Source organism: Erwinia psychrophila (genome assembly GCF_039023475.1).
In the GTDB taxonomy this organism is placed as follows: Bacteria; Pseudomonadota; Gammaproteobacteria; order Enterobacterales; family Enterobacteriaceae; genus Erwinia.
On sequence record NZ_JBCHVB010000001.1, the window covers coordinates 1 to 115,343 of the forward strand.

102 protein-coding genes and 4 pseudogenes are annotated in these 115,343 nt (G+C 54.4%); 60 read left to right on the forward strand and 46 right to left on the reverse strand.

From position 1 onward, the window contains the following. The 5 genes from AAH446_RS00005 to AAH446_RS00025 all read left to right on the forward strand — a co-directional run. On the forward strand, window positions 1–213 hold a 213-nt coding region (locus tag AAH446_RS00005; RefSeq protein WP_342904688.1), incomplete at its 5' end, for a hypothetical protein. A gap of 18 nt (window positions 214–231) precedes the next feature. After that, window positions 232–1,695, forward strand: a complete 1,464-nt coding sequence (locus AAH446_RS00010) for a peptide MFS transporter (protein ID WP_342904689.1) — start codon at window positions 232–234, stop codon at window positions 1,693–1,695. A gap of 92 nt (window positions 1,696–1,787) precedes the next feature. After that, a complete protein-coding gene (ghrA, locus tag AAH446_RS00015; protein WP_342904690.1) occupies window positions 1,788–2,729 on the forward strand; it encodes a glyoxylate/hydroxypyruvate reductase GhrA in 942 nt (313 codons plus the stop codon). Between the two features lie 55 nt (window positions 2,730–2,784). After that, window positions 2,785–3,522: a phosphatase gene (locus AAH446_RS00020; RefSeq protein WP_342904691.1), complete on the forward strand. Its 738-nt coding sequence runs from the start codon at window positions 2,785–2,787 to the stop codon at window positions 3,520–3,522. 35 nt (window positions 3,523–3,557) lie between these two features. Next, complete coding sequence (locus AAH446_RS00025; protein ID WP_342904692.1) at window positions 3,558–4,112, forward strand: TorD/DmsD family molecular chaperone; 555 nt, start codon at window positions 3,558–3,560, stop codon at window positions 4,110–4,112. A gap of 739 nt (window positions 4,113–4,851) precedes the next feature. Here the strand turns inward: AAH446_RS00025 and AAH446_RS00030 are convergent. Together AAH446_RS00030 and AAH446_RS00035 are read right to left on the reverse strand one after the other, a co-directional pair. Then, window positions 4,852–6,228 (reverse strand): CoA transferase, encoded by a 1,377-nt coding sequence (locus AAH446_RS00030; RefSeq protein ID WP_342904693.1) that lies wholly within the window; start codon window positions 6,226–6,228, stop codon window positions 4,852–4,854. Between the two features lie 61 nt (window positions 6,229–6,289). Continuing rightward, entirely contained in the window at window positions 6,290–7,177 is an 888-nt protein-coding gene (locus AAH446_RS00035) for a DMT family transporter (RefSeq protein WP_342904694.1), read from the reverse strand. Between the two features lie 429 nt (window positions 7,178–7,606). Here AAH446_RS00035 and exaC point away from each other — a divergent pair, with 429 nt between their 5' ends. Next, window positions 7,607–9,127, forward strand: a complete 1,521-nt coding sequence (gene exaC / locus AAH446_RS00040; RefSeq protein ID WP_342904695.1) for an acetaldehyde dehydrogenase ExaC — start codon at window positions 7,607–7,609, stop codon at window positions 9,125–9,127. Between the two features lie 130 nt (window positions 9,128–9,257). Here the strand turns inward: exaC and AAH446_RS00045 are convergent, their stop codons facing one another. Both AAH446_RS00045 and AAH446_RS00050 read right to left on the reverse strand, forming a co-directional pair. Continuing rightward, window positions 9,258–11,438: a bifunctional diguanylate cyclase/phosphodiesterase gene (locus tag AAH446_RS00045; protein ID WP_342904696.1), complete on the reverse strand. Its 2,181-nt coding sequence runs from the start codon at window positions 11,436–11,438 to the stop codon at window positions 9,258–9,260. Between the two features lie 214 nt (window positions 11,439–11,652). Next, a complete protein-coding gene (locus AAH446_RS00050; RefSeq protein ID WP_342904697.1) occupies window positions 11,653–13,002 on the reverse strand; it encodes a cation:proton antiporter in 1,350 nt (449 codons plus the stop codon). Window positions 13,003–13,291: 289 nt separating this feature from the next. Between AAH446_RS00050 and hemB the strand changes: the two genes are divergently transcribed. Beyond that, window positions 13,292–14,269 (forward strand): porphobilinogen synthase, encoded by a 978-nt coding sequence (hemB, locus tag AAH446_RS00055; RefSeq protein WP_342904698.1) that lies wholly within the window; start codon window positions 13,292–13,294, stop codon window positions 14,267–14,269. A gap of 227 nt (window positions 14,270–14,496) precedes the next feature. Here the strand turns inward: hemB and AAH446_RS00060 are convergent, their stop codons facing one another. From AAH446_RS00060 to AAH446_RS00080, 5 genes are all read right to left on the reverse strand, one after another. Beyond that, window positions 14,497–14,805, reverse strand: a complete 309-nt coding sequence (locus AAH446_RS00060; protein WP_342904699.1) for an EthD family reductase — start codon at window positions 14,803–14,805, stop codon at window positions 14,497–14,499. Between the two features lie 205 nt (window positions 14,806–15,010). Next, window positions 15,011–15,430 carry a bleomycin resistance protein gene (locus AAH446_RS00065; protein WP_342904700.1) on the reverse strand — a complete coding sequence of 140 codons (420 nt, stop codon included), beginning with the start codon at window positions 15,428–15,430 and terminating at the stop codon, window positions 15,011–15,013. Window positions 15,431–15,576: 146 nt separating this feature from the next. Beyond that, window positions 15,577–16,401 carry a cytochrome c oxidase assembly protein gene (locus tag AAH446_RS00070; RefSeq protein ID WP_342904701.1) on the reverse strand — a complete coding sequence of 275 codons (825 nt, stop codon included), beginning with the start codon at window positions 16,399–16,401 and terminating at the stop codon, window positions 15,577–15,579. A gap of 3 nt (window positions 16,402–16,404) precedes the next feature. Beyond that, window positions 16,405–16,881, reverse strand: a complete 477-nt coding sequence (locus tag AAH446_RS00075; RefSeq protein ID WP_342904702.1) for a DUF2243 domain-containing protein — start codon at window positions 16,879–16,881, stop codon at window positions 16,405–16,407. 253 nt (window positions 16,882–17,134) lie between these two features. Continuing rightward, window positions 17,135–18,019, reverse strand: a complete 885-nt coding sequence (locus AAH446_RS00080) for an ROK family protein (RefSeq protein WP_342904703.1) — start codon at window positions 18,017–18,019, stop codon at window positions 17,135–17,137. Between the two features lie 409 nt (window positions 18,020–18,428). On the opposite strand from AAH446_RS00080, the gene AAH446_RS00085 reads away from it, so the two are divergent. After that, entirely contained in the window at window positions 18,429–19,037 is a 609-nt protein-coding gene (locus AAH446_RS00085; protein ID WP_342904704.1) for a class I SAM-dependent DNA methyltransferase, read from the forward strand. 83 nt (window positions 19,038–19,120) lie between these two features. On the opposite strand, the gene AAH446_RS00090 is transcribed toward AAH446_RS00085, so the two are convergent. Then, a complete protein-coding gene (locus AAH446_RS00090; RefSeq protein WP_342904705.1) occupies window positions 19,121–19,498 on the reverse strand; it encodes a RidA family protein in 378 nt (125 codons plus the stop codon). Window positions 19,499–19,714: 216 nt separating this feature from the next. On the opposite strand from AAH446_RS00090, the gene AAH446_RS00095 reads away from it, so the two are divergent. Together AAH446_RS00095 and AAH446_RS00100 are read left to right on the forward strand one after the other, a co-directional pair. Continuing rightward, window positions 19,715–20,245: a TetR/AcrR family transcriptional regulator gene (locus AAH446_RS00095; protein ID WP_342904706.1), complete on the forward strand. Its 531-nt coding sequence runs from the start codon at window positions 19,715–19,717 to the stop codon at window positions 20,243–20,245. Next, on the forward strand, window positions 20,242–21,396 hold the full coding sequence (locus AAH446_RS00100) for an MFS transporter (RefSeq protein WP_342904707.1): 1,155 nt from the start codon (window positions 20,242–20,244) through the stop codon (window positions 21,394–21,396). The genes AAH446_RS00095 and AAH446_RS00100 overlap by 4 nt, the downstream gene beginning before the upstream one ends. Before the next feature lie 70 nt (window positions 21,397–21,466). Here the strand turns inward: AAH446_RS00100 and AAH446_RS00105 are convergent. Continuing rightward, window positions 21,467–21,586 (reverse strand): annotated as a pseudogene (locus tag AAH446_RS00105) (DUF4113 domain-containing protein); the annotation flags it as partial. A 141-nt stretch (window positions 21,587–21,727) separates the two neighbouring features. Here AAH446_RS00105 and AAH446_RS00110 point away from each other — a divergent pair. The 3 genes and pseudogenes from AAH446_RS00110 to AAH446_RS00120 all read left to right on the forward strand — a co-directional run. Next, a complete protein-coding gene (locus AAH446_RS00110) occupies window positions 21,728–22,378 on the forward strand; it encodes a hypothetical protein (RefSeq protein WP_342904708.1) in 651 nt (216 codons plus the stop codon). A gap of 220 nt (window positions 22,379–22,598) precedes the next feature. Next, a complete protein-coding gene (locus AAH446_RS00115; RefSeq protein ID WP_463322772.1) occupies window positions 22,599–23,018 on the forward strand; it encodes a translesion error-prone DNA polymerase V autoproteolytic subunit in 420 nt (139 codons plus the stop codon). Between the two features lie 101 nt (window positions 23,019–23,119). Further along, window positions 23,120–23,735, forward strand: a pseudogene (locus AAH446_RS00120) (transposase); the annotation flags it as partial. Between the two features lie 604 nt (window positions 23,736–24,339). On the opposite strand, the gene AAH446_RS00125 reads toward AAH446_RS00120, so the two are convergent. The 3 genes from AAH446_RS00125 to AAH446_RS00135 form a co-directional block, all read right to left on the reverse strand. Continuing rightward, on the reverse strand, window positions 24,340–25,014 hold the full coding sequence (locus AAH446_RS00125) for a hypothetical protein (protein WP_342904709.1): 675 nt from the start codon (window positions 25,012–25,014) through the stop codon (window positions 24,340–24,342). Window positions 25,015–25,136: 122 nt separating this feature from the next. Next, the gene (locus AAH446_RS00130) at window positions 25,137–28,241 is read right to left on the reverse strand and encodes an efflux RND transporter permease subunit (protein WP_342904710.1); all 3,105 of its coding nucleotides are present in this window, start codon (window positions 28,239–28,241) and stop codon (window positions 25,137–25,139) included. Window positions 28,242–28,244: 3 nt separating this feature from the next. Beyond that, window positions 28,245–29,423, reverse strand: coding sequence for an efflux RND transporter periplasmic adaptor subunit (locus AAH446_RS00135; RefSeq protein ID WP_342904711.1), 1,179 nt, complete (start codon window positions 29,421–29,423; stop codon window positions 28,245–28,247). Between the two features lie 193 nt (window positions 29,424–29,616). Between AAH446_RS00135 and AAH446_RS00140 the strand changes: the two genes are divergently transcribed. Beyond that, on the forward strand, window positions 29,617–30,135 hold the full coding sequence (locus tag AAH446_RS00140) for a TetR/AcrR family transcriptional regulator (RefSeq protein WP_342904712.1): 519 nt from the start codon (window positions 29,617–29,619) through the stop codon (window positions 30,133–30,135). A gap of 888 nt (window positions 30,136–31,023) precedes the next feature. On the opposite strand, the gene AAH446_RS00145 is transcribed toward AAH446_RS00140, so the two are convergent. Then, window positions 31,024–31,587 (reverse strand): VOC family protein, encoded by a 564-nt coding sequence (locus AAH446_RS00145; RefSeq protein WP_342904713.1) that lies wholly within the window; start codon window positions 31,585–31,587, stop codon window positions 31,024–31,026. A gap of 374 nt (window positions 31,588–31,961) precedes the next feature. Here AAH446_RS00145 and AAH446_RS00150 point away from each other — a divergent pair. Next, window positions 31,962–32,315, forward strand: a pseudogene (locus tag AAH446_RS00150) (dihydrodipicolinate synthase family protein); the annotation flags it as partial. A gap of 552 nt (window positions 32,316–32,867) precedes the next feature. Here the strand turns inward: AAH446_RS00150 and umuC are convergent. The 6 genes from umuC to AAH446_RS00180 form a co-directional block, all read right to left on the reverse strand. Then, window positions 32,868–34,127, reverse strand: coding sequence for a translesion error-prone DNA polymerase V subunit UmuC (gene umuC / locus AAH446_RS00155; RefSeq protein WP_342904714.1), 1,260 nt, complete (start codon window positions 34,125–34,127; stop codon window positions 32,868–32,870). A 60-nt stretch (window positions 34,128–34,187) separates the two neighbouring features. Further along, window positions 34,188–34,568: a S24/S26 family peptidase gene (locus AAH446_RS00160; protein ID WP_342904715.1), complete on the reverse strand. Its 381-nt coding sequence runs from the start codon at window positions 34,566–34,568 to the stop codon at window positions 34,188–34,190. Window positions 34,569–34,630: 62 nt separating this feature from the next. Continuing rightward, window positions 34,631–35,281, reverse strand: coding sequence for a CPBP family intramembrane glutamic endopeptidase (locus AAH446_RS00165; RefSeq protein WP_342904716.1), 651 nt, complete (start codon window positions 35,279–35,281; stop codon window positions 34,631–34,633). 293 nt (window positions 35,282–35,574) lie between these two features. Continuing rightward, the gene (locus AAH446_RS00170; protein ID WP_342904717.1) at window positions 35,575–35,727 is read right to left on the reverse strand and encodes a hypothetical protein; all 153 of its coding nucleotides are present in this window, start codon (window positions 35,725–35,727) and stop codon (window positions 35,575–35,577) included. Continuing rightward, window positions 35,724–36,128 (reverse strand): VOC family protein, encoded by a 405-nt coding sequence (locus AAH446_RS00175; RefSeq protein ID WP_342904718.1) that lies wholly within the window; start codon window positions 36,126–36,128, stop codon window positions 35,724–35,726. Before AAH446_RS00175 ends, AAH446_RS00170 begins: the two co-directional genes overlap by 4 nt. Window positions 36,129–36,144: 16 nt before the next feature. Further along, complete coding sequence (locus AAH446_RS00180) at window positions 36,145–36,888, reverse strand: SDR family NAD(P)-dependent oxidoreductase (protein WP_342904719.1); 744 nt, start codon at window positions 36,886–36,888, stop codon at window positions 36,145–36,147. A 129-nt stretch (window positions 36,889–37,017) separates the two neighbouring features. Here AAH446_RS00180 and AAH446_RS00185 point away from each other — a divergent pair, with 129 nt between their 5' ends. From AAH446_RS00185 to AAH446_RS00230, 10 genes and pseudogenes are all read left to right on the forward strand, one after another. Next, window positions 37,018–37,908, forward strand: a complete 891-nt coding sequence (locus AAH446_RS00185) for an AraC family transcriptional regulator (RefSeq protein ID WP_342904720.1) — start codon at window positions 37,018–37,020, stop codon at window positions 37,906–37,908. A gap of 1,032 nt (window positions 37,909–38,940) precedes the next feature. Beyond that, entirely contained in the window at window positions 38,941–44,949 is a 6,009-nt protein-coding gene (locus tag AAH446_RS00190) for an autotransporter outer membrane beta-barrel domain-containing protein (protein ID WP_342904721.1), read from the forward strand. A gap of 218 nt (window positions 44,950–45,167) precedes the next feature. Continuing rightward, window positions 45,168–46,076, forward strand: coding sequence for an SDR family oxidoreductase (locus tag AAH446_RS00195; protein WP_342904722.1), 909 nt, complete (start codon window positions 45,168–45,170; stop codon window positions 46,074–46,076). A 45-nt stretch (window positions 46,077–46,121) separates the two neighbouring features. Continuing rightward, window positions 46,122–47,315, forward strand: coding sequence for a zinc-dependent alcohol dehydrogenase (locus AAH446_RS00200; protein WP_342904723.1), 1,194 nt, complete (start codon window positions 46,122–46,124; stop codon window positions 47,313–47,315). Between the two features lie 400 nt (window positions 47,316–47,715). Continuing rightward, the gene (locus AAH446_RS00205; protein ID WP_024968383.1) at window positions 47,716–47,880 is read left to right on the forward strand and encodes a con-10 family general stress protein; all 165 of its coding nucleotides are present in this window, start codon (window positions 47,716–47,718) and stop codon (window positions 47,878–47,880) included. Between the two features lie 416 nt (window positions 47,881–48,296). Continuing rightward, window positions 48,297–48,770: a YciE/YciF ferroxidase family protein gene (locus AAH446_RS00210; protein WP_342905773.1), complete on the forward strand. Its 474-nt coding sequence runs from the start codon at window positions 48,297–48,299 to the stop codon at window positions 48,768–48,770. A gap of 39 nt (window positions 48,771–48,809) precedes the next feature. Beyond that, on the forward strand, window positions 48,810–49,316 hold the full coding sequence (locus AAH446_RS00215; protein WP_342904724.1) for a ferritin-like domain-containing protein: 507 nt from the start codon (window positions 48,810–48,812) through the stop codon (window positions 49,314–49,316). Between the two features lie 70 nt (window positions 49,317–49,386). Beyond that, window positions 49,387–50,286 carry a manganese catalase family protein gene (locus tag AAH446_RS00220; protein WP_342904725.1) on the forward strand — a complete coding sequence of 300 codons (900 nt, stop codon included), beginning with the start codon at window positions 49,387–49,389 and terminating at the stop codon, window positions 50,284–50,286. Window positions 50,287–50,338: 52 nt separating this feature from the next. Beyond that, window positions 50,339–50,527: pseudogene (locus tag AAH446_RS00225) on the forward strand (hypothetical protein); the annotation flags it as partial. A 239-nt stretch (window positions 50,528–50,766) separates the two neighbouring features. Further along, window positions 50,767–50,970, forward strand: coding sequence for a hypothetical protein (locus AAH446_RS00230; protein ID WP_342904726.1), 204 nt, complete (start codon window positions 50,767–50,769; stop codon window positions 50,968–50,970). A gap of 174 nt (window positions 50,971–51,144) precedes the next feature. Here the strand turns inward: AAH446_RS00230 and AAH446_RS00235 are convergent, their stop codons facing one another. The 3 genes from AAH446_RS00235 to AAH446_RS00245 form a co-directional block, all read right to left on the reverse strand. After that, window positions 51,145–51,435, reverse strand: a complete 291-nt coding sequence (locus tag AAH446_RS00235; RefSeq protein WP_342904727.1) for a hypothetical protein — start codon at window positions 51,433–51,435, stop codon at window positions 51,145–51,147. A gap of 176 nt (window positions 51,436–51,611) precedes the next feature. Next, window positions 51,612–51,857 carry a regulatory protein YcgZ gene (gene ycgZ, locus AAH446_RS00240; protein WP_342904728.1) on the reverse strand — a complete coding sequence of 82 codons (246 nt, stop codon included), beginning with the start codon at window positions 51,855–51,857 and terminating at the stop codon, window positions 51,612–51,614. Between the two features lie 295 nt (window positions 51,858–52,152). Next, on the reverse strand, window positions 52,153–52,461 hold the full coding sequence (locus AAH446_RS00245; protein WP_342904729.1) for a hypothetical protein: 309 nt from the start codon (window positions 52,459–52,461) through the stop codon (window positions 52,153–52,155). Window positions 52,462–52,968: 507 nt separating this feature from the next. Here AAH446_RS00245 and AAH446_RS00250 point away from each other — a divergent pair. The 3 genes from AAH446_RS00250 (at window position 52,969) to AAH446_RS00260 (ending at window position 55,241) form a co-directional block, all read left to right on the forward strand. Then, entirely contained in the window at window positions 52,969–53,295 is a 327-nt protein-coding gene (locus AAH446_RS00250; protein ID WP_342904730.1) for a four-helix bundle copper-binding protein, read from the forward strand. A gap of 472 nt (window positions 53,296–53,767) precedes the next feature. Next, a complete protein-coding gene (locus AAH446_RS00255) occupies window positions 53,768–54,613 on the forward strand; it encodes an MBL fold metallo-hydrolase (protein ID WP_342904731.1) in 846 nt (281 codons plus the stop codon). 445 nt (window positions 54,614–55,058) lie between these two features. Beyond that, entirely contained in the window at window positions 55,059–55,241 is a 183-nt protein-coding gene (locus AAH446_RS00260) for a con-10 family general stress protein (protein WP_342904732.1), read from the forward strand. 375 nt (window positions 55,242–55,616) lie between these two features. Here the strand turns inward: AAH446_RS00260 and cspE are convergent, their stop codons facing one another. From cspE to AAH446_RS00275, 3 genes are all read right to left on the reverse strand, one after another. Then, complete coding sequence (cspE, locus tag AAH446_RS00265) at window positions 55,617–55,829, reverse strand: transcription antiterminator/RNA stability regulator CspE (RefSeq protein WP_024968370.1); 213 nt, start codon at window positions 55,827–55,829, stop codon at window positions 55,617–55,619. Window positions 55,830–56,086: 257 nt separating this feature from the next. Further along, entirely contained in the window at window positions 56,087–56,410 is a 324-nt protein-coding gene (locus AAH446_RS00270) for an AzlD domain-containing protein (RefSeq protein ID WP_342904733.1), read from the reverse strand. Continuing rightward, window positions 56,407–57,072 (reverse strand): AzlC family ABC transporter permease, encoded by a 666-nt coding sequence (locus AAH446_RS00275; protein WP_342905774.1) that lies wholly within the window; start codon window positions 57,070–57,072, stop codon window positions 56,407–56,409. Before AAH446_RS00275 ends, AAH446_RS00270 begins: the two co-directional genes overlap by 4 nt. Window positions 57,073–57,173: 101 nt before the next feature. Here AAH446_RS00275 and AAH446_RS00280 point away from each other — a divergent pair, with 101 nt between their 5' ends. The 20 genes from AAH446_RS00280 (at window position 57,174) to flhE (ending at window position 80,376) form a co-directional block, all read left to right on the forward strand. Further along, window positions 57,174–57,719: a helix-turn-helix domain-containing protein gene (locus tag AAH446_RS00280; protein ID WP_342904734.1), complete on the forward strand. Its 546-nt coding sequence runs from the start codon at window positions 57,174–57,176 to the stop codon at window positions 57,717–57,719. Window positions 57,720–57,889: 170 nt separating this feature from the next. Beyond that, entirely contained in the window at window positions 57,890–59,071 is a 1,182-nt protein-coding gene (locus tag AAH446_RS00285) for an HD-GYP domain-containing protein (protein WP_342904735.1), read from the forward strand. A 420-nt stretch (window positions 59,072–59,491) separates the two neighbouring features. Beyond that, window positions 59,492–60,301, forward strand: a complete 810-nt coding sequence (otsB, locus tag AAH446_RS00290; protein ID WP_463322755.1) for a trehalose-phosphatase — start codon at window positions 59,492–59,494, stop codon at window positions 60,299–60,301. Beyond that, window positions 60,276–61,706, forward strand: coding sequence for an alpha,alpha-trehalose-phosphate synthase (gene otsA, locus AAH446_RS00295; RefSeq protein ID WP_342904736.1), 1,431 nt, complete (start codon window positions 60,276–60,278; stop codon window positions 61,704–61,706). Before otsB ends, otsA begins: the two co-directional genes overlap by 26 nt. 926 nt (window positions 61,707–62,632) lie before the next feature. Continuing rightward, complete coding sequence (flhD, locus tag AAH446_RS00300) at window positions 62,633–62,986, forward strand: flagellar transcriptional regulator FlhD (protein WP_342904737.1); 354 nt, start codon at window positions 62,633–62,635, stop codon at window positions 62,984–62,986. Continuing rightward, window positions 62,986–63,564 carry a flagellar transcriptional regulator FlhC gene (flhC, locus tag AAH446_RS00305; RefSeq protein ID WP_342904738.1) on the forward strand — a complete coding sequence of 193 codons (579 nt, stop codon included), beginning with the start codon at window positions 62,986–62,988 and terminating at the stop codon, window positions 63,562–63,564. Before flhD ends, flhC begins: the two co-directional genes overlap by 1 nt. 134 nt (window positions 63,565–63,698) lie before the next feature. Then, a complete protein-coding gene (gene motA / locus AAH446_RS00310) occupies window positions 63,699–64,586 on the forward strand; it encodes a flagellar motor stator protein MotA (protein ID WP_342904739.1) in 888 nt (295 codons plus the stop codon). After that, a complete protein-coding gene (gene motB, locus AAH446_RS00315) occupies window positions 64,583–65,620 on the forward strand; it encodes a flagellar motor protein MotB (RefSeq protein WP_342904740.1) in 1,038 nt (345 codons plus the stop codon). Before motA ends, motB begins: the two co-directional genes overlap by 4 nt. A 10-nt stretch (window positions 65,621–65,630) precedes the next feature. Next, window positions 65,631–67,610, forward strand: a complete 1,980-nt coding sequence (gene cheA, locus AAH446_RS00320) for a chemotaxis protein CheA (protein ID WP_342905776.1) — start codon at window positions 65,631–65,633, stop codon at window positions 67,608–67,610. Window positions 67,611–67,633: 23 nt separating this feature from the next. After that, window positions 67,634–68,131 carry a chemotaxis protein CheW gene (gene cheW, locus AAH446_RS00325; RefSeq protein ID WP_342904741.1) on the forward strand — a complete coding sequence of 166 codons (498 nt, stop codon included), beginning with the start codon at window positions 67,634–67,636 and terminating at the stop codon, window positions 68,129–68,131. A gap of 195 nt (window positions 68,132–68,326) precedes the next feature. After that, a complete protein-coding gene (locus AAH446_RS00330; protein WP_342904742.1) occupies window positions 68,327–69,997 on the forward strand; it encodes a methyl-accepting chemotaxis protein in 1,671 nt (556 codons plus the stop codon). A gap of 235 nt (window positions 69,998–70,232) precedes the next feature. Further along, window positions 70,233–71,900 (forward strand): methyl-accepting chemotaxis protein, encoded by a 1,668-nt coding sequence (locus AAH446_RS00335; protein ID WP_342904743.1) that lies wholly within the window; start codon window positions 70,233–70,235, stop codon window positions 71,898–71,900. A 47-nt stretch (window positions 71,901–71,947) separates the two neighbouring features. Beyond that, a complete protein-coding gene (locus AAH446_RS00340; protein ID WP_342904744.1) occupies window positions 71,948–73,549 on the forward strand; it encodes a methyl-accepting chemotaxis protein in 1,602 nt (533 codons plus the stop codon). Window positions 73,550–73,574: 25 nt separating this feature from the next. Further along, a complete protein-coding gene (gene cheR, locus AAH446_RS00345) occupies window positions 73,575–74,447 on the forward strand; it encodes a protein-glutamate O-methyltransferase CheR (RefSeq protein ID WP_342904745.1) in 873 nt (290 codons plus the stop codon). After that, a complete protein-coding gene (locus AAH446_RS00350; protein ID WP_342905777.1) occupies window positions 74,447–75,496 on the forward strand; it encodes a protein-glutamate methylesterase/protein-glutamine glutaminase in 1,050 nt (349 codons plus the stop codon). The genes cheR and AAH446_RS00350 overlap by 1 nt, the downstream gene beginning before the upstream one ends. A 41-nt stretch (window positions 75,497–75,537) precedes the next feature. Then, the gene (gene cheY / locus AAH446_RS00355) at window positions 75,538–75,927 is read left to right on the forward strand and encodes a chemotaxis response regulator CheY (RefSeq protein WP_342904746.1); all 390 of its coding nucleotides are present in this window, start codon (window positions 75,538–75,540) and stop codon (window positions 75,925–75,927) included. Window positions 75,928–75,936: 9 nt separating this feature from the next. Next, window positions 75,937–76,581 (forward strand): protein phosphatase CheZ, encoded by a 645-nt coding sequence (gene cheZ / locus AAH446_RS00360; RefSeq protein WP_342904747.1) that lies wholly within the window; start codon window positions 75,937–75,939, stop codon window positions 76,579–76,581. A 179-nt stretch (window positions 76,582–76,760) separates the two neighbouring features. Further along, window positions 76,761–77,906: a flagellar biosynthesis protein FlhB gene (flhB, locus tag AAH446_RS00365; RefSeq protein ID WP_342904748.1), complete on the forward strand. Its 1,146-nt coding sequence runs from the start codon at window positions 76,761–76,763 to the stop codon at window positions 77,904–77,906. Beyond that, window positions 77,906–79,984, forward strand: a complete 2,079-nt coding sequence (gene flhA / locus AAH446_RS00370) for a flagellar biosynthesis protein FlhA (protein WP_342904749.1) — start codon at window positions 77,906–77,908, stop codon at window positions 79,982–79,984. The genes flhB and flhA overlap by 1 nt, the downstream gene beginning before the upstream one ends. Further along, window positions 79,984–80,376 (forward strand): flagellar protein FlhE, encoded by a 393-nt coding sequence (gene flhE, locus AAH446_RS00375; protein ID WP_342904750.1) that lies wholly within the window; start codon window positions 79,984–79,986, stop codon window positions 80,374–80,376. Before flhA ends, flhE begins: the two co-directional genes overlap by 1 nt. A gap of 221 nt (window positions 80,377–80,597) precedes the next feature. On the opposite strand, the gene argS is transcribed toward flhE, so the two are convergent. Next, window positions 80,598–82,328 carry an arginine--tRNA ligase gene (gene argS / locus AAH446_RS00380; RefSeq protein WP_342904751.1) on the reverse strand — a complete coding sequence of 577 codons (1,731 nt, stop codon included), beginning with the start codon at window positions 82,326–82,328 and terminating at the stop codon, window positions 80,598–80,600. Window positions 82,329–82,550: 222 nt separating this feature from the next. After that, window positions 82,551–82,676, reverse strand: a complete 126-nt coding sequence (locus AAH446_RS00385; protein ID WP_342904752.1) for a hypothetical protein — start codon at window positions 82,674–82,676, stop codon at window positions 82,551–82,553. Between the two features lie 306 nt (window positions 82,677–82,982). On the opposite strand from AAH446_RS00385, the gene AAH446_RS00390 reads away from it, so the two are divergent. Next, the gene (locus AAH446_RS00390) at window positions 82,983–83,549 is read left to right on the forward strand and encodes a VOC family protein (RefSeq protein WP_342904753.1); all 567 of its coding nucleotides are present in this window, start codon (window positions 82,983–82,985) and stop codon (window positions 83,547–83,549) included. Here AAH446_RS00390 and AAH446_RS00395 read toward each other — a convergent pair. After that, window positions 83,546–84,691: a MalY/PatB family protein gene (locus AAH446_RS00395; RefSeq protein ID WP_342904754.1), complete on the reverse strand. Its 1,146-nt coding sequence runs from the start codon at window positions 84,689–84,691 to the stop codon at window positions 83,546–83,548. The two genes, AAH446_RS00390 and AAH446_RS00395, sit on opposite strands and share 4 nt — an antisense overlap. A 100-nt stretch (window positions 84,692–84,791) precedes the next feature. Here AAH446_RS00395 and cutC point away from each other — a divergent pair, with 100 nt between their 5' ends. Together cutC and AAH446_RS00405 are read left to right on the forward strand one after the other, a co-directional pair. Further along, window positions 84,792–85,547: a copper homeostasis protein CutC gene (gene cutC, locus AAH446_RS00400; RefSeq protein WP_342904755.1), complete on the forward strand. Its 756-nt coding sequence runs from the start codon at window positions 84,792–84,794 to the stop codon at window positions 85,545–85,547. Window positions 85,548–85,719: 172 nt separating this feature from the next. Continuing rightward, window positions 85,720–86,550 (forward strand): hypothetical protein, encoded by an 831-nt coding sequence (locus AAH446_RS00405; RefSeq protein WP_342904756.1) that lies wholly within the window; start codon window positions 85,720–85,722, stop codon window positions 86,548–86,550. Between the two features lie 63 nt (window positions 86,551–86,613). On the opposite strand, the gene AAH446_RS00410 is transcribed toward AAH446_RS00405, so the two are convergent. The 6 genes from AAH446_RS00410 to AAH446_RS00435 form a co-directional block, all read right to left on the reverse strand. After that, the gene (locus AAH446_RS00410; protein WP_342904757.1) at window positions 86,614–87,711 is read right to left on the reverse strand and encodes a glycerol dehydrogenase; all 1,098 of its coding nucleotides are present in this window, start codon (window positions 87,709–87,711) and stop codon (window positions 86,614–86,616) included. A gap of 221 nt (window positions 87,712–87,932) precedes the next feature. Continuing rightward, entirely contained in the window at window positions 87,933–88,901 is a 969-nt protein-coding gene (gene cmoB / locus AAH446_RS00415; RefSeq protein ID WP_342905778.1) for a tRNA 5-methoxyuridine(34)/uridine 5-oxyacetic acid(34) synthase CmoB, read from the reverse strand. Continuing rightward, the gene (cmoA, locus tag AAH446_RS00420) at window positions 88,898–89,638 is read right to left on the reverse strand and encodes a carboxy-S-adenosyl-L-methionine synthase CmoA (protein ID WP_342904758.1); all 741 of its coding nucleotides are present in this window, start codon (window positions 89,636–89,638) and stop codon (window positions 88,898–88,900) included. The genes cmoB and cmoA overlap by 4 nt, the downstream gene beginning before the upstream one ends. A 118-nt stretch (window positions 89,639–89,756) precedes the next feature. Further along, window positions 89,757–90,152 (reverse strand): MAPEG family protein, encoded by a 396-nt coding sequence (locus AAH446_RS00425; protein WP_342904759.1) that lies wholly within the window; start codon window positions 90,150–90,152, stop codon window positions 89,757–89,759. A 101-nt stretch (window positions 90,153–90,253) separates the two neighbouring features. Continuing rightward, entirely contained in the window at window positions 90,254–91,078 is an 825-nt protein-coding gene (locus AAH446_RS00430; protein ID WP_342904760.1) for a DUF72 domain-containing protein, read from the reverse strand. Between the two features lie 91 nt (window positions 91,079–91,169). Further along, complete coding sequence (locus tag AAH446_RS00435) at window positions 91,170–91,733, reverse strand: hydrolase (RefSeq protein ID WP_342904761.1); 564 nt, start codon at window positions 91,731–91,733, stop codon at window positions 91,170–91,172. 282 nt (window positions 91,734–92,015) lie between these two features. On the opposite strand from AAH446_RS00435, the gene aspS reads away from it, so the two are divergent. The 6 genes from aspS to ruvB all read left to right on the forward strand — a co-directional run bounded on the left by aspS (window position 92,016) and on the right by ruvB (window position 97,460). Beyond that, window positions 92,016–93,815 (forward strand): aspartate--tRNA ligase, encoded by a 1,800-nt coding sequence (aspS, locus tag AAH446_RS00440; RefSeq protein WP_342904762.1) that lies wholly within the window; start codon window positions 92,016–92,018, stop codon window positions 93,813–93,815. Further along, window positions 93,816–94,250 carry a dihydroneopterin triphosphate diphosphatase gene (gene nudB / locus AAH446_RS00445; RefSeq protein WP_342904763.1) on the forward strand — a complete coding sequence of 145 codons (435 nt, stop codon included), beginning with the start codon at window positions 93,816–93,818 and terminating at the stop codon, window positions 94,248–94,250. Window positions 94,251–94,447: 197 nt separating this feature from the next. Beyond that, window positions 94,448–95,191 (forward strand): YebC/PmpR family DNA-binding transcriptional regulator, encoded by a 744-nt coding sequence (locus AAH446_RS00450; RefSeq protein WP_342904764.1) that lies wholly within the window; start codon window positions 94,448–94,450, stop codon window positions 95,189–95,191. A gap of 43 nt (window positions 95,192–95,234) precedes the next feature. Beyond that, entirely contained in the window at window positions 95,235–95,759 is a 525-nt protein-coding gene (gene ruvC, locus AAH446_RS00455) for a crossover junction endodeoxyribonuclease RuvC (RefSeq protein WP_342904765.1), read from the forward strand. 70 nt (window positions 95,760–95,829) lie between these two features. Continuing rightward, window positions 95,830–96,447 carry a Holliday junction branch migration protein RuvA gene (gene ruvA / locus AAH446_RS00460; protein WP_342904766.1) on the forward strand — a complete coding sequence of 206 codons (618 nt, stop codon included), beginning with the start codon at window positions 95,830–95,832 and terminating at the stop codon, window positions 96,445–96,447. An 8-nt stretch (window positions 96,448–96,455) separates the two neighbouring features. Further along, entirely contained in the window at window positions 96,456–97,460 is a 1,005-nt protein-coding gene (gene ruvB / locus AAH446_RS00465; protein ID WP_342904767.1) for a Holliday junction branch migration DNA helicase RuvB, read from the forward strand. Window positions 97,461–97,643: 183 nt separating this feature from the next. Here ruvB and AAH446_RS00470 read toward each other — a convergent pair whose 3' ends face one another. From AAH446_RS00470 to znuC, 4 genes are all read right to left on the reverse strand, one after another. Then, window positions 97,644–98,927 (reverse strand): glycoside hydrolase family 10 protein, encoded by a 1,284-nt coding sequence (locus AAH446_RS00470; protein WP_463322756.1) that lies wholly within the window; start codon window positions 98,925–98,927, stop codon window positions 97,644–97,646. Then, window positions 98,927–99,802: an N-acetylmuramoyl-L-alanine amidase gene (locus tag AAH446_RS00475; RefSeq protein ID WP_463322773.1), complete on the reverse strand. Its 876-nt coding sequence runs from the start codon at window positions 99,800–99,802 to the stop codon at window positions 98,927–98,929. The genes AAH446_RS00470 and AAH446_RS00475 overlap by 1 nt, the downstream gene beginning before the upstream one ends. Window positions 99,803–100,595: 793 nt before the next feature. Then, window positions 100,596–101,381: a zinc ABC transporter permease subunit ZnuB gene (gene znuB, locus AAH446_RS00480; protein WP_342904769.1), complete on the reverse strand. Its 786-nt coding sequence runs from the start codon at window positions 101,379–101,381 to the stop codon at window positions 100,596–100,598. After that, window positions 101,378–102,130, reverse strand: a complete 753-nt coding sequence (gene znuC, locus AAH446_RS00485) for a zinc ABC transporter ATP-binding protein ZnuC (protein ID WP_342904770.1) — start codon at window positions 102,128–102,130, stop codon at window positions 101,378–101,380. Before znuC ends, znuB begins: the two co-directional genes overlap by 4 nt. A gap of 77 nt (window positions 102,131–102,207) precedes the next feature. Between znuC and znuA the strand changes: the two genes are divergently transcribed. The 3 genes from znuA to lpxM all read left to right on the forward strand — a co-directional run bounded on the left by znuA (window position 102,208) and on the right by lpxM (window position 105,606). Then, complete coding sequence (znuA, locus tag AAH446_RS00490) at window positions 102,208–103,176, forward strand: zinc ABC transporter substrate-binding protein ZnuA (protein WP_342904771.1); 969 nt, start codon at window positions 102,208–102,210, stop codon at window positions 103,174–103,176. A gap of 3 nt (window positions 103,177–103,179) precedes the next feature. Continuing rightward, window positions 103,180–104,505 carry a murein DD-endopeptidase MepM gene (mepM, locus tag AAH446_RS00495; RefSeq protein WP_342904772.1) on the forward strand — a complete coding sequence of 442 codons (1,326 nt, stop codon included), beginning with the start codon at window positions 103,180–103,182 and terminating at the stop codon, window positions 104,503–104,505. Between the two features lie 132 nt (window positions 104,506–104,637). Then, a complete protein-coding gene (gene lpxM / locus AAH446_RS00500; protein ID WP_342904773.1) occupies window positions 104,638–105,606 on the forward strand; it encodes a lauroyl-Kdo(2)-lipid IV(A) myristoyltransferase in 969 nt (322 codons plus the stop codon). Between the two features lie 61 nt (window positions 105,607–105,667). On the opposite strand, the gene AAH446_RS00505 is transcribed toward lpxM, so the two are convergent. The 6 genes from AAH446_RS00505 to AAH446_RS00530 form a co-directional block, all read right to left on the reverse strand. Then, window positions 105,668–106,894 (reverse strand): MFS transporter, encoded by a 1,227-nt coding sequence (locus AAH446_RS00505; protein WP_342904774.1) that lies wholly within the window; start codon window positions 106,892–106,894, stop codon window positions 105,668–105,670. 90 nt (window positions 106,895–106,984) lie between these two features. Further along, window positions 106,985–109,339: a GNAT family N-acetyltransferase gene (locus AAH446_RS00510; RefSeq protein ID WP_342904775.1), complete on the reverse strand. Its 2,355-nt coding sequence runs from the start codon at window positions 109,337–109,339 to the stop codon at window positions 106,985–106,987. Window position 109,340: 1 nt separating this feature from the next. Beyond that, window positions 109,341–110,630 (reverse strand): lysine N(6)-hydroxylase/L-ornithine N(5)-oxygenase family protein, encoded by a 1,290-nt coding sequence (locus tag AAH446_RS00515; protein ID WP_342904776.1) that lies wholly within the window; start codon window positions 110,628–110,630, stop codon window positions 109,341–109,343. Between the two features lie 8 nt (window positions 110,631–110,638). Then, complete coding sequence (locus AAH446_RS00520; RefSeq protein ID WP_342904777.1) at window positions 110,639–112,192, reverse strand: pyridoxal phosphate-dependent decarboxylase family protein; 1,554 nt, start codon at window positions 112,190–112,192, stop codon at window positions 110,639–110,641. Window positions 112,193–112,588: 396 nt separating this feature from the next. After that, window positions 112,589–114,031 (reverse strand): pyruvate kinase, encoded by a 1,443-nt coding sequence (pyk, locus tag AAH446_RS00525; RefSeq protein ID WP_342904778.1) that lies wholly within the window; start codon window positions 114,029–114,031, stop codon window positions 112,589–112,591. 103 nt (window positions 114,032–114,134) lie between these two features. Then, window positions 114,135–115,010: a MurR/RpiR family transcriptional regulator gene (locus tag AAH446_RS00530; protein WP_342904779.1), complete on the reverse strand. Its 876-nt coding sequence runs from the start codon at window positions 115,008–115,010 to the stop codon at window positions 114,135–114,137. Between the last annotated feature and the right edge of the window lie 333 nt (window positions 115,011–115,343).

A 115,343-nucleotide genomic window follows, 5' to 3' on the forward strand; every position in this document is an offset into this window, starting at 1 on the left:
GTATTGTTTACGCAACAAGGTTGCGTGGCCGGTAATGTAGGGAAAAGCCGTGCTCTGGTCAACTCCCTTTCTTCACTTTTCCGCTTGTTTAGCCAGTTTTACAGCAGTTTGTTGCTAAATTCGGCAATCAACAGCTCCCGGACGCATAAAGGATTATTTCAGGCAGTAATTCAACGGCGCGGAGTGCATAATAATGCGCTTATTATTGCATAACCATTGCTGAGGTCAGGTGTGAACACCTCCAAATCTGTTGCCGGGGCTACGCCATCAGGCACGAGCGCGCTATTTTTTATTCAAATCTTTGCCACGCTCGGTTTCGCCGTGCTCTATTCCACGCTGGTGCTCTACGCCACTAAACGCCTAGGCTTCAGTGAGAGCCAGGCTAACACCATGATGGGCGTATTCGGCGCGTTTAACTACGGCCTGCATCTGTTCGGCGGCTACCTTGGTGGACGCTACCTCAGTAACCGTAACCTGTTCGTACTGGGGATGGTGCTTCAGGTCGCCGGCTGCTGGGTGCTTTCCGGGCAGAGCGCGGAAGGTCTCTACTGGGGACTGGCAATGTTCCTGACCGGGAGCGGCCTTAACGTAACCTGCATCAACATGATGCTTACCCAGCGCTTTACACCAGAAGATAACCGCCGCGAAAGCGCTTTCCTCTGGAACTATGCCGGGATGAACCTCGGGTTCTTTATCGGCTTTACCGGGGCAGGCTACTTCCAGCTCACTGAACACTATGAAGCTCTGTTTCTGTTCGCGACGCTAGGCAATGCTGTCGCCATTGTTATTTCATTACTGCGCTGGAAAATCCTGCGTGATATCGATACGCCACTCCTTCACGTCAGTAAAAAGCAGTTCCGCCTGCGCATGCTTGCCGGTCTGGCCATCCTTGCCATTCTGGTGCCGTTAATCCGCATTATGCTGACTCATGCAGACTTTACCGGCAGCTTTGTGATCGGTCTTGGCGTGATGATCTTCCTGCTGTTCGGCTTTATCACGCTGCGGCACAAACCTTACGATGAGCGGCGCAGGATGAGCGCCTATCTGCTGCTGGCGATGGGATCCCTGGTATTCTGGATGCTCTATCAGCTGGCGCCGATGGGCCTGATGCTTTTTACCGAACACAATATCAATCTGAACGTTTACGGTATTCAGGTTGCGCCCCAGTGGGTTCAGAACATCAACACGCTGGTCATTGTTTTCGGCGGCCCGCTTCTGGCCGTGGGTTTTCGCAACCTGCGCGAGCGCGGCTGGCGTATTGATATCCCACTCCAGTTCGCCTCGTCGCTGTTTATTATTGGGCTTGGCATGCTGGTACTGCCGCTGGGTATCATGCTCGCCGGGGGTGATGGCATGGTGGCCTTCAAATGGATCGTTATCAGCTACGTGCTCCAGAGCATCGCCGAGCTGCTAATCTCGCCAATCGGCTACGCGATGATCGGTAAACTTGCCCCGGCGCGCTATCAGGGCGTGATGATGGGCTGCTGGATGATGGTAACGGGCGTGGCGTCAGTTCTGGCCGGGTATGTCTCAGGGATGATGCCGGAAAACAGCGGCAGCACGCCCGTGCTGACCAACCCCGGTTACAGCCACATCTTCACCTTACTCGGCTGGGGCAGTGCCGCCGTCGGCATGGTGATGCTGATGCTTATGCCGCTGTTGCGTAAGCTGATTCAGCCTTCCGTCACTCGCTGACACTCCGTTGGGATACGTCCGGTATCCCAACAGATTTTCCTTGCCAGCCGCTGCGTTTTCCCTGAGCCTGAAGAAAAAAGAGGAGACCCAACGTGGACGTCATTTTTTATCACCCATTCTTTAACCCCCAGACGTGGATAGAGGGTTTGCAGCAGCGTCTGCCCGCGGCCCGCGTTCGCGCGTGGACGCCCGGCGATACGGGCCATGCGGATTATGCGCTGGTGCGGCAGCCGCCGGAAGAGATGTTAAGGGGCCGCCAGGACCTGAAAGCCGTCTTTGCGCTGGGCGCGGGCGTGGATGATATTCTCAGCCAGCTTCGCCAGCATCCCGATCTGCTGGCCCCGGGCGTGCCGCTTTTCCGCCTTGAAGATACCGGGATGGCCCGCCAGATGCAGGAATATGCGCTCTATCATGTTCTCGGCTGGTTCCGCCGCTTTACGGAATACCAACAGCAAAAGCAGCAGGCATGCTGGCAACCTTTACCGGTGTATTCGCGTGAATCCTTTACCGTTGGCCTGCTGGGTGCGGGAGTGCTGGGCCGCAGCGTGGCAGACTGTCTGAAGGCGTGGGGTTTTCCCGTACGCTGCTGGAGCCGCTCTCCAAAGGCAATGCCGGATGTGACCAGCTTTTACGGCAACGACCAGCTGCATGACTTTCTGTCCGGTACGCAGGTACTGATTAATCTTCTTCCCAATACGCCTCAGACGGCAGGCATTATCAACCGCGATCTGATGAGTCAGCTAAAGGCGCAGGCCTTTATCCTTAATCTGGCGCGCGGTGCGCATCTGGTTGAGGCAGATCTGCTGGCCGCTCTGGAAGCAGGTGAGGTGAAGGCCGCCGCGCTGGATGTTTTCGAAAAGGAACCGCTGGATCAGCAGCACCCTTTCTGGCGACATCCCGATATTGCTATCACGCCGCATAATGCGGCTGTCACCTTGCCGGAGGAGGCTATGCAGTATATCGCCAGGGCTATCGCGCAGTTTGAAAAGGGTGAAATGCCTGCCGGCCAGGTCGATCTCAGCCGCGGCTATTAAGCTCACTCAGGGCAGGAATGGTGCTATTCTTGCCTGATGCAATCAGGAGAAAATTATGTACCCCGTTGACCTTCATATGCACACCGTTGCCAGTACCCATGCTTACAGCACGCTTCGTGATTACGTTCAGCAGGCGCAAACCTGCGGCGTGAAGCTGCTGGCGATCACCGACCATGGCCCGGATATGGCCGATGCGCCGCACTACTGGCATTTCGTGAATATGCGTGTCTGGCCGCGAATGGTTGAGGGGATAGGGATCCTGCGCGGTATCGAAGCCAACATCAAAAATGTTCAGGGTGAGATCGACTGTACCGGTCCGATGATGGGCGCGATGGACATCGTGGTGGCAGGCTTTCACGAGCCGGTTTTTGCGCCGCGTGACAAAGCGGTACATACCGAAGCGATGATTGCCGCCATGGCCAGCGGCAACGTCCATATTATCAGCCACCCGGGTAACCCAAGATATCCGGTTGATATTCCCGCCATCGCCGAAGCTGCCGCCAAATATGAGGTGGCGCTGGAGCTGAATAACTCCTCTTTTACCCATTCACGGGCAGGGAGCGAACCTAACTGCCGCGCCATTGTGGCGGCAGTGCGGGATGCCGGCGGGCTGATCTCCTGCGGCTCAGATTCTCATACCGCCTTTACGCTCGGTAATTTTGAACACTGCCTGCGGATTATGAAGGAAGTGGATTTTCCTGAGGATCGCGTATTAAATGTCACGCCCCGCCGGCTGCTGGATTTTCTGGAAAGACGTACGGGCCAAAAAATTGCTGAATTTGCCGATATGTGACGTTGTCACGCTTACCTCTGAATGGACTGACCGTTATGAATGAATTTTCCGTCATCTGCCGCATCCTCGGCTCGCTGTATAACCGGCAGCCTCAGGATCCGCTGCTGGTGCCGCTTTTTACCTTACTGCGCGAGGGGAAATTGCAGCAGCAGTGGCCTCTGGAGCAGGATGAACTGCTGACCCGCCTGCAACAAAACAGCGATCCACAGGCGCTGGCCGCCGACTACAATGCGCTCTTTGTTGGCAGTGACTGTAAGGTGCCGCCCTTCGGCTCTTACTGGGAGAACGGACCACAGGAGAGCGAAGTACGCGCTTTCTTACAAAGCAGGGGAATGCCGCTAAGCGAGGCACCAGCTGACCATATTGGCGCGCTGCTGCTGGCCGCATCATGGCTGGAAGACCGGTCGGAAGCTGACGAGGCTGAAGCGCAAATTACGCTGTTTGATGCGTTTATCATGCCCTGGTGCGGCCAGTTTCTCGGCAAGGTGGAAGCCCACGCCAGCACCGCTTTTTACCGTACGCTCGCGGCTCTGACGCGCGAGGCGATTCAGGCGATGCGTGACGAACTGGAAGAAGAAGGGGAGAACTGATCCCATTCCCGCCAGTTCAGAAAGCCCCGATGGTCAGGCTATTGCTGCGACAGTCGGGGCTTTTTTATCAGTAATGAAAAAAGGCCGGGGTGGTATTTTCCCCGGCCTTTGATCCAGTTATGTCAGCGGTTGATGGCTGTCACTCACTTGCGTTTCGCAAGGATTAACTCCACGATCTGTACAGTAATCTGTAAGATTACCAACGCGATCTTTAGCACCAAAAAGATGATGGCCAGAGTAATCACTGAGGCAATCTCCTTAGCCGGAGAGCACCGCACGTAGCTTATGCCTTTGATTTTACCCTCACTACGCGCATATGTGTGTACAGATGCAGAGCAGCACTCCTGGGTGGAGGCAAACCGGACAGCACCACCTGTATTCCGGTCGGATAAAATCTGATGCTGTGTTGCGCACTGATTAACCACCCAACAACTGTATACACATACAGTATATCATCATCCTTTTAATGCACAGAAAATTTATCGGCTTTTTTTTGAGCGGTTGACGATGTGACGAGAAGTGATAATATTAAAGTGTGTACAGATGCAAGCAGTACGTTCCGTAGCAGCCACCAACTGCAGCTGGAATAAGCAAAAAGCCCGATAACGTATCGGGCTTTTTTGCGTTTATTATTTCCCTTTGCGCCTGCTTGCAGCCGCTTGCCGCGCCGATCCTGAATGTCCACCGGGCAGGCTACAAAGCCGTTACCGTTGGAGGGCAGAACGCCCCTTCTTAGCGGTTACTTATCCATCCAGCAGGGTTCCGCCGCACCCAGCCTTGAGGCGGCGCGCGACCAGACAACCGGCGTGCCGGGCAGCCAGACCGGAGAGTGCAGCCGGTAGCCGATTCCCCACGGCGTGATTTCGGTTTCCACACTCTCGTCATAGGGCTGGGGCGAACCCAGGTTTTCAGTACGGGGCGCATCGGGGCAGGGAAAGCGGGTCAGCAGGCTGGCGGTTCTCGCCAGCGAAAGACGAGCGGTGAAACCAGTATTATGCAGGCGTCGCTGACGCATTCCCTCCAGCGCTGCCGCCGCCATCATATAGCCCGTGGCGTGATCGAGCGCCTGAACCGGTAGCGGCGCGGGCGAGGACCTGTGCACCCATTGCCGGTTGAGGTCCGCGATACCACAGGCCATCTGAACAAGGCTGTCGAACCCACGGCGGTTGCGCCAGGGACCGCTCCATCCCCAGGCATTCAGGGCAATATCAACCAGACCCGGTGATAACTTTTGCCGGGCTTCAGTATCGTAGCCCAGCGCACTGAGCGCATCGGCACGGTAGCCATGGACCAGGATGTCAGCCTTAGCAAGCAGCGTTTCGAAACGCTCGCGACCTGCGGCGGACTTCAGATCTAACCTGGCGCAGCGCTTGCCGAGGGTTAGCTCCTCCTCAAGCGACGGCTCTTCCCAGCCGGGCGGATCAAGGCGCAGCACCTCCGCGCCCAGCCCGGCGAGGAAGCGGGTGGCGACCGGCCCGGCAATTATCCGCGTCAGATCCAGTACGCGAACGCCGATAAGAGGACGGGCCGGGGAGAGTTGCCACGCCGGAGCCGGGGCTTCAGGCTGAAGCGCCTGCGCGATTAACGCTTCACTCGCCACGCTCACTCCCTGCGGATGCTGCTGCCATTGTGCCAGGCTGCGCATCTCAGCGGCACAGCCTCCGGCATCGACAATAGCCTGTTCCAGTGCCGTTTTATCCCAGACGCTGACGGCTTTTTCCACGCCGGCCCGGCTGGTGTGCTCGCCCAGCACCTGCGCCATCGCTGCCCGGTGATGGGGCAGATTGGTGTGCAGGCGGAGCCAGCCATTCCCCGCCTCATAATCGCCCGAAAAAGGGTCCCAGAGGTCAGGCACGGTACGGTTGAGGGGAATAAAAGAGCGCTGAAACCAGCGAGAGGCAAGGCGGTTGTTCACCTCTACCTGATGCGGAATGCCGGCCAGATCGGCGGCTGCCTGAGTGGCAAGCGCAATAGAGGCGCTGGCCAGTTCCGTTACGGGCCAGGCTGAACTGAAACGCTGCGTGCCGGTGAATTTCACCTCCGGCAGCGGCGTACTGGCCCTACGCAGGCCGGTCCAAAGCTGCTGCCAGAGCGCCGTCATTAACCCATTGTCCATTGCCGTCTCCCTCTTTCATCTGCCTTACACCTTAGCAACGAAAAGCGGGTTTTGCCTGGCACTAACGCTTGTAGCGAAATTTAAGCAGGCGGGCGTGCATCCGCAGGTTTCGCAGATTGATCACCGCAATCGCCGTACCCGCAATCACCAGCAGCGCGCCGGAAACTTTAAAGGCGTTCAGGCTGTCGCCCAGCACCACGACGCCCATCACTACCGATAAAACCGGCGTCAGCAGGGAGTAGGGCATGATCAGGTTAACGTTATAGTTTCTGAGCAGGCCATACCAGAGCGAGTAGGCGATGACAGAGGAGCCAATGGCACTGTAGAAAATGGCGAACCAGCCGCGCCAGGTGGCGTGCATCAGGCTCTCAATCTGGCCGCTTTCCAGCGTAAACGACGCCAGAGCCACTATCGGGATCGCCAGGAAGGAGAGCCAGCCGGTCATCGTCAGCGGCTTAATGCCGGGGGATTTTTTCACGATCATATTACTGATTGCCCAGCCTGCCGCACTGCATAGCAGCAGACACAGCACCCACCACGATGGGATGGTTGGGCTGCCCGCCAGCACAAACACGCCGGTCAGCGAGATAGCAATGCCCAGCATCTGTACCAGCGACAGCTTCTCTTTCAGAAGAATCATCGCCAGAATCATCGCAAATGGCGTACCGAGCTGCACCACGATGGCGGCAGTACCGGCATCGGTATATTTAAGCCCCACAAACAGCAGCGAAAAATGCATAAAGCCAAAGGTAAAGGCCAGCGGGATTAGGTAGCGCAGCTGTTGAAAGGTTATTCGCGTAAAGGGGATCAGAATTACGGCTACCACGACAAAGCGCATCATGGTCAGAAAGAGCGGGGGAAGATCAAGTAAACCCCATTTGATGGCAACGTTATTAAAAGCCCAGGTTGTTACCACAAATAAGATCAGGAAAAAATGACGCAGTGCCACAAGACAGTCCTTTTATGTGCGTTATATCACCTTTCTATGATGGCATGGTTTCCGCTTCTTTTGCGCCAGCCGCCGGGATTTTTTTCCACGCAAACCTTTCGCTTGTTGATAATAACGGACCGTTTTCAAACGCAAGCCATCGCGATTTCGTCACTCATCGCGCTGCTTTACTTGCGCCGTCACAGTTAACTATTCTTTGCTGGCGTCCTTAGCGTCAGACCTGTATATACTTCCTCTGCGTGCGGCAACGCCTGCGGTCAGCGCGCCCGTCTGTGCGATGGCTCACAATCTGCGTCTATTTTTCCTCTCCTTCTGGCTTGCTCACAGTTTCCGGCTCGCCCCTCTGACATGCTCACTGCATCCTTTGTGTTAACTGATGGTTAATACATTGTTACGCCTATGAAGTTGGAACCCTGAAGGAGAATAACGATGCGTTATGCATATCCGGGCAGCGATGATTCACTGGTTGTCCTTAAACCGCAGTATGGCAATTTCATCAATGGCGAGTTTGTGCCGCCGGTTAACGGACAATATTTCTCTAATACCTCACCCGTTAATGGTTCCGTTATTGGGCAGTTCCCCCGTTCCGACAAAGAAGATGTGGAAAAAGCCCTCGACGCCGCGCACGCTGCGGCTGACGCCTGGGGGAAAACTTCCGTTCAGGCCCGCTCGCTGATCCTGCTGAAAATTGCCGACAGGCTTGAGGAGAATCTGGAATATATCGCCGTCAACGAAACCTGGGATAACGGCAAGCCGGTACGGGAAACGCTGGCGGCGGATCTGCCGCTGGCAGTCGACCATTTCCGCTATTTTGCGGGCTGCCTGCGCGCGCAGGAAGGATCGGCGGCGGAAATCGATGAATTTACGGCCGCCTATCACTTCCATGAACCGCTGGGCGTGGTGGCGCAGATCATCCCCTGGAACTTTCCGCTGCTGATGGCGGCCTGGAAACTTGCTCCGGCCCTGGGCGCGGGTAACTGCGTGATCCTGAAACCCGCCGAGCAGACACCGCTCTCCATTACGCTGTTCGTGGAACTGATTGCCGATTTACTGCCGCAGGGAGTACTGAACGTGGTGCACGGCTTTGGCCGTGAGGCGGGTGAGGCGCTGGCGGGTAATTCCCGTATCGCCAAAGTGGCTTTCACCGGATCTACCGCCACCGGCGGGCACATTCTGGAACTGGCGGCCAAAAACCTGATCCCCTCCACCGTCGAACTGGGCGGTAAGTCACCGAATATCTTTTTTGAAGATATCATGCAGGCTGAACCTTCCTTTATCGAGAAAGCAGCAGAAGGCGTGGTGTTAGGGTTCCTCAATCAGGGCGAGGTCTGTACTTGTCCTTCCCGTGCGCTGGTGCAGGAATCGATCTATGAACCTTTTATGCAGGCCGTTATGAAAAGGGTGAAAACCATTCAGCGTGGCGATCCTATGGATACGGCAACCATGGTCGGCGCACAGGCTTCCCAGCAGCAGTTTGATAAAATCCTTTCCTACCTGGAAATTGCGCAGCAAGAAGGGGCCGAAGTGCTTGCTGGTGGCGGCATTGAGAAACTGGAGGGGGAGCTGTCAACCGGCTACTACATCCAGCCGACGCTGCTAAAGGGAGACAACAGCATGCGCGTCTTCCAGGAGGAGATTTTCGGACCGGTGATAGGGATCACCACCTTTAAAGACGAGGCTGAAGCGATTGCCATCGCCAATGATTCGATCTACGGCCTGGGCGCCGGCGTCTGGACGCGGGATATCAACCGGGCTTACCGGGTGGGGCGGGCGCTGAAGGCGGGGCGGGTCTGGACAAACTGCTACCATCTTTATCCGGCACACGCGGCCTTTGGCGGCTATAAGAAGTCCGGTATTGGGCGTGAAACCCACAAGATGATGCTGGATCACTATCAGCAAACCAAAAACCTGCTGGTCAGCTACAGCGTCCAGCCGCTCGGCTTTTTCTGATGCATGCCTGAGCGCCCGGTCCAGGTCACCCTGCGGGCCGGGCGCTCAGCTTCGTTTTATCTCTTGCCGGTTATCACTTTTCTGCTCCCACACAGCGCCAGCTATCCCCACCGCTGGCGCGAGTAGCGTTTTATGGGAACTCTTTCTTAGCGGAAAGCAGCTTGCCGATTTGCGCTTCCGGCACTGCCTGGGAGAAAAGATAACCCTGAAGCTGATTGCATCCCGCCTCGGCCAGTACGGCCATCTGGCCGCTGGTCTCCACGCCTTCTGCGGTAACCGTCAGCCCCATCGCCTGACCCAGTTTGATCACCGATTCAATAATGGCGCCTGAGTTCTCGGTGACGCCCAGCGACTGGGTGAACGAGCGGTCAATTTTGATTTTATCGACGGAAAAGTGGCTGAGATAGTTCAGGCTGGAATAGCCGGTACCAAAGTCGTCCAGCGCGATGCGGAATCCCGCTTCACGAAGACTGGCCATAATTTCCTGCGCGCTTTTTTCATCCTCAATCAGTACGCCTTCGGTGATCTCCAGCTCAATACGTGATGGCAGCGTATTCTCCTCCTTCACGATAGCCTTCACCCGTTCGACAAACCCCGCCGCCCTGAACTGTAGCGGCGAAACGTTGACCGCAATGGTTAACGCCGGCCAGGCCAGCGATACCCGGCACGCTTCACGCAGCACCCACTCGCCTACCTGGATAATCAGCCCCATCTCTTCGGCCAGCGGAATAAATTCGCCGGGAGAAATGGCGCCGTGGACGGGGTGATTCCAGCGCATCAGCGCCTCCAGCCCGACCACCTCTTTCCCGGAAATATCCATCAGCGGCTGATAGTAGACCGCCAGATCCTGTTTGTTTTGCAGCGCCATACGCAGATCGGAAGCGACCTGCTGGCGTGTTTTCAGTGATTCATCCATGACCCTTTCAAACAGCTGATACTGTCCGCGTCCCTGGCTTTTTGCTTCATAAAGTGCAATATCCGCTTTACGCATCATCTCACTGCGGTCGATCGCGTCGTCAGGAGCCATCGACACGCCGATGCTGACGCCAATCCAGGTTTCGCTACCCAGCAACGTGAACGGCAGAGAGAGGGCCGCGATGATCCGCTCGCACAGCGCCTGTGCGACGTCGGGAGTGCGGATGTTGGGCACCACGACGACAAATTCATCACCGCCCAGCCGGCCAACGGTATCTTTCTCCGAAACCAGTCCGTTCAGGCGGTGTCCCACTTCGATAATTAACTCATCCCCGGCGTGATGCCCGTAGGTGTCATTAACCAGCTTAAAGCGGTCGAGATCCAACAGTAACAGCGCGATATGTTCATCACTGCGCGTCATCTTGCCCAGAGCCTGAGTGAGGCGCTCTTCCACCAGTGCCCGGTTGGGCAGGCCGGTCAGCACGTCATGGAATGCCAGGTGCTGGGCCTGCGCTTCGCTGGCGCTCAGCTGGAGCAAAGACTGGGAAAGCGTCAGCGAAGAGAGCCAGAGACGACGCAGCATAACGGCGCAGATCAGGGCGATGATCAGGACGACGATAAAAACCAGTGGGCCGAGCAGATGCAGCATACGCGTACCGGGCTGGTCAGGCTGCCAGGCGAGATACCCCAGCGGTTGACCTTCCCGGCTGGTTAGCAGGTAGTTTGCGCCTTTGCGGGTGGGATTGCCGTCCACATAGCGAAGCGCCTTGAGCAAACTGCGCTGAGAGAGGGAATCCAGATAGTGGCGGTCGAGGTATTTAACGCTGACGAGGGTAAAGCGCCCGGGCTGGCCCTGGTCACCCGCTATTTTGCCTGCGGCTATAACGACGGGGCGCTTATCAATCAGCGTAAAATCGATAGCCTGATGGCGCTCGCCGTCGCCGGAAGTCTTCGCGGTGAAGGTATTAAGTAAATGGGCGACCGACGGCTGCAAATGCGCAAACTGCTCAGGCGGTACATTTTTGCCATTCTCCCATCGATAGAGCGGTTTTCCTGCCTGATCCAGTATGTAAACCAGCTGGTGGCCAAACATTGAAGATAGCCAGTCTCCCACGTTCTGATTGAGCCAGAGCGTATCCTGCGGATTAGTGGCTAAATGCTGTCCCAGCGGCAGCCAGAGCGCCAGGCTGCGGTGCTGTTCAATCATCTCCTCAAGACTTTGCGAAAGAGACGTTCTGATGATCTGCTGCTGCTGGGCAGCCGCATCGGCGTTGCTTCTGGCCGTTGCCCAGAAGACGGTAAAACTGGCGGCGATAAAGGTAATCGCCAGCACCAGCACCAGTGGCAGAAGGATCTCACGCAGAAAGTGAGCGCGAAAGTTGTCTGTTATTTTCATCTTTTTTATCAACCTTTTCTGCGCCTGTAGCGCGGCGTTCATCCCTCTTTGAGGCTAGCATAAAAACCGTTTAACCGGTTCAGGCTCCCCCTGGCGGGGGCTCCTGTATTTTTCAGCATTGTTATCAGCGCTTCCTGGCGAAGGCATTAATGTTTTTTAACCTTATCGGGGCAGATTTATGACCTGATAACGGGGCCCCGTTACAAACCGACGGTCACTCATTCTTATCCACTTTGTCGGCCAGCTTTGCCTGACGCCAGTTCAGCAGCGGCGTGACGGAAATCCCGTGTATCACCACGCTGGCGACGACCAGAGTAAAAGCCATATTCGCCATCCGCGTGGCTTCATCCCCGGCAAGTCCGTGCGTATAGGCCCAGGCGGTGTAGTTAATGCTGCCGATGCCCCGGATCCCCAACCATCCCAGCGCCAGTCGCTGTCTTGGCAGCGTCTTCGTTCCCATGGTGACAAGCCATACGGAGAGAGGGCGAATAACCACAAAGAGCAGGGCGGCCATTATCAGCCCTTCGGGGTCCCAGTGCTGCGCCAGCGTCACGCCCAGCACGATAATAATGATGGCGGCCAGCAGCCGTTCGACCGTATCGCCAAACGACAGCGCATCGCCGACGATCAGGCCGGCTGAACTGGCAGGAGTGGTTTCCCCCTTTTCATGCCGGATATGGGGATTGATCATAACTTCCGCAGGTGGGCGGTGTGCGCTGTCTGTAAAGCTGTCCGCGGGCAGGCGATAAGTCACCCGCACCTCGGCGCGGCGTAGTCCGACGCCAGCGGCAAAGGCGGCCAGGAAGCCTGATGCATCCACTTCCTGCGCGAGAGAATAGCAGAGGGCGATCAGCGCCAGCGCCAGACAATCATTAGGCGCCACATCCTGATGCGCATGCCGTAAATGAGTGACGTACTGACCGACAAAGCGGCCCATGATAAAGCCGATACCTACTCCGCCCAGGATAGCCCACAGCAGGTCAACCAGCGCCCAGTGCCCTAATGCTTCCAGCGTAAAGCCGTCGGGGCTGGTCATCAGCAGCATCGCCAGCATCAGCAACGGCAGGGCCGTGCCGTCATTCATCCCCGCTTCGCTGGAAAGCGATACGCGCAGGTTGTCATCATCGCGGGCGTCGTTAACGGAAATCAGACTGGCCAGGACCGGGTCGGTCGGCGCCACAATCGCCCCAAACGCCAGGGACATTAGCCACGACAGGCCGAAGAGATAGTGTGAAGCGAGCGTTACGCCACCTACCGTCAGCAACATACCGGGAAAAGCCAGCCGCAGCCCGGTTTTCCAGCCCGGACTTTTCAGCGGCATTCTCAGCTTGAGGCCGGTAATAAAGAGCGAGGCGGCCATGGCGATTTCAGTCAGATTTTTTGTCAGCTCAGCGTGGGCGGCGATATCTATTCGCAGCTGGTCGAGCACCCAGGGCCCGCAGATCACGCCAGTGGCCAGATAAACGGCAAATACCGTCACCGGGCCCCGTTTAATCCAGCCGGAGGCCAGCGTCATCAATAAAAGTAATCCGCCGACGGCGGCGGTCCAGCCAAGAAAGCCCATCTTTCCTTTTCTCCTCTGTTTTTCGTTAACAGTATGGACGCTATCGGGAAAGCGCACCGGGTAGCTGGCTGAAAAGAGCCCCTTATCAGAATAAAAGAAGGGCCTTTCACGCCTGAAGCGGTCTCTTTTGCCCGCCTGCTGAGAGGCGTTACACTTTCTGTGCCGTAAACCTGCCCGTCCGGTCGGCAACCATTGTCATGACGCCGCCAGAGGTATACTGTTAGCAGACTCATTTTTTGTCACCGCTGGCGCTTGCCTGCCGGTGATTCTTCGCTAAATCGAGGTTGTCTTGTCCACTCTCTCTCTCAGCCAGCGTCCACGACGTCTGCGCCAGACCCCATCGCTTCGCACCCTTTTTCAGGAATCCTCACTGAGCATCAACGATCTGGCGCTGCCGATCTTTGTTGAGGAGGGCCTTGATGACTACAAAGCGATTCAGGCCATGCCGGGCGTGATGCGCATTCCCGAAAAGCGTCTGGCGTACGAAATTGAACGTATTGCCAAAGCCGGCATCCGTTCCGTTATGACCTTCGGCATTTCTCACCATACTGATGCGGATGGCAGCGATACCTGGCAGGAGAATGGGCTGGTCTCCCGCATGTCACGTATCTGCAAAGATGCCGTGCCGGAAATGATCGTTATGTCCGATACCTGCTTTTGCGAATACACCACGCACGGACATTGTGGCGTACTGCACGATCACGGCGTGGACAACGATGCGACACTCGTTAACCTGGGCAGGCAGGCCGTTGCCGCCGCGCGTGCCGGGGCAGATTTTATCGCCCCCTCCGCCGCGATGGACGGTCAGGTCGCCGCTATTCGTCAGGCGCTGGATGAAGCCGGATTTACCCAGACGGCGATCATGTCCTACTCCACCAAGTTCGCTTCCTCTTTCTACGGCCCGTTCCGTGAAGCCGCGGGTACCTCGCTGAAGGGCGATCGTAAGACTTACCAGATGAACCCGATGAATCGCCGCGAGGCGCTTCGGGAGTCGCTAATCGATCAGGCCGAAGGTGCAGATGCCCTGATGGTGAAACCGGCGGGGGCTTATCTGGATATTATTCGCGACGTGCGTGAACATACCAATCTGCCGCTGGCCGCCTATCAGGTGAGCGGTGAGTACGCGATGATTAAATTTGCCGCGCAGGCTGGCGCTATCAGCGAGCAGGATGTGGTGCTGGAAAGCCTGGGCGCCATCAAACGCGCCGGTGCCGATTTGATCTTCAGCTACTTCGCGCTCGATCTGGCTGAGAAAAAACTGCTGTAGTTCTTCTGGTTAAAAAACGCTGAAGTAGGGTTTTGTTTGCTGGCAGCGTGGCTGCTCAGTGAGTACAGGCCGATCGTAAAGACGCAAAAGGCGTCGTCCCTGACAGCTTGGCCCGCGCCGTCCATGGCGCGGGACGCTTTACTTTCCGGCCTGTACTCCCTTCGCTTTGACATTATTCGTCGCCTGAACCCCTCCTCAGACCGGTTTTTTAACCGGCGTGGAGCGAATTACTCCACCACCTCCGAAATCCATTTTACCGGCGTGATATTGCTGAAGTTGGCGACGTCGGCAACCAGTTCGTCAGCGTGGCCCTCCATGCCTTTTTCCAGATCCTCCAGCGAGGCGCAGAAAATGTGGCAGCCTGCAACATAAGGCACCGGGCTGCCATCCTGGCTGGCGATGATTTTATCGATAGACCAGGAGTGGCAGTAGTCACCCATGCGTTCCTTAATAAGCGGCAGGTGCACGTCACGGTAGTAATCATGGTCGAAGGTGCCGTTTTCAATGTTCGGATACATCACGCTGTATTTAATCAAAATAATACCTCTGTTGCGGTTTAGCCGTCCTCACAGTATAGCGAGCCTTGAAGCGGATGGATTAGCGCTCCGGGCCTGGCTGGCCACTTTCTCTGTAACGGGACGTTAAGGCATTCATCGTCATTTACAGGTTGTTAAGCAACTCTTACTTAATTACAACATACTGAGGGCTTATCTGGCCGTGCCAGTCCGCTGCTGAGGCCGCTTATTCGATGTGCTGGCTGAAGCGAAGAAGGTAGCCATCCGGATCCTGAACCAGAAACTCTCTCTGGCAGGCTTCCGTCTCCCCCGTACTGTAGTAACTATCACGAAGCGTACGGTAGAGTGGAACATCATGGGCCTGCAGACGAGCCACAATGGGTTCAACCTCATCCACTTCAATCTGAAAATTGATGCCCCGGCCCAGCGGATGCACAAGGTCTGCGGTATTCCAGCCTTGTGGATGCTGCTGCTCCAGCATCAGCTGCGCCTCGCCGAAACAGATATAGGCAAATTCCGGCTCGTTGCGCCTTATCATGACGGTAAAGCCGAGGACATCGACGTAAAAATGGAGGGAAGCAGGAAAATCCGTTACGGTCAGTTCGGGAACCATCGCGTTCCAGTACGTCGCTTTGCCATCCGCCATTACAGTCTCCTTTTTCAACTGAAGCTACCTGCGTTAAACAATGTGCACTCTCTTTGCGGTGACATCCGGCAGGCCTGACAAATCCCCCTGACAGCCAGCACAGCCGTGCCGGGAATGGCGGGCTGCACCTGGCTCAAACGTCAGAATTATTTCACGGACAAGCTGGTTGGGCTTTCGCCGCCAAAAGCGACAGGTAAAACGCTTTTCCGACGAAACCACATCGCAAAGAAACCTACGATCAGTAAAAACTCTGCCAGATCGCCACCGTAATACATCCATTGTGCCGCGCTCTGAATTTCAGTCAGGCTGGCCGGCGTCCCCTGCGGATAGCCATAAGCAAACATCAGTTTTCCGAGCACCGCGTGGGCAGCCGTTGCGACAAAAACCACCGAGAGACGGGTAACCCAACCAGGACGGCGCGGCGCAGGGTCTGGCCCGGCGATGGACCAGGTAAAAAGGTAGCCTGAGAGCACAAAATGCAGATGGAGAAAAATAAACAGGCCAGGGTGGGACATGCAGTGGAGATAGAGCGGCGTCAGGTAGAGCAGATACATGCCGCCAATATCGAGAAAAGCAGCCGTTACCGGATGGATCAAAAACCGGACCGGCCTGACATTGAGAAAGCTCATCACACGGCGCGCGGCCTGCGGAGGAATGCTGCGCAGTAACAGGGTACCGGGAGCGCCAAAAACGAGCCCGAGCGGGCCGAACATGCCCAGAAACAGGTGCTGGACCATATGGCCGCGCAAATCCTGATGCGCCCATATAGCCAGAGGCGGGAGCATGGCAGCAATAATAAGCGCTGTCCCGGCGCTATAGCTCGCGATGCGCCAGAGACTCCATCCGGATCTTTTACGTAGCCGGACGGCAGCCATCAGGTAAAGGCAAAGCAGTAGCGCAGGCAGGATCACTAATAACACCAGCAGTAGCGTTGATCCCCCCATGCTGCCGTGATGTGTCATCGGCTCCATGGTTTATTTTCCCGTGCGGCGTCGTGCCGCCGCGCGTGAACGGCGTAAAATCAGGAAGCCAGTCAGCAGCAGCAGCAGGCCAAAACCGTTCCATGCCAGATCGTAGGGCAGAATATTGTCAACGTAGCGAATCTGATGCAGCCCGAGGAGCTTATGGTCGATGATGCCGTCAAAGAGCTGAAAGCCGCCCATCCCTAAAAAGAAACCTGCCCAGGCAGAGGACTTATCCAGCGCACCGCTTGTCCGCAGGTTGTGGAACATAAAAAAGCCGAGCACAAAAAAGATCAGCTCTGCCGAATGCAGCAAGCCATCCGAGAACAGGGCGAACATGGGCGTGGACCAGTCAAAAAAATGGTGCCATGCCAGCATCTGATGAAACACGATTTCATCGATGGCCGCCATCATACCGACGCCAAGCGGAAGGGTGGCAAGCAGTGAGCGGCGCAAATCGGTGTTGTTTGTCGTGGAAGAAGAGGACACAGCATTCTCCTGTTGATGGCCTGTTACTGTTAAGCAGAGCGAATAAATAACAGTAGTTGAGTCAGGCAGGAGTTCAATTCTGACGGCGCTTATTTTTAAGCTTACTCACTGTTTTTGCCCATTAAACAGGTTGCAGTGAATGCGCGCTATTTATCCATTCCCCTGCATTATTATTTAAATCCTGACGCCAGGAGACAAAAGTAATGCCGGTCGAGGGTCGGGGAAGCTGAACCGGCATTTAGGCGCGTCGGGATTATTTATCGTCTGCCGGCTGGCTTTGCAGAAAGTGGTAGGAGGCGCCTAACATCCCGGAGTCATTACCGTAGGTTGCGGCTTCAATACGAATATCGATACCATACTTATCCAGACGCGCGGCAAGTTCGTCCAGGAAAGGCTTGCGCTCAGTAATGCCGCCACCGATAAAAATGGTTTGGGGATCGAATACGCTGGCAAGGTTATAGAGGCAGGCAGAGAGATCCTCATAAAAATCATTCACCACCCTTTTAGCAATATCGTCGTCATTATCAGACGCATCGAACACATCTTTGCCGGTTATCTCATCAACGGGCTTTTTCACCTGCTGAGCGTAATTTTCCCGTAGCGCCGTCATGGTGCAGCTGCTCCCCATGGTATGAGGCGCAATATCGCTGTTGTCAGGGCGCGAGGTTAGCAGGCAACCAAACTCTCCGGCACGATTCCGGCTGCCGCGGATCAGGGCGCCGTTACAGAACGCCGCGCCGCCTAAGCCGGTACCGATAGTCAGCATCAGAAAATCGTTGAGCTGCTGAGCATTTCCTAACCAGCGTTCCGCCAGCAGGGCACAATGCGCATCGTTCTCAACGCTGACGGGCAGGGAGGTTTTTTCTTCCAGCCACTGCTGCAGAGGGAACTGGTCAAATTCCGGAATGGTACCGCCCATAGAGATAAAGCCTGTCCCGGGATCGACATATCCCGGCGTACTGACCGCGATGCCGGCGCAGGAGGGATTTTTTTTCAGCCAGGCCATAATCTCTTCCAGGATTTTTCCCCGGGATTGCTGGGCAATATCCACGCTGTCACTCTCTAAAATTTCTCCGCGGGCATTAGTTACTCCCATTTTTAACGAGGTTCCACCAATATCGAAAGCCGCAATGTCCATAAATTTCACCAATAAGTGATAAGAGTGGATTAATTATAGCGCTTTATAATAACCCGGCTTATCTGTTAGCAGGCTGAAAACTATTATCAGCAAAATCTTAAAACAACGCGTTATTTAAATAAGTGTAAATATTCTGGTTATTTTTAATATTCACATGGCGCGAAAAGAGCACGGGCAAATATGAGTATTCGCTAGTTAATATCGGGCGAAGTGCCTCAATTGCCGTATGCCTGGACTCCTGAGCGTCTGTTTCCCTGAGAAAAAGGGTCGGCCGTACCGGGAGAACGCCTGACCAGCGGCCCTTAACGGCGGAAAACCATCTTTTTTCATTGCGCCTTATGCCGGTAGAAGCGAAACTTTTTCCTGCACACGCTTATCCGAACTGTCCATTGCCGTTCAGGGGAACATTATGGATCACCCATCTTCACAAACTGTCATTAGCCTTTATGAAAGGCACTGCGCGGCCTTTGAAAAAATGCGCCCGGCGACCCTGCTGGAAAAGAGCTGGCTCGACAGCTTTGCCCAGGCTGTCCAGCCTGGCGGACATATTCTGGACATGGGGTGTGGCAATGACACACCGGTTGCGCAATACCTTTTCGGCCTGGGATTTCAGGTGACCGGGATAGATTCATCTTCCTCAATGATTGCCCGGTGCCGCGAAAAATTTGCGGATAATACCTGGATAGTTGCTGATATGCGGGAACTGGATCTCAAACGTAAGTTCGACGGCATCCTTGCCTGGGACAGCTTTTTCCACCTCGCCCGCACCGGCCAGCGTCAGATGTTTGATATTTTTTCTGCTCATGCCAACAACGGGGCGGCTCTGATGTTTAACTCTGGCCCAGCGGATGGCGAAGCCATCGGGGAGTTTAAGGGCGAACCGCTTTATCATTCCAGCCTTGCCGCCGATGAATACCGCGCTTTAATGCAGCAATCGGGTTTCCGGGTCATTAAACACGCTGTTGAAGATCCGCTATGTGGCGGGCGCACGATCTGGCTGGCGGAGAAGCATGACTAAATTTCCGGCCTGATGCAGGCAGAGAATGGCCCGGCAAAAGTCACGGCGCCGGACAGCTTTTATTAACCGACAGAAAAAATAGCTTACAGACCGAAGACCGCTTCGATTTCTATCTTCAGGTCGGGTGAGAAAAGCCGGCTTACCTCAACCAGTGAGCTGGCGGGAAGGGCATCGCCATAGTTGCGGTAAAGCACTTCACGCAGCGCAGCAATTTCCTCAAAAGAGGTGATGAAAATTGTCACCTTAATCAGCGAAGAAAAATCGGTGCCCTCGGCCTGAGCCACTTTCCTTATCTGACTGAAGACTTCCTCCGCCTGCTCAGCAATACCGGCGTGTTGCGCGGCGGTGCCAAATGCGGTCAGGCCTGAAATATACAGCGTATGCAGATGCTTCACCGCGTGAACGTAGGGTGCTTTAACTTCACCCAGCTCAGGATAATTTTTACGTTCTACCTTATTCATACCGTTCTCCCCGTCAAGGTTAAAAGCACGCGAATATTATCATCCGCCCGTTACGATAAAATTATATAAGCATCAGTATATTATCCACATCAGCTGACTATTGTAGAGGCTTTACGCCGCCTGGAAGAACATTTAATGGAAGGCGCTTCATTCTACGATTCGCCTTGACAGGTAAAACGAACGTTTTACACTTTGAGGATGAAAAAACAGCATGAAATGATTACAAGCGCCATGCACATCTTCGATACAGAGAGCCTTCGCGGTGTCGGTATCGATCGTGTGGTGGCCCATTCCGGCGTCTCAACGCGCACGCTCTATAAGCATTTTGGTTCGCGCGATGGGCTGATCCTGGCCGTGCTGAAGGCGAGGCATCTGGCCTTTATGGAGCAGCTGGCAGCAGAATGCAGCGATGGCGATCCTGTTGGGGCAGTGTTTGATTCACTGCGGCAGTGGATGGAAGTGCATGGAACACAAGGATGTATGCTGCTGCGGGCGCGCAGTGAGTATGCCACCGCGAATGAGGAGATTGTCGCGCTTGTCCACAGGCAGAAAAGTGAGTTTCGCGCTGAGCTTGCCAGGCGTGTCCGGCTCGCGGTGGGTGAAGAAGATGAAAGGATTATCAACCAGATCTGGCTGTTATTTGAAGGCGCTACGGCGTCAGCCGCCATTGCCACTGTTTCCATCATCGATGATGCCAGGGATGCCGCACATTCACTTCTTACCGTAGCCAGGGCGCGTAAAGTATGAATAGTCGTATTAATTTTGTTGCCGCCGCGTTTTCACTGACTGCGCTTTCTTACGGCCTTGCGCGTTTTGCTTACGGGCTTCTTCTTCCACAGATTCGGGAAGATCTTGCTGTTAGCGTGACCGTTGCAGGATGGATCGGCGGCAGCGCATTTGCTGCCTACTGTCTTGGTATCAGTTTCGTGCTGCTGGCCCCGGGTAAGCTCAGCGCCCGGACAATTACCCTGCTGGCGGGACTCACCGCAACTTTTGGTATGCTGCTGGTGGCGCTGTCAGCCTCAGCCTGGGTGCTGGCGGCAGGTATTGCGCTGGCGGGGCTGAGTACCGGTCTGACGTCGCCGCCCCTCGCTTTCGCCGTTTCCCGTCAGTTTGGTGACAAAAACCGGCCCAAGGCTAACGCCACAATTAATGCTGGCACGGCGGCCGGTATTGTCTTTTCCGGTATGGCCGCCTGGCTGGCGCCGGGCTCATGGCGCGAAATTTACTTTGCTTTCGTACTGACAGGCGCAGCCGTCACTGTCTGGCTCTGGTTTGCTTTCCCGCGCGGTCTGCACGCCGCGTCCGGCAGCCCGGTTTCCTGGGCTATTTTGAAACGTCCCGGGCTTTTTACATTATGCGTAAGCGCGTTCTTTATGGGCGTCTCCAGTGCGGCCATCTGGACCTTCGCCGCCGATATTCTGCGTGATAAGGCGGGCTTTACCTCCGCTTATATCGCGTTGATTTGGGTGGCGCTGGGCATTTCCGGCCTGGTCGGGGCGCTGACTGGCGTGCTGACCAACCGCTTTGGTATCAGGCCCATTCACGCTTTCTCACTGCTGGGAATGGCTGTTGCAACGGCGGGACTTGTCATGGCTCCCCTCTCTGCCGCCTGTGGCTTTGTGGCAGTAAGCCTGTTTGGGGCGGCCTATATTGTCTCAACCGGCGTCTATTTAATTCAGGGGACCGAACTCCTTGCCGATCGTCCCGATCTGGGGCTGGGCATTCCATTTCTGGCGGTGGCAACAGGCCAGGCGGTTGGCAATCCGTTATTTGGCGCGTTACTCGCATCAACCGGCTTGATGAATGCCCTTCTTGCTTTCGCGGCGACAGCCGGCATCGCCGCCTTTATCAGACCATCGCCAGAACAGCTGAGGAGAAGGGCAGCCATCCGCTAAGCGCACTGTCGCAGAAGTCGCCGTTTTGTCGTTAAGCAAAACGGCGACGTAGCATGTCGGGAAGGGATAGTTACCGCGCGATGGGCAAGTCCGCGTATCTTGTCGTATAGGCCGGGGAAAGCATTTCGCGCTTCATTGCCCAGGCTTTCTCCATACCCTGACCGGCAAACCAGATTTTGCCTTTACCGCTTATTAAAAAGCGCATGTTTTTTGCCATATTTCATTCACGGGGAACCTGTATTGCAGGTATTCACTCAACGGATCTTTTGGTAACCTGATCGGCTGGAATTCTCCCAGCCTTATAGCCGTTCTATCGGTCAAGGAGGTTCCCATGCATGTCCGTCGTAAACATCAACCTTTCTCCTCCCTCTCACGGCGTATCCGCCGTCGGCAAGTCATCAGACTTAAAAATCTTATTCATAAAGAACGTCATCGTTGCGGTGGAATATTTTATGATGAATGTGATTTCAACAGATTTGACGATGAGCCGGGTTATATCTGGAGCTGGAGTGATATTTACTTTACTGGATTAGATCCTGCTACTTTCTGGAATGCGGAAATCATTACAGCGCAGGTGGCTTTCAGGGATGCGGTTCACGCCCGTGCATTTGATGAAGCCTGGGAACGGCTCAGTGAGCCGCAACGTGAATGCGAAGTTAAAATAGAAACCCGACCTGATTATAATGCCAGCGGGAAAATAGTCAGTCATACCCTGATCCCTCGCGAAGCTAGTCAGTATGATGCTTTCAATGGTCTTACATTTTCTGAATATGTTAAGAAGCGTGAGCAGGAAATTAGCCGGGATGAACCTCCCGTGTTTTACCGCCGCTACGAGCTTTTACCTGGTTATGCTTACGGTTCAGGGCTGCGCATGATTGTTGATGCTTCGGCGTTAAGTCAGAAAGCGATCGAAGATGCTATTGCTGATTTTCGTTTACACGGTGAGTGTGATTTGGGTTTATCTGAATCGTTTTCGTTTTGAAAAAATGCCATCCCAGCGAAAACTGGTGCATAAGATCGGGTTATTTTGGCAGCAGAACATCTGCCGTGAAGAAGCGGTTGAAAATTTACCGCCACACAAAATTATTTCAAAATCATAGGGATAAAAAATAGATAATGAGTCATTGTTAAAGCACAGCTTGATCTCCATCAGTGATGCATAATACTGTATGTATATACAGTTTAAATTAATGGTGATTATCTTGCAGTTCTTCACGCCTACTGAGCTACGCCAGGACGTAGCATTATCTATGTTCGGCGAGCTTGTCCCATGCGGATTCCCGAGTCCTGCACAGGATTATGTTGAGCGGCGCATTGACCTGAATGAACTGATGATTCAGCACCCGAGTGCGACCTATTTCGTGAAGTCCAGCGGTGACGCGATGATTGACGCCGGGATTTGCGAGGGCGATTTGCTGGTGGTGGATAGTTCCCGTCAGGCTGCGCATGGCAATATCGTCATTGCGGTAGTCGGGGGTGAATTTACCGTTAAGCGCCTCCAGCTACATCCGGTTGTCATGCTTAAGCCTGAAAATACGCTTTATGCGCCAATCATGATAGGCAGCGAAGACAGTCTGGAAATTTTCGGCGTGGTAACCTATATCGTGAAATCTGCGAGCTGATTATGTTTGCTCTGTGTGATGTTGTAAGTATCCCTGCAATACGGATCATTCACTTTTAGAGATCTTCCGACATACTGACTATGTCCCCTGAGGAGATCGCTATGCGCAAGATCCGATTTACTGAACACCAGATCATCGCCGTTCTCAAATCTGTCGAAGCCGGGCGAACCGTCAAAGATGTCTGCCATGAGGCCGCTATATCCGAAACCAGCTATTACAACTGGAAAGCGAAATATGGCGGGATGGAAGCGGCTGATATTAAAAAGATCAAAGATCTGGAAGACGAGAACCGGCGGCTAAAACAGATGCTTGCCGATCTCAGTCTTGAATGTCGGGCGCTGAAAGACGTTATCGAAAAAAGCTTTAAAACCAGCGATAAAGCGGGAGCTCGTCAGCTATCTGACGGCACAATTTGCCATGAGCATCCGCCAGGCGTGCAGGACCTTATCGCTGTGCAGGACGGTATATTTTTATCAGCCCGATACCCGGCGTGATGAACCTGTGATCCGGGCTTTAACTGAACTGGCTGAGCGCTATCCGCGATATGGCTTTAAGAAGCTGTTTCAGGTGTTGCGCAGGCAGGGCAACGTCTGGGATCACAAACGTGTTCACCGGCTTTACTGCGTGCTGAAACTGAATTTTCGTCGCAAGGGCAAACAACGTCTGCCGGTGCGCAATCCGGCACCGCTGGCAACGCCGGAAGCGCTTAACCAGAGCGTGCGTGGAACTAAAACGGATGTACTTACATAGGGTCCATTATCCTACGTTAGGCGTCATTGTATTCGTTAACCATAACCTCTTACGTAAGTCGGCCTCGACACATACTCTGCTCAAGATAGGCTTATGTTATGTATTGTACTGGCTGGAATATTTTTAATTTCTTAGTAAATCATGATGGGATATATATTTTGGTTTGATAAGTTAGATACCCACGCAATTCTTGAATCTCACAAGTCCTGTGTTTCAAAGGCACGCCAGCGGCTACTTTCTCAATTTAATGACATCTCGCGTGAGGCTGACGAGGCGGAGCAGGCACACTATTTCCATTTAAACAATGGATTATCTCCTTAACGTACGTTTTCGTGCCATTGGTCTTTAAACCCCGCAGAGTCAAGAAAATAAGAACGCCAGTGTGGCCAGTTCAAAAAACGGGCTAACGTACAATTTTTCCCATATCCAAACTGACCCCTGTGGAAGAGACGAATACTTTTCAGGTGATGAAAGCATCGGAGAAACTAGTGAAACTGCTTACAGTCTTAAAAATCACACCAGGAAATAAAAAAATTATTTTTTGGAAGGTCAGCACCTAAAAAAATGGTTTTTATTTTACAGGAATATAGTAACAAATATTTATGGATGTGCTGGATATTTTCTCAATGCATAAAATCTCGCTTTTCCCATTATGGATATACCCTCCATAACAAAGAGAAGAAAAAATAAAAAAAGAAAATTGAATGAAGTTCTTCGCCGTTCCTGAGTAACTAAATTTAAGATGCTTGTTTACGGGTTTACCTGGAGGGGGTAAAGATGGTGGATTCTCTTTCATATATAACATATCACAACACAAAATATTCATATCGCTTTGCCCACGCAGTGCGTTTATGTCCAGTGAATATGCTTGCCCTTCTTTTAACTTTTTTGCTAATTCATTCAGAAAAGAAATGTCTCCTTTCTGATATGCATCGACACCACACCGAACAATAGTACATTCCGATCCCTTTCTTTTTTGTATGTTAACCACTTCAGGGGGAGATATGTCGGCCTGCTTGTTCAGTATCGACTCTTGTGTTAACCTTAATGCGCAGGCTGATTTGCTCATTTTCCTTTTTCGGATATACTCAGCAAGCCGTATACCTGTTTTGTCTCTGAACATACGCTGAAGATACCATTTGCTGTATCCGGATTTATCAGCAACGTGCTCTATTTTAAGACGTTGTTCCATATTCCCCTCAATCCACTCAATTAAATCCAGTATAAAAATATCTCTCTCTGTCATTACGTTATCCTTTTCATAAATTCTCTTTGTGTCTGATAAGCCAGATTCCATCAAAGAAGTCAGGCTTATCATAGTGATATAAAAAAGGTTCAGCCGTTATATTGCCCTATGGCATGTGATTGTCATGCTTTTTTTCTAGCTCTGAATAAGCTTAAAACCCATACGAAAAATACCGGAACAAAAATGACACCCAGCAAGGTTGCCGTCAGCATTCCTCCGACAACACCGGTACCGATAGCTCTCTGACTGGCTCCTCCCGCGCCACTTGCGACCATAAGTGGGATGACACCAAGGATGAATGCCAGTGATGTCATGACAATAGGCCTGAAACGGAGTTTTGCTGCTTCCACTGCAGACTCTTTCAGAGAGTAACCTTGTTCATACAGACTTTTTGCAAACTCAATAATAAGAATGGCATTTTTTGCAGCCAGACCGATGATGGTAATCAGTCCAACCTTAAAATAAACGTCATTAGACATACTTAGTAAACCGGCCGCAATGACTGAACCCAAAGCACCTATTGGTACGATAAGCATGACTGCAAATGGAATATTCCAGCTTTCATATAATGCAACCAGTAGAAGGAATACAATCAGTACTGATAGTGCCAGGAGCGCAGGGGCCTGCCCGCCAGCCACTTTCTCCTGAAATGACAGGGCTGTCCATTCAAAACCTATTCCCTTAGGTAAAGTGCTGACTATATTTTCCAGTGCCTGCATAGCCTGTCCTGATGTGTAGCCGGGTGCTGCATCTCCTGTGATTTTAAATGCAGGATATCCATTATATCGGGATATCTGAACCGGGCCTGTCTCCCATTCAATTGAAGCAAATGTTCTTAACGGTACCATTTCTCCTTTTGCATTCGGCAGATTCAGGTCAAGAACGCTTTCAGGTGTTGAGCGTGAAGCGCCATCAGCCTGGACCACAACACGCTGCAGTCGCCCTTTATTAGCAAAGTCGGCTGCAACATTTGAACCGAATGCGGTGGTCAGCGCATTATTAATCTCAGAAAAGTCTATACCCAAAGCCTGGGCTTTTTCCCGATCAATATCCAGGCGGATTTGTGGCGCATCATCAAGCCCCTCGACCATCGCGTAAGCAATAGCAGGATCTTTACTGGCTTTCTCCAGAAGCGTATCCCTTGCTTTAATGAGTGCTTCACGACCAAGGTTATTTCTGTCCTGAAGCCTCAGGGCGAAGCCGCCTGAATTACCCAGCCCTTCAATCGGAGGTGGATCAATTGCCGTTACTGTTGCATCGGTATAATGAGCAAAAGCAGTATTAAATGCCCTGACTTCATCGGATGCTGACTGCCCCTCCCCACGCACCGACCAGTCTTTAAGAGTCGGGAATCCCAGTGCAGCGTTTTCCCCGGACCCTGAGAAACTGTATCCCATGATCATCGTGGTATTTTGCATACTGTCTCTGGAATGCATGTATTTTTCCAGTTCAGATACAACATGCCGGGTACGATCAAATGTCGAACCGGGGGGCAGCTGGATATCAACAAGGTAATAGCCCTGGTCTTCAACAGGTACAAAAGACTCCGGCATGCGTAAATACAGGAAGCCCAGCAGTGCAACCAGGGCGACATAGATCGTCATGCACCGTCCTGTTTTTTTCAACAGTGCGACATTCAGTGTTTCAAAACGGTTTGTCAGACGTGAAAATTTACGATTAAACCAGCCAAAAAAACCTTTCTTCTCAACGTGGTGACCTTTCGGTATAACTTTAAGAATTGTGGCGCACAGAGCCGGGGTAAATGTCAGGGCCAGGAAACCTGAAAACAAAATTGATACTGCGAGAGACAGTGAAAACTGCTGATAAATAACCCCCACTGAACCGCTCATAAACCCCAAAGGAAGAAATACAGCAGCCAGAACCAGCGTTATTCCGACTATAGCCCCGGATACCTGCTCCATTGCCTTTATCGTCGCTTTTGCCGGGCTCAGTCCCTCCTCCGACATGATACGTTCCACGTTTTCCACGACCACAATAGCATCATCAACCAGAATGCCAATGGCGAGAACCATGCCAAACATTGTCATCATATTGACTGAAAATCCCAGCAGGCTCATTACCGCAAGTGTACCAGCCAGACAAACAGGTACCACGATAGTTGGAATAAGGGTATAGCGCAGGTTCTGCAGAAAGAGCAGCATGACAAGGAAAACGAGAATAATGGCTTCAATCAGTGTCTTGACAACTTTACCGATTGCCACATCCACAAATACAGACGTGTCATAGGGGACGTTGTATTCAATATCCTGGGGAAATGTTTCCGATAATTCTGCAAGACGGGCTTTTATCGCCTCAGCTGTCTGCAGAGCATTAGCTCCCGGGCTCAACTGTACCGCTGCCCCGACAGATTTTTTGCCGTTAACTTGCGTGGCAAACCTGAAGTCCTGGGTGCCAATTTCAATACGGGCCACATCACTCAGTCTGACACGTGAACCATCCGGATTTGCTTTAAGCGTGATGTTACCAAACTCATCAGGCGTACTCAGCATGCCTTTTACATTGATAGTTGCGGTCAGTTCCTGATCGGCAGGTCCGGGGCGGCTCCCGAAACTACCCGCTGGCACCTGGACATTCTGTGAAGCGATCGCATTGTTTATATCGGATGCGGAAAGGTTATAATTTAACAGCTTCTGAGGGTCAATCCATACCCGCATTGAAGCTTCAGCACCAAAAAACTGAACCTTACCCACACCGGGGATACGGCGTATCTCATTATTAACGTTACGTGCTGCAAAATCAGCCAGTTTTACATCATCTTTATTGCTGTCATCACCTTTATACCCGAGGGTATAAATCATAAGATAACCAGCGTTTGCCTGCTCAATCTGTAGTCCCTGCTGTGTGACAGAAGCCGGAAGACGGGCTTCAGCTTTCTTGATACGGTTCTGTACATCTACCTGAGCCAGGTCCGCATCCGTACCTGGCGCAAATGTCACCGTAATCTCAGCGGTTCCGGCACTGTTTGAGGACTCATAGTAAAGGAGACCTTTAGTCCCGTTCAGTTCTTCTTCAATAACGCTGGTGACATTATCCACAACAGCTGTTGCTGATGCCCCGGGATAAGTTGCCCAGATAGAGATTTGTGGAGGCGCAACCACCGGAAACTGTGAAACGGGTAGGGAGGGGAGTGCCAGTAAACCGGCAAGCATAATAAATATAGCAACTACCCATGCAAATCTGGGGCGTTCAATAAAAAATCTGGACATATATTATAAGCTCCGGGAAGACTGGCCATTGCCTGTTTTATTTGATGCTATATCCTGTCTGTAAGGTTCGGGGACAACCTTTTGTCCTTCCACGGCAGCGCCACTAATAACAATTTCATCTCCAGAATTAAGCCCCTCCAGAATATGCCACTCTGAGCCATACATTTTTCCCGTTGTGATATACCTCTGTTCAACTGTTCGATCATCACGGACAATATAGACACTCGCTTTCCCATCCAGATCCCGATGTACAGCACGCTGAGGAATTAAAACGGCTTTTGGATCAATACCCTGTCCAAGACGGACCCGGACATACATCCCGGGTAAAAGGAGATCATCCTTATTAGGAAAAATGCCCCTGAGGGATACCTGTCCGGTTTCACGATCAACGGTTATATCAGTGAAAAGTAACGTACCTCTGTGCTGCTCATTATCTCCCTCTGCGGAAATATAGACAGGGAGACTTTTATCATCTGTCTTCTGTAGTTTTCCCACACTCACCGCTTTTCGTATGGCTAACACTTGTGAGACAGACTGCTGAAAATCAGCATAAACAGTGTCAAGTTGCTGAATAGTGGCCATGGATGAAGAATCATTCTGGGAAACCAGCGCACCTTCAGTCACCTGGGCGCGGCCGATTCGGCCGGAAATCGGAGCCCTGACCGTCGCATATCCAAGATTAATTTTTGCTGTTTCCAGTGAGGCACGTGCGGACTCTTTCATCGCAAGTGCACTTTTATATGCTGACATTGCCTGGTCGAACGCCTGTTGACTGACAAGATCTTTTTTCACAAGCGGTTGATAACGCTTAACGAGAGACTGCGCCTCATAAAGGCGGGCGTCAGCATCAGAGAGTCCTCCTTTCGCTTTTGCCAGATCAGCTTTAAAGGGGGCCGGGTCAATCTCAAAAAGCACCTGACCGGCCTGTACATCAGCTCCCTCGACAAAGTTTCGTTTAAGCACAATGCCTGTGATCCGTGCTCTGACCTGAGCAATTCGTACCGGCTCAATCCTGCCGGGTAATTCAGCCGTCATCTCAAATGGTCTGGGGGTAACCCGGGTCGTTTTGACGTGAGGTATTGAGGATTCTGCGTCTGGCGCTGTTGACTCGTTACATCCCGAGATAAGGAATACAGACAGAAAAAGTAAGGACACCCTGGTGGCACATGGATAAAGATTCATAACATACCCGCTCTATTAAAACGAGCTCAGATAATGCACGAAAAACTCAAATGAATCAATTATGATTCATTTGAATGAAGTAAAAATTCTTTTAAGTCGTATCAAAATATAGTAATAGTATGGGTACAACCTGAATCCACATAGCTTCATAATGCCTGCCATAATGACTGATTTAAACGTAAAGAATGAGGACATGATGATGGTGAATGCACTTGCCGGTGCGCTGGTCGAACATCCTCGAGCAACCCTGAAGGAGTTAGCACAGGCGGTTGGTGTGAGCAAAGCGACACTCTACCGTTTCTGTCAGACGCGTGAGCAACTGGTCCAGAAAACGGCCGAGCTCGGTATCAGTGTCATGCACGAAGCGATGGAAATGGCTGAGCTCGAAACCCGGCCAGTACCTGAAGCGCTGACAATCTTGATTGAAAATTATTATGCACATAAAGAACTTACCGTTTTTCTGATGCATTACTGGAAAGATGTGCTAGTTGATCGCTCTGTTGAAAATGAGTGGCTGGGTAAACAGGATGCCTTCTTTCTTCGCGGCCAACATGAAGGCGTTTTCCGTATTGATATCAGTGCGTCAGAGTTGACAGAAATATTCAACGCTCTCATATGTGGGCTGGTTGATGCTGAACGAAGAGGACGAATTGCTCGTGCTGGTCTTGTAATATTAACCGAACGAGCCTTTATGAATGGTGCAGAAAGATAAGAGGTCTGACGCTTAGTGGAACAGTCTCAGCCGTTAGGGGTCTGATAGGAAAATAGTCCTCAGACAACACAACTCTGCCCCTGCATGTACTTAATTTCCATTTAAACAATGCATTACCTCCTTAATATACGTTTTCTTTCCATTGCCCCTCAAACCCCGTTAAGGGGGTTAAACGTACAAAATTTCCGACATCCAAACTAGCCCCACGTTCACGGTGCCGGGGCGGAAAAGGCTGATGTGATCCCCCTTCATTAGCGTTGCATCGACCAGTTGAACTCACAGCGAAAAGCGGACGCGGGGAATTTAAAGCCCGCGAATCGCTCAATATACATTGATGCTTATTGTGTGACGTGATTAGCCATAAACGACAGTGAAACCTTCTCCGGAAGCCTTAACCGTAATTCCGGTCAGCTCTGTGACGGCGTGAGCCTCCGATGCCCCCTCTGCGCCAGGCATGACTGCAATTACTGAGGCTCCGCTTGCCAGACCGGCCTTTATACCCGCGGATGCCTCCTCAAAAACCACGCATTCGCCCTGATCACCCACCCAAAAAAGGTTGTCGCCAAAAATATAACAAGCATTGACGTTAACCAGTGTGTTGACGCCATCTTCGCCGGGTTGCCAGCGATTCCATTGATTATCTGGAAAGGCGACAGGCCCTTTTTCGGTGAGTCGTGCTTAGGCAGGCTACTTAAGATATCCCTGAAATCGTGGAAAGTTCAGGAAGCAGGAACCGTTGGTCGCTACGGCAATGCTATTGGTAAATCAGGGTGATTGAGTGAAACGCTGCAACGCCGGGTTGGTTGCTGATTTTGTAAAAGCTAAAACTGGACTTGCCAGGCATATCGCGGCCAGGCTACCGCTGATAAATTCTCTGCGCGGCATGACTTACTCCTGTTCCGATGATGGGCCGGGGATCCAACGCGACGCAGTGGCCTGCGGGTCATAACTCAGGGCGGTCGGCAGAGAGATCAGCTCAATAAGCAGCCCAAAAGGCGTCATGCAAAACCAGGTCTGGTTACCTTTCCCTTGTTCTTGGGCAAAACAGTCTGACGGGCCGTCAAACATTTGTGCTCCATGTGCCTGCATCCTCTCGCCGGCCTCTTGAATATCGTCAACATAGAGAGAAAAATGGTTAATGCCTGACTGGGATGGATTGGCTTGATGATCCTTTGCGGTAGGTTGAGTCTGAAACAGTTCCACATTACACCCGTTCGCAAGACGTAACATCGCTAACCCAGTTACCTTGAATTCACTGGGAAAACCATTCAGGGGCCGCATATTATCCCCAGCGATGCTGTCTTCCTTATCATCAGGAGAAACCAACTGATAGAGAACAGATGCGCCAAGCGCATTAATGAAAAATTGTTTGGCGTGCTGAATATCTTCAACAGTGATTCCGATGTGCTCGATACCGCGGATTGTCATTTCTGCTCCAGCTGTTTTATCCATAATGATTTTTATTTCAAATCTAAGCCTGGCATAAATGAGCGGAATGTCACATAAACAGGTATCAAAAAGAATGTTCTCAGCCAGACTTTTGTGCCTTTTTTCAAAGTATTATAAGTCGGGAGTATTGGACAGGACCGCTCTGTAAAATAAGGGGCCGCTTGTAAAATGGGCACTATTTTACGCTAAGATTTTTTCTCACATGGGCATGTCAGACTGCTTTGAGCTGTGAGGGGGCAGTTTGGATATCGAAAATTATTGTACGTAAAGGTGAATTTTTGTACTTATGGGCTGTGGTAAGGGAGCTTGACCACGTTGACAGGCAGCTTTGAGCGAAAAACGGACCCTGGGAAGTCAGGATATGCCACTAAGAAACATTGCCTGCGGAGGTAACCATTGGGATTAGTGGTGATGCCAGTGCGGCGACGGGACTCAATGCGGGCTGTGATGTCTGGTACTCAGTCTGTGGTGGCTTGTTCCCCCACGTTGCGAAGGAGATCACCGATGTCGTGGCGCGAGGAGAACGGGAACAGGCGATGCAGTTGAGTGAACGCCTCAACCCGCTTTGGGCATTGTATCGTAAACATGGTGGCAGCATCCGTGTAATGGCGGCAGCGGCGGGAGTGCTTGGCCTTACGGAAGTAGATTGTTTGCCACGGCCCATGCGTCCATTGACTACAGGCGATATCGCTGAAGTTGCCGCCGTCATGCGTGGTCTTAAACTGACGTAACTATTTTACTCAGAGTTTTTCTGGCGTAGATATATTTATCATTTTGGCGGATACGATGTAATTGACTACCACTCATATTGTAAGTATCCCTGCAATACGGACCATTCACTTTTAGAGATCTTCCGACATACTGACTATGTCCCCTGAGGAGAGCGCTATGCGCAAGATCCGATTTACTGAACACCAGATTATCGCCGTTCTCAAGTCTGTCGAAGGCCGGGCGTGGTCAATGCCGCTTCACGTTTGGTTCCTGTAATGCAACAGACGAGGAAACAGTGGCTTTCGCATGCAATTATATTCGTATGGGAGGCTTTAAGGTCGAGCCTGACAGACAGGAACAGGAAAGCGATACAGCAGGATATAGGGTACTGATCCGCTGGCTAGATTGAACATCAAAAGTCTCAGGCATGGATTCGGTAGAATAAGGGGTTTACCGAACGGCGGGAAAAGAGAGAAAGCGGTTGCAACAATAGGCACAAGTGCCTGTTTCACTCTGCAACCGGAGAATGGCATGATGCGTGAGGAGCAGCCTATGACCGGCCAATGCTGCTTTCACTTAACCGTCAGCAGCTCCTCAAAACAAGTTGTGTAACGAGGCGAGAGCATTTCACGCTTCATCTGCCATGGGTTTACAGTCCCCTGGCCTGCCAGCCATACCTTACCCAGCCCGGATTTATTTATCTGGTCGATGGTTGCCATCAGCGCATCGGCATTTGCTTTTGGCTGATGCTCGCTGAACATATCCAGCTGTGTAATACCGGTCTGGAAGAAATCACTCAGCATGATCCCGGCTTTCGCGTACCGGTAGCCGTCGCGCCAGATGGCATCGAGCGCGCGGATCGCAAATGCCACTATATCGCGTGTGTCGCTGGTAGGGTATGCGCAGGTAAAACTTGCTGTATTTGAATACTGTGGCTCATGGCCATAGCGACCGGTCGCAACGAAAACGCTAATGTGGCAGCATTTCGACCCTTGTTCCCGCAGCTTTTCGGCGGCGCGTGTTGCATAGGTCACTATCGCGTGTTGCATATCTGCCAGCTCGGTAACGCGCTGTCCGAATGATCTGGAACAGAGAATCTGCTGTTTCGCCGGCGGCATTTCTTCCAGGGGAATACACGACTCTCCGTTCAGTTCCCGGACCGTTCGTTCAAGCACAACGTTAAAATTTTTACGGATCATGCTTGTATTGGTGTTCGCCAGGTCGAGCACGGTGTTAACGCCCATCGTCTGCAGTCGTTTAGCAATACGGTCTCCAACGCCCCAGACCTCGGTAACATTAACCAGTGCCATTAGTTTACGCTGGCGCACGGGGCTGGAAAGATCGACAACGCCGCCGGTTTTCGTCCATTTTTTTGCAGCATGGTTTGCCAGTTTCGCCAGGGTTTTCGTCGGTCCAAAACCTACGCCAATCATGAGGCTGGTTTCCTGACGAACGCGGGTTCGCATTTGATGGCCAAACTCTTCCAGCGGCATGTAACTTGCGATCCCGGAGACGTCAAGAAAGGTCTCATCAATTGAATATATTTCCTGACCAGGCGCCATGTCACTGAGGATAGACATCATACGGCTGCTCATATCGCCATAAAGCGCATAGTTGGACGAGAACACCGTAACGCCATTGTCGCGAAAATAACGCTCAAATTTAAAGAGCGGATCGCCCATTTTGATACCGAGCTTTTTGGACTCCGCGCTACGGGCGATCACACAGCCGTCATTGGTACTGACCACGACAACCGGTTTGCCTCTCAAATCCGGGCGAAAAATGGTTTCGCAAGAAGCGTAAAAATTATTGGCGTCAGCGAGTGCAAACATTGCGGATAGCCTGATTGTTATCTGTATATATATACAGTATTAATGAGGCGACAGAAATTATCAATTAGTACCTGCGGCGGCGCTGAATCCCAGCCCAGCGAGGTCGGTAAGAGCGTATGACACCACGCCCCAGACAGAGAGATCAAAATCATCTTTTAACGGCGTGAGGGCACCATCGCCGGTAAGCTCCTGCAGTGCCGGTGAAGGAATAATCAAAAGGCGTCGCAGGACAAGCTCATCATTCACTTCCGTAATGATGGTATTCCCGTGCTGAGGTGTCAGACTGCGATCTACGGTCAACAGCGAGCCTTTCACAGTTCCCACATCCGGGTAGTCGCTGGCACTGCGCATCAGATAGGTAGAGTGCGCGGAAAGGCTGACCGTATCCCTCAAGTTTAGCCGTTTCTCCTCATAGTTCTGCGCCGGACTTTGAAACGCCATTTTTTCCTTGTATCCTCTCATTGCTTTAGATTTTAGCCTTCCATGGCTTATGCCACCTGCTCTTATCCCAGAATTACCGCGATTATTGCGGCCTGAATATGCAGCAGGATCGGCAGTAACAGACCGCCACTGTGCCAACGTGCGCTGCAGAAGAGCATACCGACTGCAAACATCTCTACCAGCGTGCTGATCTGCTGATACTGATAGTGCATCAACATAAACAGGGTTGACGATATAAGCGCACCCAGCAAGAAAACCCAACGGCCTCCCTGCGTAAAAACGTTCAGGATAAGGCCGCGGAAGATAATTTCTTCATTGATCGGCGCAATCAGAAAGATAATCAGACAGGTCGAAAAAATCCCCAGAGCCGGCTTAGCAAAAATCGTTAGCATAAACGTTTCCTGCGGGACGCCAGTTACTTTGTCAAATGACCATTCTGCTATGTATAAGGCCACAATAGCCAGGACGTGCCAATGCGCACCACACTGTTTAATCTTACCCAGCGGCAGCGGTCCCACAAATCGAAGATAAACAGGCATGACGATCGCCAGCAGAAGCAAAGTCGCACCGTGTTGCAAAAACAGACTGTGATTCCAGTATCCATTCGATATTACAAAAGATGCCATATAATGCAGCAGGTTATACGCTCCAGCTGCAATCACAATCGCTGCGGCCAGCTGCTTTATCAGCGGTGGTGTTACAGGTTCGTTCACGTCCTTCTCCTTCAGTGGTCATTTCGATCCAGAATGCAGAGCTGCTTTAAAACTGCCTGTTTATTTAATCAATTTTTCCTTTAAAGCAATGGATCCCGCGCCAGTAGACGGTTGATCCGGCATCGTCCGCTATGCATCTTATTGGGTCCTGGTCTGTTGGCAAGAAACCATAACCGAATATCTAGCGCGTTTTGCCAGACGTCATGATGGATATTGCTGTTGCCACGTACACCGCAGTGGCGAACGAGATGAACGAGCCCGAGGAGGAAGCCGCGCGGAAGTGCGCACGGTATTTATTTGACTTTATGACGGCGGTTTGTGATACCGGCGTAGTGATTTACTTTCATGCCCGAGTCTATGAAAGACTCCAGGCCGGCGCTTTTAGCCTGCGAGGCAATCATGCGTCCCGTATAACCGGTGGCGCCGTAGATCAGTAATGTTTTCATGGTTGAGGGTGCTGCCAGTCTTTGTAAACAAATTCCAGGCTATAGCCATCGGGGTCCAGGACGCCGGCGGCGTAGTAGCGGGGATCGTAATGAAGCCGTGCGCCGGGCGCGCCATTGTCGGTGGCGCCGGCACCTAAAGCGGCTGACCAGGCTTCATTCACCGCAGCCTGGTTCCCGGCAACGAAGCCGACGTGTACAGCTGGTGGCGCCACCTCTCCTTCACGCAGCCAGAAAAAAATTCTGCCGCCAGCGCCGAATCCTTTCAAATCCGGATGCCCGGGCGGGCCATCTTTACCGTCATAATCATGGCGTACGGTGATGCCCAGTGGGGCCAGGGCCGCAGTATAAAAGCGGACAGAGCGGTCAGTATCGCTGACCGTTAAAAACAGGTGATCAAGCATAAAACCTCCGGAATGTTCAGATCTGGTAGCCGCCGGCAACCTCAATGGATTGGGCATTAATCCAGACGCTGTCATCAGAAACCAGGCCTGCAATAACCCGTCCGACATCATCCGGTTCGCCCACGCGTTCCAGCGCGGTTTGTGAGGCGAGCAGAGCCTCAAATGCCTCATTCAGCCCCCCGCCCAGCGACGTACGGATAGCGCCCGGGGAGACAGCGTTTGCCCGGATGCGCCGGGGCCCGAACTCTTTGGCCATGTAACGGGTCAGCACTTCCAGCCCTCCTTTAACGGCGGCGTAGGGTGCCACACCTGCCGTGGCCACCCGCGTGGTGGCGCTGGTAACGTTGACGATGTGCCCGCCATCACAGATGAGGGGCAGCAGCGTCTGGGTCAGGAAAAAAGGCCCCTTCAGGTGGACGCTAAAAAGGCTGTCGAACTCACTTTCCGTTACCGTTTCAATCGGGTTGAAGAGGCCAAATCCGGCGTTGTTGATAAGCACGTCAATATACTTCTGTCCCCAGGCGGCGCTGAGTAAATTAAGCAGGGCGCTCCGGAAAGCACCGAAGGTTTCTGTACGTGAAACATCCAGCGGTAGTGCGCCAGCACGACCGCCTGAAGCTTCAATATCCTTCACGACCTTCAGGGCTGATTCAGGATGACTGTTATAAGTCACAATCACCCCCATGCCTTTTGCCGCACACTGCTGCGCCACGCTGGCACCGATCCCGCCGCTGCCGCCGGTAACAAGTACGATTTTCATAATCTCATCCCTTCTCTCTGCGATAGGAAAAGGGTAAAGCAACCCCGATTGGACAGCCTCTGCGTTCCTGCTCGATTCTTGCCTTTTTCTGCTTTATGCTCACTGAAAACGGCGCGATGAGGAAAAATAATGACATCACAGGCCGTGCTTGATGAATTGTGCAGCCTGGCTGCACACGCCCGAAACTGGCGGACCGAGACGGGCATACCGCGCGTGGCGATGGTTCAGGGAGAGATACCGGCGCATGCGCTGGCGGCAGTATACGAACCGATGGTCAATCTGATACTGCGGGGCAGTAAATCAATGACCGTCGGGGAGCGGGTGTTCTGTTACGATCCCGCCTCTTATTTCGTCATGTCCGTGGAGTTACCGGCAGTGGGCAGCGTACATCCGGCGCCATCAGGAGAGCCGTATCTGGCGGTGAGTCTGACCCTGGAACCCGAGAGGATAATGACGCTGCTGGCGGATTTACCCCCTTCCGTTGGGGCGGTGCAGGAGGGCGCTTTTTCCGTGGCCTCCGTGACGCCTGAGCTTCTGGATGCCTGGGTAAGGATGCTCCGCCTTATGCAAAACCCAGAGGATATTCCTGCACTGGCGCCACTCTTTGAGCGGGAAATCCTTTATCACATCCTGAAAGGCCCACACGGCTGGATGTTGCGTGATATTGCCTCACCAGGCTCAATGCTGGCGCGCATCAGTAATGCCATACACTGGATTAGGCACAACTTTACGGAAGAGTTTATCGTTGAGTCTCTGGCTGAGCGTCAGGCTATGAGCGTGTCTGCTTTTCACCGGCACTTTAAATCGGTAACGGCCATGAGCCCGGTACAGTACCAGAAGCGGGTGCGTCTGCTTCACGCACGCACAAAGCTTTTATCCGGCCAGGAGAGTGTGACTGCCATAGCAATGGCGGTAGGATACCGCAGCGTTCCGCAGTTCAACCGGGAGTATGCCCGCTTTTTTGGCATGTCTCCTCTCAGGGATGCGGCAAAAATCAGACGCGGCATTCAGACCCAATAGATTTGTCTGACTGGCATAAACTGATTGAGCGGAGTACAGGGAATTAACCATTCCCTCTTCGGGAAAACGTTATCGCAAACAGGTTGTGGCTTTGCCCGCCCGCCTGAATGAAATGGCGATGAGGAGCAGCCATGGTGGGAAAGAGTACGTGATAAGCTCCGGGTTGATGTGAGGACTTCACTGACGAACATGATTATTATTCCAGCCTTACCTGAATTAAGGGCGCGTTATTTGGATGAGTAAATGCTTCCCGGGAAAAGAGATCGTCCAGTTGATATTATTGGTAAAGGCATCGACTATATTATTCGGGGGAGCTTAGCCTGATAGCCGTCTGATTGGATGCCATCGTTGCAGGATCGGTACCTTAACTGTGTCGCGCCAGCGGAACTTATGGCGCACGGTGCGCCGTGTTTTGGCACCGCACTTTATTTCGCATGGCGTTAAAGTCTTGTGGGGAACGTTTCGGCCAAATTCATCCCCCTTAAAATATCAAATAACAGGGCCGGGCCGATAATTAATTTTAGCTGGTCCTGTTGCCAGATCATTTGAATCAGTCGTGCCATCTCATTATTTTTTGCAACCTCTCAGATCTATTGGCAAAAAAATGACGTCGTTAGTTGCTGTTCAAGTTGAGCGATACGATAACAGGATTTTAAAATGGTAGCTCCGGCCTCGTATTTTTAGATTCGTTTTTAACTAAAGAAAATTATTCGCTTTCCTCTTCAGATATTACTATAAATCAAATCCAGCAAATCCAGGCGCTTTACCAGATTTTATCTGGTTGATTTTAGGTTATTAATGTAAATAATTCAGGGCCATTCTTTAGATTTTTAACGGCGGGATTACTCTTAAAATCCATTTTCTACGAGGGCGACTGTTAAGTAGCGCTGGACATTTTTTGGGCGAAATGATGTGATTCTTTTCGCTCTGAGACCTTTCTTAATACGCCGAAAATTTAATGCTATTCATTACGCCTGAAACAACACGCTGTGTGCTTTCAGGCTTTGTCTTTTCTCTGTTGAGGAAAACACGGTGTTTAAATTAAATCCTGTACTTCTGGGCCTTATTGCTGCGCAAGGCATGATGTTCCCGGCGCTAAATGCATCGGCAGCGATATTAAAACCCTATGCGCCTGAAAGTAATGATAATAAATCTGGCGTCTATTGCCTGTGTAACGGCAGCACCCAAACATTGAGCGGCCTGCCGCAGTTTTCGTCGGGGGAAAGCGGGCTGACGCGCGTTACGCTCGGCGATTTGCAGCGCACAGGCCGGATTATTGATGACAATCTGACGGGGCAGGAACGTATCAATATCGGGCAGCAGAATTTAAACATCCTTATTCCTGATTTCGAAAACAATACCTATTCGGTCTATCCGGTGTATGACAGTCTCGCCTTTAGTAATTTACCTGCCGTTGACCTCAACACAGAAGTGCCAGATTATTACGCGGTAAAAGACCGGCAATACATCGATGCCCGTGTGGCGTCAGTCAGCAACGGCACCATTAATATTGATATTGGTCAGCAGGGAGCTACAACCCGTTCCAGTACCAATAGCTGGTCGATGGCCGCAAAACAGAGCCAGCTGTTTACCGCCTCGAAGCGTGGACAGCTGAACTGGAACTCCGACAACCGGATTACCTTTACCGCCGCAGCGCCACCTTATAACAGCGATCGGCTGGCGTTTAACCTGGAGAGCGTGGCGCGTTACACGGGCGTGTTTACCATCAACACACTGGATGGTGGCGTCAGTACCTTTAACGTAACCAGTCTCGCCGGCCTGCGTGATTACAATGACTGGTTAATCAATCAGCTCGCCAACCGCGCGATTAATCCTGAGGACTACAGCAGCGCGTTTCATAAAGCCTTTACCTTGTATGATGGCAGCGTGGCTTACCGTCTGAGTCCTGATATTTTACAGGATGAGGTTGCGCAGCCTTCAGGCGACCAGGTGGTGTTGAGCGCCGATGGCCCTGACGCCCGGGTGAAAATCTCTGCCGGTAAAACGCTGGAGGTGGTAAACAGCAGCAGCGCGGCGGTACGGGCCAGCAATGGTGCGACAGCGATCGTGGACGGCAAGCTCGCTACCACCGGACCGGCGCAGTTGGAAAGCCGGGGACTGGAGTTGATCAACGGCAGCACCGGGATTAACAATGGCGTCATTAACGGCGGCTTTCTCAATAACGCTGACGGTGAAGGCGTGGACAGCAGCACGCTGGGCTACGTCGGCAAAGCTGTGGCGGTCACCGGAGGCAGCAATTTTACCAATAATGGCGTGATCAACCTTGCCGCGGGCGATGCACCTTCCGGGGGGAGAAGCGACGCGCTTTGGATCGACAAAAGCAGCGCAGTCAACCATGGCAATATTAATCTCGGCGTTGCGGATGTCAGTAACGGGAATTCGGCGGCAGGCGTCAGCCTCGGCGGGGAAGCCAGCTTTATTAATGCAGAAGAGGGCACGCTATATATTGGCCGCTCGCCACAAAACCACAAGCCGGACAATACCCAGGATGTCGCGGTTAACCTGAGCGGCGGCGTCAGCGCCATCCGTCAGACTCTTAATGCAAGCGCCATTAACAACGGGCGCATCGTTATCGGCAGCAAAGTACAGAACGCCGTTGGCATGCGCGTCGAAACCGGTCCGGACGCACTGGCATTGAATAACGGCACGATTGATGTCAACGGGCGGGCGCAGGTTCAGCCTGCGGAGAACATCGGCCTGCTGGCGCTCGACGCCGGCAGCGGTGGACGCGTAGGCAACACTGGTACGATCAACCTCAACGGTGATAACAGTACCGGGATCAAAGCGATCGCCACTCACGGCAACAGCGCCAGCGTCTATTCCACCGGGACGATAAACGTCAACGGCAATGCTGATGCGGCGGCCGGCACAAATAACACCGCTGTCTGGGTAATAGGTCAGGATGGCGGTCGGGCGAAAGCGGAGCTGAGTGGGCCTGTCTACCTGAATGGCAACGCTGCCATCGGCCTTCGCGCAGAAGGAAATGCTGTCATCAACGTCGCAGCTGGCGCGATACCGCACTCGGCGGGCGGCCAGGACCAGATCAGTTTCTTCACCACCGGCCCGGACGCCAGGATCAATCTCCCCACTAATGGCCACTATGTGACTTCAAGCCCAAATGGCACCTTGTTCCGCTTACTCGACGGCGCAAATTTTGACGCCAGGGGAATGACGCTGTCACTTAACGCGCCAGGTGCGACCGGCGTCACCGGCAGCGGCAGAGACAGCGATATTTTCACCCACGGCGCGACGTTTAATATGGGTGCCTATGGAACAGGCGTGAAGATTGAGGGCGGCGCGCAGGGGACAATTGACGCGGCCACCAGGCTACGTCTGACCGGTGAAGGTTCCAGCGCGGCCACGGTTGACGGCGATAAGCACGATCTGCGCGGCAACGTGATTAATCCTGATGTTGCCTCCGACGCCACTACCTTGCTGACGAACCATGCCCCGATTAGCGGTCTGGGGAATGCTCAGCTCGGTTTACTGGCGCTGGCTCAGGCGCAGCTGGTTAACACCGGCGACATTACCTTAGGCGGCGAAGGATCAACCGGTATTGCCGCGCGCTTCGGCGCAACGGTGACTAACAGCGGCGACATCAGCGTGACGCGCGGCGGCACCGGCTTGTATTCAGAAGGTTATGCCTCTCCCGACGACAATACGATCCCTACCGAGGTTACCAACAACGGGACGCTGAACGTCTACGGTATCCCGGGAAGCACCCAGCCGTCGACCTATGGCGCGATAGCGACCGGAGCGCGGAGCATCCTCAACCAAAATGGCATTATCAATCTCTACGGTGACAATGCTGTCGGCGGGATCGTCGCCAGTGATGCAACGATCAATACTGGCTCCACCAGCAGCGTGGTATTCCACAATGATAATCAGACGGGTTATCAGGTGAGGGGGGCGGACAGCATTATTTTTGGCAGCGGCGGCAACACGAACGTCAATACCAACGGATCTACGCTCTACCAGCTCAGTAACGGCGGCGATTTCTATGCGCTGGCACCGGCCACGGTGACGTTGAGCGGTGCCAACAGTACCGGGGTTTCGGTCTCCGGCGAGGGCTCGCTTATCTATCGTTCCGATGTTTTTAATGTTAACGGCAGCGGCGCAGCGGCGATACGCGTTTATGACCTTGGAGAAGCGATAATCACCAGCGCTATCACGCTCAACGGTGATAATACGCTTGGCGCAGTGAGCACGGGCGATCGGGCAACTATCTATGCTGCTTCCCAGATTACCGGCAATGGCAGCAATATCGCGGCGTTTGATGTCAGCTATAACGCAGCCATATTTAATCAATATCAGGGCGTGGTGGATTTAAGCGGTCCCAACAGCACCGGTGTTCGCGTGCATGACAGCGGCACTTTCATCAACTACGGCAGCGTGCATGTGGCGTCGGGGACAGGTATCGATGTCACCAGCGGTTATGGCTATTACAATCCGGTCGATAGTCAGCTGCGTGTTGACGACGGTATCGCTGCGCTGCGCGTCGGCAGCGACGCCGGCCTCCAGGTATACGGCGACGGGCAGGGTTACAGCACGCTGAGCGCCAGCGGCAGCGCAGATGGATTGCTGCTCGATAGCGGGGCGCAGTGGTTCGAGGCCAACGATGTGACTCTGGGCGCTTACGGCAGCGGTAATGCAATCAACAACCGTGCTGAAACCGACGGTATCATGCTGCAAAACGTCCGGCTTGAAACGGGACGCGGTGCCGGTATCCGTTCGGCTGTTTCGTTCGATGCTGGCGGCAGCGCGCAGATTTATGTCGGCAGCGGCGGGACCGGTTATCTGTTTGCCCATGAAGATGGATCGACGACCAGTAACGATCTGTTGATCGGCGAAGGGTATTCCATTGTGGTCCCTGGCGAAGGCACCGGCGTGCGTGCCAATACTACCGGCAGGGTGATTGCCCGCGGCACCATCGATATTCAGTCAGCCCGGGGCGGTTCGGCGATTGTCACCAGCACGGCCAGTCAGGTCATTAACCAGGGCACGATCGCTTCACAAAGCGTGGCGGCGCCTATTATCGATCTGCGCGGCGGCGAGTCGGTGTTTATTAATGAAGGAACGATCGCTGCGCCGAATCCAGAAACCGTGGTTGTCGCTGGTGGCGCGACCAGTGACGTTATCGCGCTGCTGGACGGTAAAGCTGTCGGTGATGTTAATACCGGTAATGGCAACGATTCACTGCTCGTCTCCGGCGGTACGCTGGATGGCAGCCTGACGATGGGCAACGGCACGAATGTCGCCACGGTGCAAAAGGTAAGCCTGGCAAATACACGCCATATCACCACGGATAACGGGGCCGGCAGTACGCTGAATCTGAGTGACATTACGGCGCGTGGCGGTTCGTTCGCCAGTGACGATCTGCGCAAAGGCACCAATCTTGGCGCTGGCTGGAGCACGCTGAATTTCTACAACACAATGTGGACGTTAACGGACCATATCAAACTGGCGCACAGTACTATTAACGTCGACGGCAACTCGACGCTGTTCGCGGGTAATGGCGTCAATCCGCTGTTACAGGGTGCGGAAAATGACTCACTAGTGGTAAGTAACGCCGGGACGCTGGATCTGACCAACGGCGGTAGTGCGGTGAATGATTCACTGACCATCAATGGAGATCTGGTGTCGGCGCAGGGTAATCTCCGGCTCAATTCCGCCGCTACGCAAAGTGACATACTGCGTGTGAATGGCAGCGTCAGCGGCACCACGCGCATTGAGGATTCCCTGACCGGCAGCCCGCTAATGGACGGCAATCGCGACGGCGTCATTGCCGCGACGGAAGGCGTTTCTCTGGCGCAGGTTTCCGGCAATGCCAGCGCGGGCAGCTTTGTTTTGCCGCGGGGTTATGTGGCATCAGGGCCCTGGCAATACAGCCTGTACAGCTTTGCGCCCGGCAGCAGCGACGCCAGCCAGCGGCAGCTGAGCGGCAGCGGGGATGATTTCTGGGATTACCGTCTTGCTAACGCCTTTGTGTGCGAAGCGGGTTCGCTGTGCCAGCCGCAAACAGGCAGCGGCCGGGCGGCAGTGCGTCCGGCCGTAACGCCGCAGGTGCCTTCTTACCTTTCCACTCCCGTTGGCCTGGCGTATTACCAGCTGGCGACTACCGACGATCTGCATAAACGACTTGGTGAATTGCGCCACCAGCAGGGAATGTCTGATACCCCCGACGGCGAAATGTTTATTCGCTATCTGGGTTCGAATCTGAAGTACCAGAGCGATCGGGGGCTCAGCGATTACGGTTATGACTTCGATCTCGACTATAGCGCGGTGCAGCTGGGCGGCAACCTGTTACACATTGAGGGTGCGCAAGATAGTTTGCGCGGCGGCATTGCCTATACGCGAGGCAATACGCGTATTCGTCCGCACGCCGCCGATGGCTACAGCTCAACCGCTTTTGACAGTGACAGCCTGGCGCTGTATGGCACCTGGCAGCGTACCAGCGGCCTCTATGTGGACGGCTCGCTGGCCTGGAACTGGCATCGGGGCGAAACCGATATTGCCCGGCAGAAAGCGGTGGCGTCACCGAAGGGGGATGGCTGGACCGCGTCGCTGGAGTCGGGCTATCCGTTTGAGTTCAGTAATGGATTACGCATTGAGCCGCAGGCGCAACTGACCTATCTGCGGGTAAACATGGACAGCTTCACCGACCGCGATCGGACCTTTGTCTCGTATGAGAATTATGATCAAACCATCGGCCGGCTCGGCGCGCGCATGGATCACACATGGCAGGATGAGAGCCTGCGTCAGTATACGCCCTACATCCGCACCAACTATTACCAGAGCTGGGGAGGCGCGGCGAAAACAAAAGTGAGCGCCGGCGACAGTAATATCAGCCAGACATTTACCGGCGGCAGACTCGGTCAGATGTGGGACATCGGTGTGGGCGGCACAACGACGTTCAGGAATGCTGTTTCACTCTATGCCGAAGCGGATTACCGCAAAGAGATCGACGGGAACGGGGTTAAGGGCTGGCACTATAACGCAGGTGTTCGCTGGACGTTTTGAGCATGAAGCGCGGGCGTGGCCCGCGCATCATGCTGGCTGACGACAGAGGGTCACCTCTCAACAGAAAAACGTAATTTTTGCGAGGGCGTACGCAGCACGGGATGTTTATTGCGCGTTCTGACCGCGTCATTGTCTCTTCAGGGACAATGTACGAGCCGAATTTATGGCAACGTTCTATGCTTTATAAACGCAAACTGTCAGAAATACAGGAGTAAAATATGAGTAAAGAAAATCGCGTATCCTCCTCCCTTAATCAGACTGATTCAGATAATTATCCCGTTCCACCGTTTGAACATCAGAAGCAGCCTTTTCCCGGTCTGGCGGGAAAAATGACGCCTCGTCCCGACCATGGCGAAACCTCCTATAAGGGAAGTGGCCGTCTGCAGGGACGTAAGGCGCTGATCACCGGCGGCGATTCAGGCATAGGGCGCGCCGTTGCTATCGCCTACGCCCGGGAAGGCGCCGATGTTGCCATCAACTATCTGCCGGCTGAAGAAGAGGATGCGAAGGAAGTCATTGCGCTAATCCGCGCGGAAGGACGTAAAGCGGTGGCGCTGCCTGGCGATATTCGCGAAGAAGCCTTCTGCCAGACGCTGGTGAAAGAGGCAGCCGAAGCGCTGGGTGGTCTGGATCTGCTGGTCAACAATGCCGGACGGCAGCAGTACAGTGAATCGATCCGGGATCTGACAACCGAATCTTTTGACGCCACGTTTAAAACTAACGTTTATGCCATGTTCTGGATAACCAAAGCCGCCGTGGACTATCTGCCGCGCGGCGCCTCCATTATTAACACCTCTTCCGTTCAGGCTGACAAGCCCAGCGATATTCTGCTGGATTATGCCCAGACGAAAGCCGCTATCACCGCGTTTACCAAATCGCTGGCGAAGCAGCTTGGTCCGGAGGGTATCCGCGTTAACGCCGTCGCGCCCGGGCCTTACTGGACCGTTTTACAGTGCTGCGGCGGACAGCCGCAGGAGAAAATCGAACAGTTTGGCGCTTCCGCTCCGCTGGGAAGACCAGGACAGCCAGCCGAGATAGCGCCGCTCTACGTGACGCTCGCCTCTCAGGAAAACAGTTACGCATCGGGCCAGGTCTGGTGCTCCGATGGCGGCACCGGCACGTTGTAATACCTCATCCCGCAGTGGAATCTGATATCTGGAGGAGTTAAAACGATGAAAGCGCTTACCTATCATGGGCCACACAAAGTCAGTGTGGACACTATGCCCGATCCGGCCCTTGAAGCGGCGGATGACATTATCCTGCGGGTCACGGCCACCGCTATCTGCGGCTCCGATCTGCATCTTTATCGCGGCAAGATCCCCGGTACTCATCATGGCGATATCTTCGGACATGAGTTTATGGGTGAAGTGGTGGAAACCGGGTCGGCCGTAACCGCCGTCGCGAAAGGCGATCGGGTGGTCATTCCTTTTGTGATCGCCTGCGGTGACTGCTTTTTCTGCCACCTTCATCAGTATGCGGCCTGTGAAAACACCAATAGTGGCAAAGGGGCCGCACTCAACCGTAAGAGTATCACGCCGCCCGCCGCGCTTTTTGGCTACAGCGACCTGTACGGCGGTATTCCTGGCGGTCAGGCGGAGTATGTCCGCGTGCCGAAAGCCAACACCGGGCCGTTTAAAGTGCCCGATACCTTATCGGATGAAAAAGTGCTGTTCCTGTCGGACATTCTGCCGACGGCCTGGCAGGCGGTGAAAAACGCCGAAATTAAGCCGGGATCCAGCGTGGCTATCTATGGCGCGGGACCGGTTGGCTTGCTCAGCGCAGCCTGTGCCCGTCTGGAGGGTGCGGAACAGATATTTATGATCGATCATAACGACTATCGGCTGGCCTTTGCCCATGAGCGCTACGGCGTGATCCCCATCAACTTTGATAAAAATGACGATCCGGCCGCCTGGATTATTGAAAACAGCGCCGGGCATCGCGGCGTCGATGCCGTCATTGATGCGGTAGGGTTTGAGGCGAAAGGCAGCCTGACGGAAACTGTCCTGACCACTCTGAAAATTGAGGGGAGCAGCGGTAAGGTGCTGCGGCAGTGTATCGCGGCGGTCAGGCGGGGCGGGGTGGTCAGCGTGCCGGGTATTTATGCCGGATTTATTCACAGCTTTATGTTCGGTGATGCGTTTGATAAGGGGCTGACGTTCAAAATGGGGCAAACTCATGTTCACGCTTTCCTGCCCGATTTACTGTCGCTGATCGAGAAAGGGCATCTGAAACCTGAAGAGATCGTCACGCACCATATGCCGCTGGAGGACGCTGCCCGCGGCTATGAGATTTTTGAAAAACGTCAGGAAGAGTGCCGCAAGGTGATTCTGGTGCCGGGCATGGGCGCCGACAGAGCCACAATCTGAGGCGTAACGGCAGGTGGAGCGGGCCGCCGCGGCTTTCAGGCAGGCGCCCGCTCAGCCACAGGGCTAAGAAATGCCAGCAGATACCCTTTACAAAATAATATATTTTTACATTCAGCCATAAATATAAAGATTATATTCCGGTTACATTATTTTAACGTTATCAGAAGTTCGTACTGCGTTAAAATTGCAGTTCTCTCAGAAGCTTAGTCAGCAGCATAATTTGATAGGTATTTTTTATCAATTATTGCTTGAAACCCTGAGGCATGTTGCTAGAGTTATTCATGCACGACGTTACTGAGGGCCTTAAATAATTAAGCTGGCAGCATGGCGGTAATTATTCGTCAACAAATTGTCAGAGAGTTGGCCTCAGTAAAAATTCAAACACGAAGAGGAAGATAATATGACTCAGCATCGTGGTAATTCCGGCAACTTCGCCGAGGATCGTGAAAAAGCATCTGAAGCAGGCAAGAAGGGCGGACAGAGTAGCGGCGGTAACTTTAAGAATGACCGTGAAAAAGCGTCTGAAGCGGGTAAAAAAGGCGGGCAGAACAGCCGCCGTGACTAAGACCTGTTAAGTGCTATCCGGTACGACAGTACCGGAATAAAACCCACTTTCCTTTCTGGAAGTGGGTTTTTTTAGGCCATAATAATCTCCACCATGCATGGAGAGCGTATCGGGTTTTATACTTGCAGCCTGATTTCATACGGAATAAATAAAGTGTGCATTTTTAATGCAGAGCTACTAATTTACCTTTCGGTAGTAAAATCTCCCTCCATAAATTAATCAAAATACCTTTCCCGAGTGTTTTCACTGCGTGAGTTTGCTTATGGAAGCATCATTAAGACTATTCTTAATATTTGGCTTTTATGTGGTGTTGTCTCTGGAAATAGAATCAATTGCTTCTATGCTTAATAAGGTTAATAAAAGTTTGAACGTACACCTGATTCATAATTTTTGTCTGTTTCAAAACGGAGAGAATGATGACTATCAAGACCCTGGAAGACCTGTTTATCCACGACTTATCTGATATCTACAGTGCAGAAAAGCAGATTACCCGCGCACTGCCTAAGATGGCCCGTGCCGCCACCGATGAAAAACTGGTCGCGGCTTTTAAACAGCATCTTGAAGAGACGCAGGGGCAGATTGAGCGCCTGGATCAGCTGGTTGAAAAGACCGAAGGCGTGCGCATCAAACGCATGAAGTGCCACGCGCTGGAAGGCCTGGTGGAAGAAGCCCAGGAAATCATTGACTCAGTGGAGGCCGGTCCGGTCAGAGATGCAGGGTTAATCGGCGCGGCTCAGAAGGTCGAGCACTACGAAATTGCCACTTACGGCACGTTGCGCGCTATGGCCGCCAGACTCGGCTATACGGAAGCGGAAAAACTGCTGACCGAGACGCTCAATGAAGAAAAAACAACGGACGAAAAACTGACCGTGATTGCAGAACAGCAATAGTTCTGCGGACGGCAGCATCGATAACGTGAGAGGTAAATCATGACGAATGAAGAACACTACCTTGACTGGGTAAAAGACGCCCACGCAATGGAAAAGCAGGCTGAAAGCATGCTGGAAAAGATGGCAGGCCGGCTTGAGCACTATCCCGATCTGAAAGCCCGCATTGAACAGCATATTGAGGAAACGCGTCAGCAGCAGGCGATGGTGCAGTCCGTTATCGACAGATACGACACCTCAAGTTCCACGATCAAAGATGCGATGGGCAAGCTGTCGGCGATGGGTCAGGCGATGGGCGGCATGATGGCCGACGATGAAGTCGTAAAAGGCGCTATGAGCGGCTATGTCTTTGAGAACCTTGAAATTGCCAGCTACACCTCGCTGATTGCGGCGGCTGAAGTTGTAGGCGATCAGGAAGGCGCACGTATTTTTACCCAAATCCGTGAGCAGGAGATGGCGATGGCTGACTGGTGCCTGAAGCATCTGCCAGATGTCACCGAGCAGTTTTTGGTGCGCTCCGCCGCGCCGGGTGTGGAAGCAAAAAAATAATTCGCAGCACCAGCGAAAGGCCTGCCTGAAGGCAGGCCAGCAGAACATTTAATAAAAACCGGAGTGAGCTATGTTTAAACACGTAAAACAATTGCAGTACACCGTACGCGTTGCCGGGCCGAATCCGGGGCTGGCTAACTTACTGCTTGAGCAGTTTGGCGGACCGCAGGGCGAACTGGCCGCTGCCTGCCGCTATTTTACCCAGGGGCTGGGAGATGATGATCCAGGCCGTAAAGATATGCTGATGGATATCGCTACCGAAGAGCTGAGCCACCTTGAGATCATTGGTTCACTGGTCGGTATGCTGAACAAGGGTGCAAAAGGCGCACTGGCCGAGGGCACTGAAGAGGAAGGTGAGCTGTATCGTAATATCACCGGCAACGGCAATGACAGCCATCTGACCTCGCTGTTATATGGCGGCGGTCCTGCGCTGACCAACTCAGGCGGGGTGCCATGGACCGCAGCCTATGTTGATACCATTGGTGAAGTGACGGCAGATTTGCGCTCCAACATCGCTGCGGAAGCAAGGGCGAAAATCCTTTATGAGCGTCTGATCAATATGACGGACGACCCGGGCGTGAAAGATGCGCTGGGCTTCCTGATGACGCGGGAAGTGGCGCACCAGATATCGTTTGAAAAGGCGCTTTACTCTATTCGTAATAACTTCCCGCCAGGAAAACTGCCGCCGATTGAGAAATATGCCAATAACTACTACAACATGTCTGAAGGTGGAGATGTTCGTGGTAGCTGGAACTCCGATGAAAACTTCAACTATGTCGCTAATCCTACCCCGGCTGTGGATGGCGGTGACGGCATGGCCAGCGTGGAACTCCCCGCTGAGCAGCAGGCCGATCTGGACAGTATGATTAAACGTACAGCGTCCGACCCGTCGGTCAACCCGGTCACCGGTACCGATATCGGCTCCGTTCCACCGATTGAAAATGATTCGGCTCCCGCCAAAAAATCCTGATATTACCGTGACGGCCTGCGGGCCGTCTTTTTAGTTCAAAGAGATTACTTACATGTACAGCCTGTTAAAAAGTCTGTTCAGCAGTCCTGAGCGTCTTTTAAGTGTAATGTCACGAAGAGACATGCAGGAGGAGAAAGATGATGGCGAACGCATTCTGATCGATGAAGATGGCGGCGCTTCCGTAAATATATGCAGTCCGGAAGTACACGAGGATTTTGCGCGTCACGTCGAGACGCTAAGGCACGCAGGCGACGTCTCTTCCTTAAACTTAGCAGGGAAAAAAACAGTGGTTGAGCAGGATGTGCTCAAAAAGTACCCAGCTAATTAAATAAGAAGCCACGTTTATCCCGCAGAGCGGGTTTTGCAATGAGAGGGAAGGCCAGGCAGCATCCAGGGAAAAAGCAAACCGCTATCTGCTCAGTGCAATACAGTTGTTAAGGTGCTAGGCTGTATATATGTCCAGCTACCGTGGGAGCCTGTGTGCACGGTCAGGAACAGGATTATTCAATAGCTATCCACGCAGTGATAGGTCGCGCTGTTTCGGAACTCATTGAAGCAGGGGAACCGCTGGGTAAGCAAAATATACTTATCATGTTGCAGGTTCACAGCGCGCAGTCGACGCAGGAAGGGAAGAAAATCATCTACCAGATGGCGTTTCGTAAGTTACTTGAAGAGTTCCGGTAAGTCCTTTGCCGGGCGAAAGGCGGGAAGATAATCTCTCGTTCTATCGCCATTATATTCCGCTATCCGTTTTTTTAAATCACCGCTTTCCCTGTTCCATCTTCAGCATTGCCACTCTGGGCACCCTCGGTTGCAGACATCCGTCATGAGGTTCAGAACGCGTAGGGCAACTATCGCTTAGTGTTTCTTGGCGCCGTCGGGTGGGCCTTCACTCGTAAAAAGATGAATGTTATCGCGGCCGCGGACGCGATGCGTAACAGGCTTTGGTGGCGCCGGTCGGTTGTTTTTCACTTCTGCGATAGCAAGCTGGCAGGCACGTTGTCTGGCAGGGATTTTTTCGACAGCAGCCATGTGCTGCAATTGTTGTATCAGTGACGCATTACTGACAGGCGCATCCCCTCTGAGAAGGGCAAGGATCGCTTCGCCAAATACAATATCCGTCAATATGTCTTCATCTTTTTGATACATACCTACATCTCTGAATCAGTTATTCAGGCACATTTCCATAAAGCCTTAGCCGCTGAGCATAACCCCTTTCAGGCCCCTCATCACCAGCATGACCGGAAAGAGAGACGTCAGGCGGGTTGCGGTAACTCACCCGAATAAAGAATAAATGCTGGATAAGCGTTTAGCGGGTAGAGCGCTTAGTCACCGCGACCAAACAGCATGCCAATTAGCGCCTGATAATGCTTTTCCTGCTCCGCCGACGTGGAAAGCTCAAGGCGTTTGAGCAGTTTGGTACAGATTGCTTTACGCGTGATTTGCCTGCCGGAGCGCAAAATTTCGACGACGATTTGTCCCAGCGTCTCCTGCTGGGAAGGAAGCGCCGCGTCATTGAAATAACGGCTGATATCGTTCTCTGCTTTCGGGTTAGAGCCGTCCTGACGCATCTATCTGCCTTAAGTCGTTAAGAAAAAGTGATTTGCGCTAAAGTTATACAGAAATACATAACTTGTACAGTAATAGTGGATTTTTAAGAAAGTGAGGTTTTTGCAAAAAGTGCTAGTTGTTAATATTCAACCGGTTATATTGAGCGGGTTAGCGCTTTTTACAGGGGGGTAAGGGCAGATAAGCCATTGTTAACCGAAGAAGGCGAGCGGAAAAATGCACCGTAGCAGGTCAGGAAAATCGGTGGGACCGCTGACCAGCGGTATTGAATGTCCGCTGGTCTGGGTTTGTCGCTGACTAGCGCAGTGGCCGTCCGGAAGCAGGATCGGCCAGGCCGATCGTAGCGACGCGCCGATCCGCCTGCGAAGTCAACGCCTCCAGCCAGTCGGGGCGGCTATCCGAATGCCATCCTTTACTGAAGGTCTGCAACCATTTTCTGGCCTGCCAGATACCGAGGAGGCGATCGTCATCCTGCTCATCGTCGGCCATAGTGTGTAATTGTTCAATAAGCGATAGCAGGGTAATATCCTGGTGGCTGAAAATAAGATTTAATGTCGCCTCGCCAATCATAACCTGCTGATTATTTTCCTGATAATATATAGTCAATTGAGACCTCCGTAATGTTTATCAAAAAGAAATCTCACGTTTGCACTAATAAGCATAAGACAGATATATGATTCCGGTGTCTTTTTTTAAAGAAATATTTACCGGTGGAAATATAAACAAAATAAAAGGGTTTTTAATTTAACTGCTTGAATATAAATGATAAACATAAGGAGTTCTAAAGGATTTATTCAGGAAATAACATTGTAATTCTGAATGTTTCCAGGTATTAATGTGTTTTCCCGAGCGATAATCGTTTAGAAATAAGAATTACCTTAAAAATAAAGAAGACCGTATTTCGTTCAGCCATCCTGCCAATTACCTCTTTTAACATGATGTTATCCGCTTGCCTGTCTGTCATATGTCGGCCAGCCGGCGCAGCTTATGCCTTTCCAGGGAGACGGGAAAAATTGTCATGCAGAAAAAAGAGAAATCGGGCCAGCTAGCTGGAAAACCCGGTAAGGGTGTTCCAGGCTTATCAGGGTAACGTTATTAATAAAAGGAGGATGAATGAACGAATCTTATATGAACTGTCTTGAAGCCTGCTATCGCTGTGCGGCCGCCTGTGATCACTGCGCCGCCTCCTGCCTGCAGGAAGACAACATAGATATGATGCGTGAATGCATACGTCTGGACACCCAGTGCGCCAGCCTTTGCCGGCTTGCCGCGCAGTTTATGGCGCTGGAAAGCGAATCAGCACCTGCACTTTGTAAGCTCTGTGCTGAGCTTTGCCAGAAATGTGGAGATGAATGCGCGAAGCATCAGCACGATCACTGCCAGAAATGCGCGGAGGCATGCCACGCCTGTGCCGATGCGTGCCGTAAAATGGCCGCCTGATCGGACGGCATGAGGAGGGCGTGTTTATGCCCGCTTCGTGCCGGCTTTACGGTTTAGCAGGGCTGAATCCCGCAGATATTCTTCAAAACAGAGCTAAACATTAGCCGGATTGCCAGTGGTACTCCCACGGCTGCCATTGCAGCAGGATAAATCAGAGCAATATCACTCTATTCAGAGGGTAAATCATTTTCTTCATCATCCAGCAAAAGAAAACAAGCCTGTTTCCGGCCTCAGTCGGGAAAGGAACCTTACAGGTGAATGTTGCACGTCCGGGCCTTTATGCATCCACAGGAACTTTAAAAACGGCTGCAAACTCAAATAATAAGGAATGCCAGGGGACTTTCTCCTTATTGAACGAGGTTTCTGTCAATAAAGGAGGCTGTGATTTGCTCAGGCGCTTTATTTTATTACCGACGCGTTGGCTATAATTACCGGCTAAAGCAAATTAACGCCATTTAGCGAGGAAACCTGCATGAAAATACACCATATTAACTGCGGCTGTATGTGCCCTGTTGGCGGAGCGTTTTATGACGGGTTCAGCGCGGGGCTAAAAGCGAAGCTAACCTGTCACTGTCTGCTGATTGAGACCGACCATGATGGCCTGGTGCTGGTGGATACCGGCTTTGGTCATCAGGATATGCAAACCCCCGCCAGGACGCTATCGACCTTCTTCCGGGCTATCAATAATATTCAGCGGAAAGAATCGTTAACCGCCTTGTCACAAATCCAGGCGCTCGGTTTTGAAGCTACAGATGTGCGGCACATCATTCTTACCCATCTCGATTTCGATCATGCCGGTGGCATCAGTGATTTTCCTCATGCCCGGGTGCATCTGATGGAAGAGGAGATAAATACCGCCCAGCGGCGGCACAGCTGGCTGGCAACGCAGCGTTACCGGCCTGCTCAGTGGGGCGGTACGTCGGGCTGGCAGGGCTACCGTGCGGCTGGAGACAGGTGGTTCGGCTTTGAGGCGGTCAATCAGCTCGCCGGCCTGCCGCCGGAGATCCTGATGATACCCCTTGCAGGACATACAACAGGCCACGCCGGCATCGCTATACGCACCGACAACGGCTGGACTTTACATGGCGGCGATGCCTGGTTCTATCGCGGAGAGATGCATCAGGCGCAGCGGCACTGTACGCCAGGTTTGCGGTTCTATCAGTGGTTTATGGCTGAGGATAATAAAGCACGCCGTATTAACCAGCAGAAACTCAGGGAGCTTTCCTGCGCTCATCCTGAAGAGCTGACGTTATTTTGCAGTCATGATGCGCTGGAGTTTGAACGGCTCGCTACGCTTCAGTCATCCGCCGGTCATTAAACGCCTGCTAACCGGATGCTGGCCGAAAGCCCGTGAAGCCATACGCTAATGCGAAATAGCCTCTTCTTTGAGAGCCATCATCCGCTGGCGTAGCAAGAGCGGGGGGTGAGTAGGGACAGTTATAATAACCAGATGTTAAAAAAAATATATATTCACTTTAAATAACAAAGGGTTGTTTTAATCAGCCCTGAATAAACCCAGGGTGTGATGAAATAGCTTTACGGGTGCGGGGATCAAGCGAAGCGCTAAAAAATTTAAATCCTTTATTACACAACAATATAAGTTTTCTTACAGAAACAGAGACCGTAATTCTGCCGCTTTAATGGCGCAAATACCGCCCCCTGACTACAATTATTCAGGCATCACGGCTGCAGATGGCGGGAAAATGACTTTTCCAGAACCTATGCTATCGGCGGAATAAATTAAACACGAATAGGAAGTTTTTATGACTCAGCATCGTGGTAATTCCGGCAACTTTGCCGACGATCGTGAAAAAGCATCAGAAGCCGGTAAAAAAGGCGGCAAAAGCAGCGGCAGCGGAAGTGGCGGCGGCGGCAATTTCAAAAACGATCCTGAAAAAGCCTCGGACGCGGGCAAAAAAGGTGGAAAGTCCAGCGGTCGTAGCTAAAGCAGACAGGCAGCGTTAACCAGCATGCCTGCAGCCCGCCACCCTTAATGAGGGTGGCGGGCTTTTTATTGTGTAACGCATATATTGCCTGACCAGAGAAACCAGCATACAACAACTCTGTGAATATTTTAAAACGCCGCAAACAGGACCCTGAAACAGAGTGCGTGTAATAAGGAAAACGTTTTTGATGCCTCAATTTTCCCCAGGGCAGAAGAGAAGAGGGAATTTTGCGTACAAGACGTGGCTGACAGCGGGAGGGCATTTCCGAAAGCGACAAAAAAACCCGCCGGGGCGGGTTTTTTTTATTACCTTTACTTAACTGCTCAGGCTGTTGCCGTCATCGCTGTCGTAAGCGGGGGTAACAGATGTTGTCCCTTACAGGGCAACAACGTTTGCGGCTGAAGGGCCTTTAGCACCATTTTCAATGGTGAATTCAACGCTCTGGCCTTCGTCCAGGGTTTTATAGTCAGAACCCTGAATAGCAGAGAAGTGAACGAACACATCTTTGCTGCCGTCCTGAGGCGCGATAAAACCAAAACCTTTACCCGCATCAAACCATTTTACTAAACCAGTCATTTTACCAGACATAGATACTTCCTTAATTTTGAGCCACGCAAGCGGCAGAGATGGCCTGTACAGCAGATCGTAACTTATTGGGCACTTAGGAGGAGACTCATGAAGAAGGGGTATCTTTGGATAACGCTTGAACTGAGGACTGCTTTACTAAAACTGCTTTCATAAGGTCTGTCTTCCAAACCGATGACGCTATTTAGTCATGACGACACCGGTTTGGCAAGCTTTATCTCAAGATAATTATCTGAGCATCTTTTTTTTGGCGATATTTTTTACTGCACGCCAGCGGTCCGCAGCAGCGCCGTCACCGCGCAGGCGCTGAGAATTACCAGAATAAGCGGCGCTTTTCGCCAGGCAAGCAGGGCTGCAAAAAGCACGCCGCCCAGCCGGGCGAAGCCGGCAAAGTGCTGGTTTTCAAATAACGCTGCGGTCGCCGCCACGGAAAACAGGAGCAGGGTGGCGGCATCGGTTAACAGCAGCTGCGTACGTGCGGAGAGCGGCAGGCGAGTGCCAAGGCGGTAGCCCGCGAACCGCATGGCAAAAGTGCCCGCGGCCAGCAGAGCGATGCCCGTTACGATCGATAAGGTATGCGTCATCTTTTATGCTTCCAGATCAGTAGCCCGCAGAGGGCAACCAGCACCGGTAAACCGGCGGGGACAAAGGGGACCGCAATCAGGGCCAGAAGCGAACCTGCCAGCGCAGGCAACCGGGTCCGGCGCAGCCTCAGCGCCGGAAACGTCAGCGCCATCAGGATCGCCGGGAAAACCGCGTCGAGGCCGATCGCCCTGATATCAGGAATAAGTTTACCGAGTGAGGCTCCCAGCATGACGCTCAGTGGCCAGCTGAGAGCAATCCCGATTCCGCAGAGCCAGTAGGCCGCAATACGGGCTGCTGGCGTGGGCTGCGAGAGGCCGAAAACCACGCTTTCATCGTTCATGATGTGACAGCCGGCCAGGCTGGCAGCCCGCTTGCCGACAAGATCTTTCACCGCAATACCAAAGGGTAAATGCCGGGCATTGACCAGCAGTCCGGCCGCAGCGGCCGTCAGCGGGCTGCCGCCGCCAGCGACGATACCAATAAACATAAATTCGGAGGCGCCGGCCAGCACCAGCGTAGACAGCGCCAGCGGAACCCACAGCGGAAAACCATCGGCGGCAGCCAGCGAACCATAGGATAGCCCTACCACGGCGTCCGCCAGACAGACCAGAATAATCGCCTTAACTACGCCGCCATCCAGCGGTGCCACAGAGTGCTTCATCATCGATTTCTTCTCATAAAGAACGAATAGTCATTATAATGAACAAAACCGGTCTGTTTTTCAAACCGAACGTTCGTTCATTATAATAAAACGGAGTGTCCGTGACGCCAATCACCCTTATCGCCCAGTCTTTAACCCGGGAACGTCAGCGCACCGGCATGTCGCTGGGGGAGGTCGCCCGCCGTGCCGGGATCGCTAAATCCACCCTTTCGCAACTGGAGGCGGGCAACGGTAATCCGAGTCTGGAAACATTGTGGTCACTTTGCGTGGCGCTCAATATTCCTTTTGCCCGGCTGATGGAGCCGGAAATCAGTAAGATGCAGGTGATCCGCCGGGGGGAAGGACCGTCGGTGACGGCGGCGCAGGCTGATTATCAGGCTATTCTGCTGGCGACCTGTCCGCCCGGCGCCCGTCGCGATATTTATCTTCTTACCACCCAGCCTGGGTCGGAACGCCTTTCACATCCCCATTCACCCGGTTCCGTCGAGCACATCATCATTACTCAGGGAAAGGCACTGGTTGGCCTGAGCGGATCGCCAGTTGAACTCAGCGCTGGCGACTACATCTGTTATCCGGCGGATGAAGAGCATGTTTTCCGCGCGTTAGAAGCCGATACCATGGCACTGCTGATCTCAGAACAGAACTGAGCCGCGCTTATCCTCCCGCCTTTACTGTGCCTTTACTCTTAACGTCCGCAGAGATTTGTAAAAAAGCGGCTAAAAGTGACCGATCCCTGTTCCCGGGAGTGAAGGTTTATCAGGCAAAGCCGATACCTGTAGTGACTGGGAAAACAGACAGGAGAGGCAGGAGAGATAAAATGATACAGCTGATTCCGGTAGCAGAATTACGCACCGGCATGTATGTGCACAAGCTGGAGGTGTTCTGGCTGAAACACGAGCGCGTGCATAATGATATGCTGCTTACCAGTCAGGAGCAGATTCAGGTCATTACTGACACCGGCATAAAAGAAGTCTGGATCGATCTGGACAAAGGCCTCACGCCTGTATGCGTCGACGCGGCAACGCGACCCGCACTGTCAATAGCCTCTGCACCCGTCGGCCTCTGCCAGGAGGTAGCGCAGGCGCAGGCTATCTGCCTTAATGCAAAAGGTCAGGTGATGGACATGTTCAGCGATGCGCGGCTGGGCAAAACCATTGATACCATCAGCACGCTGCCGCTGGTGGACGAAATCGGCGGCTCTATCAGCCGCCATCCCGCTGCGCTGCTCAGCGTAGTGCGGCTAAAAACGCATGATGACTACACCTATCTGCATTCGGTAGCAGTCTGCGCGCTGATGATTTCTCTGGCGCGTCAGCTTAATTTGGATGAAAAGCTGGTCCTCAGGGCCGGCACTGCGGGATTGTTGCATGATGTCGGTAAAGCCGGCGTCGCCCTGGATATTCTTAATAAGCCCGGCAAACTGACCGATGACGAATTCCGCATTATGAAACAGCATCCGGTGCTGGGCGAAGCGCTATTGCGTCAGAGCGGGGGCGATGAAGATTTGCTCGACGTGGCGCTGCATCATCATGAGAAAATTGATGGTTCAGGCTATCCTCACGGACTGAAAGGTCAGGCAATTTCGCTGCTATCGCGTATGGCGGCGGTTTGCGACGTCTATGATGCCGTCACCTCCGATCGCCCCTATAAAAACGGCTGGAATCCCGCCTACGCGATGCATCAGATGGCAAGCTGGGAAGGGCATTTTGATCGTCAGGTGTTTTACGCCTTTGTCAAAGCGGTGGGTATCTATCCACCGGGCTCGGTAGTGAGGCTCGCCTCCGGTCGTATCGCGGTCGTGGCTGAGCCAGGGGAGGACTCCCTGCTGACGCCGAAAGTCTGCGTCTTCTGGTCGCTTGCGGGCAACCAGCGTACCCGACCTGAAATCGTCGATTTGGCCGATCGTTTCTGCTGGGACAGTATCAGCGGACCGGAGGAAACGAAGTGTTGGGGTGGCCTGGACATCAACGCCCTCTGGATGCAGCCCATCGCCTGCTGAAGCGGCTATTGAGGCGGACCCGCTTCGCCGCGTTTTCCTGATTCACCTTCCGGATTGCTGTGACAACAACCTCTGTCTCATGACGCCACTTTTCGTCTTTATCCTGGCTCTTTTCTGACGTTATTTTGGCAGGCTGTTAGCCCGCAGGCAGCGTCTGCCCGCCGTTTCGTCTGGCAGAGTGCGGATCAGCGTCTATACTTAACGCTGAAAAGGTTACGCTATGGCGTGTGAAATGATGCGACGGTAAAGCTGCTCTCAGAGAGTAAACCGCAACTGAAAGGACAATGTTCCAGTATAAATAATGAAAAGTAATATGACCTCCTTTCTGCATTTTTCTCTGCCACGATCGATTTTCAGGTCAGCGCAGACCGCCAGCGTCAACTCTGTTTTTTCCTCAACCCCCCAATCAGGAGGAATCCAGTGAACATCCAGAAAGATGCTGGTCCACAGCTGCTCCGGGAAAGGCGCTACGCGTTCTTTCTTGACGTCGATGGAACGCTTGCCGCTATCCAGCCTCGCCCGGATGAAGCATTTATCCCGAAAGGCGTGATCGCAAATCTGCAAAAACTGGCTGAAGCCAGTGAAGGCGCGCTGGCGCTGGTATCCGGACGTCCGCTCGTCGAGCTTGATCAGCTGGCTGCGCCGCTCCAGCTTCCGCTGGCCGGCGTTCACGGTGCCGAGCGCCGTGATATTCATGGCCAGACCGAACGGATCTCCCTGCCGGATACGGTGAGCAGTGAACTGTCGACGCTGCTCACTGAAGCCGTTGCCAGGATGCCGGGCACGCAGCTGGAAACCAAAGGAATGGCTTTTGCGCTTCACTATCGTCAGGCCGAACAGTATCAGCAAGCGGTGCTTGAGCTTGCTGAAGCAATGACCCATCGTTATCCAATGCTGGCGCTTCAGCCGGGTAAATGCGTGGTGGAATTAAAACCGCAAGGTGTGAATAAGGGTGCCGCGCTGAAAGATTTTATGCAGCAGGCGCCGTTTGCCGGAAGAACGCCGGTATTTATTGGTGACGATTTGACCGATGAAGCAGGTTTTAATGCGGTCAATGCCATGGATGGGATCTCGATCAAAGTGGGTGAAGGCCAGACCCAGGCAGCCTATCGTCTGTCTGACGTTGAGGCGGTTTATCACTGGCTTAATCAAACTTTATTACAATTATATCAAGACGATACAACGTCGGTAAGGAGTCAAGGTTATGAGTCGCTTAGTAGTCGTATCTAACCGCATCGCTGTTCCGGACGGTTCCAAGACCAGCGCAGGCGGGTTGACCGTGGGCATTATGGATGCGCTTAAAACTACCGGAGGGTTATGGTTCGGCTGGAACGGCGATATCAATGAGACGGGTGAAGAGAACGAGGAGATGAGCCTGTTTGAACAGGATAACGTGACCTATGCCTCTTTTGCTCTTAACCAACAAGATTATGACCTCTACTATTTACAGTTTTCCAATGCCGTGATCTGGCCCGCGTTTCACTACAGACTCGATCTGGTCAACTTCCAGCGGGAAGCGTGGGAAGGCTACTGTGATGTGAATACGATGCTGGCGGAACGTCTGCTGCCGCTGCTGAAGCCTGATGACGTCTTATGGATACATGACTATCATCTGCTGCCTTTCGCCGCCGCGCTGCGCAAGCTGGGCGTCAATAACCGTATCGGTTTCTTCCTGCACATTCCTTTCCCCACGCCGGAAATCTTCAACGCATTGCCGCCGCATAATGAATTACTGGAGATGCTGTGTGAATACGATCTGCTGGGCTTTCAGACCGAGAGCGACCGCACGGCGTTTCTGGAATGCCTGTCGCTGCTGACCCAGGTGCAGAGTGACGGCAAAAAACACCGCGCCTTTGGCAATAACTTTGCAACTGAAGTCTATCCTATCGGCATTGAACCAGACAGCATCAAGGAGATGGCTGAAGGGCCGCTTCCACCGAAAATGGCGGCCATGAAGCGGGAGCTGGGTGATGCGAAAAATATCATCGCCTGTGAACGACTGGATTATTCGAAAGGGCTGCCGGAACGCTTCCTTGCCTATGAAGCGCTGCTTGAGAACTATCCTGAGCATCGCGGAAATATCCGTTACTCCCAGATTGCACCTACTTCCCGGGGCGACGTTCAGGCTTATCAGGACATCCGTCATCAGCTCGAAACGGAAGCTGGTCGTATAAATGGCAAATACGGCACGCTGGGCTGGACGCCTCTCTACTACCTTAATCAGCATTTTGATCGTCGGCTGCTGATGAAAATTTTCCGCCTGACAGATATTGGGTTGGTGACGCCGCTGCGTGACGGGATGAACCTGGTAGCGAAAGAGTATGTGGCGGCGCAGGACCCTGAGGACCCGGGCGTTCTGGTACTGTCACGCTTTGCCGGAGCGGCAAACGAGCTGACTTCAGCGCTTATCGTCAATCCATACGATCGTGATGAAGTTGCCGCAGCGCTGAACCAGGCCGCGACCATGCCGCTGAATGAGCGTATCTCACGCTATAACGACATGATGGCCGTGTTGCGCCAGAACGATATAACCCACTGGCGTAAGTCATATCTGAAAGATTTGCTGGCAATCCCAGCCCGGACAAAAGAGCAAGGAGAGGCCAATAAAGTGGCCACCTTTCCGCGACTAGCATAAGACGTGCCATTACTGCAAAAAGGCGATCTCAGATCGCCTTTTTTTATGGGCCCGGCTGAGCCAGGTGAAGGGGATAACGGCGAAATGAGGACCATTTTAAAAGAAAAAACAGAAAATAGGCTTTTTAACTAAAGAATTAGCCCCGGATGCCGATACCATACCAGCGAACCTGAAACACCATTCCAAACATTCATATCCTTAATGTACCCTCTGTTACAACTCCTTGCAGACCATAAACACAAGCCCGGCGCGCTTTACAAAACATTATCACTCATCAATCAAATGTTGCGCTCTGTCACATTTATGTCTTCATCTACCTACTCAACTGTCACCTTTAGTGATTATTTAATGTGCGTGTAAAGCGCAGTCAATCAGTTTATTGTTCTGCATTTTAATAAATAACTAGCATTAAATAACAACTAAGATCCGGATCACGTTTCTATGCCGTGGAAAGCTCCTAAAAAGAATCATTTTCATTTGTAAAAGTGGGCTACCAGGCGAAATTTAACAAATTGGCCCTGTTTTGGTTACTTAGTGTGCTAATCAACAGTATTCCTGAAGGTTTATTTTAGCAAAAATCGCCAAAAAGTGTGATCTGGATCACACTTTATCTAAAATTAAGGGTGGTCCACGTTGTATGTCTAAATCAGAGCGGATAGAGTTGCCTTGTTTTCGGAATAGTCTTAAAACAGACGCAGAAAACGACAGGAAGGGAGGTCAGGGAAGAGATGAAAAACTCAGGAGCAGCACCTGGCAAAATGGGTTAATGACCACTTTCTGTATGACGCCTTAAGGCAGCTTACAGCTTCGCAAACGTTTGGCTTCTGCCACTGAATTTTTTGCCATCTTTAGCTTTACCAAGCAGCAACCAAGGTAGCGGCGTTGTCCGCAAACGTTTATGTAGTGTCAGTCAGGACGGAACAAAAATGGGTACAACAGAATTACTCAAACATATTTACGATATCAACTTGTCATATTTGCTGCTCGCACAACGCCTTATTAACCAGGAAAAAGCCTCGGCGATGTTCCGTCTGGGTATTGATGAAGCGATGGCCGATGTACTGGCTCAGCTGACGCTGCCAGAAATGGTTAAGCTCGCCGAAACGAACCAGTTAATTTGTCAGTTCCGTTTTAACGACCACACTACTATTAACCGCCTGACTCAGGAATCTCGCGTGGACGATCTTCAGCAAATCCACACGGGCATCTTGTTATCCAGCCGTTTACTGCGCAATGCGTCAGCGAAAGAAGATGAGCTGCCGAAAAAGAGGGCGAGTTAATGAGTGATAAAAGTATTGTGCAGGAAGCGCGTGATATTCAGCTGGCGATGGAATTAATCACCCTGGGCGCACGTCTGCAAATGTTAGAAAGCGAAACGCAGCTCAGCCGCGGTCGTTTAATTAAGTTATATAAAGAGCTGCGCGGCAGCCCGCCGCCAAAAGGGATGCTCCCTTTCTCTACGGACTGGTTTATGACCTGGGAGCAGAATATTCACTCTTCCATGTTCTGTAACGCCTGGCAGTTTTTACTCAAAAGCGGGTTGAGCAAAGGCGTGGAGGCTGTGATTAAGGCCTACCGGCTCTACCTCGAGCAGTGCCCGCAACAGGACGAAGGCCCACTATTAGCGCTGACGCGCGCCTGGACCTTAGTCCGGTTTGTTGAGAGCGGAATGCTCGAACTGTCCGACTGTAAATGCTGCGGCGGCAGCTTCATTAACCATGCGCACCAGCCTGTTGGCAGCTTTGTTTGCAGCCTGTGCCAGCCCCCTTCGCGGGCAGTAAAAAGACGTAAACTTTCGGTAGAATCTGCCGATAACATTTCACAACTGCTGGATGAACCTGTCAAACAAGCTGTTTAACAGAAGATCCCCATGTGGAATGAATCCAGCAGCGGTTATTTAACCGCTGCTTTTTTTTTGCCTGAGGCTGAATGAAAGGGCCTGGCGCAGTCAGGAATCATCCACCCACTCGTCACCAGACGTAAGGATTGAATGTGTTAATTATTATAGGGTATATCCTGGTTACCGCGTCGGTGTTGGGCGGTTATGCCATGGTTGGCGGTCACCTCGGCGCGCTTTATCAACCTTCTGAACTGCTGATAATAGGCGGTGCAGGTATTGGCGCGTTTATCGTCGGTAATAATGGCAAGTCGATTAAAGCGACGCTTAAAGCCTTTCCGCTACTGATGCGCGGCTCAAAATATAATAAAGCCGTCTATATGGATCTGATGGCGCTGCTCTACCGTCTGATGGCGAAATCCCGTCAGCAGGGGATGCTGTCGCTGGAGCAGGATATTGAAAGTCCGCAGGACAGCGAAATTTTCGCTAATTACCCGCGCATTATTGCCGATAAAAGATTAGTGGACTTCATTACCGATTATTTACGCCTGATGGTAAGCGGAAATATGAACGCGTTTGAAATCGAAGCGCTGATGGATGAAGAGATCGAAACCTACGAGCATGAGTGTGACGTTCCTGCAACGGCCATCGCCTCGGTAGGGGATTCTCTTCCCGCTTTCGGCATCGTGGCGGCGGTAATGGGGGTGGTACATACGCTGGCGTCGGCAGATCGTCCGGCAGCCGAGCTGGGAGAGCTGATTGCTCACGCAATGGTCGGGACGTTCCTCGGGATCCTGCTGGCCTATGGGTTTATCTCTCCACTGGCCGGCGTACTGCGCCAGAAGTGTGCCGAATCCACCAAGATGATGCAGTGCATCAAGGTGACGCTGCTCTCCAGCCTGAATGGATATGCGCCGCAGATCGCCGTTGAGTTTGGCCGTAAAACGCTCTACTCAACGGAAAGACCGTCGTTTACCGAACTGGAGGAGCACGTCCGTAACGCGAAATCGCCAGCGAAACAGACATCGGATCAGGACGCATGAATAACAATCACCCTATTGTGCTGGTTAAGCGCAAGAAGCATAAGAAGCATGATGGTGCACACGGCTCATGGAAAATTGCTTACGCAGACTTCATGACCGCCATGATGGCCTTTTTTATGGTGATGTGGCTGATTTCCGTCTCCAACCCTCAGCAGCTGGTGCAGATTGCCGATTACTTTAAAACGCCGCTGAAGACGGCGGTGACCGGCGGCGCACGCAGCAGCGACAGCGTGAGTCCGATTCCGGGCGGTGGGGAAGACCCCACGCAAAAGCAGGGCGAAGTCCATAAAGTAGTGAATATGGATGCGCAGAAACGCAAGCTGGAAGAGATCCGGCTTAACCGACTGCGTGAACGGCTGGATCAGCTGATCGAAGCCGATCCCCGACTGCGGGCATTACGGCCTCATTTGATTATTAACATGGTCGAGGAGGGGCTGCGTATTCAGATTATTGACAGCCAGAACCGGCCAATGTTTAAAACCGGGAGTTCAGACGTTGAGCCTTATATGCGTGACATATTGCGTGCTATCGCGCCCATTCTGAATGACATACCAAACAGGATCAGCCTGTCCGGACATACGGATGATATCCAGTACGGCGGCGGTGACCGGGGGTACAGTAACTGGGAGCTTTCAGCCGATCGCGCTAACGCCTCTCGCCGTGAACTGACCATCGGTGGTCTGGCCGGCAACAAAATGCTTCGTGTGGTCGGCATGGCCGATACCATGAAACTGAAAAACCGCGGCGCGGATGATGCCGTTAACCGCCGAATCAGCCTGCTGGTGTTGAACCACGATACCGAAGAGCAGATTGAAAAGGAAAACTCGGAAAGCGATGTCGTGCAGATTAGCGACCCCGATCCGGCAAGTTTTAAAAATATAGCGGCACCGGCGATACCCGGCGATGCCAGCAAAAACCCAGACCCTCAACTCCCACAGGCTGAGCCTGCGGACAGTCAGGCAGTACCGACGGCACCTGCCCCGGTAGCGCCTGCGTCAGCGGCCCAGACCGATCGCGACTCACAGCAGAGGTGATACCGTGAGCATGGATATCAGCGATTTTTACCAGACGTTTTTCGATGAAGCCGATGAACTGTTGGCCGACATGGAACAACACCTGCTGGGGTTAGATCCCCAGGAACCCGATTCGGAACAGCTTAACGCTATCTTCCGGGCGGCCCACTCTATAAAAGGTGGGGCAGGGACCTTTGGTTTTACCGTGCTGCAGGAAACGACGCACATTCTGGAAAATATTCTCGACGGTGCCCGCCGCGGCGAAATGCAGTTAAGCACCGACATCATCAACCTGTTTTTGGAAACCAAAGATATTATGCAGGAACAGCTGGATGCCTATAAAACCGCCACGGAGCCAAATGCCGAGACGTTTGCATACATCTGCCAGGCGTTGCGCCAGCTGGCACTGGAAGCCAAAGGTGAAGTGATTGACCCGGCAATAGCGGCAAGCGAAGCGCCCGCATCGGCCCCGGCCGCTGCCGCTGGCGCGCTGCGCCTGGCGCTGGTCGATCTGAAGCCGACAGAAATTCCGCTGATGCTGGAAGAGCTGGGCAATCTCGGTACCGTATCAGATGTAATCAAAGGCGAAACGTCGGTTGAAGTCACCCTCGACTCCTCGGTGGATCAGGACGATATTGTCGCCGTACTCTGCTTTGTGATCGATGAATCACAGATCAAGTTTATCAACGCGTCAGCCGTCGCTGCACCAGCGCCTGCCGTCGCTGAGGCGGTTGTTGAAGCCGCGCCTGAGCCTGCTGTCGTGAGCGAGGCCGCGCCTGTGGCCAAGCGTGATAGTGCGAAGAAGGCTGCGCCAAAGGCGAGTGAATCCACCAGCATCCGCGTTGCGGTAGAAAAAGTCGATCAGCTGATCAACCTGGTGGGCGAACTGGTGATTACCCAGTCGATGCTGGCGCAGCGTTCTAATGAGCTTGATCCGGTCGCCCATGGCGATCTGCTGAACAGCATGGGCCAGCTGGAGCGCAATGCCCGCGACCTCCAGGAGTCGGTGATGTCCATCCGTATGATGCCGATGGAGTATGTGTTCAGCCGCTTCCCGCGCCTGGTGCGCGATTTGGCCAGCAAGCTGGGTAAAGAAGTTGAACTGACGCTGATGGGAAGCTCTACCGAACTGGATAAGAGCCTGATCGAACGCATTATCGATCCGTTAACCCACCTGGTGCGTAACAGCCTGGATCACGGCATCGAATCGCCGGAGAAACGTCTGGCGGCGGGCAAACACGCCGTCGGCAACCTGACGCTCTCTGCGGAACATCAGGGCGGCAACATCTGTATCGAAGTCAACGATGATGGCGCCGGGCTGAACCGCGAACGCATCCTGGCCAAGGCGCTCTCTTCCGGGCTGCCGGTCAGCGAAACGATGAGCGATGAGGAAGTGGGTATGCTCATTTTCGCCCCAGGCTTCTCTACGGCGGAGCAGGTAACAGATGTCTCCGGCCGCGGCGTGGGCATGGATGTGGTGAAAAGAAACATTCAGGAGATGGGCGGTCACGTCGAAATCTCCTCTAAGCAGGGTAAAGGCACCACTATCCGTATCCTGCTGCCGCTGACGCTGGCGATCCTGGACGGCATGTCCGTACGCGTGGCGGATGAAGTCTTCATTCTGCCGCTGAATGCGGTAATGGAATCGCTCCAGCCGCTGGCAGACGATCTCCATCCGCTGGCCGGCGGCGAGCGCGTACTGGAAGTCCGCGGTGAGTACCTGCCGCTGGTTGAGCTGTGGAACGTGTTCGACGTGCAGGGCGCGAAAACCGAAGCGACCCAGGGGATCGTGGTTATTCTGCAAAGTGCCGGAAAGCGCTACGCGCTGCTGGTGGATCAGCTGATTGGTCAGCATCAGGTTGTGGTTAAAAACCTGGAAAGTAACTATCGCAAAGTGCCGGGTATCTCGGCGGCCACCATCCTTGGCGATGGTAGCGTGGCGCTGATTGTCGATGTATCGGCACTTCAGTCTCTCAACCGTGAAAAGCGCGTGGCGGGAGCCGCAGCCTGACTTAACCGATTAAGGGTAAAACTATGACTGGAATGGCAACTGTCACTAAACTCGCTGGCGAAACTGTGGGTCAGGAGTTTCTGGTGTTTACACTGGGTGACGAAGAGTACGGCATTGATATTTTAAAAGTACAGGAGATCCGTGGTTACGATCAGGTGACCCGCATCGCTAACACCCCTCAGTTCATCAAAGGGGTTACCAACCTGCGTGGCGTTATCGTGCCAATTATCGATCTGCGTATTAAATTCGCGCAGCCGGATGTGGAATATAACGATAATACCGTGGTGATCGTGCTCAATCTTGAGCAGCGCGTGGTGGGGATTGTGGTTGACGGCGTCTCCGACGTTCTGTCGCTGACTCAGGATCAAATCCGCCCTTCACCGGAATTTGCGGTCACGATGTCTACTGAATATCTGACCGGTCTCGGTGCGATCAATGAACGCATGCTGATCCTGGTTGATATTGAGAAACTGCTCAGCAGTGAAGAGATGGCGCTGATGGATACGCTGCGCAGCGCATAAACCAGCTCAGATCATAAGAGAGCCGATCCAGCGCGATCGGCTTTTTTTATTCCTTTACAAACAAATTATTTGTCTGCTTATCAATTATTTCACCAGCGCTATTACTTCAAAATAGCCATCGTGCCGCATAAAGTTCCACCATACCAGGCCGATAGATCCGGTGACGTTCCATTATATTCACACCAAGGGTGCTCCATGTTTACACGTATTAAGGTTGTAACCAGTCTTTTAATCGTTCTGCTGGTTTTTGGCTCGTTGCAGCTGATTTCCGGCGGGTTATTTATTCAAGCGCTGACCAAAGATAAAAACAACTTTGCGATTGCGCAGAGCTCCAGCCAGAACGTGTCTCTCTTTACCGATGCCTGGATCGCGCTCAACCAGACGCGTATCACGCTGAACCGTGGCATGCTGCGTTTACAGAGCGATACCGCGAACAGCATCAACAGCGAATCGCTGAAGGCCATCAGCACGCAGGGACGTGCATTGCTGAATGATGCTGGGAAATCTTTCGCGGCCTATCGCTCCATTCCTAACACGCCAGGCACCGATCCAAAGCTGATCGCCAGCCTGGAGGATCAGTACCGTAATTATTCATCTGCGCTGAATACCATGCTTGAGCAGATGGAAAACCGCCAGCTGGTGGAGATGTATAAGCAAAACATCGAAGAGAAACAAAATGAGATGCAGGCAGTTTACAGCGCCTGGCGTAATGCACAGAACGTCCTGACCGCGCAGGGTGTGGAAGCAAACCAGAACGCCTATAACATGATGCTGGCGGTTATCGCTGGCGTAATGGTACTGGTCGTGGGGATTATCGTGCTGTGCTGGTTTGGCCTGAAGCGCGTTCTGATTAAGCCGCTGCAAACCAATATCGCCCACATCAGCAAGATCGCCAGCGGCGATCTGACCGATAAGATTGACGTTGTAGGCCGCAATGAAATGGCCGTGCTGGCCAACAGCCTTCTCGAAATGCAGCAATCTCTGGTGCGCACCGTCAGCGACGTCCGTGACGGTTCCGATGCAATTTATACCGGCGCAAGCGAAATTTCTGCCGGTAACAACGATCTCTCTGCCCGTACCGAACAGCAGGCTGCCTCTCTGGAAGAGACGGCCGCCAGCATGGAAGAGCTGACCGCCACCGTGAAGCAGAATGCCGAGAACGCCCGTCAGGCCTCTCAGCTGGCGCTGAGCGCTTCAGAAACCGCGCTGAAAGGCGGCAAAGTGGTCGACGGCGTGGTGAAAACCATGAGCGACATCGCCGGCAGTTCGAAAAAGATCGCCGATATTACCAGCGTTATTGATGGTATCGCCTTCCAGACCAATATTCTGGCGCTGAACGCTGCCGTAGAAGCGGCGCGTGCCGGTGAGCAGGGCAGGGGATTTGCGGTCGTGGCGGGTGAAGTGCGTAACCTGGCGCAGCGCAGCGCGCAGGCGGCTAAAGAGATCAAAGGGCTGATCGAAGATTCTGTCGCTCGCGTGGATAGCGGTACCGTGCTGGTTGGCACCGCCGGTGAAACCATGAACGACATCGTGAATGCCGTGACGCGTGTAACTGACATCATGGGCGAGATTGCCTCAGCTTCTGATGAGCAGAGCCGGGGGATCGATCAGGTCGGTACGGCGGTGACCGAAATGGATCGCGTTACCCAGCAGAATGCCTCGCTGGTGGAAGAGTCTGCCACCGCAGCGGCAGCCCTGGAGCAGCAGGCGAGCCGTCTGACGCAGGCCGTGGCGGTATTCCGCGTACGTAAAGAACAGGCCGTCAAAACCCTGAAGCCGGTAATGACAAAAATGGCGCCGGCCAAAGCAGCTGGCACCAAAAGCAGTGCGCCTGCGGCTTCTGAAGGGAACTGGGAAACGTTCTGATTTGGACCCTGCGGATGAACCGAAAACGCCGCCCTTAGGGCGGCGTTTTATTTTCAGAGGCGGTTCCCGCTGCCAGCGACCGGGTCATATCACCGCATTCCACGGCGCACCCGCTTTCCATCGGGCTGTTTCCTCTCTTTTTTTTCTCATCCGCCGTGCAACCGGCGGATTCCCCAATAAAGATCCCTTCCAGCCTGCCGATAATAAAGCCAAATGGCCCTTTACAGAGGTAGATATGTTCAAACGTATGAAAGTGGTCACCGGCCTGGTCGGTGTCCTTATTTTGTTTGCGGTTTTACAGCTTGGTACCGGTGGTCTTTTCTTTAATACCGTTAAAAACGACAAAGAAAATTTCGCCTTTAACCAGCGGCTGCGGGATTTGCAGCAGGCGATGGGCACCTCATGGGTTTCGCTGGTCCAGGCGCGTAACACCCTGAACCGTTCCGGCATCCGTTATTTGCAGGACGCGACGCAGTCGGGCTCCGGCACAACGGTGAAGGAGCTGCTGGCGGAAGCTGCCCAGGAGCTGGATCGCGCGGATAAATCTATGGTCATTTTTAATGCCAACCTGTCTGAAAAAGGGAAAACGGCTGAGAACATCAGGCAGCTGCATGCGGACTATAAACAGCTGCATACCGCCCTCACCGAACTGATTGTGATGATGGAAACCGGCAGGTTTGACGAATTTGTCGCTCAGCCGACGCAGGGTTATCAGAATCAGTTCGAAAAGACGTACAACTCCTGGCTGGAAACCAATAACCAGCTGACGGCACAAGGCGTGGAAACCAACGAAAACGCTTACCGGCATACGTTGTGGATACTGTTTGCCGTCGCGCTGATCACCCTGGCCGTCATTGCGCTGGCCTGGCGCGGTATTCAGAATATTTTGCTGCGTCCGCTAAAAAGCAATATCGACCACATCCGTCATATTGCCCGTGGCGATCTTACCCAGTCCATTGAGGTGGAAGGGCGCAGTGAAATGACGCAGCTGGCTGAGAGCCTGCGCGAAATGCAGCAGGCGCTGGTACGCACCGTCAGCGACGTCCGCGATGGCTCCGACGCTATCTTTACCGGCGCGAGCGAAATCTCCGCGGGTAACAACGATCTCTCTGCCCGCACTGAACAGCAGGCAGCCTCGCTGGAACAAACGGCGGCCAGCATGGAAGAGCTGACCGCAACGGTTAAGCAGAACGCCGAAAACGCCCGTCAGGCCTCTCAGCTAGCGCTCAGCGCCTCCGAGACCGCACAGAAAGGCGGCAAAGTGGTCGATGGCGTAGTCAAAACGATGAGCGATATCGCGGGCAGTTCGAAGAAGATTGCGGATATTACCAGCGTTATTGACGGCATCGCTTTCCAGACCAATATCCTGGCGCTCAACGCGGCAGTGGAAGCGGCCCGTGCAGGCGAGCAGGGACGCGGCTTTGCCGTGGTCGCCGGCGAGGTTCGTAGTCTGGCCCAGCGCAGCGCCCAGGCGGCCAAAGAGATTAAAAGCCTGATTGAAGATTCAGTTGCCCGCGTAGATACCGGCTCGGTGCTGGTCGAGAGCGCGGGTGAAACCATGTCCGATATCGTCAGCGCAGTCACCCGCGTCACCGACATCATGGGCGAAATTGCGTCCGCCTCTGGTGAACAGAGCCGGGGTATCGATCAGGTTGGCACCGCCGTGACGGAAATGGACCGCGTCACTCAGCAAAACGCCTCGCTGGTTGAAGAGTCCGCCGCCGCCGCGGCTGCGCTTGAGGAGCAGGCTAGCCGGCTGAGCCAGGCCGTCGCCGTGTTTCAAATCCGTAAAGAAAATGTCATCCAGGCCGTTAATGTCATTAAGACGGTAAAAAACGAGCCGGTCGCCTCGCGTAAAGCGCTGGCCGCACCCGCTTCAGAAGATAACTGGGAAACCTTTTAACTGACTTTTAGCCGCCCGGATGGGGCGGCCTTGCCAGGGAGACTTTGATGTTTAGTCGGATTCGCATCTCCACCACAATCGTTTTTTTACTGGGCCTGTTTTGCGTCATGCAGATTGTTGCCAGTGGTTTGTCGTTTAACTCGTTCCGCCAGGATGCGCGCAATATGCATCAGGTAGAAGCCAGCGGTGCGCAGCGTGATGCGCTCGGTCAGACCTGGGCCGCGCTGCTGAGCGCGCGCCTGACGCTGAGCCGGGCCGGAACACGCGCTGCGCTTAGCGTTCCCCGCGATAAAGTCACAAGTTTGATGACAAAGGCTCAGGAAGATCTGGATGCTGCCGATAAAGCATATAAGGCCTTCGAAGCGTATCCGGTAGCCGACGCGGCAATGAATAAAAGCATCAAAGTCGTCTATGACAATTATGCCCAGGAGCTGGCCCAGCTGATTGTCTATTTGCAGAACTATCAGCTACAGGATTTTCTGGATTCACCGACGCAGGGCGTTCAGGACAAGTTTCAGGCCGAATATGGCCGCTGGATGCAGCACTTCGACCGGGAACGTATGGCTGCCAGCGAAGCGAGCAGCGGTTTTTACACTCAGTCAAAAGTGATTTTCCTGATGGCCGTTGTGCTGTCACTGGCTGTCGCGCTGGCCGGGATGGTGTGGGTACGTAACGCCGTCATCGCCCCACTTGCGCTGATGCGCGGTCATTTTGAACGCATCGCCTCAGGCAACCTCGGCGGAACGATTGTCGCCGAAGGCCGTAATGAACTGAGCCAGCTCTTTATCAGCCTGAAGGCGATGCAGCAGGCGCTGGCAGAAACCGTCAGCAGCGTACGCGACGGCAGTCAGGTGATGCAGACGGGCATCCGGGAAATCGCCTCAGGCAATAACGATCTCTCGGCCCGTACGGAGCAGCAGGCGGCTTCACTGGCGGAAACGGCGGCCAGCATGGAGCAGCTCACGGCAACGGTGACCGGGAACGCTGAAAACGCCCGGCAGGCGTCACAGCTGGCGAAGGAGGCATCGGTCACGGCGCATAAAGGCGGTTCGCTGACTGGTAACGTCGTTGCCACCATGAATGAGATTGCGGGCAGCTCGAAGAAAATTGGCGATATCACCAGCGTCATTGACGGCATCGCCTTCCAGACCAACATCCTGGCGCTGAACGCGGCCGTGGAAGCGGCCCGCGCCGGCGAGCAGGGAAGGGGATTTGCGGTGGTCGCGGGTGAAGTACGCAGTCTGGCCCAGCGCAGCGCGCAGGCGGCCAAAGAGATTAAAGGGCTGATTGAAGAGTCAGTCAGCCGGGTCAGTCAGGGTTCCGTGCTGGTCGCCTCAGCGGGTGAAACGATGGACGAGATTGTCCGCTCGGTGACGCGGGTCACCGACATTATGGGCGAGATCGCCTCCGCCTCCGACGAACAGCGGCGCGGAATAGAGCAGGTGGCAGATGCCGTCAGCCAGATGGATCAGGTTACACAACAGAATGCCGCGCTGGTAGAGGAAGCGGCAGCAGCCACAGAAGCACTTGAAGCACAGGCAGAGCATCTGACGGGCGCAGTGAGCAAGTTTTCACTCAGCGACGCAGACATGCCGGACCAGGTTGCCACGCAGGCCAGCAGGGAATATGACTTAGCTTTAACCCCATAGACTGCAATTAGCAGGGTGAATCTGGATGAAAAAATCGACGTTGTTAGCGCCGGCGGAAAACGCAACGCTGCTGGGCCAGATGGCACAGCGCCTGCCGTTATCCGATACCCATTTCAGGCGTATCAGTCAGCTGATTTATCAGCGAGCCGGTATTGTACTGGCCGATCACAAGCGGGAAATGGTTTACAACCGGCTGGTTCGCAGGCTGAGGATGCTGGGCATCGACGATTTTGGCCGTTACCTGGCGCTGCTGGAGAGTGATTCCAACAGTCCGGAGTGGCAGGCGTTTATCAACTCGCTGACCACGAACCTGACGGCATTTTTCCGTGAGGCGCACCACTTCCCGATTCTGGCCGAGCATGCTAAACGGCGCAGCGGCAACTTTAACGTCTGGTGTGCCGCGGCCTCAACCGGGGAGGAGCCTTACTCCATCGCGCTGACGCTGGCGGAAACGCTGGGCAGCGGCCCGGGGAAATTCCAGGTGCACGCTACCGACATCGACACTCAGGTGCTGGAGAAGGCGCTGGCTGGCGTTTATCGCCAGGAAGAGCTGCGGACGCTTTCGCCGCAGCAGATGCAAAAGTTTTTCTTTCGCGGCACGGGCCCCCACGCCGGTATGGTGCGGGTACGCCCCGACCTGGCGAACATGGTCTCTTATGCCCAGCTCAATTTGCTGGCTAATGAGTGGGCTGTCCCCGGGCCGTTTGATGCCATTTTCTGCCGTAACGTCATGATCTATTTTGACAAAGAAACGCAAGAGAAGATTTTACGGCGCTTTGTGCCGATGCTGAAACCCGGCGGCATCCTGTTTGCCGGTCACTCGGAAAACTTCAGCCAGATTAGTAAAGAGTTTTATCTGCGCGGCCAGACGGTCTACGGACTGACTAAGGAAAGATGATGGGTAAAATCAGAGTGTTATGCGTTGATGACTCCGCACTGATGCGTCAGCTGATGACGGAAATTATCAACAGCCATTCAGATATGGAAATGGTCGCCTCGGCGCCCGATCCGCTGGTGGCACGCGATCTTATCAAGCAGTTCAACCCCGACGTGCTGACGTTGGATGTGGAAATGCCGCGTATGGACGGCCTCGATTTTCTCGAAAAACTGATGCGTCTGAGGCCGATGCCGGTCGTGATGGTCTCCTCTCTGACCGGAAAAGGTTCGGAGATCACGCTGAGAGCGCTGGAGCTTGGCGCGGTGGATTTCGTGACGAAACCTTCGCTCGGGATCCGTGAAGGCATGCTGGGCTACAGCCAGATGATTGCCGATAAGGTACGCGCAGCTTCCCGCGCCAGGCTGCAAATGCGCGGCCCACAGCCAGCCCCGACAATGCTGAAAGCGGGCCCGCTGTTAAGTAGCGAAAAGCTGATCGCTATCGGCGCATCTACGGGGGGGACTGAAGCGATCCGTCATGTGCTTCAGCCGCTGCCTGCGACCAGCCCGGCGCTGATGATTACTCAGCATATGCCGCCAGGCTTTACCCGCTCCTTTGCGGAGAGGCTGAATAAGCTGTGTCAGATTACGGTAAAAGAGGCCGAGGACGGTGAGCGAATTCTGCCCGGCCATGCCTACATCGCGCCCGGCGCGATGCATATGGAACTGACGCGTAGCGGCGCGAACTATCAGGTCAAGCTGAATGAAGGGCCGCCGGTAAACCGCCATAAGCCCTCGGTGGACGTCTTATTTAAGTCAGTGGCCCAGTATGCCGGTCGCAACGCCGTAGGCGTGATCCTGACCGGGATGGGCAACGACGGAGCAGCTGGCCTGCTCGAAATGAACAAAGCTGGTGCCTGGACCATCGCTCAGAACGAAGCGAGCTGTGTGGTCTTTGGTATGCCCCGCGAGGCAATTGGCCTCGGGGGCGCCAGCGAAGTGGTGGATCTCCACCAAATCAGCCAGCACATGCTGGCAAAAATTAGCGCCGGACAGGCATTACGTATATAACGCAGCGCCCGTCCGCGGGGCTACACAAAACAGGAGTAAGTATGGCTGATAAAAATATGCGGTTTCTGGTGGTCGACGATTTCAACACGATGCGTCGTATCGTCCGTAACCTGCTGAAAGAACTGGGCTTCAACAACGTTGAAGAAGCAGAAGATGGCGTTGACGCACTGTCGAAACTGCGTGCCGGCGGGTTCGACTTCGTGATCTCCGACTGGAACATGCCCAATATGGACGGCTTGCAGCTGCTGCAAACCATTCGTGCAGACGCTGCGATGAGCAAGCTGCCCGTGCTGATGGTGACGGCAGAAGCGAAGAAAGAAAATATTATCGCGGCTGCTCAGGCGGGAGCCAGCGGCTACGTTGTTAAACCTTTTACGGCAGCCACTCTTGAAGAGAAGTTAGGTAAGATCTTCGAAAAGCTGGGTATGTAAGGAGCCGAGATGACCACTATTCCGACACCAAATGTTGATGCGGCCTCTGCACAAGGCATCATCACTCGCATCGGTTCACTTACGCGTATGCTGCGCGACAGCCTGCGTGAGCTGGGCCTGGATCAGGCGATAGCCGAAGCGGCTGAAGCCATTCCTGATGCGCGCGATCGACTGGACTACGTAGTGCAAATGACCGCGCAGGCGGCAGAGCGAGCCCTGAACTGTGTGGAGGCTTCGCAGCCACGGCAGACGCTGATGGAAAATGGCGCGAAAGACCTGAAGGGGCGCTGGGATGAGTGGTTTGAACATCCTGTCGATCTGGCCGACGCCCGCACGTTGGTGTCGGATACCCGTGGTTATCTGGAAGCCGTGCCGGAGCATACTGCGTTCACTAACGCTCAGCTGATGGAAATCATGATGGCGCAGGATTTCCAGGACCTTACCGGTCAGGTGATCAAACGCATGATGGACGTTATCCAGGAGATTGAGCGTCAGCTGCTGGCGGTGCTGCTGGAGAATATGCCAGAACCGGCGTCGCGTCCTAAAAAGGATGCGGACAGTCTGCTCAACGGACCGCAAATTAACGGTACGGCACCGGGCGTAGTGGCGAACCAGGATCAGGTTGATGACCTGCTGGACAGCCTCGGATTCTGATCCTCAGCCGCGCCGGCGGCATACAAGTTATACGACTCCCTGAACAAGGGGACGGCTTCTGCCGTCCCCTTTCTCCGCTATCCGCAAAATAACCCCCCTTTTACGCGTTTACTCGCGCCATCATTGCTGCGCGGATTTGGCATGCTAGCCGCTGAAATTTCGCATTGAGGTAAGCTGCCGTGTCCCAGGACAGCGACGAGGAAAAGACCGAAGACGCCACACCCCACCGAATAGAAAAGGCGAGGGAAGAGGGGCAGATTCCGCGATCGCGGGAGCTGACCTCCGTCCTGATGCTGGTGGCGGGGCTGAGTATTTTATGGCTGAGCGGCCTCACGATTGCCAGGAAACTTGGCGCTCTGCTGGCCGACGGCCTGAAGTTCAATCATACGGTCGTCAGCGACAGCAGCCTGATGCTGCACCAAATTGGTTACCTGATCCCGCAGGCTGTTTTTGCGCTGTTGCCGATGATGGCCGGACTGGTACTGGTCGCCATCGCCGCGCCAATGCTGCTCGGTGGGGTTCTCATCAGCGGCAAAGCAATCAAGTTTGATATGGGCAAATTAAACCCGATCAAAGGGCTGGGAAAGTTGTTTTCCGCGCAGTCGGCGGCGGAACTGCTTAAGGCGGTGCTGAAGGCGATACTGGTGGGCTGTGTAACCTGGCTCTATCTGCGTACCCACTGGCCGGAGATGCTGAGGTTAGTCAGCGAGTCGCCGTTTAATGCGCTGGCCAGCGCCCTGAATATGATCGCCATGTGCTGTCTGCTGATCGTCCTTGGGCTGTCGCCGATGGTAGGGTTTGACGTCTTCTGGCAGATCTACAGCTACTACAAAGGGCTGCGCATGACCCGCCAGAATATTCGTGACGAATACAAACAGCAGGAGGGCGATCCGCATGTGAAAGGTCGCATCCGGCAGCAGATGCGGGCCGCGGCCCAGCGACGCATGATGTCTGACGTGCCGAAGGCGGACGTGATCGTCACCAACCCGACGCACTACTCGGTGGCGCTGAAATATGACGAAGGCAAAATGAGCGCCCCTAAAGTGGTGGCGAAAGGCGCCGGTGAGATTGCGCTGCGCATTCGTGAACTGGGCAAAGAGCACCGTATTCCCCTGCTGGAAGCGCCGCCACTGGCGCGTGCGCTCTACCGGCATACTGAGATTGGGCAGCATATTCCGGGCACGTTATATGCCGCTGTAGCAGAAGTGTTAGCCTGGGTCTGGCAGCTCCGTCGCTGGAAGCTGGAGGGAGGCCTGGCCCCGAAAAAACCTGACAATTTACCGGTGCCGGAAGCGCTGGACTTTGGCTCAAGAGAAGAAGACTGATGGCGAATCTGGCCGCACTATTGCGCTTACCGAATTTTAAAGATACCCAGTGGCAGGTTATGGCCGGGCCGGTATTGATCCTGATGATCCTGTCGATGATGGTGCTGCCGCTGCCGGCCTTCATCCTCGACTTGCTCTTCACCTTTAATATTGCGCTGTCGATCATGGTGCTGTTGGTGGCGATGTTTACCCAGCGCACGCTGGAATTCGCCGCCTTTCCAACCATTCTGCTCTTCTCCACGCTGTTACGCCTGGCGCTGAACGTCGCCTCTACGCGTATTATCCTGATGGAAGGACATACCGGCGGCGCGGCGGCAGGCCAGGTCGTGGAAGCCTTCGGGCACTTCCTGGTGGGCGGCAACTTCGCCATCGGTATCGTGGTATTTATCATCCTCGTTATCATTAACTTTATGGTTATCACCAAAGGTGCGGGCCGTATCGCTGAAGTTGGCGCGCGCTTTGTTCTTGACGGGATGCCGGGCAAACAGATGGCGATCGACGCCGACCTGAATGCCGGCCTGATTGGCGAAGACGAAGCGAAACAACGCCGCTCTGATGTGACCCAGGAAGCTGACTTTTACGGTTCGATGGACGGTGCAAGTAAGTTTGTGCGCGGTGACGCCATCGCGGGCATCCTGATTATGGTGATCAACGTGGTGGGCGGCCTGCTGGTAGGGGTTATCCAGCACGGCATGTCCGTTGGCAGCGCTGGTGAAACCTATACGCTGCTGACCATCGGTGACGGCCTGGTAGCTCAGATCCCGGCGCTGGTAATCTCCACCGCAGCGGGCGTTATCGTTACCCGTGTCGCGACCGATCAGGACGTTGGCGAGCAGATGGTAACCCAGCTGTTCAAAAACCCACGCGTAATGATGCTGAGTGCGGGCGTGCTGGGCATGCTGGGCATGGTGCCCGGGATGCCGAACTTCGTCTTCCTGCTCTTCACGGCGGCGCTGCTTGGCCTGGCCTGGTATCTCAGGGGCAAAGAGACTCAACCGAAGGCGGAAGTGCCGGTTAAGCCCCGTCAGACTGAAACGGCGGCCACGGTAGAAGCCTCCTGGACCGACGTCCAGCTTGAAGATTCGCTCGGGATGGAGGTGGGCTACCGTCTGATCCCGATGGTGGATAACACTCAGGATGGCGAACTGCTGGGACGTATCCGCAGTATTCGTAAAAAATTCGCTCAGGAGATGGGGTTCCTGCCGCCGGTGGTGCACATCCGTGACAATATGGATCTGCCACCCGCCCGCTATCGCATTCTGATGAAGGGTGTGGAAATTGGCAGCGGTGACGCCTATCCGGGGCGCTGGATGGCGATCAACCCTGGCACGGCGGCGGGCACTTTACCGGGTGAAGCGACGGTCGATCCGGCCTTTGGCCTGGCGGCAGTCTGGATCGATAGCGCCCTGAAAGAGCAGGCGCAGATTCAGGGCTTCACCGTGGTGGAGGCGAGCACCGTGGTCGCCACCCACCTCAATCACCTGATTGGGCAGCACGCCAGCGAGCTGTTTGGCCGTCAGGAAGCGCAGCAGCTGCTGGATCGCGTGACCCAAGAGATGCCAAAGCTGACGGAAGATCTGATCCCTGGCGTCATTACATTAACGACGCTGCATAAGGTACTGCAAAACCTGCTTCTGGAACGCGTTTCTATGCGTGATATGCGCACCATTATTGAAACGCTGGCCGAGCACGCGCCCGTGCAGAACGATCCGCATGAGCTGACCTCTGTCGTGCGCGTTGCGCTGGGCAGAGCCATTACCCAGCAGTGGTTCCCGGGTAACGGCGAGGTGCAGGTTATCGGCCTGGACAGTTCGCTGGAGCGCCTGTTGCTACAAGCGTTGCAGGGCGGCGGCGGGCTGGAACCTGGCCTCGCCGATCGTCTGCTGGCGCAGGCGCAGGGAGCGCTGAATCATCAGGAGTCGCTGGGGGCGCCGCCGGTATTGCTGGTGAATCATCCTCTGCGTGCGCTGCTGGCCCGCTTCCTGCGTCGTAACCTGCCACAGCTGATGGTGATCTCTAACCTTGAGCTGACCGACAACCGTCAAATCCGTATGACCTCAACCATCGGAGGGCAGTAATGAAAAGCGCTGCACTGCTGCTGGCGCTGGTTCTACCCGGCGCGGCGATGGCCGGTGGTGGCTGGCAGGCCAGTTCACCCGGCCCGGGGATCGGTAACCGCGGTGAGATGGCCACGTCGCCAGCGCTCAGCCCGGCAGAACCGGTTACCGGCGTGATGACAGAGATAGCCTGGCGCTATGTGCTGACCGGCCCGCCTCCATCCGGCCTGCGCGCCTGGCTCTGTGCGCAAAGCCGCTGCGTGGCGCTGGAAGGCGCCAGCGGAACGACGCGCGGCCTGACTAATATTAACGCGGGAGAGAGCCTTCATTTTGCCTATGGTGTCCAGGGCAAGGGAAGGCTGCCGCAGCCGCTGCGCGTACTGAGTAACCAGGTGATGGTTAACTACCAATAAAAAAGAGGCAATCGATGATTGCCTCTGAGTTCTGCGCCTGCTGCGGGAGTACCGGTCGAAAGTAAAGACGCAAAAAGCGTCGTCCCTGACAGCTCGGCCCGCGCCGTCCATGGCGCGGGACGCTTTACAATCGACCGGTACTCCCTTCGCTTTAACCTTATTTGCCGTTTGCTAAGAGAATCACGGCTTACTTCTTTACCCATACGAATCTGGAAAGGGCGTTACATCCTTTCTACTGTCTCAATGCCCAGCGTATCCAGACCCAGCTTCAGCGTTCTTGCCGTCAGCAGCGCCAGCTTCAGGCGGCTCTGTCGGGTCGCCTCATCCGCAGCCGACAGAATCGGGCAGTGCTCGTAAAAGCCGGAGAACAGGCCTGCCAGATCGTAGAGATAAGCACACATCACGTGCGGCGTGCCGTCGCGGGCAACCTGGGTAATGGTTTCATCAAACTGGAGCAGGCGTACGGCCAGCGCGGCTTCACGATCTTCTGCAATGACGGTTTTCCCGGTCACTTCAGATTCCGCGATGCCCGCCTTGCGGAAGACGGAAAGCACGCGGGTATAGGCATACTGCATATAGGGCGCGGTATTGCCCTCAAAGGCCAGCATGTTATCCCAGTCAAACACGTAATCGGTGGTGCGGCTTTTGGACAGGTCTGCATATTTCACAGCACCAATGCCCACGCTGTTGGCCAGCGCCTTCAGCTCATCGGCCGGCATATCGGGGTTCTTCTCGCGAACCAGTTGGGTTGCGCGTTCAACCGCTTCATCCAGCAGATTGGAGAGTTTAATGGTGCCGCCAGCGCGGGTCTTGAACGGCTTGCCATCCTTGCCGAGCATCATGCCGAAGGCGTGGTGCTCAAGCGGTACGGACTCAGGCACGTAGCCCGCCTTACGGACGATGGTCCACGCCTGCATCAGGTGCTGATGCTGGCGTGAATCAATATAATAGAGTACGCGATCGGCCTTCAGCGTCTCATAGCGGTACTTGGCGCAGGCGATGTCGGTGGTGGTATAGAGATAGCCGCCATCTTTTTTCTGGATGATAACGCCCATCGGGTCGCCATCTTTGTTTTTGTATTCATCCAGGAAGACAACCGTTGCGCCTTCGCTCTCTACCGCCAGACCTTTGGCTTTCAGATCGGCCACGATGCCGGGCAGCATGGCGTTATAAAGACTTTCGCCCATCACGTCATCGCGGGTCAGCGTCACGTTCATACGGTCGTAAACGATCTGGTTATGCGACATGGTGATATCAACAAGCTTTTTCCACATCTTGCGGCAGTACTCATCGCCACCCTGAAGCTTGACCACGTAGCCGCGCGCACGCTCGGCAAACGCCGGATCTTCGTCATAGGTGCGCTTCGCTTCGCGGTAGAAGTTTTCCAGATCGGAGAGGGCGATCTCTGCGTGATGTTCGCTCTGCTGCTTCTCAAGGAAAGCGATCAGCATGCCAAACTGCGTTCCCCAGTCGCCCACATGGTTGGCACGGATCACGTTATGGCCGAGGAAGGAGAGCGTGCGGACTGCGGCATCACCGATGATGGTCGAGCGGACGTGGCCCACATGCATCTCTTTGGCGACGTTTGGCGCGGAATAGTCGATCACCACCGTCTGCGGGGCTACCGGCGCGACGCCCAGTCGCGGCGCATCGATAACGCTGTCCACCTGCGCTGAAAGCCAGCCGGCGTCGAGGAAAAGATTGATGAAGCCCGGACCCGCGATTTCAACCTTGCTGACAATCCCCTGAAGATCGAGATGCCTGAGGACTTCTTCCGCCAGCTGTCGGGGCGCCATGCCCAGTTTTTTGGCCACGGCCATGATGCCGTTTGCCTGGTAATCACCAAACTGTGCCTTGGCTGACTGCCGAACCTGCGGTTCACAGTCGGCCGGGGCGCCTGCTGCGATCATCGCCTGACTGACTTTTTCTGAAAGAAGAGCCTGAATATTCACCGGGTTACCTTAATATGCTGAAAAGGCCCGCGCTGGTTGCGCGGGCCGCCTGCCTCAGCGAAGCCCGTCAGCAGAGCGATCTGCTGCAGAAGGGCACCGCTAAAAAATAAGGGGAAAAGTATACTGCATTTTTGTCCCGGTTATCCAGGAACCTGACGGGGGATATCAGGGGCAGTCGCGGGCGGGAAACCCATTAACGCAGTTTCCCGCCTGAGAGAGGAATCAACGGCGACGCTGGGGCCGGTGAGGACTGGCGATGGTGGTTTTTGTGTTACGAATCTTCCAGTGGCGTACCAGAGCAAACCCCATCATCGCGATCAGCACTGCGACAAATATCAACATGAGCATGATGCTATACCTTTCGGGAAAACCGGGATAAATTCAGAAGCAGGAAGAATACGTTATACTATGCCGCTTTGTATTTAAGAATTGTCGCATTGTATAGCTTATCCCAAATTAAAACAGACAGTTAAAAGTACCTTCCTAAAGAAAAGTCTGGTACTGAGCCAGTGATAACTGAGATTTCCTGGCTAAAAGCGCCTGTTCAGATAAGAATTCCTCATAAATTATGAGAAATTGTTTAATCCAGTGGACCGGACATGATTGTAAAAATGTGTTAAAGGTTAAGTTAATCTAATGTTAAATGGCGGAAAAATGCATTCTGAAGGCGTATTACGAGATGAACTAAGCGATCTGGCTAATGATTTGCCGCGGTTTGAATCTTCACTTAATCAGCTGGCGGCGCGGCTTGGGCTCGAACTTGCCGCTCTTGAGGTGGATCATATTGCCGTGCGCTGTCATCAGAACAGCACCGCTGAGCGCTGGAAACAAGGATTGTCGCGGCTCGGCGAGCTGTTTTCAGAAAAAACGATCAACGGGCGTCCTATTGCGCTTTTTGAACTGCACAATCCACTGAAGGTGGGCCCGTGGCAGATTACCGTCGTTGAACTTCCCTGGCCCGGCAACCGCCTGTACCGGCATGAAGGCTGGGAACATATAGAAGTGGTGCTGAGAGGTGACCCCGCTCAGTTGGGAATGCGGGCGCTGGCGCTGCTTGCCGATGAAGGATTATGTGAGCCGGGGATTTCGGTGAAAAGCAGCGCGCCCGAAGGCGAAGGCGAGAGGCTGCCCAATCCCACGCTGGCGGTGACCGACGGCACTGTCACTATCAAGTTCCATCCCTGGAGTCTGAAAGAGATTGTGGCAAGCGAGAACTGCTAGCGGATCGTTCTGAGGGCGTTCTCCATCCGCCTGAGAGCCTCATGGATAAGATCCTGCGGGCAGCCAAAGTTGAAGCGAACAAAGGCATCATCGCCAAAATCCCGCCCTGCTGAAAAGCCCAGGCCGTGATGCTCAAAGAAACGCGCCGGGCTGGGCACGCCCAGCTGGCTGGCATCAATCCAGGCCAGGTAGGTCGCTTCTGGCGACGCGACCGATAATCCCGGCATGGCGTTAATCCGGCTGGTCAGTAAATCGCGGCTTTCCCGCAGATAGGCCAGCTTTTCATCCAGCCAGGGCTGCCCGTCACGCCAGGCGGCCGTTGCGGCAACATAGGCAAGAATATCCACGCCCGGCACAATGCCCTGACGCGTTTGCGTAAAGCGGGCCCGCAGATCGGCGTCCGGGATAATCGCCAGCGAGGCGCCCAGCCCGGCAATGTTGAAGGTTTTCGAAGGGGAGATCAGCGTCACCGATCGCTGTTCGGCATCGCTACTCAGCGTGGCGAAAGGAATATGCTTAACGCCGGGTTCCAGCAGAAGATCGCAGTGAATTTCATCGGAGCAAACAATCAGGTCATGACGCTGCGCGAAGCGAAGCTGGGCTTCAAGCTCCTCCTGGCTGTAGACGGTGCCGCCAGGATTTTGCGGATTACAGAGCATCAGCAATTTTTCATTGCCGGTCATCTGAGGCTCAAGGGCCGCTATATCCATAACCCAGCGCTGATTTTCCAGCCGCAGCTGGCCGTTAATCTGCCTGCGGTCAGCGAGCTTTGCCGCCGAGCGGAAGGGCGGATAAATGGGCGTGGGGGCGATGGTGCCCTGATGAGGTGAGGTAAAGGCGCGTACCGCCAGATTAAGTCCGCTAACAATGCCCGGCAGGAAAACCAGCCATTCTGGTTTAATTTCCCACTGATAACGTTCGCTCATCCGGGCGATGATCACGTCAGTCAGTTCGCCGGGCGCGCCGCCGTAGCCGAAGACACCGTGCTCAACACGCTGTTTAAGTGCGTCAATAACGCACTGCGGCGAGCGAAAATCGGTATCGGCCACCCACAGCGGGAGGATGTCCTGGTCACCATATTTTTGCCATTTCAGACTATCGCTGTGACGGCGATCGATCCGTTCATTAAAACTGGATGCCATATGAGTATTTCCCGTTAATATTATTCATAAGTTCTGGATGCAGACTAGCGATCTGGAAAGATTATCACAACCAACCGGCAGGCATTAACAGGAGGATGGAATGCTTAAACTGGAAGTATGCTGCTACGGCGTCGATTGTGCACTGGCGGCGGAAAAGGCTGGGGCCGATCGTATTGAGCTCTGCGCCGCCCCCTCCGAAGGTGGGCTGACTCCCTCGGCGGGCAGCCTGATGCAGGCCCGGGAAAAGATTACGATACCCGTTCATCCTATCGTCCGTCCGCGTGGAGGAGACTTTTGCTTTACCACCGGCGAGTTTAATCAAATGAAGTCCGATGTCGCGTTCCTTCGTGAAATGGGATTTCCCGGTCTGGTGATCGGCATGCTGGACGTTGATGGTCACGTTGACTTAAAGCGGATGAAGGAGATTATGGCGCTCTGTGAGGGGATGGCGGTCACTTTTCACCGCGCGTTCGATCTCTGCCACAGCCCGCTGGTCACTCTGCAACAGCTGACCGATTTGGGGATCGCCCGTATCCTCACTTCCGGTCAGCAGCAGAGCGCGGAAAGTGGTTTACCACTGCTTAGGGAACTAACACGTACGACCCGCGGTCCTATCATTATGGCCGGTGCGGGCGTCCGCCTTAGCAACCTGCAAAAGTTTATCGAGGCCGGGCTGAGTGAAATCCACAGTTCAGCCAGCCAGCGGATAGCCTCGCCAATGCGCTATCGTAAAGCGGGCGTCTCCATGAGCTCTATTGCGGAAACCGATGAATTCAGCCGCACCTGCGTTGACGGTGATATGGTGGAAGCGATGAAGGCCTCCATGTCGCTCAGCTTCCCGGTCAACGTTGCCTGAGCAAGATTTTGCCGCGCAGCACGCCAGTTCAGCGACGTGATGTTTGCAAGTACCAGGCCCCATCGTTTTGATGGGGCTTTTTTTATCCGCATAAAACCGGCGTGATAAATCCTGCTTTGCCGGGATCCCTTTTACACTTAGAGCAGAAAATCATTACCTTGACGGGATTGCGATGAAAATCATCAAGCTGAGCATCTGTAGTCTTGCACTCCTGCTGTCGGGCGGCGCTTTTGCCGCACAGATTTGCCCGCCTCAGGCTGAGCTAATCAATAACAGCAACGGTATTGTGCTGCTGGGCGGGACGGCGAAAGGCCCGGTAAAACAGGTTGTGCTGGGAGAGTTTGGCCGCGACGTTAATCAGCAAAGACGCATTCTGGGGCAGTTTGACGAGTGCGGCGCGCTGCTGCGGGCCGATATCCACTTTGAGAAAAATGAAAACAATGTGCTGCTGAAAATGGAGCAGAGCGTGGCGCAGGCGAAAGATGGCTGGCAGGCCGATTACGCTATCTCGGTGTTTGTGCTGAAACAGGGCCAGGCGGTGGAAGTGAACCACAAGAAGGGCACCATTAACTATCTGGTCGGCAAGCAGGGCACCATAACCAGCGCCACCGAATCTTTTCTGCTGAAAGGGGAAAAGGGCTTTACGGAAACTGTTTACAGTTTCGACCGGCGTAACAGGCTGATCAAAAGCGTGGCGCGCAGTTCCGATAACCAGGCAAATGGCGAAACCCGCTACCGCTGGAACGGTAAAAATCAGCTGGTGGCCTCGGATTCAGCCGAGGGTAAGATGAGCTGGACCTATGACAAAATGGATCGGGAGCAGAGCCTGAGTACGCAGGTGCACAATGAATTCAGCGAGAAAACGACGCTGGATGAATGCCAGCTTTGGGATAAGCGCGGCAACTGCACGCTCAGCTATCTGCATGAAACGGAGATCTATCCGAAGGGCGAAGTCCGCCGTAATATCAGCGCGGCCTACCGCTATGAATACTGGGAAAAATAAGGCTGCTTCCCCATAAGATGTTGCGGACAGGGGCGCCACGGGACGCCCCTGATAGGTCAACGGCTAACTGACGGTTTTACTGAAGGCATCCACGGCTAGGATCGCGCTGGCGATGTCTTCCGCGCTCAGGTTTGGGTTGAGGTTTTTCAGCGTATCGCCCTCATTATTGGCGAGCGCGCCCACCTTAACGAGATTTTCCCAGCTTTCATTTTCCAGGTGGATCTCCTTCAGGGTGGTCGGCATTTTAATGGCGCGATAGAAGCGGATATAGCGGGCGATCTCGTCATCCGGACGCTGTTCAAGCACCATCTGGGTCAGCGTGCCGTAGGCGACTTTTTCACCGTGGGTCAGGTGATGGATATCGCCCTCAATGGCGGTAAAGCCGTTATGGATCGCGTGGGCGCCCGCCAGACCAGCGTTCTCAAAGCCCAGGCCCGAGAGCAGCGTGTTCGCTTCAACGACCGCTTCCACGGCGGGCGTTACCACTTTCTGTTCGACGGCTTGATAAGCGCTGAAGCCAAAGGCGAGTAGCGTTTTCTCACAGGCCTCTGCAATCGCCATCCCCGCAATGGTCGGATCGCCATTCACCATCGATTTGCTGTGCGAGCGTTTCACCGCCTGCGCCTCCACAAAGGTCGCCAGCCCGTCAGCGATGCCTGAGGCGAACAGCCTGACCGGCGCGCGCGCGCAAACCTGCGTATCCACCAGCACCAGATCGGGATTTTTACTGTAAAAACGATAGCTTTCAAAGACGCCGCTGTCGGAATAAATAACGGAAAGGGCGCTACAGGGCGCATCCGTCGAGGCGATAGTCGGTACGATCACCACCGGCTGCTTCAGTTCGTCAGCCACCGCTTTAACCGTATCGAGCGTTTTGCCGCCGCCGACGCCGATCACCAGACGCGTACCGCTCGCTTTCGCCAGCGCGGCCAGCCGTGAAATCTCATTCCCCGACGCTTCGCCGTTGAACTGTTCGTAGTGGCACTCAATGTTGCTCTGCCGCAGCGAGGCCTGCACATCTTTGCCAGCCAGCCCCCAGACGATCTCATCGGCCACCACGAAGGCGCTGTTGCCCAGCTCCGCCACATACTCACCCAGCTGCGCCATTACACCTGCACCCTGAACATATTTTCGCGGTGAAGAGAATACAAATTTACTCATGTGGGACTCCTTTCAGTAAAATGAAAAAGATGTCGTACCACCTTCATCCTGGACCCATTTTGCCGTCAGGGTTTGTTTAAAAAGGTTTTTCGGACAAATATGAAAGGAATCGTACGCCACTTTCAGCCAGGGGCAGGAAAGCGTCAGTCATGGGCGCGGGCCAGCAAATGCGGAAAAGCGATTCCCCACCCGCAGAGAAGCGGGCAGGGTGAGGCGCCGGATTAAGGCTTACGGGCCACCAGAACGGCACGCAGCGGGGCCGGATAACCTTCAACAGTTTTGGTGGGGTCCTCAGGATCAAGAAACTCCGCCAGCGACTCGCTGGTCATCCAGTCGGTGCGGCGCTGTTCCTCGGTGCTGGTAACGGAATAGTCAACGACGCGCACGTCGACAAAACCGCACTTCTCCAGCCAGCTCTTGAGCGCGCCGGTGGAGGGAAGGAACCAGACGTTGCGCATCTGCGCGTAACGCTCGCCGGGGACCAGAACATCTCTGTCGCCGCCATCAACAACCAGCGTCTCCAGCACCAGCTCGCCGCCGCTAACCAGCTGGTTCTTCAGCTGGAACAGGTGATCGAGCGGAGAACGGCGGTGATAAAGCACCCCCATTGAAAACACCGTATCGAAGGCTTTCAGCTCCGGCAGCTGCTCAATGCCCAGCGGCAGAAGATGCGCACGCTGATCGTTGCCCAGCAGCTTACGCACGGCTTCAAACTGGCAGAGAAACAGCTGCATAGGATCGATGCCGACCACCAGGTTTGCGCCCGCGCCGATCATTCGCCACATGTGGTAACCGCTGCCGCAGCCGACGTCGAGCACCATCCGTCCCGCCAGCGGGGAGATGTGCGGCAATACGCGCTCCCACTTCCAGTCGGAACGCCACTCCGTATTAATGTTCACGCCATAGAGGGAATAGGGACCTTTACGCCACGGCATCAGATTGCGCAGGAGCTTCTCAATCCCCCCGCGCTGGCGCTCGCTCAGCGTGCTGCTGTCAGCGGTGACGCTATGCAGCAGATCCAGCGTCTCGGGGGTGATATCGGGCAGATACTCAACGGAACGATTCCAGTTCTTAAAGTGACCGTGTAACTGCTCGCGCTGCCAGGCCGCAATCTGACCCGGCAGGGTTTCCAGCCAGTGGGAGAGGGGGCTTTTCGCGATAAGCTGATAAAAATTGCCAAAATCCATCAGGCGGAACCTGCTTTGAGGGCGATCAGCGAACCGAAGTTAAAACACTGGAACCAGAGCTCCGCATGTTCAAAACCGGCGGTACGCAAACGCGTTTTGTGTGTTTCCACGCTGTCGGTCAGCATGACGTTTTCCAGCATGCTGCGCTTCTGGCTGATTTCCAGTTCGCTGTAGCCGTTAGCCCGTTTGAAGTCATGGTGCATATTGAACAGCAGCTCGCCCACGTCAGCATCGGCGAAGCTGAACTTCTCAGAAAGTACCAGCGCGCCGCCGGGGCGAAGCCCCTGCCAGACATTGTTCAGGAGCTGCTGGCGCTCGGCAGGCTCAAGAAACTGCAGCGTAAAGTTCAGCACCACCATGGACGCATTTTCAATGGTGATGTCACGGATATCGGCTTCGATCACCTCAACGGGCGTCTCCGCCCTGAACGCGTCGATATGCCGGCGACAGCGCTCGACCATCGCGGGCGAGTTGTCGACGGAGATAATTTTGCAGCCTTCAGCTTTTATATTCCGGCGGACGGAAAGCGTGGCCGCGCCCAGCGAGCAGCCCAGATCATAGACCTGGCTGTCCGGCTGCACAAAACGTTCGGCCAGCATGCCGATCATCGAAATGATATTGGAGTAACCCGGCACGGAGCGCTGGATCATATCGGGAAAAACTTCGGCCACGCGCTCGTCAAACGTCCAGTCGCCCAGTTTGGCAATTGGCGCGGAGAACAGCGTATCGCGGTTAGACATAGTGGTAAGGTCCGGGAGAAAAACGGAAAGGCGCTATTTTGGCAGAAAGCGACGCTGGCTGCACCTGTTCTGCCGGACCGGTTGGCTGGCCGGCAGAAAAAAACGCGTGGAACTGAGCTTAACGCAGCGTCACAAGGAGGTCCCAGGGAAGATAGACAAGGTTCAGGACGATCATGCCCAGCAGTGAGAGCATCGTCAGGACCATGCCATTTTTTCGCCAGAGCAGCGTACTGCTGCGCATACCGTAAAAGTGCAGAGCGCGGCCCAGAAAGAAAAAGAGCCCGACCAGATGCAGCATCCAGATCTCAGCGCCGTTCAGCTCCATCATCACCAGCATCAGGACGGCAACCGGAATGTACTCCGCCGCGTTGCCATGAATACGAATTGCAGTTTGCAGCTCAAAGAAGCCGCCGTCGCCGCTGGAGACGTGGTAGAGACGGCGCAGACGGATCACATCGAACGAAAATTTAATGAGGAACAGTGCTCCAAGCACAACATAAAAGGCGCTGACCATTCTGGCTCCCTAAAGCCCGGAAAATTCTGGCGCCATCATAACGGTGAAAAAGGTATCTGTCAGCGGCAATGCTGTGCTGAAGCGGCCTACCGCATTGGCGGTTAAAACAGCCTGTCCTGCTGCGGCCAGTGCGGCGCGGCACCGACTTGCGGCACCGCCTGCTGCAAAGCAGGCCAGAGGTACTGAACCAAATCAGGCGCAAAGGCGATGTCGGGCGTGTGAATAAACAGCCAGGGTTGCCCGCTGGCCGACCACGCCGGCAGTTTCTCAAGCCAGGCCTGGAACCACTTCAGGTTGGCCTGCGGCTCGCCGCCGCCGATAAAACGGATCATGGGCTGCCGGGCGGTCATGACAGCGTGGACGGGCAGCATCGGTTTTTTACGCTGCGCTTCGATAATGGCCGGGTTGCCGGGGTGGGCGGAATGGACGCCGCGCGTATCCAGGATAACCCGGTTAACGCCGCGCTGATGCAGGCCCCGGTTAAGCGCGCGCTCGGCATCCCCTTTGGTAAAGAATTCGGGATGGCGCACCTCCACACCGTACGTGAAGGCCTCCGGCAATCCATCAAGGAACGCCCAGAGCGTTTCAAGCGCCGCAGGGCCGAAGGTGGCCGGAAGCTGCAGCCAGAACTGACCGATACGCCCGGCAAGCGGCGTCATCAGCGCAAAAAACTCAGCGGTCAGATCGGCGCAGTTACGCAGCCCGGCCTGGTGGCTGATGGTGGCCGGAAATTTGAAGCAGAAGCGAAAATCATCGCCGGTCATGTCGCGCCAGCGCTGCACAATCTCAGGCCTGGGCAGCGCATAAAGCGTGGTATTGCCCTCCACACAGTTAAAATATTGTGCGTAGTCAGCAAGCGTATGAAGACCGATCTTCTTCCAGTGGGGATGCTGCCACTGCGGCAGTCCGAGGTAAAAAGGCGTCACCGGCGCGTCCTGTATCGATAAGCAGGCTGAAAATGTAGCGGGGGGAAGCGGAGAGCGCAACCCGATGCGGCGTCCATCGGGCTGCAAAATATCAGAGCGCGGCCAGAACCTCTTCAGATGTTCTGACGCGACCCAGGCGAGGAAAGATATGTTTAACGCTTCCGGCGTGCTCTTCAGTGCTGACGGCGCTGCAAATATCTTCAACCACCACCAGATTAAAACCCAGCTCCCAGGCGTTACGGGCGGTGGACTCCACGCCCATATTGGTGGCGATCCCGCCCAGCACGATGGTATCAATGCCGCGGCGGCGCAGCTGGAGTTCCAGGTCCGTCCCGTAGAAGGCGCCCCACTGACGTTTGGTCACTTCAATATCGCTCTCCTGCTTGCCCAGCGCGGCCGGATAGACCCACCAGTTCGCGGGCAGCGCGCCGCCGTGGCTGGCGTCGACCGGCTGCTTTGGCGCGTCGCCAAAATCCGCTGCCCAGCCCACCCGGACCAGCACGACCGGCGCGTTGACCGAGCGGAATTTTTCCGCCAGCGCCGCTGAACGGGCAACCACATCGCTGGCCGCATGGGGCCCAACGGCATAGGGCAGAATCCCTTCCTGAAGGTCAATCAGCACCAGCGCGGTTTTCTCAGCAGTTAAATCCAGCATACGTTCTCCGTAAAAAGGGGAAACCATTGAGATTACAGGCGAAGGGCCGGATATGGCGATAAGAACAATGTTCGGAAAGCGTGAAATTTGTTAGCTTTTGTGAGCGGTAAAAGTGACGTCGTCTGTTTTGAGCACGAATGGCGGTATTGATGCGGCTGCGGCACTTATCGCGCCGCGCTTTTTCCATTATAATGACCGCCATTTTTCGCGTCAGCAGTGCCTTTTTGGGCAGTGATGGTCAACTCTGCTGCGCGTGAGCGGCGAAGATTAAAGGATATCGTTATGCGAACTGAGTATTGCGGACAGCTCAATCTGTCCCACGTAGGCCAGCAAGTGACACTGTGCGGTTGGGTCAATCGCCGCCGCGATCTGGGGAGCCTGATCTTTATTGATATGCGCGATCGCGAAGGCATCGTGCAGGTATTTTTCGATCCGGATCGTCAGGACGCCTTTAAGCTCGCCTCCGAGCTGCGTAACGAATTTTGCATTCAGATCACAGGCACCGTCCGCGCCCGTGATGAGAAAAACAAAAACGCCGATATGGCGACCGGCGAAGTGGAAGTTTTCGCCACCGATCTGACTATTATCAACCGCTCGGAGCCGCTGCCGCTGGACTCAAACCAGGTCAATACGGAAGAAGCCCGTCTGAAATACCGTTACCTGGATCTGCGCCGTCCCGATATGGCGCAGCGCCTGAAGGCCCGTGCGAAAATCACCAGCTTTGTTCGTCGCTTTATGGATGATAACGGCTTTCTGGATATCGAAACGCCGATGCTGACCAAGGCCACGCCGGAAGGCGCGCGCGACTATCTGGTGCCGAGCCGCGTACACAAAGGCAAATTTTATGCGCTGCCGCAGTCGCCTCAGCTGTTTAAACAGCTGCTGATGATGTCCGGCTTCGATCGCTACTACCAGATCGTCAAATGCTTCCGTGATGAAGATTTGCGTGCCGATCGTCAGCCTGAATTCACCCAGATCGATGTTGAAACCTCCTTTATGACCGCGCCACAGGTGCGGGAAATAATGGAAAAGCTGGTGCGCGATCTCTGGCAGAACGTCAAAGGCGTCGATCTGGGCGCGTTCCCGATGATCACCTTTGAAGAAGCGATGCGTCGTTACGGTTCCGATAAGCCGGATCTGCGTAACCCGATGGAGCTGGTGGACGTCGCCGATCTGCTGAAAGCGGTCGAATTTAAGGTCTTCTCCGGGCCGGCTAACGATGCCAAAGGCCGCGTAGCGGCACTGCGCGTGCCGGGTGGCGCTGGGCTTAGCCGTAAGCAGATCGATGAATATGGCAAATTTGTTGAGATTTACGGTGCGAAAGGTCTGGCCTACATCAAGGTGAACGAGCGGGCCAAAGGCCTGGAAGGCATTACCAGCCCGGTTGCCAAATTCCTTAACGCCGACATTGTTGAGACTATTCTGGCCCGTACCGGCGCTGACGATGGCGATATGATCTTCTTCGGTGCGGATAGCGCGAAAGTGGTTGCCGACGCGCTTGGCGCGCTGCGTCTTAAGCTGGGCCGCGATCTCGCCATTACCAACAATGCTGCCTGGGCACCGCTGTGGGTGGTTGACTTCCCGATGTTCGAAGACGATGGTGAAGGCGGCCTGTCCGCGATGCACCATCCGTTTACCGCGCCGAAAGAGATGACGCCGTCTGAGCTGAAATCCGCGCCGGAAACCGCGATTGCCAATGCCTATGACATGGTCATTAACGGGTACGAAGTGGGCGGCGGTTCGGTGCGTATCCACAACGGAGATATGCAGGAGACGGTATTTGGCATCCTCGGTATTACCGAACAGGAACAGCGTGAAAAATTTGGCTTCCTGCTGGATGCGCTGAAGTTTGGTACGCCGCCGCATGCTGGCCTCGCCTTTGGTCTGGATCGTCTGGTGATGCTGCTGACCGGCACGGATAATATCCGTGACGTTATCGCCTTCCCGAAAACGACGGCTGCGGCCTGTCTGATGACCGAAGCGCCAAGCTTTGCGAATCCCGCCTCGCTGGGCGAACTGGGTATTGAAGTGATCAAAAAATACCAGAACGCGCCTGCTGACAAGCCGTCAGAGAACGAATAAGTGGCCTTCAAGCATCCCGTTTCGGTACTGGTGGTGATTTACGCCCAGGACACCGGGCGGGTGCTGATGCTACAGCGGCGCGACGATCCGGCGTTCTGGCAGTCGGTCACCGGCAGCCAGGAACCGGGCGAAACGCTGGCGGAAACCGCCGCGCGCGAAGTGTGGGAAGAGCTGGGCATTGATGTTAACCGCGAGCAGTTCACCGTAGTCGACTGCCAGCGTCAGATAGACTTTGAGATCTTTGCCCACTTCCGCCATCGCTATGCGCCGGAGGTGACCCACAATACCGAGCACTGGTTCAGCCTGGCGTTGCCGGCCGAGCGGACAGTCGCGCTCAGCGAGCATCTTGCACTGCGCTGGCTGCCGCCCGCCGAAGCCGCCGCGCTCACCAAGTCCTGGAGTAATGGCCAGGCAATAAAAGAATTTGTAGTTTAATTCCCTTGCTTACGATCGCGTGGCCAGAGGGATGGAATAAGTCAAACGTTCAGGCGTTTATCGGCGCAGCAAATTTGTTCGCTGCCTGCGCGCAGCAACCGCAGCGTACTTATGTACGTGAGGATTGCGAGCACAGCCAGCGGACAAAGTTGCCAGTAAGATAGCCTGGCCGATGTTAATTTTGGAGACAGGAATAGATGGCTGGTCATAGTAAATGGGCGAATACCAAGCACCGTAAAGCGGCGCAGGATGCCAAACGCGGCAAAATTTTCACCAAGATTATCCGCGAGCTGGTTACCGCAGCGAAACTGGGCGGTGGCGATGCCGCTTCCAACCCACGCCTGCGCGCCGCCATGGATAAAGCGCTGTCGAACAACATGACGCGCGACACCATGAACCGCGCCATCGCGCGCGGCGTCGGCGGTGAAGACGACAGCAACATGGAAACCATCATTTACGAAGGTTATGGCCCCGGCGGCACGGCCGTGATGGTGGAATGCCTGAGTGACAACCGTAACCGTACCGTTTCTGAAGTGCGTCACGCCTTCACCAAAACCGGCGGCAATCTCGGCACGGACGGCTCGGTCGCCTATCTCTTCACCCGTAAAGGCGTGGTTTCATTCGCGCCAGGTCTGGACGAAGATACGGTGATGGATGCGGCACTGGAAGCGGGTGCTGACGACGTAGTGACCTACGACGACGGTGCAATTGACGTCTTTACCGCCTGGGAATCCCTCGGTGACGTTAAAGATGCGCTGGAAGCGGCAGGTCTGAAGCCTGATTCGGCAGAAGTGACCATGATCCCGTCAACCAAAGCGGATATGGATGCTGAAACCGCGCCGAAACTGCTGCGTCTGATCGATATGCTGGAAGACTGCGACGACGTCCAGGAGGTCTACCATAACGGTGAGATTTCTGACGAGGTGGCGGCAACCCTTTAATGGCGTTGTTGACCTCAGAGCATAACCTGGCCGGAGAGGCGTGATGGCGATCATTTTAGGTATCGATCCGGGTTCACGCATCACCGGCTACGGCGTCATCCGTCAGGTGGGCAGGCAGTTAACCTACCTGGGCAGCGGCTGTATTCGTACAAACGTAACGGATCTGCCTTCCCGCCTGAAGCTCATCTACGCAGGCGTCAGCGAAATCATTACCCAGTTCCAGCCGGACTATTTCGCCATTGAGCAGGTCTTTATGGCGAAAAATGCCGACTCAGCGCTGAAGCTGGGCCAGGCACGCGGCGCCGCTATCGTGGCGGCGGTTAACCAGGATCTGCCGGTCTTCGAGTATGCCGCCCGTCAGGTGAAGCAGACCGTGGTGGGCATCGGCAGCGCGGAAAAAAGCCAGGTGCAGCATATGGTGAAAACGCTGCTGAAGCTGGGGGCCAGCCCGCAGGCGGACGCCGCCGATGCGCTGGCGATTGCGATCACCCACTGCCACGTTAGCCAGAACGCTAACCGTATGGGTGAAGGACAGCTTAACCTGGCCCGTGGCCGCCTGCGCTCCTGACAAGCTGGATATTCATCCAGCTTTTTTTATGATATAACCCCCGCACTGATTGTTACGGAAGGAAGCAAACGTGATTGGACGTTTAAGAGGCACGATCCTGGAAAAACAGCCGCCGCTGGTGCTGCTGGAAGCCAACGGCGTGGGCTATGAAATCCATATGCCCATGACCTGCTTTTACGAGCTTCCCGAACTCAATCACGAGGCGGTGATTTTCACCCATTTTGTGGTGCGTGAAGACGCCCAGCTGCTGTTTGGTTTTAACAGCAAGCAGGAGCGGGCGCTGTTTCGTGAACTGATTAAAGTTAACGGCGTAGGGCCGAAGCTGGCGCTTGCCATTCTTTCCGGCATGTCCGCCCAGCAGTTCGTCACCGCCGTCGAACGGGAAGAGATCGCTGCGCTGGTGAAGCTGCCGGGCGTGGGTAAGAAAACCGCAGAACGGCTGGTGGTGGAGATGAAGGATCGCTTCAAGGGAATGCATGGCGATCTCTTCGCCGCCGACGCGCCATTTGCCCTGACCAGCGAAGTCCAGCCTGACGCCGCCGCAAATGATGCGGAAAGCGAGGCGGTTGCCGCGCTGGTGTCGCTGGGGTATAAACCTCAGGAAGCCAGCCGGATGATAAGTAAAGTTGGTCGTCCTGACGCGGACTGTGAAACGCTGATCCGCGAAGCCCTGCGCGCCGCTATTTGAGGTAATGCATGATTGAAGCCGATCGCCTGGTCTCGCCGGGAACCGTCAATGAAGAAGAGCTTGTTGACCGCGCTATTCGCCCCAAGCTGCTGGAAGAGTATGTAGGCCAGCCGGTGGTGCGCGAGCAGATGGAAATTTTTATCCAGGCGGCCAAAATGCGCGGCGATGCCCTCGATCACCTGCTGATCTTTGGGCCGCCTGGCCTCGGCAAGACCACGCTCGCCAACATTGTTGCCAATGAGATGGGCGTCAATCTGCGTACCACCTCCGGCCCGGTACTGGAGAAAGCGGGCGATCTGGCGGCGATGCTGACCAACCTGGAGCCGCACGACGTCCTGTTTATTGATGAAATCCACCGTCTCTCGCCGGTAGTCGAAGAAGTGCTCTATCCGGCGATGGAAGATTATCAGCTGGATATCATGATCGGGGAGGGGCCCGCCGCCCGTTCCATTAAGCTGGACCTGCCGCCGTTCACGCTGATTGGCGCAACGACCCGTGCCGGTTCACTGACGTCGCCGCTGCGGGATCGCTTTGGCATCGTCCAGCGTCTGGAATTCTACCGGGTTGAAGATTTGCAGCATATCGTCGGGCGCAGCGCCGCCTGCCTCGGCCTGCCGCTCAGCGCGGAGGGCGCGCTGGAAGTGGCCCGCCGCGCCCGCGGTACGCCGCGCATCGCAAACCGTCTGCTGCGCCGGGTGCGGGACTTTTCCGAGGTACGCGCGGCGGGCAGCCTCAGCGGCGAGGTGGCTTCAAAAGCGCTGGATATGCTGAGCGTCGATACGGAAGGCTTCGACTATATGGACCGCAAACTGCTGCTGGCGATTATCGATAAGTTCACCGGTGGCCCGGTCGGGCTGGATAACCTGGCGGCGGCGATTGGCGAAGAGCGTGAAACCATTGAGGATGTGCTTGAACCTTACCTGATCCAGCAGGGGTTTATTCAGCGCACGCCGCGCGGACGCATCGCCACGCAACATGCCTATAAGCACTTCGGCATTACTCGCGAAGAGTAACTGTAACGGCCACAAGTGGAATCGTGCTGGCCCACAATCAGCGCAAAGTCAGGCTCAGGTTAACGGCAAAGGGAAAACGCCGCTGGCTTACAATAAGTTTGTATTTTACCTGGCCCGGCCCGCAATCCTTCGCGCCGGGCTCACGATACCCGCCCCCCTTTGTCAGAGCGTAAGCGTCAGGGACTATTGGCCTGTTTTCCAGCGAGTTCGAAGGTATTCGACGGCCTTATCAGTTTGCGGCTGATTAAGATACCTCTGGCTGAACAGTATTGCTCCCCCGACTTCCGGGAGGGCGTCGTTAAGGTCCAGCTCTCTTTTCAGTTCGGGAACGCCGCCGTCGACGGTCCAGGCCGGCTCTGTCGCTGAGGACACGCCCACTTTATACAGTGCTATCCCAGGATAAAGCCGGACCGGCGTCTCTTTTACCACATCAGACCACCATCTAATCAGTACGTCGTATCTGACGATTTCACGGTCAAAGGGCCAGTACAGCTGCGGTGCGATATAGTCCAGCAGTCCCAGCTTTACCCACTGACGGGTATCGGCATAGGCCGTATCGTACGACGGTCCGCCTCCCCGGGTATCCGACCCCTCAGGATCGTCTGCTTTGTTTCGCCATACTCCCGCAGGACTGATGCCAAATGCTGTACCTGGTTTCAAGGTTCTGACGACGGAAGAGACCTGTTTAATCAACATCAGGGTGTTGTTTCTTCTCCAGCTGGGCTTATCTGAAAAGCCTTTGCCGTACTTGCGCCAGGTACTTTCATCATCCAGTGGAGATTGTGGCGTTTCATAATAGAAATAATCATCAAACTGGATGCCATCAACATCATAATTTTTGATAATTTCAGTCACTATGCTGGCGATCCAGTTTCGCACCTCTGGCAGGCCGGGATCGAGAACGAAGCGATGGCTGGCGGTACGTATCCAGTCGGGATGAAGAGCGTAAACGCTGGCGGGCGTGGACAGCAGCGTATGGTTAAGAGCCTCAATGGTATGCTGTCGCGTATTCATGGAAACCCGGTAGGGATTCAGCCAGGCGTGTACCTTAATTCCACGCTTATGTGCCTCTTTCAGCATAAAGGCCAGGGGATCATAACCAGGATCCTTGCCCACAAAGCCTGTCAATACATCCGACCACGGCAGTATGTCTGAACGCCACAGGGCTGTCCCGTCAGGCTTAACCTGAAAAAATACCGTATTAATGCCGGTTTTTACCATCTCGTCCAGCGCGTCGGTCAGCCCCTGTTTCTGTATGCGGATCCGCGCTTCAGCGGTTTCCGGTTTCAGGGAGGCCGCTGGCGGCCAGTCAAGTCCAGTGACGGTGGCCAGCCATATTCCCCGCACCGGTTTTACCTGCGTTACCGGCTGCGGGCGTTTCTCCTTCTCAGGTATCTTTGAGCATCCGCTCACTGCCAGCAGAACGGCCAGTAACAGCCATCCGCCTGATTTTCTTATGGTCAGCATCAGTTTTTCCCTTTCGATTGCGTCTGGGTCGGCGTGCCACGATATTTTTCAAGCAGCGCACGGGCAATGGCTTCGGTTTCTGCGTCGGCATGACCGCTGATATCCCCTGGCCGGAAATGCATCTGGAAGGCACTGAGCGTTTTCCGCGTATCCTCATCAAGAAGGCCATTCTGAGGGATCTGGTCATACCCATACTGCTTAAGTAATGCCTGAATGGTGCCGATCTCTGCAGGGGAATGCGGGGAACGACCGGCCAGATATTTGTCTGTTGTCGGTTTGTCAGGCCAGGCGCCTATGCCCAAGGTGGCAAGGTGCTCCCAGGGAAATAGCTTTCCTGGATCCTGCTTACGGAGAGGGGCGATGTCGCTGTGTCCGAGCACGTTATCGGGTGTGATCCGGTAGCGTTGAATAATATCCTTTGCCAGCACGGCCACAGTGGCGATCTGTTTGTCGCTGTAGGAATACCAGGTACGCTGCCCGAGTAAATTATCGGTATAGCCTGGGTTAACGATTTCGATACCGATGGAGGTGTCATTAAGGTTGGCCCTCCCGTTCCAGCTGCTGACGCCGGCATGCCACGCCCGCCTGTTTTCGTCAACCAGCTGAAGTACGACGGGTTTACCCCGTATTGATTCTGGTGTTTCCGGAACCAGGTAATGAGCGCTGACCTGGCCTTCAGTCAGCGTCTCTCTGGAGCCATGCTCATCCAGTGCCGTATAGTGCATAACAAGAAACCGTACTCTTTCATTCTGACCGGTGGCTTTAAGCGTATGACTGGCAAAATAACCGTTACGTGCTTCAGGTTCAGCAGGGCGCGTTGCGCAACCTGACAACATCACAGCCAGAATGGCCGTCGCCATCCCTTTCTGAATCATCGTGGCATGGGGTAAAAAAGCGTGTTGCGGCATAATTTTAAATTCCCTTTTAGAATCAGGAGCCGCCTGGTTTCTGCGACTCCAGCGTTAAACTCCCTGGCCAGCTATCCGGCAAGTATTATTTATAAGATAGCGACGTTGTCCGGCTATCCTCCCACAGGGCCGGTTTCACAGAAGAGGCGTCCCAGAATGCCCCTCCGGTGAAGCCACATGATCGGATAAGTGTCATGTGGATTACAACACCGATGTGGTTATCCATAATCAACTTGCCGATGGCGTCATCAGAAGCAGCTATCTCCAAAGACTCAAAGCAACCTGTCATGTTGTCTGGGATAATATTTAGACAACGACCCCCTGCGAGTTTAGGCAATGAAGAGTAAACAATAAGCAAATCAATTAAGCAGAGAAATAGGGAGGCCAGCCGTCGAGTGAAGACGAGGGATGTCTCCAACCGACAAGCCTGGTGATTTGGAACTGACATTACGCGTCATGGTTACCCTCTCATAGACATGGGAGAAGAGTTTGATGGGTCTCTTAAAGGCGTGCCCGGGAGAATTTCATTGCTACGTAATCTGAGCAAAAAGTCATGTTGATTGCCTGACGGGGGATTCGATTATGAGCCGTTACAACCTATGCCCGGCCAGAATCAACAGGCGAAAAAAAACCGGGCGAGGCCGGTTTTTTACAAATACTTAGTGGCAGAACGTCTTATGCTGACAGCTCAGAAACCTCACCGAGCGCGAAAGCAGTCGGCTAAGCCTGCGCTGGGGGCATACAGGCTTGACGCCTCTCGCTACACCGCAGGTTTCTTCACCATGCTGAGCAGAAACATTACGGCAGCGCCCAGCACCACTGACGGGCCCGCCGGCGTGTCATACCAGGCCGAGAAGGTCAGCCCGGCAGTGACGGCCAGGATCCCGACCACTACCGCAATCCCGGCCATCTGCTCCGGGGAACGGGCAAAGCGGCGGGCAGTCGCAGCGGGGATGATCAGCAGCGAGGTAATAATTAGCGCACCGACAAATTTCATCGCCACGCCGATCGTCAGCGCCGTCACCAGCATCAGCACCAGCTTGGTGCGCTGAATATTGACGCCGTCCACCTGAGCCAGTTCGGGACTGATGGTCATGGAGAGCAGTGAACGCCAGTTCACCGCAAGGACCGTCAGCACGATGATTACCCCGATGCCGATGGTATAGAGATCCTCTGGGGTGACGGAAAGCAGATCGCCAAACAGATAAGCCATCAGGTCTACCCGTACATTCGCCATCAGGCTGACCACAACCAGCCCCAGCGAGAGCGCGCTGTGGGCAAAAATCCCCAGCAGCGTGTCGATGGCGAGATGCGGCCGCCGCTCCAGCCAGACCAGCGCCAGCGAAAGGATTAGCGTGACCGCGATAACGGCATAGAACGGATTGATGTTCAGCAGCAGACCAAATGCGACCCCGAGCAGGGAAGCGTGCGCCAGGGTATCGCCGAAGTAAGACATCCGGCGCCAGACGACAAAAGAGCCAAGCGGGCCAGCCGCCAGCGCCAGTAAAAACCCGGCCAGCCAGCCGGGGAAAAGGAGTTCGATCACTCGCCTTGCCCTCTGCGTAAAACGATACGACCCTGAAGGTCGTGACGATGATTATGATGATGACGATAGATTGCCAGCTGCTCGGCGCCGCGAGGGCCAAACATGGAGATAAACTCCGGATGCCGGGAAACCGCCTCTGGCGTGCCGGAGCAGCAGATATGCTGATTGAGGCAGAGCACCTCATCCGTTTTCGCCATAACCAGATGCAGATCGTGCGAAACCATAAGCACGCCACAGTTCAGCTCCTGGCGAAGCTGGTCAATCAAATCGTAAAGCGCCACCTGCCCATTGACGTCAACGCCCTGGGTGGGTTCATCCAGCACCAGCAGCTGGGGCTGGTTAAGCAGGGCGCGGGCCAGCAGCACACGCTGCATTTCTCCGCCGGACAGCTTTTGCAGCGGCGAGCGGATCAGCTGTCCGGCCTGTACGCGCTTAAGCGCGGGCAGGATCTCGGCACGGCTGACGCCACCTCTGAGCAGCAAAAAGCGTTCAACGGTGAGCGGCAGCGTGGCGTCGAGATGAATTTTTTGCGGCACGTAGCCGATGCGCAGCTGGGCAGGGCGGATCATGTTTCCTTTGTCGGGTTTAATTAACCCGAGCACCACGCGAACCAGCGTGGACTTGCCGGCGCCGTTTGGCCCGAGCAGCGTCAGGATACGTCCCGGCTGTAGCGTCAGCGAAACATCGGACAGCACGCGACGCTGACCAAAGCTGACAGCAATTTTTTCCAGTGTAATCAGTGAGGGCATAATTATTACAGGTTGCAGAAGTTTTAGAATGTTATAATATCACACTCCATCGACCTCTCACGATGGAATGACGTATTATGTTACACAAAAAAAAGCGCCCGATCTTACTGCTCTCCGCCTCACTCTTCGCCGCTTCGTTTGCCGCGCCTTTGCAGGCCGCCGTGGTGGCCTCCCTTAAGCCGGTTGGCTTTATCGCCGCCGCCATCGCTGATGGCGTGACGCCGGTCGAGATTCTCCTGCCTGACGGCGCTTCAGCCCATGATTATGCGCTGCGTCCTTCCGACATCAAACGCCTGCGGGACGCGGATCTGGTGGTCTGGGTTGGTCCTGAAATGGAAGCTTTTCTGCCGAAAGCGGTGTCTCAGTTACCGCAAGAAAAATCCCTGGCGCTGGCCACCTTATCCACAGTAAAACCGCTGTTGATAAAAGACCTCGAAGAAGAAGAACATGGACATGAGCATGGGCATGAACATGACGAAGGAGATCATGATGAATCCGGGCATCATCATCATCATGGCGAATTTAATATGCACCTGTGGATGTCCCCTGAGATAGCAAGGCAATCAGCGGTTGCAATCCATGCAAAATTATTGGAACTTATGCCGCAAAGCAGAGACAAATTAGACGCGAACCTGCAGCACTTTGAAGCAGAATTGGCCTCAGCCGATACGCAAATTCGGTCTCAGCTTGCGCCGGTGAAAGGAAAGGGGTATTTCGTTTTTCACGATGCCTACAGCTACTTTGAAAAGCATTACGGTTTGACGCCTTCTGGTCATTTTACCGTTAACCCTGAGATCCAACCCGGCGCCCAGCGACTACATCATATTCGAACAGAGTTGGTTGAGCACAAGGCGACTTGCGTCTTTGCTGAGCCACAATTCAGGCCGGCCGTTATTGAAGCCGTTGCCAGAGGAACCAATGTGCGTTCAGGAACGCTCGATCCGCTGGGAATGTCTATCACTCCGGACAGAGACAGCTATGTGACATTCCTCTCACAGTTGTCCAGCCAGTTTACGAGCTGCCTGAAGGAGCCCAGAGGAACTTAATACGTGCAGCAGATTGCCCGCGCTGTCGCCATGGCGTTTAATACATTGCCCCGAACCCACCGCATCATGCTGGGTTCGCTTACCGTTATCACGCTGGCCGTCTCGGTATGGCGGCCCTACGTTTATCATCCCGTTGGCAGTAGCCCGATCGTAAAAACGGTGGAGCTGGATAAGAATCAGCTGCGTACGCTGCTGCCTGAGGCCAGTGAACCGATCGATCAGGCGCCGCCGACGCCGGAAGAGGATGTTCCTAAGGATGAAATTGACGAGGATGTGCCCAATGAAACCGGCACCCACGACTACGTGGTCTCGTCCGGTGACACCTTAAGCAGCGTCCTCAATCAGTACGGCATTGATATGGGCGTGATTAACCAGCTGGTTAAAGTCGATAACGATCTGCGTAATCTGCGGGTAGGGCAGCAGCTCTCCTGGACCCTGACCGATGACGGTCAGCTACAGCGATTAAGCTGGGAGATGTCCCGCCGCGAAACCCGTATCTATGACCGCTTCGGCGACGGCTTCAAATCCTCTTCTGAGGTTCAGAAGGGCGAGTGGCAAAACAGCGTAATCGCCGGCACCGTCAACGGCAGTTTCGTCGCCAGCGCCCGTCAGGCGGGCCTGTCGGGCGGCGAAATCAGCGCGGTGATCAAAGCGTTACAGTGGCAGCTCGATTTCCGCAAGCTGCGCAAAGGCGATCGATTCTCGGTGCTGATGTCGCGTGAAATGCTGGAAGGGAAGAGTGAGCAGAGCCAGCTTTCCGGCGTCCGTCTCCAGACCGGCGGCAAGGATTACTATGCGATCCGTGCCGAGGACGGGAAATTCTACGACCGCAGCGGTTCCGGGCTCGCCCGTGGCTTTATGCGCTTCCCTACCGTCAAGCAGTATCGCGTCTCGTCCAATTTTAATCCGCGTCGTGTAAACCCGGTAACGGGCCGCGTCGCGCCGCACAGAGGGGTTGATTTTGCCGTACCGATTGGCACCCCGGTACTGGCGGTGGGCGACGGTGAAGTGATCGTCTCCAAACGCAGCGGCGGCGCAGGCAATTACATTGCGATCCGTCATGGTCGCCAGTATATGACCCGCTATATGCACCTGAAAAAACTGCTGGTGAAGCCCGGACAGAAAGTGAAGCGCGGCGATCGTATCGCCCTGACCGGCAATACCGGGCGCTCAACCGGTCCGCACCTGCATTATGAAATCTGGATCAACAATCAGGCGGTTAATCCCCTGACGGCGAAGCTGCCGAGAATGGAAGGCCTGACCGGGAAAGATCGCACCGAATATCTGGCGCGCGTTCGCGAGGTCACGCCGAAGCTTAGCCTGCAATAAGAGGCTGAGGGCGCTGTCTGAAGGCCGACGGGGTTTCCCCGCCGGCTTTTTCTTTTTATCAGCAGAACGATCGGGCGTTGCAAATTGGCGCGTCGGCACTATCATTAGCCGCTTATTGTTCGAGGCGAGTGCATGGAAAACCATAAAAAAAGCAGCAACGAGTTTATTCCGGTCTTCAGGAAATCTTTCCTGATGCCGCGTCACTGGGGAGACTGGCTGGCCATCAGCGCCTGTGCAGGGCTGGCCTGGGTGCCTGGCCGGCTGCGCGATCCGCTGCTGGGCGCGCTGGGACGCTTTGCCGGAAAGTACGCCAGAAGCGCGCGCCGCCGCGCCCAGATTAATCTTTTCTACTGCATGCCTGAGCTTTCTGAGGAAGCGCGGGAAAAGCTCATCGATGAAATGTTTGCCACGGCGCCTCAGTCTATCGTGATGATGGCCGAAATGGCGCTGCGCCCGGAGCGCGCATTGTCCCGGATTAACTGGCATAACCGTGAGATCATCGATCGCTTGCGTGAAGAAGGGCAGAACGTGATTCTGCTTGTTCCACACGGCTGGGCCGTGGATATTCCGGCGATGGTGCTGGCCTCTGAAGGGCAGAATGTCGCTGCCATGTTTAACCATCAGCGCAATCCGCTGGTGGATTATGTCTGGAACGCCGTCCGCCGCCGCTTCGGAGGACGTCTGCATTCACGCGATAACGGCATCAAGCCGTTTATCTCTTCTGTCCGTCAGGGATACTGGGGATATTATCTGCCCGATCAGGACCATGGCGCAGAGCACAGTGAATTCGTCGATTTCTTTGCCACCTATAAGGCGACGCTGCCTGCGGTGGGGCGGCTGATGAAAGTTTGCCGGGCCAGGGTAGTGCCGCTGTTCCCGGTCTATAACGCCAAAACGCATAGGCTGGATATTCATCTGCGGGCGCCGATGGACGATCTGGCTGAAGCGGACGATGTGACGCTGGCGCGGAGAATGAACGAAGAAGTGGAGCATCTTGTCAGGCCCAATCCGGAGCAGTATACCTGGATACTCAAGCTGCTGAAAACGCGTAAAGAGGGGGATGAAGAGCCCTATAAGCGCAAAGATCTTTATCCAAAATAGCGGCTATCCGGCCAGTTGTAACCACTGAAATGACGGGCGGCAATGTGCCGCCCGTTTTTTATCAGTGGATGTGGCTACGGCGCTGGCGTTCGCGCAGAAAAGCCCTCACCAGCATAAACCACAGCAGCCCACAGGCCAGATTTATCAGGCTGAACCAGAACGTGCCGCCGCTGAAGTAAGCCCCTTTCGCCGCCTCTATTCCCAGCGCAAAAACCACGATGCTCACCATGCCGAGCATGGCCGCCACGCTGCCTTTCCCCGCACTGCTGGAAAACAGCGTCAGGCGATAAAGCCCGGCGTTAACCAGACCCGTACCGAAACCGTACAGGCTCAGACCGGCCGTCAGCCAGAGATAGCTGTGCGCGTTGACCGCGGTAGCGATCGCCGACAGCGCCAGTCCGGTAAGTATCGGCCAGGCGCCCAGCCGCAGCGGTCGATCGATGGGCAGGCGGCTGGCGAGACGACCCAAGGTCAGATTCCCGGCGATCATCGCCACAAACACCGGCAGCTGCAACAGCGCATAATCCATTCGGCTCAGCCCTTCATCATGGATCAGAATGACCGGGGAGAGCGCGACCCAGGCGAGGCAGGGAATAGTCACCAGCCCGATGGCCAGCGAGCCGCTCATAATCTGCCGGTCCTTCGCCAGCGCAAGATACCCTTTACCCAGCGAGCGCAGGGAAAGAGAGGTCGTTTTATCGCCCGCCGTCTCGGGCATGGTATACCAGAGTCCGACCAGCGCCACGGCGGTAACGGCGGCAAACAGCCAGAACATGGTGCGCCATTCGCCGACCGAGAGGAACGCCGCTCCGGCCAGGGGGCCCGCCAGCGGGGCGATCAGCGCGACATTGGCCATCAGCGCCATTATTTTCACGCTCAGCGACTCGTTGAAGGCTTCCTGAATGGCCGCGTAGCCTACCGCACCGATAAAACAGAGGCTGATCCCCTGTAAGAAACGCAGCAGGATAAACTGCTCAATGCTCTGCACCCAGTGCGTTGCCATGCAGGTCAGCATAAAGAACACCACGCCGGTGAGCATCACCGGACGCCGGCCCAGCTTGTCGGACAGCGGACCCAGCAGCCATTGCAGCACAATACCGCCGACGAGGTAGGCGGTCAGCGAGGCCGAAACCCACTCCGGGCCAACCTGGAATTCGCCGGTGACCAGCAGCATTCCGGGCTGGATCATATCGTGGGCGATGTAGGTGGCAAATTCAAACAGCACCAGCGACAGTGGAAATATCAGATGCCGGCGGGTCAGGCTCGACACGGGAACAAAAAGAGACATTCTGGATCCCTGTGAATAAAAAGGAAAAAACGCGGTCACCGAAGCGACCGCGTCAACATACACCAGTTTGATGCCGTTCTGATGAATTATCTATCGCCAGGCGGCGACAGGATTCACCAGCGTACCGGCAAACTTCAGATTCTCCGCCGGATCGGCAAGATTGATCATCTGCTGATTATTGGCGAGCTGAAGCCGGTTCAGGCAGGAGCGCGTGAACTCGGGTGCGAACAGGTCATAGCGGGCAAACTTGTCCGCATGTTGAGGATGAGCCTGCTGATACTCCGTAATGCAGCGGGCGACCGCCTGCCAGAACTGCGCTTCCGGCAGCGTGCCGGACTCATCGAGGATCGCGCCGATAAAGCGGAAAATGCAGTCAAAAACGTCCGTGAAAATCGACAGCAGTTTAAGTTCCTCAGGCACCGCCACGGCCAGACGCTGGACTTTTTCTGGCAGGATCGCGTCAGGATTCATCACCGCGATCTCTTCGCCGATATCTTTCATATAGGCGCTGACGGGCACATTATTTTCAAACAGCAGAATCAGGTTTTCGCCGTGCGGCATAAAGACCAGATCGTGCTGGTAAAAGCAGTGCAGCAGCGGGCTGAGATAGCAATCCAGATAACGGCTTACCCACTGCGCGGCGGGCAGGCCCGAGTCGGCAATCAGCGCCGGGAGCAGCGGCTGCTGATGCTGGTCGGTATGCAGCAGTGACGCCATGGTCATCAGACGCTGGCCTGGCTGCAGATCGGTCACCGGATTATCCCGCCAGAGGGCGGCGAACATTTTTTTATAGGCGGAGTCGCCTTTTATCGCCCGCTCATAATAGCGGTTGTGATAGCCAACGGCGGCGACTTCGCGTAACAGGCGGAAGTTACAGCGCTGGAGCCATGTATCTTTCTGTACCAGCCCTTCCAGCCATTCATTAATCGCGGGGGTTGTCGCCATATAGTAAGGCGAAAGGCCGCGCATAAAACCCATATTCAGCACGGAGAGAGCCGTCTTGACGTAGCGGCGGTCGGGCTGGCTGCGGTTAAAGAAGGTGCGGATCGACTGCTGGGCCTGATACTGGTCGTCACCGCTGCCCAGATAGACAATGTCCCGGCTGGCGATATCGGGTGCGAAAACCGTCAGCAGCTTGTTCTGCCACTGCCAGGGGTGAACCGGCATAAACAGATAGTCATCCGGCGACAGCCCTGCTTCCACCAGCTGCTGGTTGAAGTTAGCCAGCGTCACTTCGCCCAGCTCCTCACGCATCAGTTGCTCATAGTCGAGATTACTCAGGCTTGAGAAATGCGCATTACGCAAATGAACTGCAACCCAGATCAGGTTGACCGGCGTGGCGGCCTCTGGCGCATAAGCCAGATAATCTCGTGCGTCAAAACCGATCCTGCCGTTATTGGCGACAAAGCAGGGATGCCCTTCGGTCATCGCGGCTTCCACCGTCTGAAAATCGGCCTTCACCAGCGCGGCGCTGTCAGGGTTATTTTTTTGCAGCTTAAACACGCTGCTGCAAAGGGTGCTGGTGATCTCTTCCATATAGGTCGCCAGCATGGCAGGCGGGATCCCTATCTGCTCGTTAAATTCGATAATAAACTGGAGTGCGTCCAGCGGCAGGGGATGACCGTTTTCCTGTTTACTCAGCGAGGCGGCATCAATTTCCCAGTGATCGAGCGCGAGCCGGCGGGCTCTAAAGCGGTAGTCGGCTTCGCCTGCCGGCACGGCCAGCGAAAAGTGATTATCACCCTGTTCAGCGGGCGAGATAAGCCGCTCATGGGCAAACTCCGCAATGGCTTTGCGGATCAGCATACGGTTGGCCTGGGCCCAGTTATCTCCGGCGAGATGGGTGCCGTTAAGCAGCGGTGTGGCGTTATTCATTGTCAGTTTTTCCTGAATCAGGCTCTGTTGATAATCTTCACGCTGGCAGAACGCCAGCCACGCGGTTTTATGGCCCATATCTATCGGATGCTGATAGCGGAACCCGGCGCGTTTGTTCAGACGATGGATTTTTTCATTGCGCACGTCCGGCTCCACCACCACGCGCTTTACGGCAGGCAGGCTGAACAGATAGTCCATGACTACGGTAAAAACCTGCCAGCTGAACTGCCTGACAGGACAGGTTGCCGGGGCGATCAGGATATGCATACCGACGTCGCCGGGCTGGACCGGATAGAATTTTCCGACCTCATCTTCTGACGCCTGATAAATCTCCGTCAGGAAAACCGGTGTGCCGTCGCAGCAGCCAATCAGCGCCGCAGCGGGAGCTTTCGCGGTCAGCTGCTGATAAAAAGCGGCCACCTGTTCCAGGCTGTCGTTTTGCATGCCCCAGAAGCGGGCATAATCTTGCGTCACCCAGCGGTGGATAAGCGGAGCATCCTCCGCGGTCAGGGAACGGAGCGTGAACGGGCCTGCCGGGCGGTCTGCGGAATAGAGTGGGGTGTGCATCATATTAACGATCCGATTGAGCCGTGAAAGTCTGGAAAGCGATCTGGCGCTCGACGGGATAAATTTCCCGTCCGGTCAGTTCGCGGAGGATGACCGAGTTGCGGTAGCAGGCCATCCCTAAATCGGGCGTGACGAAGCCGTGGGTATGCAGCTCTGCGTTTTGCACAAAGACCTGATTGTGGCTGTCAATACTGTAGTTGCGCTGCACATCGTAACGGCCCTTGTCATCCCAGCGCAGACGCGGCGCAATACCTTCGATAAACATCGGCGGCTGATACTGATAGCCTGTCGCCATCACCACGCCTTCGGTGCGGCGCGTATAGCTGCAATCCTGCTCCTGCTGATGCAGCGAAAGCTCAAACTCGCCCTCCGGGAGCCAGCGCATGCCGGTCAGTTCGGAATGGGTAAACAGATTGACGTTCAGGTCACCATCAAGCTGCTTAACGTACATCAGGTCATAGATGTCATTAATCAGACTGCTGTTGATGCCTTTATAAAGGTTCTTCTGGCAGGCGTTTAACTCGTCCCGTTTCGTGGGCGGCAGGGCGTGGAAATAGTCAATCCACTCCGGCGAGGTCATTTCCAGCGTCAGCTTGGTATATTCCAGCGGATAGAAGCGGGGCGCGCGGGTTACCCAGTTCAGCTGATAGCCGCAACGATCGATGTCGGTCAGCAGATCGTAAAAAATTTCGGCGGCGCTCTGACCGCTGCCAATGACGGTAATCGACCGTTTTTCCTGCAAAGCGGCTTTATTGCGCAGATACTCACCGGAATGGGTGAACCGCTCCTGATGTGGGCGGCTGCATGGCGGCATCCAGGCGCCCGGGCCAGTGCCCAGCACCAGCTGGCGCGCCAGCCACTCCTGCTGCTCGCCGGTTTGCGTCTGCGCTGTGCGTATCCGGTAGCATTCACGTTCATTATCGTAACTGACATACTCCACGCGGGTATTCCAGCGCAGGTTGCTGAGCTGAGCGCAGGCCCACTGACAATACTGGTTATACTCTTTGCGCATCAGGAAAAAGTCCTCGCGAATATAAAACGAGTACAGCTTCCCTTTCTGCTTCATGTAGTTCAGCAGGCTGTAAGGGCTGGTGGGATCGGCCAGGGTAACCAGATCGGCCATAAAGGGCGTCTGGAGATGGGCGCTCTCCAGCATCATGCCGGTGTGCCAGTCAAAGCCGGAATTCTGATCCAGAAAAACGCCGTTCAGCCCCTCGACAGGTTCGCTCAGACAGGCCAGTCCCAGATTGAAAGGACCGATGCCGATACCGATAAAATCATAAACAGTGTTCATGGCGTGCCTCACTGATTTGCCGCGTTCAGCAGGGTGGAACGGGACTGTTCACGGCCGTAATGTACGACCAGCGCAATAACATCTTCTATATCCGTGACGGATGTCGTCGGGTTTAACAGCGTGAACTTCAGATACTGCCGGCCATCGACTTTGGTTCCTGCGATCACCGCATTACCGGAGCGGAACAGCGCTTTACGGATAGCCGCGTTGATCGCGTCAATCCGGGCGTCGCTCATGCCGGGCCGGGGGATATAGCGGAAAATCTGCGTGGTCAGCTCCGGCGCGTGCAGCACCTCAATGGCCGGATGGGCGCGCAGCAGCTGATGGCTGGACTGGGTCAGCGCGATAAGACTGTCAAACGCCGCGCCCAGCCCGGCGGGGCCCATAATCCGCAGCGTCAGCCACACTTTAAGGGCGTCGAAGCGGCGGGTGGTCTGGATGCTTTTATTGACCAGGTTGGGCGTCCCTTCCTGCTGCGCGCTGAGCGGATTGAGATAGTCGGCATGGTGGGTAACGTGACTGAGGTGCTGCCTGTCCCGGACAAAGAAAGCCCCGCAGCTCACGCTCTGGAAAAAGGATTTGTGATAGTCCACGGTGACGGAATCGGCGCGTTCGATGCCGGCCAGGCGATCGCGATGGGTATCGGAGACCAGCAGGCCGCAGCCATATGCCGCGTCAACATGCATCCATAAACCGTAGTGCTGGCAAAGCGTCGCGATATCACGCAGAGGATCGATACTGCCAAAGTCGGTGGTGCCGCTGGTGGCCACAATAGCAATCGGGATCAGACCTTCCTGCTGCGCTTTCTGGATCTCCAGCTCCAGCTGCTGCGCATCCATGCGGTAGTGCTCATCGTAGTCGACCGGTATGACCGCATCATAGCCCAGCCCCAGAATCGCCATCGACTTCTGGATGCTGAAATGGCTGAGCTTGGACGTGAATACCCGCCATTTGCCGGCCTCAGGCGGCAGGCCCTGCTGTTTGATCAGGTGGCCAGGATGATGGGCCGCGCACCAGCTATCGCGAGCCAGCAGCATCGCCATCAGGTTCGACTGCGTTCCTCCGCTGGTGAATATCCCGTCGGACGTGGGCGGCAGGCCGATGCGTTGCAGCGTCCAGTCAATCACCTTCTGCTCAATCAGCGTACCGCCAGCACTTTGATCCCAGGTGTCGACTGAGCTGTTAACGGCGGCCATGATCTGCTCGGCCAGCATCGAAGGGAGCACGACCGGACAATTAAGGTGCGCCACGTATTTGGGATGATGAAACCAGACGGCATCACGAAGATAAAGCGTCTCCAGCTCCGCCAGTGCGGCTTCACTGCTGCCCAGAGGTTGATCCAGATTGACCTCACTGAAAGCAGGCACAAGCTCCTGCGGTAAAATGCCGCTGAAGGGCTTCTCCACGTCGTTCAGGGTACGGGTCAGCAGCGCGACAACCTCCTGCGTTTGCTGATGCCAGGCGGGCAGCTGCTGCTCATTGAAAATGAATTTCTGATGTTCGTCCGGGCCGGAAGCGCGGAGCCGCTGCGGTGCCGGCTGAATTTGCGTACGTAAAACCATATCAGTTCCTCAAATCAGAGACGTAAAAGGCCCTGCCGCCCTGTAAAGAGAGCAGCGTGATGCGCCTGACGACGCGTCGTTAGTTCAGTTTTGTTAATATTTATCGCCAGCGTTAAAAGCCGTGATAACAGTTCGTTCAGTTATTTTTGCTGATAAAACCTAAAGTAACTCCACTTTGTAGGGTTTATTGCGGATTATCACTGCCCGTTAATGAGGATGAGATTATAAATAGTAATCATTATCATTCAATAGGATTAGTGTGACAGCATTGTGATAAGTATTGTTAATGTTATTTATGTGACATGGATCACGAAATTGATACGACAGACGGCCAGGCGGGGAATGAGGAGAGAAGGGGCAAGAGTATTGGGCCTTGCGGCCCAATAACCGGGGGAGTTACTCGACGCGAAGCACGCGGCTGGTATTGGTGGTGCCGGTGGTGCTCATCACGTCGCCCTGGGTGACAATGACCAGATCGCCGGACATCAGGAAGCCTTTGTCGCGCAGAAGATTAATCGCATCATGGGCCGCGGCCACACCGTCGCTATTGCTGTCGAAGAAGACCGGCGTCACGCCGCGATAGAGCGCCGTCAGGTTCAGCGTGCGTTCATGGCGGGACATGGCAAAAATCGGCAGGCCGGAAGTAATGCGTGAGGTCATCAGGGCAGTACGGCCAGATTCGGTCATGGTAATGATCGCCGTGACGCCCTGCAAATGGTTGGCGGCGTACATGGCGGACATCGCAATGGCTTCTTCGATATTATCGAACTGCACTTCCAGGCGGTGCTTGGAAACGTTGATGCTCGGGATTTTTTCCGCGCCGAGGCAGACCTTCGCCATCGCCGTAACGGTTTCCGCCGGATACTGACCCGCTGCCGTCTCTGCGGAAAGCATTACGGCATCGGTGCCGTCCAGCACGGCGTTGGCGACGTCCATCACTTCAGCACGCGTCGGCATCGGGTTGGTGATCATCGACTCCATCATCTGGGTCGCAGTGATCACCGAACGGTTAAGCTGGCGCGCACGGCGGATCAGCGCTTTCTGAATGCCAACCAGCTCAGGATCGCCAATCTCCACGCCCAGGTCGCCCCTGGCCACCATCACCACGTCAGAGGCGAGGATGATATCGTCCATCGCTTCCTGAGTGGCCACTGCTTCAGCCCGCTCGACTTTCGCGACGATTTTCGCATCACAGCCCGCGTCACGGGCCAGACGTCGTGCGTAATTGAGATCCTCGCCGCAGCGCGGGAAGGAAACGGCCAGATAGTCACAGCTGATTTTGGCGGCGGTCAGAATATCCGCTTTATCCTTCTCGGTCAGCGCTTCAGCGGAAAGGCCACCGCCGAGCTTGTTGATGCCTTTATTGTTCGACAGCGGGCCGCCAACCGTGACTTCCGTAAAGACTTTCATCCCCTGGACTTCCAGCACCTTCAGCTGTACGCGGCCATCATCCAGCAGCAGAATATCGCCTGGCACAACGTCAGCCGGCAGGCCCTTATAGTCGATGCCGACTTTTTCTTTATCGCCTTCGCCTTTACCCAGGCTTGCATCCAGCAGAAAGCGCTCGCCGATGCTCAGGAAGACTTTCCCCTCTTTAAAGGTGGAAACGCGAATTTTAGGTCCCTGGAGATCGCCCAGGATAGCGACGTGTCGCCCCAGCTTCGCCGCAATCTCGCGGACTTTGTTTGCACGCAGCATATGGTCTTCTGCCGTGCCATGAGAGAAGTTCAGACGAACAACATTGGCGCCGGCGGCGATGATTTTCTCGAGGTTATTATCACGATCGGTCGCTGGGCCCAGGGTGGTGACGATTTTGGTTCTTCTGAGACGTCTTGACATGTATGACTCCGTTGACTTTGAAAGGGCATTGCAGGCGCAATCCCTGAAAAATTCATGCTGTTTTATACAGGGACCGGTGTTGCTGACCCTTTACGTTTATCATTTATCGGGTACGGACGAGCAGGGGGTTAGGCGCTTCTTTATCGAGTCGGGACTCTTTCAGCGCAGACTTCACCCTTTTCAGATTATCGCGAAATTTTGTGCCGCGGCGCAGGGTAAAGCCGGTTGCCAGCACGTCGATTAAGGTCAGCTGCGCCAGCCTTGAGGCCATCGGCATATAAATGTCGGTGTCTTCCGGTATATCCAGCGTCAGCGCCAGCGTGGCCTCATGGGCCAGCGGAGAACCAGGCGAGGTAATCGCCAGCACGGTGGCATCATTTTCACGCGCCAGCTGGGCCAGTTCGACCATATATTTGGTGCGGCCGGTATGGGAAATCAGCACCACAACGTCACCTTCCGCGCCGTTGATGCAACTCATACGCTGCATCACAATATCATCGGAATAGATAACCGGCACATTGAAGCGAAAAAATTTATTCATGGCGTCATGCGCTACGGCCGCGGACGCCCCCAGACCAAAGAAGGCGATTTTTTTCGACTGGGTCAGCAGGTCGACGGCACGGTTAATGGCGCTGGCGTCGAGGCCGTTTTTCACCTGGTCGAGCGCCGCCATCGTGGATTCAAAGATTTTCGCCGAGTAGGCCTCAACGCTGTCATTTTCATCAACGTGACGGCTGACGTAGGGCGTCCCGTTGGCGAGACTCTGCGCCAGCTGTAGCTTAAAGTCCGGAAACCCTTTGGTCTGCAGGCGATGGCAGAAGCGGTTTACGGTCGGTTCGCTCACGCCCGCTTCACGGGCAAGCAGGGCGATGCTGGCATGGATGGCCGAACCGGGAGAGAGGAGAATTACCTCCGCCACTTTGCGCTCGGATTTGCTAAGGTGTTCCAGACTGCTCTGGATTTTTTCCAGCATATTCATATCAGCGTCCACTCATACATTCTGACGATTTCAACCAAAGGTGCAATCAATGTCAATTTGTTGAGAATATACAGGGCCCCGACGGGCCGACGGCAGAGGCGCGGCGCGGTTTATCGCCTTTTTTTACCAGACTTTGATCTGTGTCTGACTTTCAGAGTTGTAAACACAGTAACAAAAAAGTCGAAAAATTACGCATAAACTGTGCGTTCGTCAGGCGGTGAATGGTGTTAAAACAGGCGGGGCCGTACCACTGCGTGCTTCAGCAAGGCGGTCCGGTTTACGTGGCCCCGGCAAATCAGTACATTGTGTCGAAAGAAAATTACAATAAGAGCC

Bases quoted from the DNA above. Each gene is read 5' to 3' on its own strand.
- AAH446_RS00050 (WP_342904697.1), bottom strand. From the start codon at position 13,002: ATGGGCTTTCTTGGCTGGACCGCCGCCGTCGGCGGATTACTTTTATTG.
- AAH446_RS00215 (WP_342904724.1), top strand. From the start codon at position 48,810: ATGACGAATGAAGAACACTACCTTGACTGGGTAAAAGACGCCCACGCA.
- AAH446_RS00220 (WP_342904725.1), top strand. From the start codon at position 49,387: ATGTTTAAACACGTAAAACAATTGCAGTACACCGTACGCGTTGCCGGG.
- AAH446_RS00330 (WP_342904742.1), top strand. From the start codon at position 68,327: ATGTTTACACGTATTAAGGTTGTAACCAGTCTTTTAATCGTTCTGCTG.
- AAH446_RS00185 (WP_342904720.1), top strand. From the start codon at position 37,018: ATGACATCACAGGCCGTGCTTGATGAATTGTGCAGCCTGGCTGCACAC.
- AAH446_RS00340 (WP_342904744.1), top strand. From the start codon at position 71,948: ATGTTTAGTCGGATTCGCATCTCCACCACAATCGTTTTTTTACTGGGC.
- AAH446_RS00205 (WP_024968383.1), top strand. From the start codon at position 47,716: ATGACTCAGCATCGTGGTAATTCCGGCAACTTCGCCGAGGATCGTGAA.
- AAH446_RS00065 (WP_342904700.1), bottom strand. From the start codon at position 15,430: ATGGCGGATGGCAAAGCGACGTACTGGAACGCGATGGTTCCCGAACTG.
- AAH446_RS00530 (WP_342904779.1), bottom strand. From the start codon at position 115,010: ATGAATATGCTGGAAAAAATCCAGAGCAGTCTGGAACACCTTAGCAAA.
- flhC (WP_342904738.1), top strand. From the start codon at position 62,986: ATGAGTGATAAAAGTATTGTGCAGGAAGCGCGTGATATTCAGCTGGCG.
- AAH446_RS00410 (WP_342904757.1), bottom strand. From the start codon at position 87,711: ATGAGTAAATTTGTATTCTCTTCACCGCGAAAATATGTTCAGGGTGCA.
- AAH446_RS00335 (WP_342904743.1), top strand. From the start codon at position 70,233: ATGTTCAAACGTATGAAAGTGGTCACCGGCCTGGTCGGTGTCCTTATT.
- AAH446_RS00145 (WP_342904713.1), bottom strand. From the start codon at position 31,587: ATGGATAAAACAGCTGGAGCAGAAATGACAATCCGCGGTATCGAGCAC.
- ruvB (WP_342904767.1), top strand. From the start codon at position 96,456: ATGATTGAAGCCGATCGCCTGGTCTCGCCGGGAACCGTCAATGAAGAA.
- AAH446_RS00025 (WP_342904692.1), top strand. From the start codon at position 3,558: ATGAATGAATTTTCCGTCATCTGCCGCATCCTCGGCTCGCTGTATAAC.
- flhE (WP_342904750.1), top strand. From the start codon at position 79,984: ATGAAAAGCGCTGCACTGCTGCTGGCGCTGGTTCTACCCGGCGCGGCG.
- cutC (WP_342904755.1), top strand. From the start codon at position 84,792: ATGCTTAAACTGGAAGTATGCTGCTACGGCGTCGATTGTGCACTGGCG.
- AAH446_RS00235 (WP_342904727.1), bottom strand. From the start codon at position 51,435: ATGTATCAAAAAGATGAAGACATATTGACGGATATTGTATTTGGCGAA.
- AAH446_RS00515 (WP_342904776.1), bottom strand. From the start codon at position 110,630: ATGAACACTGTTTATGATTTTATCGGTATCGGCATCGGTCCTTTCAAT.
- AAH446_RS00395 (WP_342904754.1), bottom strand. From the start codon at position 84,691: ATGGCATCCAGTTTTAATGAACGGATCGATCGCCGTCACAGCGATAGT.
- AAH446_RS00175 (WP_342904718.1), bottom strand. From the start codon at position 36,128: ATGCTTGATCACCTGTTTTTAACGGTCAGCGATACTGACCGCTCTGTC.
- AAH446_RS00180 (WP_342904719.1), bottom strand. From the start codon at position 36,888: ATGAAAATCGTACTTGTTACCGGCGGCAGCGGCGGGATCGGTGCCAGC.
- AAH446_RS00095 (WP_342904706.1), top strand. From the start codon at position 19,715: ATGATTACAAGCGCCATGCACATCTTCGATACAGAGAGCCTTCGCGGT.
- cheW (WP_342904741.1), top strand. From the start codon at position 67,634: ATGACTGGAATGGCAACTGTCACTAAACTCGCTGGCGAAACTGTGGGT.
- AAH446_RS00100 (WP_342904707.1), top strand. From the start codon at position 20,242: ATGAATAGTCGTATTAATTTTGTTGCCGCCGCGTTTTCACTGACTGCG.
- cheR (WP_342904745.1), top strand. From the start codon at position 73,575: ATGAAAAAATCGACGTTGTTAGCGCCGGCGGAAAACGCAACGCTGCTG.
- AAH446_RS00520 (WP_342904777.1), bottom strand. From the start codon at position 112,192: ATGGTTTTACGTACGCAAATTCAGCCGGCACCGCAGCGGCTCCGCGCT.
- AAH446_RS00285 (WP_342904735.1), top strand. From the start codon at position 57,890: ATGATACAGCTGATTCCGGTAGCAGAATTACGCACCGGCATGTATGTG.
- AAH446_RS00110 (WP_342904708.1), top strand. From the start codon at position 21,728: ATGCATGTCCGTCGTAAACATCAACCTTTCTCCTCCCTCTCACGGCGT.
- AAH446_RS00125 (WP_342904709.1), bottom strand. From the start codon at position 25,014: ATGACAGAGAGAGATATTTTTATACTGGATTTAATTGAGTGGATTGAG.
- AAH446_RS00045 (WP_342904696.1), bottom strand. From the start codon at position 11,438: ATGAAAATAACAGACAACTTTCGCGCTCACTTTCTGCGTGAGATCCTT.
- cheZ (WP_342904747.1), top strand. From the start codon at position 75,937: ATGACCACTATTCCGACACCAAATGTTGATGCGGCCTCTGCACAAGGC.
- AAH446_RS00195 (WP_342904722.1), top strand. From the start codon at position 45,168: ATGAGTAAAGAAAATCGCGTATCCTCCTCCCTTAATCAGACTGATTCA.
- AAH446_RS00470 (WP_463322756.1), bottom strand. From the start codon at position 98,927: ATGCTGACCATAAGAAAATCAGGCGGATGGCTGTTACTGGCCGTTCTG.
- AAH446_RS00070 (WP_342904701.1), bottom strand. From the start codon at position 16,401: ATGGAGCCGATGACACATCACGGCAGCATGGGGGGATCAACGCTACTG.
- motB (WP_342904740.1), top strand. From the start codon at position 64,583: ATGAATAACAATCACCCTATTGTGCTGGTTAAGCGCAAGAAGCATAAG.
- cheY (WP_342904746.1), top strand. From the start codon at position 75,538: ATGGCTGATAAAAATATGCGGTTTCTGGTGGTCGACGATTTCAACACG.
- AAH446_RS00450 (WP_342904764.1), top strand. From the start codon at position 94,448: ATGGCTGGTCATAGTAAATGGGCGAATACCAAGCACCGTAAAGCGGCG.
- cheA (WP_342905776.1), top strand. From the start codon at position 65,631: ATGGATATCAGCGATTTTTACCAGACGTTTTTCGATGAAGCCGATGAA.
- AAH446_RS00510 (WP_342904775.1), bottom strand. From the start codon at position 109,339: ATGATGCACACCCCACTCTATTCCGCAGACCGCCCGGCAGGCCCGTTC.
- AAH446_RS00200 (WP_342904723.1), top strand. From the start codon at position 46,122: ATGAAAGCGCTTACCTATCATGGGCCACACAAAGTCAGTGTGGACACT.
- AAH446_RS00425 (WP_342904759.1), bottom strand. From the start codon at position 90,152: ATGGTCAGCGCCTTTTATGTTGTGCTTGGAGCACTGTTCCTCATTAAA.
- AAH446_RS00250 (WP_342904730.1), top strand. From the start codon at position 52,969: ATGAACGAATCTTATATGAACTGTCTTGAAGCCTGCTATCGCTGTGCG.
- AAH446_RS00385 (WP_342904752.1), bottom strand. From the start codon at position 82,676: ATGCTCATGTTGATATTTGTCGCAGTGCTGATCGCGATGATGGGGTTT.
- AAH446_RS00475 (WP_463322773.1), bottom strand. From the start codon at position 99,802: ATGATTCAGAAAGGGATGGCGACGGCCATTCTGGCTGTGATGTTGTCA.
- AAH446_RS00435 (WP_342904761.1), bottom strand. From the start codon at position 91,733: ATGCTGGATTTAACTGCTGAGAAAACCGCGCTGGTGCTGATTGACCTT.
- AAH446_RS00140 (WP_342904712.1), top strand. From the start codon at position 29,617: ATGATGATGGTGAATGCACTTGCCGGTGCGCTGGTCGAACATCCTCGA.
- otsA (WP_342904736.1), top strand. From the start codon at position 60,276: ATGAGTCGCTTAGTAGTCGTATCTAACCGCATCGCTGTTCCGGACGGT.
- AAH446_RS00390 (WP_342904753.1), top strand. From the start codon at position 82,983: ATGCATTCTGAAGGCGTATTACGAGATGAACTAAGCGATCTGGCTAAT.
- flhD (WP_342904737.1), top strand. From the start codon at position 62,633: ATGGGTACAACAGAATTACTCAAACATATTTACGATATCAACTTGTCA.
- AAH446_RS00130 (WP_342904710.1), bottom strand. From the start codon at position 28,241: ATGTCCAGATTTTTTATTGAACGCCCCAGATTTGCATGGGTAGTTGCT.
- AAH446_RS00405 (WP_342904756.1), top strand. From the start codon at position 85,720: ATGAAAATCATCAAGCTGAGCATCTGTAGTCTTGCACTCCTGCTGTCG.
- AAH446_RS00135 (WP_342904711.1), bottom strand. From the start codon at position 29,423: ATGAATCTTTATCCATGTGCCACCAGGGTGTCCTTACTTTTTCTGTCT.
- cmoA (WP_342904758.1), bottom strand. From the start codon at position 89,638: ATGTCTAACCGCGATACGCTGTTCTCCGCGCCAATTGCCAAACTGGGC.
- znuC (WP_342904770.1), bottom strand. From the start codon at position 102,130: ATGCCCTCACTGATTACACTGGAAAAAATTGCTGTCAGCTTTGGTCAG.
- AAH446_RS00350 (WP_342905777.1), top strand. From the start codon at position 74,447: ATGGGTAAAATCAGAGTGTTATGCGTTGATGACTCCGCACTGATGCGT.
- cspE (WP_024968370.1), bottom strand. From the start codon at position 55,829: ATGTCTGGTAAAATGACTGGTTTAGTAAAATGGTTTGATGCGGGTAAA.
- AAH446_RS00255 (WP_342904731.1), top strand. From the start codon at position 53,768: ATGAAAATACACCATATTAACTGCGGCTGTATGTGCCCTGTTGGCGGA.
- AAH446_RS00085 (WP_342904704.1), top strand. From the start codon at position 18,429: ATGGATCACCCATCTTCACAAACTGTCATTAGCCTTTATGAAAGGCAC.
- AAH446_RS00210 (WP_342905773.1), top strand. From the start codon at position 48,297: ATGACTATCAAGACCCTGGAAGACCTGTTTATCCACGACTTATCTGAT.
- AAH446_RS00090 (WP_342904705.1), bottom strand. From the start codon at position 19,498: ATGAATAAGGTAGAACGTAAAAATTATCCTGAGCTGGGTGAAGTTAAA.
- exaC (WP_342904695.1), top strand. From the start codon at position 7,607: ATGCGTTATGCATATCCGGGCAGCGATGATTCACTGGTTGTCCTTAAA.
- flhA (WP_342904749.1), top strand. From the start codon at position 77,906: ATGGCGAATCTGGCCGCACTATTGCGCTTACCGAATTTTAAAGATACC.
- ycgZ (WP_342904728.1), bottom strand. From the start codon at position 51,857: ATGCGTCAGGACGGCTCTAACCCGAAAGCAGAGAACGATATCAGCCGT.
- AAH446_RS00270 (WP_342904733.1), bottom strand. From the start codon at position 56,410: ATGACGCATACCTTATCGATCGTAACGGGCATCGCTCTGCTGGCCGCG.
- AAH446_RS00160 (WP_342904715.1), bottom strand. From the start codon at position 34,568: ATGGCGTTTCAAAGTCCGGCGCAGAACTATGAGGAGAAACGGCTAAAC.
- AAH446_RS00260 (WP_342904732.1), top strand. From the start codon at position 55,059: ATGACTCAGCATCGTGGTAATTCCGGCAACTTTGCCGACGATCGTGAA.
- AAH446_RS00275 (WP_342905774.1), bottom strand. From the start codon at position 57,072: ATGAAGCACTCTGTGGCACCGCTGGATGGCGGCGTAGTTAAGGCGATT.
- aspS (WP_342904762.1), top strand. From the start codon at position 92,016: ATGCGAACTGAGTATTGCGGACAGCTCAATCTGTCCCACGTAGGCCAG.
- AAH446_RS00020 (WP_342904691.1), top strand. From the start codon at position 2,785: ATGTACCCCGTTGACCTTCATATGCACACCGTTGCCAGTACCCATGCT.
- AAH446_RS00030 (WP_342904693.1), bottom strand. From the start codon at position 6,228: ATGGACAATGGGTTAATGACGGCGCTCTGGCAGCAGCTTTGGACCGGC.
- znuA (WP_342904771.1), top strand. From the start codon at position 102,208: ATGTTACACAAAAAAAAGCGCCCGATCTTACTGCTCTCCGCCTCACTC.
- umuC (WP_342904714.1), bottom strand. From the start codon at position 34,127: ATGTTTGCACTCGCTGACGCCAATAATTTTTACGCTTCTTGCGAAACC.
- lpxM (WP_342904773.1), top strand. From the start codon at position 104,638: ATGGAAAACCATAAAAAAAGCAGCAACGAGTTTATTCCGGTCTTCAGG.
- ruvC (WP_342904765.1), top strand. From the start codon at position 95,235: ATGGCGATCATTTTAGGTATCGATCCGGGTTCACGCATCACCGGCTAC.
- pyk (WP_342904778.1), bottom strand. From the start codon at position 114,031: ATGTCAAGACGTCTCAGAAGAACCAAAATCGTCACCACCCTGGGCCCA.
- AAH446_RS00080 (WP_342904703.1), bottom strand. From the start codon at position 18,019: ATGGACATTGCGGCTTTCGATATTGGTGGAACCTCGTTAAAAATGGGA.
- AAH446_RS00170 (WP_342904717.1), bottom strand. From the start codon at position 35,727: ATGAAAACATTACTGATCTACGGCGCCACCGGTTATACGGGACGCATG.
- AAH446_RS00505 (WP_342904774.1), bottom strand. From the start codon at position 106,894: ATGTCTCTTTTTGTTCCCGTGTCGAGCCTGACCCGCCGGCATCTGATA.